This window comes from Streptomyces sp. NPDC003023, assembly GCF_042888225.1.
GTDB lineage: Bacteria > Actinomycetota > Actinomycetes > Streptomycetales > Streptomycetaceae > Streptomyces.
This window is the reverse complement of the sequence record NZ_JBIAPL010000001.1, coordinates 1,858,295-1,939,582: the sequence shown is the minus strand read 5'-3', so window position 1 is coordinate 1,939,582 and position 81,288 is coordinate 1,858,295. Positions and strand designations below refer to the sequence as shown.

The following is an 81,288-nucleotide window of genomic DNA, read 5'->3' as shown; positions in this document are numbered from 1 at the left end:
CCGCCAACAACTCGAACTCCCCCACATCACTCACCCCACCCCCCGACACCAGCACATAACCCCCCGGAGACGTCACCAACACCTCCTTCGCCGACCCACCCGACCCACCGGACGGTCCGCCACCACCGGACGGCCCACCACCACCGGCCGGTCTACCGTCACCGGCCGCCGGGGCACCGGACGACCCGTCACCGGCCGCCAGCGCCACCGAGATCAGATCCCGCAACTGCAGCACATACGTCTGCAACGTCGTCCGCGCACTGCGCGGCGGACACTGCCCCCACAACTCCTCCGTCAACGACGCCACCGGAACCACCCGATCCGCATGCAACGCCAGCAACGCCAGCACCTGCCGCGGCTTGGGCGCCGTCGGCGTCACCGACACCCCGTTCACCCGCACCCCAAGCGCCCCCAGCACCTCGATGTCCACGCCGTCTCCCCTGTGTCGAATGGCGCCTGTCTGCAACGGGCCGCGGCCGCACGGTTCGTGGTCTTCCCCCCGGGCCTGCGGTGTCCGTCCGGTACCCCGGGGGCCGGCCCCCGGGTGCCACCGGACACCCCGAGTAAAAAACAGGGCAGACGGTTTGTCAATACGAGACCGTTCGTGCTGTTTCTTGTGGGGTGGTGGCGGTCGCGGGGGGTGCGGTCCGGTGGACCGGCCGGGTCATACCGGGACACAGGGGCCGGTGGGACCCGGCCGGGGGCGGGGGCGGGTGGTCGGTTATGCGGGGGTGGTGTCGCGGGGGGCGGCGACGGCGCGGTGGGGGCCGCGGGCCAGGCGGGGCAGCATCAGTTCCCAGAAGCCGGTGATCTTGTGCGCGGACAGCCATTCGCGGTCCACGGAGCCCAGGACCTCGAAGCCGACGGTGGCGGCGACGACGGCGGGGGCCGCGCCGCGGGAGGAGACGCCCTCGGCGAGGCGGCCCTCGCGTTCGGCGCGGTGCAGCATCTCCTCGACCCAGCCCCGCCACACGCCGCGCAGGCACGGGCCGCCGGCCCGGGAGGTGTCCGCGCTCAGGTCGAACCCGGCCCGCACCACCACGTCGTCGGCCAGCGCGCCCATCAGCGCGTGGGTGGCGTCCACCAGCACCTGCAGGGCCCCGCCCGGCGCCGGGCGCGGCGCGGTGATCGCGGCCAGCACCTCGGCCGCCTCCTGCTCCACCGCCCGGGCCAGCGCGTCCTTGTTCCCGAAATGGAAATGCAGCGCCCCGTTGCTGACCCCGGCCCGGGCACTGATCACGGCCAGCGAGGCGGGCGCGAACCCCTCCCGCGCGAACACCTCGGCCGCGGCACCGACCAGCGCCCGCCGCGTGCGGGCCGCACGCTCCTGCTTGACCATCGACCGCTTCTCCTCCACTGCCGCAGCGGACCGCGCACACGGCCCGCCCCTTCCCGCCCCGCGACGGCGGGCCCGGGACACCGGCCGTCCGCCGCCCCCGCCACCGCCATCACCCACGAGGCGACACCCAAGATTAACAAACCGCTTACGCGGTTTGTAAGTGGGTGGAGGGATTCCGCTGAACCGGACCCGCCCCCGACCAGCCCCGACACCCCACCCGCCCCACCCGGCCCGCCCGCCGCCCCCGCCACCGGACAGAACGGGACGGGACAGGGCCCGCCCGCCGCGCCCCTCCGCGAGGGCACACCGCCCCGCGCGGGGGCGCCGCGCCGCACGGCGGGCAGGAGCAGGAACCGGCCCCGGCCCGGGGAAGCGGCCGGGGCGAGCCGGCACGCCACCGGCAGCAGCCCGCGGCGCACGGCACCCCCGCACACCACACCCTTCCCGCCGGACCACCCCGGCGGGAACCGTGCCGGAACAGGCCCCCCGGGCGCACGGTGAAACCCCCGCCGCCGCCCCCGGACGGACAGCCAAGGATCGGACCGACGGACAGACGGTGCGGACGGGCGGGCGGGCGGGCGGGCGGGGGCGGTCCTGCCCACGGGCACGGAAACGACCGGCACCAAGGAAGTCCGACCACACCGGACAGGACCGGCCATGACAGACCGTCACCCACCAGGGCCGCGCCGGCCCGGCGCGGGACACCGGCGCGACCCGGCCCCGACACCGGCGGGCCGGTGACCGGCAAGGCGGGAGCCCTGAGCCGGCGACGGACGACGGGACGGGAAGCCGGCGGCAGGCAGCAGGGCGCAGGCCGCGCCGCGCCGCGCCGTGCCGGGAGCATCAGGGTGCTCACGGGCCGGCCGCGGCGGGCGCACGGCCCGGCGGGCGGCCGGTGCCGGTGCCGAAGGCGCACGGCCGGGTGGCCGCGGCGGGCCGGAGGCCGGCGCCGAAGGCGCACGGCGGCCCCGCGGCTCCGGGCGGTGCCGGACGGGGGGCGAAGACCCGGGCAGTACCGGCCGCGGGCGCCCCAGTGCCGGATGCGGGGCGGAGACCCGGGCAGTGCCGGCCGCGGGCGCCGCGGTGCCGGACGCGGGGCGGGTGCGGGGCACCGCGCCCTCGGATGCGGGCCGCGGGGCGGTGCGGTGCCGGATGCGGGCGGGGCGGGTGGGGGTCAGTGGGGGGTGGGCTGGGGCGTGTTCTCGCGGTGGCGCAGGGCTTCTTCGTAGGCGTGCACGCCGCGTTGTGCGGAGAAGTCGAGGCGTACCAGGACTCCGGGCACGGCGATCGCCGTCATCAGGAACCGGTACAGGTCGGCGACCCGTTCGCTCATGTCGTCCCGGCCGGTCATGATGTTCGACAGCACCTGCACCCCGGTGAAGGCGCCCACGAACGTCTTCGCCGCGCCCTTCAGGTCCACGTGGGGCAGGATCTCCCCGCCGGCCTGGGCCCGTGCGAACAGTTCCTCGGTCTGCTCCGTCCACGCCTGCATCGGCACCCGCCGGTCCAGTCCGTCACGGGCCGCGCCCTGCTCCACCGTCAGCCGCACACTGCCCCGCACGATCGCGTCCCCGGTGTCCCGCCGCAGCAGATGCGCCAGCAGCAGCGCCCGGTCGACCGCCGTCTGCAGCATCAGCTCACCGGCCGGCAGGTCCGGCAGCACGTGCACCTGCTCCGCCAGCACCCCCTGCGCCAGCTCCTGCTTCGAGGCGAAGTGGAAGTACAGCGCCCCCTTCGTCAGCCCCGACCGCTTGAGGATCTCGGAAATGGTCGCCGCCTCGTAGCCGACCTCGTCGAACACCTCGGCCGCCGCCACCAGGATCGCCCGCCGCGTCCTCACGGCCCGCTCCTGCCGCGCCATCACCACCACCTCCGACTGTCACCGCGCCGCACACCCACTCGGCCCCGGAACCACCCACCAAAAGAAACCGGCGGGTTCGTATCTTAGCAGCCCAGCGCACCGCGGACAGTGCCACCGGCACATCACACCCCCGTCACCGCACACCGGCCCGCAACCACCCAGTAACCAAACCACGATGCCGGTTTCGAATGAGGGGCCCAAAGGTCCCTTTCAAGCGGAATGATCAGGTCCGACCAGGGGCGGAACCCGGCAGAAGTCACCCGGCGGACGCCAGGGCTGTGAGGCACGTCACGCCGAAACCCGTCCAACGCCTTGAAAATAAAACCGGTGGGTACGTATCTTTGGGCCCTGCGCTTCCCAGACCACCGGATCGAAACATCCCGCGGGAGAGGCCATGACCCTGCTGACCCAGCCCACCACCCCTGCCACCACCCCCACACCGGCAACCCCACCCACCACCGAGAACACCACCCCACCCACCACCACCCCCGCGGGAACCCCCACCCCACGAAGAAGCACACCCGTCACCGCCCCCGCCCCCACCACCCTCTTCCCCCGCCCCGGCACCACCGGACCCGCCCCCCGCCCCACCCCCCGCCCCCACCCCGGACCCGGACCCGCCACCACCGCCACCACCCCCCACACCCCCGAACCCGACCCCGGCACCGAAGAACACACCGTCATCCACGAACTGCGCCACCTCCTGTTCGACGGCGACGAACAAGACACCCTCCACACCCCCTGGCGCAACCTCATCACCCACCCCGACTTCCTCACCCCCGACCACCACCTCACCCCCGCCCAACGCACCACCCGCTCATACCAACGCCTCCACCACCTCAACGCCACCACCGCCGGCGACCCCCTCACCCTCGCCCAGGACCCCCGCCGCCTCGCCGCCCTCCACGAATGGACCGGCATCGCCGACAGCGCCCTCGCCACCCTCGCCGGCATCCACTACAACCTCTTCCTCGGCACCCTCCTCGACCACGACCCCCACCAACGCGACCTCACCCCCTACACCACCCTCCAACAAACCGGCACCTTCCTCATCACCGAACGCGCCCACGGCAACGACGCCGCCCACCTCGAAACCACCGCCCACCACCACCCCGACACCGGCGAATTCACCCTCCACACCCCCCACCCCGGCGCCGCCAAATTCATGCCCAACACCACCACCCTCGGCGGCCCCAAAACCGCCCTCGTCGCCGCCCGCCTCATCACCCACGACGGCACCGACCGCGGCATCCACCTCTTCCTCACCCCCCTCCACAACCACAACGGCCCCCACCCCGGCATCCACATCACCCCCCTCCCACCCCGCCACCTCCCCCACCCCGTCGACCACGCCCTCACCACCTTCACCCACGTCCGCCTCCCCCCCACCGCCCTCCTCCAAGCCCCCCACACCCACCTCACCCCCAACGGCACCCACCACACCACCCACGGCAACCCCCAAAAACGCTTCCTCACCACCATCGACCGCGTCACCCTCGGCAAACTCTGCATGAGCGCCGCCGCCACCGGCACCGCCCGCGCCGCCCTCACCATCGCCGTCCACTACGCCAACCACCGCCACACCACCCACCACAACACCCCCACCCCCCTCACCACCCACCGCGCCCACCACGCCCCCCTCATCGACCACCTCGCCACCACCTACGCCCTCACCCTCCTCCACCGCCACACCCTCAACCACCACACCCACCACCACCACAACGGACCCACCCCACCCACCCCACCCCCCCACCCCCACTACCCCACCGACCCACCCCCCACCAAACAACAAACCCACCACCTCACCGCCCTCACCAAAGCCTTCACCACCCACCACGCCCGCACCATCACCACCACCTGCCGCGAACGCTGCGGCGCCTGGGCCCTCCACCCCCACAACCCCCTCGCCCACTACACCCAACAACTCGAAGGCACCATCACCGCCGAAGGCGACAACCTCCTCATCACCCTCAAAGCCGCCACCCACCTCCTCCTCAACCCCCCACCCCCACCCCCCACCACCACCACACCCCCCAACCCCCTCACCAACCTCACCCACCTCAAAAACCTCCTCCACCACGCCCAACACATCTGGCACAACCGCACCAAACAAGCCCTCCACACCCCCACCCACCCCCACACCCCCCACACCCGCTGGAACAACGCCACCAACCCCGCCCTCACCATGACCCACCTCCACACCACCCTCCACACCACCAACGCCCTCCTCAACACCCTCAACCACACCACCCACCCCACCACCCACACCCACCTCAAAAACCTCACCAACCTCTACCTCCTCAACCAACTCACCCCCCACACCCCCGAACTCCTCACCCACCACCACCTCACCCCCCACCACCACAACCAAATCCACACCACCATCAACCACCTCCACAACACCCTCCACCCCCACCTCACCACCCTCACCCACGCCCTCAACCACCCCCACCAACACACCCCCACCCCACCACCCAACGCCGGCGGCGAAGACGTAGCCTGGAACACATGACCGAGCGCAAGCCGCCAGGAGTCAGCTTCGAGTCCTGGGTGGACAAACAGATCCGCGAGGCCGCGGAACGAGGCGAGTTCAGGGATCTGCCCGGTTTCGGCCGGCCGCTGCCACCGTCCGGGGACACCCACGACGAGATGTGGTGGATCAAGGGGAAGATGCACCGCGAAGGACTCGGCTTCCTCCCGCCTGCGCTCGCCCTGCGCAGGGAAGCGGAAGAGGCCCTGGAAAAGGCAGCCCGAGCACCTTCGGAATCCACCGTGCGGCGCATCATCGAGGACATCAACGAGAAGATCGCCGCAGCGATCAGGCGCCCACCGCCCGGGCCACTGCTCGGCCTGAAACCGTACGACACCGACGCGATCGTCGAGGACTGGCGGCAGAACCGCACCCAAGGATGACGATCACCGACAGCACCACGACCCGGCTCGACGCCCACTGAACGCAACCAGCGGCGCCGTGTACCGACGTCCGGCACTCACGTTCACGCCGCTTCGTGGTGGAGGCCGTCCAGCACAGCGAGTTCACCTTCGGACAGACGCAAGGCGCCGGCGACCACATTCAGGCCGAGGTGGCCGGGGTTGCCCGTACCGGGGACAACCAGGACGCGGGGGGCCTCTGTGCAGCGTCCACACCGGCCCGACCTGCGCCGCGCTCACCCCGTGGGCGCGAGCTCGTGGGCCGCTCCGTCCTCTACGCCCGCGCCGACGCCGCCGAGACCCCCCTCGAAGCCGCCTCCGCCTGAGCCCCGAGGCCAGGCCTCCGAGGGGCGTCGCCGCCTCACATCACATCGGGTCCTGTCCCAGCCAGGACGCGACCGCCCGTGCGATGGGCAGGCCGGTCTCCAGTTCCACGAAGCCGAACTGTCCACCCTGATTGCACTCGAGGAACCACCACGTACCGGACGAGTCCTCCGCGAAGTCGAAGGCCCCATAAGCGAGTTCGGCATGCTTCTTGTAGGTCTCGACCGCCCGGGCGACCTGCACGGGCACCTCCACGGGCTGCCACTCGTGGCCGGTGTCGCCGTAGCGGCCGTCGACCTGCCCCGGCTCCGCGGCCTTACGTGCCGCGAAGTGCTGGTCGCCCACGCTGGTCAGCCGGATGTCGGCGCGCTTGGCGATGTAGCGCTGCAGCATCGTGGGAGCGGCCGCGACTCCGGAGAAGTCCGCGTCCGGAGGTACGAGCGTGGTCGGCAGTGCCATCGGCGGGTTGCCCGGTGACTTGCCGGACACCGACTTGACGACCACGTGCCGGTACTGCTCCGCGAACTGACGGGCCATCGTCGGATGTGTGGTCAGGAGAGTGGCCGGAACCGGAAAGCCGCTCTGATGTGCGATGCGCAGCTGCCACGGCTTGCGCCTGGCCTTGGCGGCGGCGCTCGGGTGGTTCATCCACCGCGCCGCCGTGCTGTCCAGCATTCCGTACAGCGCGTGGGCGCTCTCGACGGTCAGCCAGTCGGACGGTTCAGGGGCGTGCGCCGCCGGCTCACTGGGCCTGCGGACCCACACCGACCGCAGTCCCTGCATGCTCGCCACGCGGCCACCGCTCGACAGGTAGCCGCGGAACTCACCCCGTACGTACTCCGCGGAAAGCGCCCCGCCGCCCGGCAGGTCGCCCGGGTCGAACCGCACCAGCGGCACGCCCTGTTCGTGGAGCTCCGCCACCACCATGTCCGCGGTGACGTCGGCCTCGCACGTCAACACCAGCACTGTCACGTCGCACAGCCGGTCAGTCGTCGAAGTGGGTCGCGGAGCCGGCCTTGGACGTCGTCGTCCCGGCCACGGCGAGCAGTCCCCGGTCCATGACGGCGGGCCGCCCGTCGGCGAGCACGTTCAACTGCAGGGCGGAGTCGTACGAATAGGGGGCGACAGCTGTGGCCGGCTCGGCAGGCTGTGCATAGTTCCACGCGAACGGTTTCATGTCTTTTCCTCCCCTGCCCGTGCGCACCTGCCCGGGCTCCTCATGTGACAGTACGTGGTCAAGTGGTAATGGTTTCATTACGTAAAGTCACCATGCGACTGCTGTTCCTCACGGCACCCCCCACGGAAGGCTGCGCGGTCCGCCGCTTCGCGGCGTTCCCCTGCCTTCCGGCGCCGTCAAGACAGACGCACCATCAGCCCCACAGGTTTCACACCGGCATCTCAACGTGACCCACGCGACATTCCAGACCGCCACATTCGGAACATCACGGCGAACGGGTGGGCCGTTCGGTGTTCTCGCTTCAAGTCGAGCCGTCGGGGCAAGGGTTGGTCGAAGAATCCCGTTTCCATGGATCGCCAAGGATTGGTGCACTGATGAGCGAATACGAACGCACCCGCACGATGCCCGCACTGCCGGAGCACATCTTCGACCAGGCGGCGCAGGTGGACCGGCTCGACAGCTGGCTTCCGGACGCCCTGCACGTCAGGGCGGAGGAGCTGCCCGCCGTCACGGTGCACGAGGACCGTACGGACGAGGACACCCCCGCACTGATGAAGCCCGAGAAGGAGCAGATGCGGGTCGAATGGGGGACGCGGAACGGCGGGAGCTACGCCGGTTGGCTTCAGGTGGCCGGCATCGAGTCGGGTGCCAGCGCGGTCACCGTGCACCTGTCGTTCTTCGACGAAACGCACGACCCCGGGGAGCAGGCCGTGAACGACGCCCTCGACCTCAGCCTCCGCCGGCTCGAGGAGCAGGTGAGGCTCAGGGTCGAGGGCTCCACCGGCTGAGACCGCTGCCGGCCCGCCCCGGCCCGGGACCTGCCGCCCGGTCCCGGACACGGGCTCGCCGCCGGGTCAGGAGAGGCAGCGCTCGAGTGCCTCGCGCGCCGCGCCGTACGCCGTGTGGCGGTCTTCGGCGACAAGGCCGATACGGGTACGCCGGTCGAGGACGTCCGACTCGTCGAGGGCTCCCTCGTGCCGTACCGCCCAGAGCAGTTCCGCCCCGGTGACCGGATGGCCGGGCACGACGGGCACCGCGAGGGTCGGGTCGGCCACGCCCAGGGCGTGGACGGCCGGGGCCTCCGCCCCGTAGCGGCGGACCAGCCGCCGAGGTGCGTCGAGCCTGGCGAGTACGCCCCCGGGGGCCGCCCCCACCAGCGGCAGGGCGGCCGTACGACTGGGTCCTGCCGCCGGCCCGCCCGCCGCGAGGGCGGCGTCCACGGCGTCCTCCGCCATGCGCCGGTAGGTGGTGAGCTTGCCTCCCACGACGGTGACGACACCGTCCGCCGAGGTGAGGACGGCGTGCCGGCGTGAGATGTCGGCCGTGCGGCCCGGTGCGGCCGCGCTGCCGGAACCGGCCGCCGCGCCGGTGTCCAGGAGCGGTCGCAGTCCCGCGAAGGCGCCGACCACGTCCTCGCGGCGCAGGGTCACGTCGAGGGCTGAGCCGAGGACGTCGAGGAGGAAGCCGATGTCCGTCTCCGGCACCTCCGGCACATCGGGGACGGGCCCCTCGACGGGTTCGTCGGTGAGACCCACGTACACCCGGCCGTCGCCCTGCGGCAGGACGAGGACGAAGCGGTTGGCCTCGCCCGGGATCGGGATGTGCATGCCGGCGCTGAGGCTGCCCAGGTCCTCGGAACGCAGTACCAGATGGGTGCCGCGGGAGGGGCGCAGCCGGATGTCGTCGACGAGACCGCCGGCCCAGACCCCTGCGGCGTTGATGACGGTGCGGGCCCTGATCTCCAGTTCCTCGCCGGTGAGTTCGTCGCGGACACGGGCGCCGGTGCCGGTCAGGTAGAGCGCGCGGGCCCGGGTGAGGATGCGGGCGCCGTGAGCGGCGGCGGTCCTGGCGAGGGCCGTCACGAGGCGGGCGTCGTCGGTGAGTTGGCCGTCCCAGGAGAGCAGGCCGCCACGCAGTCCGGTCGGGCGCAGCACGGGGGCCATGTGCCGGGCTTCCACGGCGGAGAGCGTGCGGGGCGCGGGCAGGGTGGCGCGTGAGGTGCGGGCGGAGGCGCGCAGCAGGTCGCCGGCGTGCAGGCCCGCCCATGCGAGCGCGGCCTGGCCGCGGCTGACCAGAGGGGTGAGGGGCAGGACGAAGGGCTGGGCGCGTACCAGATGCGGGGCGGTGCGTTCCATGAGGATGCCGCGCTCGACGGCGCTCTCGTGCGCGACGTCGAGGTGGCCGGTGGCGAGGTAGCGCAGGCCGCCGTGGATGAGTTTGGAACTCCACCGGGATGTGCCGAAGGCGAGGTCGTGGGCGTCGATCGCGGCGACGGTGAGTCCACGGGAGGCCGCGTCGAGCGCGGCTCCTGCCCCCGTGGCGCCGAGGCCGACGACGAGCACGTCGACCCGGGCTCCTTCCGCCAGTTCTGCGAGTTCGCGGCTGCGCCGCGCCGCGTTCAGCGAGGAGGCGGCAGGGGAGGCGGAGGAGGCTGCGAAGGAGGAGGCGGCGGTGGGAGCGGCGGCCGGGGTCGCGGGCCTGTCGGTGCGGCTCATGGTGCGAGGGTCCTCTCCAGAATGGTCCGCAGTTCATCGAGGAAGGCGGCGTCGGCGAGTTCGGGGTCCGTCTCTTCCGTCATCGTGCGCAGGGACAGGGCGAACGACTGGACGACGAGCAGCAGCGAGCGGGCCTGGCGGTCGGGGTGGAGCCGGCGGACGGATCCGTCGGTGTGGCCTTCCTGCAGGGCGCCGGCGATGAGCTCCAGCAATGCGTCCTGGCTGGCGCCCCGGCGGTCGAGGATGTACGGCAGCAACAGCTCCGGGTCCACGTCGATGATCTTGTGGAAGAGCGGGTGGGCGCGGATGGCGGCCACACCGGTGACGAGCCCGTCGACGAGCCTGGTCCGTGCCGGGGCACCGGGTTCGGGCATGGCGCCGACCGCGAGGCCGATCCACTCCCGGGTCATCAGGTCGCCGACCAGGGTGCGAACGTCCGGCCAGCGGCGGTACAGCGTCATGCGGGAGACCCCGGCGCGCCGGGCGACGTCGGTGAGCGTGGTGCGGCGTACGCCGACGGCCAGGACGCAGTCGCGCGCGGCGTCGAGGACGGTATCTGCGTCCGAGTGGTTGTGACGAATGGGCGTCATCTGTCACAGTGTAATGCAGTGAGGGGCCGCGCGGCAGGCTGACTGCCGAGTCCGCGCAGTCGACTGCCCCACGAAACGAGCTCCCCGCAGGACCGACGCCCGCGCAACCGAGGCCCCGACAGGCCGAGGCGGGCGAAACCCGGCGCCCCGCGAAACCGACGGTGAGGAATCAGCCCAAGTGGACATGTTGTGGAGCGGCTGGGGCGACCCGGCCAAGGCAGCACCCCTGCCGGAGACGGTGACCGGCCTGCTGCGCGAACTGCTCGGGGTGACACCGCGCGACGGCGGCCCCGCCTCGCTCGAGGAGATCGACGTCCCGCCGTCGGTGCTCACCGCCGCCGCACAGGCGGCGGTCACCGAGTGCGTGGGCGACGCGGCCCATGTACGCACCGACGCCGAGAGCCGCGTCCGGCACACCCGCGGCAAGTCCACGCCCGACCTGCTGCGCATCCGCGCCGGCGACGTGGACGACATCCCGGCGGCCGTGGTGCTGCCGGCGCGCCACGAAGAAGTGGCGGCCCTGCTGCGCGTCTGCGCCGAGCACGGCGTGGCCGCCGTCCCGTTCGGTGGCGGCACGTCCGTCGTCGGCGGCCTCGCCCCCGAGGGCAAGCGCTGTTTCGTCGCACTGGACCTGCGCCGGATGGACGCCCTGCTCGCCCTCGACGACGTCTCCCGGACGGCGACCCTGCAGCCGGGGCTGCGTGCGCCCGAGTGCGAGCGGCTGCTGAACGAGCAGGGCTGGACGCTGGGCCACTTCCCCCAGTCGTTCGAGTGGGCCTCCGTCGGCGGTTTCGCGGCGGCACGCTCCAGCGGGCAGGCGTCGGCCGGTTACGGCCGCTTCGACGAGATGGTGCTCGGCCTGACCGTCGCCACCCCGGAGGGCGACCTGGAACTCGGGCGGGCGCCACGCTCGGCGGCGGGTCCCGATCTGCGGCAACTGATCCTCGGCTCCGAAGGCGCTCTCGGCGTGATCACCTCGGTGACCGTGCGCATCCGGCCGCTGCCGACGACCCGAGTCTACGAGGGCTGGCGCTTCGCGTCGTTCGAGGCCGGTGCCACGGCTCTGCGCAGACTCGCCCAGGACGGCCCACGGCCGACCGTGCTGCGCCTGTCGGACGAGACGGAGACGTTCGTCGGTCTGGCACAGCCGGACCGTATCGGGGATTCGCAGGCCCAGCAGGCCGCAGGCTGCATGGCGATCGCCGGCTACGAGGGCACCGCGGAGGACACCGCCGACCGGCGGGCACGGGCCCGCGAGGTGCTGCTGGCCTGCGGGGGCGAGTTCCTGGGCGACGAGCCCGGGGACCGCTGGGCACACGGGCGCTACAACGCGCCGTACCTGCGTGATGCGCTGCTCGACGCCGGAGCGTTCGCCGAGACGCTGGAGACGGCGGCCTTCTGGTCCGATCTGCCGGTGCTCCACCGAGCGGTGCGGGAGGCGCTGACCGCGACACTGACCGAGGGCGGGACGCCGCCCCTGGTGATGTGCCACATCTCGCACGTCTACGAGAACGGCGCGTCCCTGTACTTCACCGTGGTGAGCGCCCAGGGAGACGACCCCGTCGCCCACTGGGCACCGGCGAAGCGGGCCGCGAACGACGCGATCCTGGCGGCAGGTGGCACCATCAGCCACCACCACGGGGTGGGCACCGACCACCGCGACTGGTACGCGAGGGAGATCGGCCCGGTCGGGGTCCGTATCCTGCAGGCTCTCAAGGCCGAACTCGACCCTGCCGGGGTGCTCAACCCCGGCGTGCTCGTCCCCGTCCGCTGACCCGCCCCTGCCGTACGAAAGGCGCATTCATGCGACAGTTCACCGCCGTCGTCAATCCCGCCGCGGGCGGGTCGAGCGGCACGGCGGCCCTGCTTCCGCTGGCCCGCCGCCTGCGGGAGGCCGGGGCCCGGCTCGACACTCAGTACAGCCGCAGCCTGGACCACGCCCAGCAGGTGGCGCGGCAGGCGGCCGGGCAGGGGCAGGTGGTGCTCGCAGTCGGCGGGGACGGGATGGCCGGCTGCGTCGGCGGGGCGCTCAGCGGCACCGACGCCGTGCTCGGTCTCGTTCCCGCCGGGCGCGGCAACGACTTCGCCCGGGCACTGGGCCTGCCGTCGGACCCGGACGCCCTGGCCCAGCTGCTGCTCAACGGTTCACCGCGACCGGTGGACACGATCCGGGTCGATTCCTCGGTCCACGCCGGTACGTCGGTGTTGGGCAGTGTGTACGCGGGCGTCGACGCGGTGGCCAACCGCCATGCCAACACCTCCCGGCTGCTGCGGGGCGCCGCCTCCTACTACGCGGGCGGCCTGCGGGCCGTGGTGCGCTGGCGGCCCGCCGCGTACCGCATCACGATCGACGGGACCGAGCACGAGCGGCGCGGCTACACGGTCGTGGCCGCCAATTCGGGGTTCTACGGCTTCGGCCGCAACATCGCCCCCGGCGCCCGGCTGGACGACGGGCTGCTGGACGTCGTCGTCATCCGGCACGCTCCGAAGCGGCTGTTCTTCGCGATGATGAACGAACTCAAGACGGGGGCTCACCTCGCTCGTCCGGAAGTCGAGGTCTTCAGGGGCCGGGAGGTCCGGATCGAGACGGACCGTGACGTTCCGTACGGTGCGGACGGCGAGGTGGACGCGGCTCTGCCCGTGACGGTGCGTGTCCAGCCCGGCGCGCTGCAGGTGATCGGCTGACCGGGCCGACAGCGTTCGAAAGCATTATGGACGGGCGCCCCAACTGACCGGTGACCTCGGGGGGTTCGGCGCGCCCGCATCCCGTGCATGCTTCAACTTCCGGACGGCAGTTGAAGCATGCACGGGATGTACGAATATGCGCCGTTTGCGAGGCACTCCGGCTTGGGTTCAACTGGAAGAGCAACTGCTCACACCTCCCATTAGGAGATGGTGGCATGTCTTTCACCAAGCCTGAGGTCCAGGACGCCAAGGTCCTGCGGACCGACGTCGAAGCAGCCCTCAACCCGGCAGAAGCGGAAGGCTTCTACCGCGACACTCGCGAATGCGCGGTGCTGGCGCTGTCCGGCGGCAGCCACAGCCTCCTCCTCTCGCCTCCCACGCCGCGACCGAAGAAGCGCTGACGGGGAATCGGAATGGAGCATCCTGACACGTCCCTTCTGACGGGCGCCGTGCAGGAACTCGCTTCGCAGGTGGTCTCCGCTCTCAGCAGCGGGGACCACACCGAAGCGGTCTGCCGCGCGACCGGGGCCACGGGGGACGAGGGCCTCGGTCTCGCGGCGGTCCGCGTCCTCGGAGCGGATGTGCTGCTGCCCTGTGTCATGTCCGGCCGGACTCCCGCCGCCGAGGATCTGGCGGTCCTCGAGAAGGCCGTGGTGACCTTCCCTCCGGGCCCGGACGCCGCACCGACCTCGGTCTGGAGCCACTGGGCGATGGCGAACGCCCTGCTGGAGCTGGGCACTTCGGCGGTGGTGCCCCCCGCCCAGGGACGCGAACCCGACGTCCTGTGGCTCGAGCGGGCCCCTTGGCAACTTCTCACACACCAACTCGCCGTACTCGGCGCGCTGTGCGTCCCCGGCAGCCGCTGCGGGGTGGCGACGGCCGCGCGGAGCAGACCCGTCGACGTGGCTCGCGGCTTCGTGCGTGCGGTGCGCCGCCGTGACTGGCTCCAGGCCGCGGGCGCCGGGCGCTGGCTGGCGGTTCTCGACGGGGTCCCGGCGAGCCTGGGCCTCGACACCGGGCTGGAGTTCGTCGCGCACATGGGTGGCGGGGACCCGCGGGTCCTCCTGCACGTTCGCGCGGCACAGCTGTTGCGGGCCGGAGCACGGGTGTGACGGCCCGGGCGGAGATGTCGGCCCGGGCCGAGACGACGGCCCGCACCGGGGCGGCGGCCCACACGCAGTCGACAGCCGGCACAGGAGCGACGGCGGTCGTCGTCGGCCCGGTCGCGGAAGCGGCCCTGGGCTGGGTGTGGGACAACCGGGCCTCGTTCCGGCTCGGTTGTGACGCGCTCGAGCCGGGCGGCAGCGTGAACGGGTCGTGGAAGCCGCTCGGCGAGCTCGCCCAGGTGTGCGTCTGCGTCGTCAGGCACACCCCGCGCGGCAGTCCGCTGCACCGGGTCGCCGCCGAACTGCTGGACTTCGCCTGGCGGCAGACCCACGAAGGGGCGCTCTTCCTCGACCTCCAGCGGCTCGAGCCCTGGGCGACGTATCCGTTGGAGGTCTACGCCGCGTTCGCCTCCGGAGGGCTGCGGCACGCCGGGTTCGAGGAGTTCGCCGCCGCCGTCGCCCGCACGCGTGGCCGGCGGCTGACGGAGCAGGAACCGAACCGCCGGATGAGCGTCGTCAACTCCGAACTGCGCACCGGACTTGTCCCCCACACCTCGATGTCCTCCGCGCTGGAGCGCACCTGGCTCGGCGGGCTTCCCGAACCGTGGTCGTTCGAACGGGCCTCCGGCTACACGCTGACGCATGTCGTCTTCCACCTCACCGACTGGGGACACGACGTGAACGGCGTGCCCCCTCGGATCGCCGACTATCTCGACGCCTGGCTGCCGCCGTGGCTGGACACCTGTCTCGAGGACGAGCAGTGGGACCTGAGTTGTGAGCTGCTCGCGGTCGCGGCCAGCCTGCCGCGCCCCCCTGGGCCGGGGACGTCCGACGACGCCTGGACGGTGCTGGCGGCCGCCCAGGACGCGGCGGGCGCGCTGCCGGAAGTGGGTCCACGGGCCGTGGGCGGGGACGTGCCACGGGTCTTCGCCAACTGCTACCACTCCACGCTGATGGCGGCGTTCGCCGCCGCCCTGACTCTGGGCCGCCGCCACGACGGCCCCCCGCAAGGAGCGTCGGCATGACGAGCACCCGCCTCATCCACACGGTCGGCGAGGGAGCCATCGAGTGGCTGTACGCGCACCGGGAGGGCTTCCGGCTCGAACCGGACGTGGACCCGGAAGTGGGCTTTCTCGAACGTTTCAAGCCGATCGGTGAACTGGCGCTGATCTGCAAGGTGTTGTTCCGCGAGGGCGTGTCGGGATCCCGGCAGTCCGAGCTCGCCCGCAGGCTCATCGACCACGCCTGGCGGCAGGCCCTGGACGGCGGCCGGATGCTGGCCCACGGCCAGCGCATCGAGCCGAGCTCCCCCATCCCCTTCGAGGTCTACCTGCCGTTCAGCGAACTGGGCTACTCGCACCCCGAGATGGACCGGGTGGCACGGCTCCACCACGGTCTGAACAGCTGGGCCGCCCGTGAGGTGCTGCCCGTACGGCGGCTCGGCCTCTCGACGTTCGAGCGCCGGTTCGGACTGCCGCCCACCATGGCGGAGGACGAGGCCCTTCGCCGTACGTGGCTCGCCCACGAGCCCGAGCCGTGGACGGTCGACACCCACATCGGCTACGACATCACGCACACCGTCTTCCACCTCACCGACTGGGGCGAGAACCCGCAGGGGCTGCCGCAGGACATCGCCCGCTATCTCGACACCTGGCTGCCGGTCTGGCTGGACGACTGGCTCGACCTCAAGAGATGGGACCTGCTGGGCGAGCTTCTCGTCGTCGACGCCTGTCTGCCCTCCCCCACGCTCGACGAGCGCGCCTGGGAGGGATTCGCCGCGGCGCAGCAGGCCGACGGGGCGATGCCCGCCCTGTCCGGGATGCCGCAGGGCGACCCGGAGGAAGTGTTCGACATCGTCTACCACCCGACGCTGGTCGCCGCCTTCGCCTCGGTTCTCGCCACCTCCCGCGCCCTCACCCTGATGGCCGGCGCTCCCGCGTGACGCCGCAGCGCACCGCCACCGGGACGACGACGGCACTGCCCGCGCCGGTGGGGGAATCGGCGGAGGCGCGGCTGGAGGAGGCCGTGCGGGCCGTCGACGCCCCGGATGTCGTGTTCGCGTTCTCCAGGAACGGCCGCCGAACCGTCCGCTGCGGTGGCACTCGGCCGTCCCCACCGGTCCCCCGCGAGCTGCTGCGCTACGAGATCGGCTCGGCGTCGAAGACGTTCACCGGCTTGCTCCTCGCGCATCTCGTGGCGAACGGCCGGGTCTCCGGCGGCGATCCGGCAGCCGCGCATCTCACCACCGGGCGCCGGAGCGCCGGCCCGGCCGGCATCACACTCATGCATCTGATCACCCACACCTCTGGGCTGCCGCCACTGCCGCCCGGTTTCCGCCGCCAGGCGCTGCCGCGCTGGTCCACCAATCCGTACGCCGGGTATCCGTCCGAGCGGGTCGTACAAGCCTTCCTGGACAGCGATCCGAGGCACCGGCCCGGTTCCAGGTGGCGCTACTCGAACTTCGGTGTCGCCACGCTCGGGCACGCCCTGGCGGCCGCGACGGCCACACCGTGGGAGGAACTGCTGGCCGGTGAGTTGCTGCACCCCCTCGGCCTGACCGGGACCGCCCTCTCCCCCGGCGGCCCGGACCACGACGCCGTCGGTCACCGCGCGGACGGGACGACGCCCACGCCACCGCTTCTCATCGGTGGTTTCCAGGCGGCGGGCGCGGTACGGGCCGTGCCGCACGACCTGCTCACGTTCCTCGAGGCGCATCTGCGTCCCGAGGGCCGGCCTCCGGCGGACGCGCTCCGTACGGTGCGCCGGCCTGTGCTGCGCCGCGGTCTCGGGCACCGGCATGAACACACGCTCACCTGGTTCCGGCACCCGACCCCGCACGGGGAGATGTACTTCCACTCCGGGGCCACCAGCGGCCAGCAGGCCTTCCTCGGCTTCCGCCCGGCCACCGGCACCGCCCTGGCCGCCCTGTCCACGCGTCGCTACCACCGGAGGGACACCCTCGTCCCCACCGCGTACGGCCTGCTTGCCGACACAGGCTGAAGCCCGCCTGTACCGGCCCCGTACGTCACCGTCCCCTCCGCGCGGCCCTCCTCCACGACATCGGCCGAAGCGGCGCCGACCGAAGCGGTCCCGGCCGCAGCGGTCCCGGCCGCAGCGGCGCTGGATTCGCCCGCCGGGCGAACAGGATTCGGAAGCCCCAGGCCGGTTACAAGGGTGAGGTCCGGCCCGCGAGGGACCGGCACGAAAGCGCGACGGAGGGAGCGGAACCGGCCGTGGCATGGCAGCGGTGGGTGGCCTGGGAGTGTTCGGCGGTGGGGACGTCTGTGCGCCGGGCCCTGACGGAGGCCGGGCCGGAGCGGGATCTGGCGGTCCAGTCCCTGAAGGCGGCCGGCGCCGCGGTGCTGGCGTGGGCGGTGGTGGGCTGGTGGTGGCAGGCGCCGATGGCGCTGATGGCGCCCTGGACCGCCGTGGTACTGGTGCAGAGCACCGTCTACCGGTCACTGCGTGCGGGGGTGCAGCAGCTGGTCCTCATCGGGATCGGCACCCTGCTCGCGGCGGGCGCCGCTTCGCTCACGGGGAATTCCATGGCGGCGATGGCTCTGGCTCTGCCGCCCGCCGTTCTGCTGGGGAACTACTCGCGCTTCGGGGATCAGGGCATCTACGCCCCGACGACGGCGATCTTCGTGCTGGCCTACAGTTCCTTCTCGACGACGGCGATCGCGCACCGCCTCTTCGAGGCGCTCGTGGGCGCCGTGATCGGCATCGCGGTCAACGCGCTGGTGCTGCCTCCGGTCCACCTCCGGGACGTACGCGACAACCTGGACAGACTCGGCCGTGACAGTGCCGAGCTGCTGCGGACCATGGCCGACGACGTGGAGAGCGGTTACGACCGCACCAGCGCCGAACGCTGGTACGAAAGCGCCCGCCGGCTGAGCGGGGCCGCCCAGGGCCTGGCCGGCGCACGTCGCTGGACCCGGGAGAGCTACCGCTTCAATCCGGGGCACCGCCTGCGGCGCTGTGCGACTCCTCCCCCGGACAACTGGGACTCCTACTGGAGCGGTATCGCCGGGCGTCTGGAATCGCTCACGGGCACGCTGGTGGACACCGCCGGGGACTGGCGCAGGCTGGCCGCTCCACCGGACGTGGCGCTCGGCCTGATGACGGAGGTACTGCGGGCCGCGGCGGACGTGTGCGTGGCGGACCGCGGCGCGCTCTCCGCCCCGCTGCCGGACGGAGACGCCCGGGGCGAGGCGATGCGACGGGCGTGGGCGGCGCACGGGCGCCTCAAGGACCGGCTGCCGGACCACGACCACGAGACGGCGACCGCCGTGGGCGGCCTGGCCGCGCACACCCAGCAGCTGCTGTACGCGCTGGAGGCCGGGCCCGATCCGGGGCGCACCTGAGAGCGGCCGCACCGGCTCAGAGCCTCAGCCAGGATGTCGTCTTCCAAGCGGCGAACCCCCGGCATGGAGCTGACCCTGATGGTGCCCGGCACCCCCGCCACGGACCCCGAGTCCGCAAAGGCCGGGCATTGACCCGGAGTGGAACATCTGATCGGATTGTGGTGTTTTCACCCCAGAAGGGGCCACGGCAGGACATGCTCTGGCCTGACACCCCCGGCTACGGATTCCGGAATCCATGATCCTTCCCCGAGTTGTTCCCGCTGCCCTCGCCGGTGCGGTCGCCGTCGTTCTCGTCGGCTGCGCAGGCGCCGCCGCGGAGGGAGCCGACCCCCGCTCCGCCGCGACCTCGGTCACCGCCGAGCCGTCGTCGATCCCGTCTCCTTCGCCACCCTCGTCGCTCTCGTCGCCGACCGCCTCCGACGGCCCGGCCGCGGCCCCCGCTGCCGCACAGTCCGCCGCCCCCGAGGCCGACCCGCGGACCGAGACCGCGCTGCTGTCCGTACCGGCCATCGGCCTCGAGGATCTGCGGGTCGTCCCCTACGAGGGCACGACCGACGACTGGCCGGGCACCCGTATCCAGAACCGCGGCGTGGCCGCGAGTCCGTACGGCGAGCAGGGCGGCGTCGGACCGGGCGAAGTGGGCAACTACCTGGTCACCGCCCACCGTCTCTCCGCCGGTGGTCCCCTGCGCGATCTGCCGTCCCTCGAACGAGGGGACCCGGTCCTCGTCACCGCGGGTGGTTCGGTGTACGAGTACGTGATCACGGAGACCCGGCAGACCTCCTTCCGATCGGAACGCTCGCTCGCGGAGCAGCGTGCGGCGGTCCCGGGGCACCCCGGTGAGCGGCCGACCAAGGCCATGATCACGATCTCCACCTGCGCGACGCCCGAGGACGACGCGGCCGGAAACTTCTGGCGCGACGACAAGGGCAACCCGGAACACCGCATCGACAAGATCGGTGTGCTGCGCAAGGTGTCCGACCGGTAGGCCGACGCGCCTTCGCCGCGAGCGGCGGGTCACGGCCCGAGCCACCCCGTCCCGACGGCACGGACGGGTGCCGCCGGTGAGTCCCGCGTCGAGCGCGGTCGGGCAGGGCGCGCAGCTGCCCGACGCTTTCCCGTGAAGGTGGTTACATCCCGCCCGCGACGCGCAGAATCGCGCCGGTCGTGTACGAGGCGTCGTCGGAGAGCAGCCAGGCGACGGCACCGGCGATCTCCTGCGGCTGTCCGGCCCGGCCCATCGGCACTGCCGCCGCGACCTTCGAGGGCCGCTGGGGGTCCTCGTGGAACTCGGTCCAGACGGTGCCGGGCGCAACGCAGTTGACGCGGATGCCGTCGGCGGCGACCTCCTTGGACAGGCCGGTGGTCATGGCGTCGACGGCCGCCTTGGTGGCCGCGTAGTGGACGTACTGGCCAGGACTGCCGAGAGTGGCCGCCGCGGAGGAGATGTTGACGATCGCGCCGCCGCCCGAGCGGGTCATGTCGCGGACCGCGCGGCGGGCGCAGAGCAGGTAGCCCCACACGTTGACGTCCAGGGCGCGGCGCATGCCGTCGGCGTCGGCGTCGGCGAGACGGCCGTTGGGGCCGCTGATTCCGGCGTTGTTCACCAGGCCGGTGACGGTGCCCAGTTCGGCGGCGCCGTCGAAGAGCCGGTCCACGGACGCCTCGTCCGCGGTGTCGACGCGGACGGCCAGGGAGCGGCGGCCGGCCGCGCGCACAGCCTTGACCACGTCGTGGGCGGCGTTTTCGTCGGAGCGGTAGCCGACCACGACATCGTGGCCTTGTGCCGCGAGGCGCGCGCAGACCGCGGCGCCGATGCCGCGACTGCCGCCGGTGACGATGGTGAGGTGCTGGCGCAAGACGGACTCCGGTGGGGCGGGGTGCGCAGGCTGCGCACGGCTGCACTCGAACTCTAGATGATCAGTCCGGCGGGCCGGTGATCGTACGCAGGGGGAAGGGGCAGGCTTGCCCGGTGCGGTCGTTGTGCCACGGCGCGGCGGCGGACACTCCCCCATCGGCGGGTCGCCGGCCGTCGAATAGAGTGCCGTCGCGCGGGTGTGGAGACCGTCTTCACGGAATCGTTCTGGACACCCTCGTTCGCCCGGTCACCGCCGCACCAGAAAGGATCGTGGCATGTCCAGCGACCGTCTCATGCGCATTCACAGCGCCGAGTTCCAGGCCATGGCCGAGAGGGTTCTGCGGGTCACCGAGCTCACCTCCCGTTTGAACGTCCTGCCTTTCGAGGACGAAGCGGGCAAGGCGGAGCTGTTCGAACAGATCCTCGGCAGGCCACTGCCTCCGAGGGTCACGATCTATCCGCCCTTCTACACGGACCACGGCCTCCGTCTCGACCTCGCGGAGCGGGTGTTCATCAACCAGAACTGCACGTTTCTGGACTACGCCGGCATCCGGCTCGGCGAGCGCGTGATGGTCGGTCCGAAGGTCACGTTCATCACCAGTGGCCACCCGGTCGATCCCGGGGAGCGACGGCTGTACCTCACCGGCGCGCCCATCGACGTCGCGGAGAACGTGTGGATCGGTGCCGGTGCCACGATCCTGCCCGGCGTCAGCATCGGCCGTGATGCCGTGATCGCCGCCGGCGCGGTCGTGGCCGATGACGTCCCGCCGGCAAGCCTGGTGACCGGTGGCAAGGCGACCGTGAATCGGCGGTGGTGACGGCACCTCAGGGGTCAGGTTCGGCGGCGGGCGGCGGGTTTCAGGGCGTCAGCCGGAGCAGGAACAGGGCGGTGTCGTCCGTCCGGTCGCCCGAGGGGCGGGCACGCTGCATGAGTTCGTCGGCCAGGGCTTCGAGGTGGCGGGAGCCGTCGGACAGGGAGCGGGCGAGAGCGTCGATCGCGGCCCCGATGTCGGTGCCCGGCCGTTCGACCAGGCCGTCGGTGAAGAGAGCCAGGACGGCCCCGGGCGGCAGAGCCACCTCGACGGACCGGTAGTCGGAATCGGGTTCGATGCCGAGCAGCAGGCCCGGCGGGACGGCCACGGGCCGTGCGCTGCCGTCGGGGTGGCGCAGCAGCGGCGGGAGGTGCCCTGCCGTGGCCAGGCGGGCCCGTCCGCGGGCGAGGTCGATCTGCGCGTAGAGGCAGCTGGCGAACAGCCCCGGATCCAGGTCGACGATCAGGCGGTTGGCGCCCGCGAGGACGTCGCTCGGCGAGGCTCCGGCGAGGGCGTGCGCCCGGACCGCCGCGCGGACCTGGCCCATGAGGGCGGCCGCGGTGACACTGTGCCCCTGCACGTCGCCGATGACGGCGGCGGCGGTGGAGTCGTCGAGGCGGATCAGGTCGTAGAAGTCTCCCCCGATGTCCATTCCGCGGGTCGCGGGAAGGTAGCGGGCCGTGGCCTGAAGGCCTGTCATCACGGGGAGTGTCTGCGGGAGCAGGCTGGACTGCAGGCTGCGGGCGAGACCGCTCTTGGTGTCGTACAGGTGGGCCCGGTCGAGGGCCTGCGCGACGAGGCCGCCGAACGCGGTCAACAGGGCGCGTTCGTCGTGGGTGAAGGCCCGCGGGCTGTCGTAGGCGAGCACGCAGCAGCCGAGCCTTCGGCCGGCGGCCACCAGCGGCAGGAACGCCCACGCCTGGTTGCCGTCGTCGCCCACCGCGTGCGGAAACGCCTCGTCCAGCGCGCGGCGGGAGTCGAAGAAGGCCGGCTCTCCCGTGATCACCACGCGCCCGGTCGGATTCTCGGGTGTCACGGGTACGCCGCCGAGTTGTTCCGCTTCGTGGAGGCTGTAGCCGTGCCGGCCTCGCAGGCGCAGCTTTCCGGCGTGGGTGGCGAGCAGGGCGACGGCGTGGGCTCCGAAGCTGGGGGCGATCTGGTCGACCACGAGTTTGATCACGTCGGGGACGCTCAGCGCCTCAGTGAGCGCGGCGGCGAGATGGGCCAGCCGGTAGAGGACCTCGGCCCGGGGCGCGGCCGTGCCGGTCTCCTCGAGTACCGGGGGGTCCGCCGCCGCGACGGCCGCCGTCCCGCCGCCGCGACCGCTCAGCCGGGAGGGGGCGATCCGGACGCTGATGCCCCGCGCGTCGGGATACAGCTCGAGGCGCAGCCACAGACCGTCAGGACGCCGGACGGTGAACGCCGTGGGACGGCGGCTCATGACGGCGGAGCGGTAGCGGTCCTCGAAGACGGGGTCGTCCAGCCACGGCAGCAGTTCCCAGGGCCGTTCACCCGTCAGGGAGGCGATGTCGCCGCCCACCAGGCTCGCGCCCTCGGCGGTGATGAACGTGACCCTGCCGTCGAGGTCCAGCCCGCAGCCGCCCTCCGGCAGGCGTTCCGCGTAGTCCACCGCCGCCAGCGCCTGGGAGCGGGTGACCGTTCGTCCGCGGGGCACCGGCATCAGGCGCGGCTCCGGGGCCGGGAGGACGGGGCGGCCGCTCTCGGCGGCGGCGCGCAGCTCGGCCGCGAGATCGGCGCACGCTCTCTCGATCACCCGCCGCACGTCGGGATCGATCTCCGACGCGCCCGATCCGGCCCACAGCAGTACGACGCCGCCCCGGGCACCGCCCGTGTCGCCCACAGGGGCGGCTGCGAGGGCGAACGAGTACGGCAGGGCCAGGCCGAGGCGTGGGTAGCGGCGTGCCAGTTCGCCTTCGGGCCCCACCCAGACCAGGCGGTCCTCGCGCACCGCCTGGGCGAGCGGGCCGGCGGCGGAGACGCCGACTCTGGTCCAGGGCATGAGAAGGCTGGACGGGACTCCGGCGAACAGCACGGCGGAGAGCACCTGGCTGTCCGGGTCGAGTACGTAGATCCCGCCGCCGTAGGCGCCGGTGTCGCGCAGCATCCGGGACAGCAGCCGCTGTGCGGCCTCCTCGTCCGCGGATTCCGCCTCTTGCGTGCCTTCCGCACTGTCCGGGCTTCCCCCGTTGTTCCGGCTTTCCGCGTCTTCCACGCTGTTCTGGCTGCTGTCCACGCCTTCTTCGTCTTCTGCTGTGCCTTCCGCGTATTCCTCGTCGGGTGGAGCCATGGCCTGTTCCTCCGCGACCCGGGCGGGCAGTACGGGTTTCATCCTTCAGCGGACATTACGCCCAGAACTGCCGTCTTCACTGCCTTGCGGTGCCGAGACGCGGCTTTCGGCGAGCCGGATCAGTCGCCGGCCGTCACGCGCATGGTCTTGACGTCGGGGTCCACTCCGTCCGGGACGACCATGCCTGCCTCGACACCGCTGCGCAGATACCGCAGCGCCGCGTCGTTCAGCCGCTCGCCGGGCAGCGCCGCGGGGATGCCCGGCGGGTAGGGAGTGAGCATCTCGGCGCTGACACGACCGCACGCCTGCTCCCACGGAACCTGCTCGACCCTGCCGAAGTAGGCGTCGCGGGGCAGCATGACCTGCTCCAGGCGAAGCTCCGCGGGGTCGGGCACCTCCACGTCGGGCGCCGGTCGCAGCTGCGGAGCGTGCGCCGGTACGTCGCGCAGGGCGGCGAGCAGGCGGTCCGTGGACGTTTCGTCGTCGGCGTGCGTCAGTTGGGCGCTGATCCGCCGGTGGTCGGAGAGGTGGAGGTTCACGCGGTGGTGCTCACGCAGCCAGTCGGCGATGCGGTAGCCGGTCGTCCCGAGCTCCGAGATGTCGACGATGACCTGCAGCGGGTCCATGTCGGCGGCGCGACCGGGCCCGCAGAAGTCCTCCCGGCCGTGCACGTGCATGCCGTCGATGTCCGCGATGCGGGCCCTGACGTTCCCGGCCAGTGCCAGTGCCGCGTCGTACAGCTCCCTGCCGCGCTCGACCATCTGACGACGCCAGCCGTCGAGTGCGGCATAGATCAGGGTGGACGGGCTCGTCGTGCCGAGCAGGTCCTCGCGGCTCTTGAGGACCGTCGGATCGATCAGGTCGCCCTGCAGATGGAAGACGGACCCCTGTTCGAGACCGGAGCCCATCTTGTGGACCGAGGTGACACACACGTCCGCCCCGGCGTCCATGGCCCACGTCGGCAGTCCGGGGTGGAACGGCAGATGGGCGCCCCACGCCTCGTCGACGATGAGCGGCACGCCGTGCTCGTGGCAGGTGGTCGCGATGCCGGACAGGTCGGAGCAGGTCCCGTAGGGGGTCGGCGTCGTCACCAGGACGCCCCGCGCGTCGGGGTGTTCGGCCAGCGCCTCACGGAAGGCGTCCGCGGACGGGGGGTGCGCCAATCGCCGGCCGGCGTCCCACCGCGGGTCCACCCAGACGGGCCGGATGCCCGCGAGGACCAGCCCGGAGACCAAGGACTTGTGCGCGTCCCTCCCGACGACCAGTTTCTCGTGGGGTCCGGCGACGGCGAGCATGGCGGCCTTGACGGACAGCGAGCTGCCGCAGGTGGAGAAGAACGTGTGCTCGGCTCCCACGGCGTCCGCCATCAGCTCCTGGGCCTGCTCGAGGACCTGGTGGGAGGAGGTCCGGTCGTCCAGGCCGCTGATCGCGAGGACGTCGGAGCGGAAGACGTCGTCACCCATCACGGCGCGGACCCGTGGGTCCGCGCCCCTGTGCTGCTTGTGTCCGGGTGGCGTGAAGGGGATCTGGCCCTCCGAGTGGTACGCGGCGAGCGCGTCCAGTACGGGCGTCCGTGAGTGGTCCATGAGCGAGTGGTCCATGAGCCTCCGGTTCCCACTGCCGGGGGGCGAAAACGGACGCCGCCGCGGAAACGCGTTGCCGGGGTCGTACGGTGACGGGTAGTAGTGATCCATGACCACTCTCGGCGCAGTGTTCCGTCCGCAGTTGCCTCCCGAGCGATTGAAGGAGGTGGTCCGCGCGGCGGACGCCGCCGGTCTGGAGGAGCTCTGGCTCTGGGAGGACTGCTTCCTCGAGAGCGGCATCGCGACGGCGGCCGCCGCCCTGGCGTGGTCGGAGCGTCTTCGTGTCGGTGTGGGCCTGCTGCCGGTGCCGCTCAGGAACGTCGCGCTGACGTCCATGGAGGCCGCCACACTGCACCGGCTGTTCCCGGGGCGCGTGGCCCTCGGTGTCGGGCACGGCGTCCAGGACTGGATGGGGCAGGTCGGCGCCCGGGTCGAGTCACCGCTGACGCTGCTGCGCGAGCATCTCGCCGCCCTGCGCGCCCTGTTGCGCGGCGACCGGGTCACGGTGAACGGCCGTTACGTGAAGCTCGACGGCGTCGCCCTCGACTGGCCGCCGATGACGGCGCCTTCGGTGCTGGCCGGGGCGACGGGTCCGCGCTCCCTGCGGCTGACCGGCGAGGCGGCCGACGGAACGATCCTGGACGCCGCCGTCGCACCCGACGGGGTGCGCAGGGCACGGCTGCTCATCGACGAGGGCCGGGAGGCGGCCGGACGTCCGGGCCGTCACGAGGTCGTCGTCTACCTGCACACCGCGACCGGCGCCGGGGCCGCCGCCCGGCTGAGGGACGAACTGGAGCGCTCCGGTGGGCGCACGGACGGGGAACTGGGCGTCGCGGGTGACGCGCACGCGGTCGCGGAGGCCGTGCAGCGCCTGGTCGAGGCGGGGGCCGACACGGTGGTGCTCCAGCCTACGGCCGACGAGCCGGCCCCCGAGGACTTCGTGCGGTTCGTCGCGGAGGAGGTCCGTCCGCTCGTCCCGCACGTTCCCCGCCCCGGCGACCTGGGGTGACGGGTGGTCAGTGGTGGTGCCTGGCATGGGCGGGCATGCGGCTGACCCGCACCAGGTGGTCGAAGTCGACCGCCGCCCCCTGGAGCAGCAGATCCACCAGCGGCTGCGCGGTGTCCCGGCCGGCCGGGGCGCGCCCGAGGAGGGCGCGCTGGTAGACCACCGACGCAAGGAGGTCGACGAGCAGGTCCGGGTCGACGCCGGCCCTCAGGTCGCCGCGGTCGACGGCGCGGCGCACCGCGACCGTGGCCGCGTGTCTGCTGGGCCGCACCAGCGCGTCGGTCAGCCGCTGGTGCAGGTCGGGGTCGTGCGCGCAGTCCGCGACAAGCGGGGCGAGCACTCCTGGCGGGAGCCGGTCGAGCAGCGCTTCCGTGAGCAGCTTGACGCTCTCGGTCAGGTCGCAGCGTGTGCAGCCGTTGTCCGGCACGGGCGGTGTGGCCAGGACGGAGGCGAGAGCGTCGATCACCAGGCCCTGCCGGGTCGGCCAGCGGCGCCGGATGGACGCCTTCGTCGTGCCGGCCCTGGCAGCGACCGTCTCGAGTGCGAACCGCGCGTACCCGTGTTCACGCAGCACGTCCAGGGTGGCGGCGACGACCGCGGCGTCGATCGCCGGGTCGCGCGGGCGGCCGGCCGCGGCGGGCGTCACCGTGCGGCGTCCTGCGGGTACCAGCGGAGCTCGACGGTGTTGCCGTCGGGGTCCTGCACATAGATCGACTGCGCGTCGCCCCGGGCGCCGTAGCGGCCGACCGGCCCCTCCAGGACGGTGAACACGCCGGAGTCGATGACCTCCTGCCAGTCCAGCGGATCGACGACGAGGCAGATGTGGTCGACGTTGGACTCGCCACGGGGCCGGCTGACGAGGTCGATGATGGTGGTCCCGGTGATGCGCACGGAGGGGAACGGCACCTTCCCCGCCCGCCATTCCTCGACGCGGACGGGCTCGAGTCCGAGCGGCCCGCAGTAGAACTCCAGGGCGCGCTCGACGTCCTGGACATTGAGCACCAGGTGATCGAAGTCCTTCACTCGCATGGTTCTCCCCCTCTATTTGAATACGATCCGGTTCGTATCTTAATCAGGCGACCCAGTGACGGCAAGGACTTTGCGGCGGACATCGGATCACCGGCGGAGTCACTCGACGATTCGTAGCGTTATAAGTCGTTTAGTCGCTTTTCGGATGGTTACACGGGAGTTCGAGGGACACCGCAGAAGGAGGAAGAAACAGTGATCACCAAAGCTCAGATCCGGAACGTGCTGGACCACCCGGTCTACGACGCCGACGGCAACAAGGTCGGCAACGCCAAGCATGTCTTCCTCGACGACGCCACGGGGGAACCCGACTGGGTGAGCGTTCAGACCGGGCTGTTCGGCAGCAACGAGTCGTTCATACCCATCCGGGACGCCCACATGGTCGAGGACCACCTCGAGGTGCCCTACCCCAAGGACAAGATCAAGGACGCCCCGAACGTCGACGTCGACGCAGGCGGTCACCTCTCCGCGCAGGAGGAACAGCGCCTGTACCAGCACTACAACATCGACTGGGACAGCGCCTGGAAGCGCGCCAACCAGCCTTCCCAGGGCGGCTGGGCGCACTCGGGCACCGCGGGCGCGGCAGGCGCGGCGGGTGCCGCGGGAGCGGCCGGCACGGCGGGCCGGAGCCGGGCGAAGTCCGGTCAGGGCATGACCGGTGAGACCCCCGCCCACGGACGTGCGGCCGCAGCGGGCGAGCCCCGCGGGCGCGACATCGCCGGCGACCGCCGCGACATGGCCGGCCGGGACCGCAGGGACGACACCGATGTGGCGATGACACGGTCCGAGGAGACCATGCACATCGGCACCGAGCGCCATGAGATAGGCCGCGCGCGCCTGCGCAAGTACGTGGTGACGGAGGAACAGCAGCAGACCGTTCCCCTGCATCACAACGAGGTGCGCCTGGTGCGCGAGCCGATCACCGACGCCAACAGGGACGCCGCGATGGCCGGTCCGGAGATCTCCGAGGCCGAGCGCGAAGTCACCCTGTACGAGGAGCGGCCGGTGGTGGAGACCCGTGTCGAGCCGGTCGAACGCGTCCGGCTGACCACCGAGGACCGCGTGGAGGAGGAGACCGTCAGGGGTCGGGTCCGCAAGGAGCGGATCGAGGCCGACATGCCGGACGAGTCCACCGAGCGGGCCTCGCGCAAGAAGCACGGCCGCAACGACCCGGGCGGCACCATCTGACACGGGGTCGACGCGCCGACGCCGCGGGGTGAGGGGCGCGAAGGGCGGACGTCGTCCGGCCGGTTCCCAGGAGCCGGCCGGACGACGTCCGTACCGGTGTGCCGAGCTCAGGAGCTCAGCGGGGCAACGCGGACGGCGCCGTTCCGCTCGGGACGTCGTGGAGCTGCTCCAGGCGCCGCTGGAGCAACTGGAGCGCGCCGCGCTGGCGGCCGGGCACCCGTCGCCGCAGGAGTACGAGGGCGGGCGCAAGTTGCCGCGCCCTCGCGGTGTCCCTGATCTGCTCCCACTGGTGGTGGGCACGGTCCACCGCCGCCTCCACGTCCGGATCGTCGGCCGTCTGCTGCCGGCCCAGCCGGGCATCGGCAGCGGCCATCCACAACTCGCAACTGCGGCCCGGGTCGTGGGCGAGGCGGGCCAGATCCGCCCGTACCTCCAGCCAGTGCAGGACCTGCACCGAGCCGGGCCCATGGGTGCGCAGGGCCTCGTTCTCGCGGGCGGCGGCGGCCGCCGATGCTTCGGCATGGCGTCCGGCCTGCGCGGCGGCGACGAATATCGCGGGATGCGGATCCGTCTCCGTCGCGGCGGCTCGGGGCCCTGGTACGGGCTCGGGGCCGGGCAGGTGCCCGGGCCCCGGTACGGGCTCGAGACCTGTTACGGGCTCGGGTCCTGGTGGGCGCTCGGGCGCGTGTGTGTGCTCGGGCCGGTGCGTGTGCTCGGGCCGGTGCGTGTGCTCGATGCCGTTCACCGGCCGCGGTCCCGGCCCGGGAAGCCGGTCGGCGACGGCTGCGGACATGGACGCGGGGGCTGCGGGCCCGCCCGGTACGGCGCCGAACAAGAGAGCCCCGTCCGGGCCGTCCTGGGCGGCAGCCTCGACGGCGGCCTGTTCGTGCAGTCCGGCGAGCGGCGGGCGCGCCCCGCTGCGCCAGATCGCCGCCACGGCCTTCAGGTAGGACGGGGCCGCCACCGTGCGACGGCCGGGAGCCGGAGCGATCCGCCCGTACACGAGGGTTCCGTGTCCGAGGCCGGTGCGTCCGGCGGTCACCTGCTGCCACGCCTCCGGGTCGGCGACGAGATCGAGGACCACCGTGGTGGTCCCCGGACGGCGTGCCTTGATCTCACCGGCCAGCCAGTGCCACGGCAGGGCCGAGTAGCGCAGGGTGGAGGGAGCCGAGCGCGCCAGGGCCAGGTGCAGCAACCGCTGCTTGCGGTCCACGTGCAACTGCCCCGCGAGATACAGGTGCAGCGGTCCGGGGGCAGCCGCCGCGGCGCGGATCCGGGTGAGGACGGTCTGCGGGTCGAGCGGGTCGGCAAGCTCGATCACCGTGGCCGCGGCGGCGCCGGCCGTCCCTGCGAGAACGTCCGCGGGGACGGCCGCGAGCGCGGGCAGCACGGACGCCGCGTCCATAAGTCGCCCCTTGCCGGCCGGGGCGGCTGCCAGGAGCAGCGCGGTCCCCGGTGCCGGATTCTCCCGGTTGTCCCCTGTGATCAGCACATCAGCACCGTACCCGGTCCCGGACGGTGGAGCCGGACGGCTGCCGGGCAGCGGCTAATTGTGGACGCGGTACTTGAGGTGGGTCACCCGGCCGGTGTCGACGACCCTGACGGCCTCCAGCCGCCGCTGCTCCGCCCCCAGGTTGTCGAACAGCCGCAGGCCCGCGCCCATCAGCACCGGCACCACATGGAGTTGCAGCTCGTCGATCAGACCGGCCCGCAGGTACTGCTGGACGGTGTCCGCACCGCCCGCGATGTCCACGTTGCGCCCGCCGGACGCCGCCCTGGCCTGTTCCAGCGCACTGTGGATGCCGTCGGTGACGAACGTGAACGTGGTGCCGCCCTCCTTGACCAGGGGCCGTCGGGGGCGGTTGGTGAGCACGAACACCGGGGTACGGAAGGGCGGGTTGTCACCCCACGGTTCCTCACCGGTGTCGTACATCGTCCTTCCCATCACGACGGCGCCGGTCGAGTCGAACCACTCGCGCATGATCGCGGAGTCCTCGTTGTCCTCTCCACCGGACATGCCCTGGCGCTCGCGCCAGGAGGCGAGGTCGTGAATCCACCGGAACAGCGCCTCCGCGCCGTCGCCTCCCGGATTGTCGAGGGTGACGTCCGTGCCTGCGACGAAGCCGTCGAGGGACAGGGCCAGGTCGGCGGTGACGGTCGGCATCATGCGGGACTCCTCGGGTGCGGTGTACACGGTCTCACCCGTACGTCGATCGGGTTGGGCCCGATTCGACAGTCGTCCCGCGAAAGATCGCGCGGAAAAGGGAGCGGGCGGGAAGGTTTCGCACAAAGGTTGTCCAGAAGGGGTGGTTCCGCAGACCACGAGCGACCCGGTGCGGCCCGGTACGACCCCGTGCGGCCCGGCGGCCCGGCGGCGCGCCGGACACGACCGAGCCCCGGCAGATCGACGTCATCTGCCGGGGAAGACCTTTCGGGTCAGAGGCGGTCGGTGGTGTGGGAGCCCGCTCCGGTGCCGCCACTGCGCGGAACCGTGCGGTCGGGCGTCTTGTTCTTACGGGGGATCAGGCCCGCCAGGCCGAGCAGACCGGCCAGGCCCCAGAGGCCCCAGCCTCCGCCGCTGTCATCGTCCTTGTCGTCCTGAGCGACAGGAACCGTGGCGACGGCGACCGTCGCCTGCTGCGTGTGCTCCTCCGCCATGACGGAGGGGGCGGCGGGGGCGAGGAGAAGTGCCGCGGTGATGCCCAGGGTTGCTGCGACGTGACGCATGGTGCTGTCCCTTCGGTGGAGCTGACTGGACCTGAGCGAGGGTTCACGCCTCTGTACGCCCCCGGGATGGCGTGTCCCTTGTGGTCATCGGCGACACCTGCGTTCTGCGTCGTGTTCGTTCGCAGGCATCTCCACCAGCCAAGTACCCCTTATAAAAGACTTAACCGAACTTATCGGGATGAATTTTGATCTTTTCCGTTCAAGGGACAACCATCTGAGCCGCAGTGCGTCCGCGGTGGAGCGGGAACGACACGAACGCCGGCGGACCCGCCCGGGCTGTGGCCCGGCTCACGGCCGGCCGCGCGACGCGCGCGACCGGCCGCGGTTGCCGCCACCCGGCCCGAGCGCTCCGGACGCCGGACATCGTCAGGCGTCGCACCCAGGGGCCGGGGCGTATCAGGCGGTGTGCAGACGCAGGCCGTAGCGGCCCAGGATCTCGTTGACCGGCTGGTGCCAGGTCTGGCCACCGCTGCTGCAGTTGCCCCAGCCGCCGGAGGTCACCCCCTGCGCCTGGTCGCCACTGATGAACGAGCCGCCCGAGTCACCGGGTTCGGCGCAGACACTCGTCTTGGTCATCTGATGGACCGCGCCCTGGCTGTAGTTGACCGTCTCGTTCTTGGCCAGGACGTTTCCGCAGTGCCAGTGCGTCGTGGAGCCCGAGCGGCAGACGGACGCGCCGATCGGCGCCTCGGCGGAACCACGTACGAGCTGGTCCGGGACGGTTCCCCAGCCGAGGACCACCGGCACGGTCCACCAGCCGCTGCCGACACTGACCCAGGCGTAGTCGTCGCCGGGGAACGATGACCCCTGGAAGGTGCCGATGTGAGTGCCGTCCCAGCCGCGGACAGCGGCACCGGCGCGGCCGCAGTGACCCGCCGTGACGAACCCTCCGTGCACCGAGAAGCCGATGGAACAACGGACGTTGCCGGTGTAGTACGGGTCGCCGCCGACGGTTCCGGCGGCGAACGGCCGCGGAGCCTGCGAGGTCTCCCGGACGGTGATCGGGCCGGCCTCACGCGCCCGGTCCAGGAAGGCGCGGACATCGTTGTCAGCACGCTCGGAGGCGACGACGTTCACCACGACCCGGTTCGCCTTCGGGTCCACGTGCCAGCTGCTCACAGCGGCCGGCGCCTTCAGCGAGTCGATCTCCTTCTTGACCGCGTCGAGTCGGCGTGCGCTGTGCGACACGAGCTTCACGTCGGCGCCCGTCGCCCGTACGGCGGCGGTCTTGTCGGCGTCGGTGAGGGCCACGGTCAGCTTGCCTGTGCCGGCGTCGAACCAGGCGCCGCCGAAGGCAGGTCCCGCGGCGCGCTGCGCCCGGCCCTCGACGACGGTCGCGGTCCGTTCCGCCACCAGACGGGACTTGGCCTCCGCCGCGTCGAGGCCGAGGTCGCGCTGCATCGCCGCGAGCAGTCCGGTGGAGAGCTGCTGCTCCGGCTCGGCGGCGGAGCCGGGGGCGGAGGCGGATGCGGGGCCGGCCACGGCCCATGAGCCCAGGAGGAGGAGTGCGGACAGGCCCGTACGTATCACTGTCATGCGTCTCAAGGCTGTTGACCTTTCGGTTGTTCCAGGCTTGGTGGGGGATGGAACAGGCCGCATCTGAGAGCGCTCTCAGATTGGCCCGGCCGGAGCGTAACGGATGCGCTGGGTCAGGTCCATGCCAATCACGCGGGTCGGTGGAGTTGTCCTGATCCCTTCGGGAACCGGGGGTGAGGGAAATGTGTCTGAGTTGGGGACAGCACGTGGGCAGGGGGACGGGATGAACGCGTGGTCGGTGCCCGGGTACACGGAGTCCCGGGAACTCGGCACCGGAGGGTGCGGACGTGTGGTGCTCGCCGTCCATGACGCCACCGGCGTGCCGGTGGCGGTGAAGTACCTCAACGAGCGGTTGCGCGCGGACTCCGGTTTCGTACGGGAGTTCCGTGCCGAGGCCCAGCTTCTCGGCGGCCTCGACTCCCCGTACGTGGTGCGGCTGTACGAGTACGTCGAAGCTCCGCAGGGCGCTGCCATCGTCATGGAACTCGTCGACGGCGTCGCGCTGCGCGCGCTGCTGCTGCGGGAGGGCGCGACCGGCCCGGAGGCGGCCCTCGTGGTACTCAAGGGCTCACTGCTGGGTCTGGCCGCCGCGCACGGGGCCGGGGTCGTGCACCGCGACTACAAACCGGAGAACGTCCTGGTCGCGGCGGACGGCTCGTCCAAACTCGTCGACTTCGGCATCGCCGTGGACCGGGGCAGCACACCCGGAGTGGCGGGAACCCCCGCCTACATGGCACCCGAGCAGTGGAACGGCGAGCCCGCCTCGCCCGCGGCCGACGTGTACGCCGCCACCGCGACGTTCTACGAGTGTCTGACGGGCCGTAAACCGTTCCACGGCGAGAACTTCGCGGAACTGGCACTCCAGCACATCGGCGCGCCGGTCCCCGAGTACGACACGCCCGAGCCTGTGCGCCCGCTGATCCGGCGCGGACTCGCCAAGGAACCCGCGGACCGTCCGGAGAACGCGGCGGCCTTCGTGGCCGAACTGGAGGAGATCGCCGGCGCCGCCTACGGCCCCGACTGGGAGCGGCGCGGGCAGCGCCGGCTGGCGGCGCTCGCCGCGCTGCTGCCGCTGCTGCTCCCGTCGGGCGGCCAGGCCGCCCAGGCCACCGACGTCGCCACGACCACGATCGGCGGGGGCGGGGGCGGGGGCTCGGGCGGAGGCGCCGGGGCCGGCCTCGGCCAGGGTGTCGGTATCGGCGTCGGCATCGGAGGTTGGGTGCCGCCGGCACTGCGCAAGGCTCTCGCGGGGGTCGCCGCGGCAGTCGTGGCCGTGATCGTCGTCGTCACCGCACAGGCGGCGGCCGAGGACGCCGCGCCGGAGACAACCGCACAGGCCGTCGCCACGACCGGCGCGTCGCCGTCGTCCGGCGCGCCCTCCCCGGACGCGTCCGTGCCGACCGGGCCGTCGCCGTCGGACGGTTCACCGGCCGCCGCCTCACCCTCGCCTTCCGACGGCGCCACCGCCGGGGCGCCGCCGGGAACGACCCCCGAGCCGTCCGCCTCCCCCTCGGCCACGACGAGCGCTCCGACCACACCGACGGCGTCCGCCCCGCCATCCACCGAACCGAGCACAAAACCCACGCCCACAGTCGCTCCGGTGCGGGTGAAGTCCGTGTCCGTCACCGACTTCCGGCAGACCGGTTCGTCGACGGCCGCCGCGTCCGTCGACGTGGCGACCGACGGGACGGGCCCGGTCACGATCGTCGTCTCGTGGTTCACCGGCGACACCAAGGGAGCGCCGGGAGCGGTCGAGAACACCCGGTCCTTCGAACGGAGCGGTGCGACGCGGTACACGCTGGACCTGGCCCACACCTTCCAGGGCACCGGCTGTTACTGGGGTGTTCGGGCAAGCACCGATCCGGCCTCCGAGAACGGCGGGTCCACCCAGGAACTCCTGACGAGGCGGTGCCGGATCCAGTGAACGAGCCGCGCACACCCGGCGGGGGCACCTCCCCGGCCGAGAGCGACCAGTACAGCGCGACGGCACTGGGGAGCCACTGGTTCGAACGGCCGGCTCCCCACCCCGTTCCGGACCGTGTCGAGGGTGACGTACTGCGCTTCGGCCCCGGCGTCACGGCGTTCGTGCACCGGCGGCACAACGGCGGCGCCACCGCCGCGGGTGTCTGGCACGGGACGCTCGCCGGGCAGCCGTCCGCCCCGTCCCAGCAGCGCCGACACCGCCGTGGCCTGCGGCGGTACGCCCTGGCCACCGTCGTACTGGTGGCGGTACTCGCCTTCCTCGCCTGGCAGCGTTACGGGCCTCAGGCGGCCGTGCTGGGGGTTTCCGTGTCGGCGTCGCCCGCCGCCGGGCCGGGGTGCGACGGGACCGCCGACGTCGTGGGTGTGGTGAGGACCGACGGGCGGCCGGGCACCCTGACGTACCGATGGACCGCAGCGACGGCACCAGCTCGGGCGTCCTGCGCGAGGACGTGCCGAGCTCCGGATCATCTCCCCCTCCCCGCGGACGGCGAGCACGTCCTTCACATACCGCTGTCCGTGACCGTGCACCGCACCGGCCGGTGCACCACGCCGGCCGGTGCAACACGCCTGCCGGTGCACCACGCCGTGGCGGCCGGGTCACCCGCCTGGCGATCTTGCATGGCCGAACATGGAACGGAGCATCCGGGGATTCCCTCCTCGATGCCGGACCAGCGGCGTGCTAAAGGGCAGTGGCGATATGGCTGTCGGCGCATCAAGCCTCACCTCGGCACCGGGACCGGAAAGGACCGACGAGCCGGACGGGCCGCACAGGCCGAACAGGCCGGACGGTCCGGATGCGAACGACCGCCCCGCGCCCGACCGGAGGGACGACCGGCGCTCTCTCCTCACGTCGTGGGCCGCGCTCCTGCCGTTCCTGGCGGCCGCGCTGCCGCTGGGGCTGCTGGCGTCGGCAGCCTGGCTCGGCCGTCATGTGCGGCCCAGCGCCGACGAGTGGTGCTTTCTGCCCGTGGTCCGTGAGGACGGCATCTCGGGTCTGATCGGCAAGTTCTGGTTCACCGACAACGGATGGCTCGGCAACGGCCTTCTCGTCGGCCTGTACGCGCAGTTCCCGATCGCGGGCCACCAGTGGTACGGCGCCGTCAGCGGTCTGGTGACGGTTGTTGTGATCCGGACGCTCGTCGCGCGGGTGCTGCGCCGGACCGGACAACAGGTGCGCAGTCCCGCGAGCATCGCGGGCTCCTTGCCGAAGTTGCGGCTGAATGGCGTGTGGCGGACGTGGGGGTCCGCCGCCGCCAGGTCCTTGAGGCGTGCTCCAGTGCCGTCTCGGCTGCCGTCGTCGACGTAGCAGATCTCGAATGGGGCTGCGGTCGGTTCGAGGGCGGCGACCAACTCACGGTGGAAGGCGTCGATCACGTCGATCTCGTCGAAGCACGGCACGACGACCGAGATGTGGACCGATGTCATCTCACTCCGTGCTCTGCGGTGCGGGCGGACGGGTCCTCCGGCGGCCCTTGCGTGGAAGGAGGGTGAGCGGCGGGCCACGGCGGTTGCCACCATGGTGGCCCGAAACCGCCTCGCCGGCCGGGGTGGGGCCGTTCGCGGCGCGTCCCGGGCGGGGCTGTGCGGCGGCGTGTCCCGCCGGGCCGTGACCGGTGCGTCGCGCCCGGGCCGTGCCGCGGTGTGGTCGCTTCGTGGCGCAGCCTCAGGCACGGCCCCGGCGCCGGAGGACCACCGACCCGCAGACGGAAAGCATCCTGCGGAGTGAGGCCCTTGATCCGGGTCCGCACCGCCACACCCGAAGGACCGGCGGCCACGAACGGCGCCGCCAACTCCCGCAGACCGCCATGGGAGCGGCGGCGTCCGGTCATCGGCTGCGGACCTCCTCGGGGCTCGACGGCTGCCGTGGAGTACGGGCGCGGCGGTACGGGCGTTCACCCGGCCGGACGGCCGGAGTTCACAGCCTGATCCGGGCCGCGATCGGGAGATGGTCGCTGCCGGTCGGGGGCAGCGACCACACACGGGTCACCGTTGACGACCGCGTCATGATCTGGTCGATCCTGGCGACGGGGAAGGACGCCGGCCAGCTGAAGGCGAAGCCCGGGCCCGCCACGTCCACATGGGCGAGCACCGGATCGAGGCCACGGTCGTCGACCGTGCCGTTGAGGTCGCCCAGCAGGATCAGCCGGGTGGGTGTCTCCGCGGCGAGGGCGGCGCCGAGCAGCCGGGCGCTCTCGTCGCGCCATGCCGAGCTGAAACCGCCCGTTCCGACGCGCACCGAGGGCAGGTGCGCGACATGGACGGCGATCGCGGTCCGCGGCGTGCGTACGGTGGCGCGCATTCCGCGGTTCCAGCCGGGTCCGATGCCTCGCGGCTTGATGTCGACGGGGCGTACGTCCTCCAGCGGATACCTCGACCACAGGCCCACGGTCCCGACCACCGCGTGGTGCGGGAGTTCCGGAGCCAGTGCCTTCTCGTACACCGGCAGCGCGGCAGGCGTCACCTCCTCCAGTGCGACGAGGTCCGGTCGGGCGCGTGTCAGCGCCGCGGCCGTGCCGGCCGGGTCGGCGTTCACGTCGCTCACGTTGTGCTGCACGGCCAGCAGACCGGCCGGTTCGCCCGAGCCCGGCAGCAGCAGCGGACCGAACAGGGCGGCCCACGCCGCGGCCGGCAGGAGGAGAGCGACCAGCGCGACGACGGAACGGCGCACCAGAGCGACGATGAGCAGCAGGGGTACCGCGAGCCCGAGCCACGGCAGAAACGTCTCCAGGAGACTCCCGATCCTGCCGACGGTGTTGGGGACGGCGGAGTGCAGAACGAGCAGGCAGGCGACCGTCAGGGCCAGGGCGGCGAGAAGGTGTCCGCGGCCGAAGCGGGGGCGCCGCGGGCGACCCGTATCACGAACGCCCCTGCCGGGGAGCCGGATCCGGCGTGATGGCGCGGTCGTGCCGTCCCCGGCCGTGCCCGGCTCGTCGGCGTCGGCATCGGCGTCGGCGTCGGCGTCGGCGTCGGCGTCACTCATGGTCCCCGTCCGTTCTCTGTCAGGGCGACGGCCTCGCCGGCCCGCGCACCACCCGTTGTCAGTGGTGGCGGATAACGTCCCCCGCACCGACGACGAAAGAGGATCGTATGGAGTTCCGCATCGATCGCGGGGCATTGACGGACGCGGTCGCCTGGGCGGCTCGTGTGCTGCCGGCGCGGTCCCCCGTGCCGGTACTGGGAGGCCTGCTGCTGAAGGCGCGGGGCGATGGTCTCCTGAGCGTCTCGGGGCTCGACTACGAGGCGTCGGCCCGCATCGAGGTCGAGGCGGACGTCGAACTGCCCGGGGAGGTGCTGGTCATGGGGCGCAGGCTCCTTGACATCTGCCGGGTCCTGCCGGGCGGGCCGGTGCGCTGCGCGGTCGACGGCTCGCGCCTCTCGGTGAGCAGCGACGGCGCCCGGTTCGGCCTGTCGGTCCTGCCGCGTGACGACTACCCGGCGCTGCCCCCGCTGCCGGAGTTGCGAGGAGTGGTCGACGCGCGGGTGTTCGCAGACGCGGTGGGGCGTGTGGCGGTGGCCGCGGGGCGTGACGACTCGCTGCCCGTGCTGACGGGGATCCGTCTGGCCTTCGACGGCGGGACGATGACACTGGCCGCCACGGACCGGTACCGGTACGCCGTGCACACCCTGGAGTGGAAGCCCGTGGCGCCACGGGACTCCGCCGATGTCGTCGTGTCGGCGCGGCGGCTCACGGATATCGCGCGCTCGCTGGACCGGTCCGGCACGGTTCGCATTGCTCTGGACGGCGGCACGGTCGGGTTCGAAGGCGCGGGTATGGAGATCACCACGCGACTGCTCGAAGGGCGGCTGCCGCGGCACGACAAGTTGTTCGCCCTGGCGGGTGGCGCCGTGGCGGTCACCGGCCGGGCACCGCTGCTCGAGGCCGTGAAGCGGGTGGCGGTGGTGGCCGAGGGCGACAGTCCGCTGCAGCTGGCCTTCTCCGCGGACTCGGTCTGCCTCCAGGCCGGTTACGAGGACGATGTCGCCTCCCAGCGGCTGCCCGCCGTTCTGCAGGGAGCTTCGGAGACGACGGTGGCGTTCAATCCGGCGTACCTGGTGGACGCTTTGACGTCGTTCGACGCGCAGGATGTGCGGTTCCAGCTGCTGGGCCCCGGTCAGCGGGCTCTGCTCAGCGGCTCCGGCGGAGCCGGCGCGTCCGATGGCGGGGAGTCCGCGGAAGACGTGCACCGGCATCTGCTGATGTCGGTGAAACCACTGGTCTGAGCGAGCGGCCGGGGTCGGGGCGGTCCGAGGGCCGGGAGGAGGCGGCGGGCCGACGGCCGGGAGGGGGCGGCGCGGCGAATGCTCGAGCGGGCCAGGGCGGTGCAGGACAAGGCCTGTTCAAGCACGGGTAAAGAACACATCTATGCGAACACGATGACCGGAACCGGATCTACGTTCGCTTCGTGAAACAGACCCCACGAACGAACACGCCCGTCGGCGGGAGCCGTCGCGCACTGCTCCGCGCCGCTGTGGCGGGCGGCGCCATGGCCTCCGGCGCCCTCGCGCTGACCGGCTCGCCGGCCTCGGCCTCCCCCCGCCCGGCAGCGGCCCGCCCCCGGCCCGGCAGCCCCGCACAGGCCCTGCGCGAACTGGCCGCGGGCAACCGCCGCTGGCGGACCTTCCGGCAGCAGCATCCGCACGAGACCGCGGCCGTACGCGAGGAGTTGGTGACCGGTCAGCAGCCCTTCGCCGTGGTCCTCGGCTGCATCGACTCGCGAGTGCCGCCGGAGCTGGTCTTCGACCAGGGTCTCGGTGACCTGATGACCGTGCGGTCCGCGGGCGAGGTGCTCGACGAGGCCGTCCTCGGCAGTGTGGCGTACGGCGTGCTCGAGCTCGACATACCGTTGATCATGGTGCTCGGCCACCAGTCCTGCGGCGCGGTGACCGCGGCCGTGGAGGCGGAGGAGACCGGTGAGGAACTGCCGGCCCACATCCAGTACATCGCCGACCGGATACGCCCGGCCATCGACCATTCGCAGGAGGGCGCGGCCCGGATCGACTCCACGATCACCCGCAACGTCAGGATGGTCACGAGGCAGTTGACGCGGGAGCGGGACCTCGCGTCGAGGATCGCCGACGGCCGGCTGGCAGTGGTCGGCGCCCGTTACGAGCTGACCTCCCAACTGGTGCACGCCGTCGCGTGACACCGGCCGCACGCGGGCTCCGGCTCCGTCAGACGTCCCGGGGCCTGCGTGCGACCACCAGGCGGACACGCGGGCTGCCGTCGTCGAGGTGCCCGAGCCCGGTCAACGGCCGCAACTCGACGGTGAAGCCGGCCCGGTCGAGGTCGGTGAGCACCCCGGAGAGCGGGAACGTGCGGTAGTACATGACGAACGGTGGACGCCACACGGCGTTGCGCACCCGCATCGCGACATCGAACCCGAGCAGCGTCCAGTACAGCTTCGAGTCCGGCCCGGGCGGTGCCGCCACGGGAAACGCGAAGCAGCCTCCGGGCCGCAGGGCGGCATACGCCTGGGCGAAGAGCCGCGGGCGCTCACGCGGCAGGAAATGGCCGAACGCGCCGAAGCTCACCGCCAGGTCGAAGACCGGGGCGAAGGGCAGGGCCCGGGCGTCCGCCCGCACCCATGAAACGGCCGGCTCCGGCCGGTGGGAGGCCGCCGCGGCGGCCGCGCCCCTCCTGGCGGTGGCCACGCGCAGCATCCCGGCGCTGAAGTCGACACCCACGGTCCGCTGCCGGCACACCTGTCTCAGGACATCCATGCCGGCACCCGTGCCGCAGCAGATGTCCAGCCCGGACTCGAACGGACCGAGCGGCCGCAGGGCGTCGGAAACGGACTCCAGCAGCCGGTCCGACGTGCGGAACGGCGTCCGGTCGAACTTGGGCGCGAGCAGGTCGTAGCCGCGCTCGATGGAGGAGAGCGCCTGCACGGTGAGCTCGCGGAACGTAGGCCCCTCGGCGGTGAACATCGCGGATCAGAGTAGCGCCTGACACGGCGGCGAAGGCATCCGTGCGCTCCAGGACACGGGAGGGGCCCGTCGATTGGCCGGAGATCGCTCTAGTCGCCCCCTTCACTGGTTCCTACCATTCGACCAACTCCCGGGATGAGCAGGCCGGGAACCGCGGCATCGTGATCTGTCATGTCCATGACTCTTCAACCAGTCGGGACACACACCGCCGCACCACAGCTCGCTCCAGCGCACCTGGTCCGTGACGGCCTCCACCACGCGAGTGGACGGCCGCACCCCCCATCGGACGGCCGGCACGACGTGCCGAAGCCGCCCGGCACCAACAGCAATGGATTGGAGTACCCATGACCGGTGGACTACTGGTGAGCGGCGCAATCGCCGCGCTGTTCGCCTCCGCCGTCCCCGCCCAGCACAGCACCTCCGGCATCACCAACCCGCCGCCGGACAAGATCGTGATCGAGGTCGCGACGGTCAACGGCTCCGGATGCCCCGCGGGGACGGCCGCCGTCGCCGTCTCCGAGGACAACACGGCCTTCACCGTCACGTACAGCGACTACCTCGCCCAGGCCGGCGGCGGCGCCCCGGCCACCGAGTACCGCAAGAACTGCCAGCTCAACCTGATCGTGCATGTGCCTCAGGGCTTCACATACGCCGTGGCGAGCGCCGACTACAGAGGCTTCGCCTCGCTCCAGCCCGGGGCGAGCGGCACGGAGAAGGCCTCGTACTACTTCCAGGGCTCTTCGAGCACCGCGTACCGGTCCCACACGTTCCAGGGACCGTACGACGACAACTGGCAGGCCACGGACCAGACGGACTGGGCGCAGCTGGTCTGGGCGCCCTGCGGCGTCCAGCGGAACTTCAACATCAACACCGAACTGCGCGTCAACGCGGGCACGTCGGACCCGGCGAAGACCAGCTTCATGACCATGGACTCCACCGACGGTGACATCAACACCATCTACCACCTGGCCTGGAAGGAGTGCCCGGGACGCTGACCCGATCCACGCGGCCCCGGCCGGGACTCCCCCACCCGGCCGGGGCACCGGAATTCCGGCCCGGTCACAGCTCCTTGACGGGTCCGTCGGCGGCCGGGTCGCCCGGCTGCTCGGCGGCGGCCGGGTCGAGGATGCGCATCAGGAAGTTCCGGGTGCGCTCGTGCTGCGGGTCACCCACCACCCGTTGTGCCGGACCCTCCTCCACGATCACACCGGCGTCCATGAAGACCACCCGGTCGGCGACCTCCCTGGCGAAGCTCATCTCGTGGGTGACGACCATCATCGTCATGCCCTCCGCGGCGAGCTGCCGCATGACGGCGAGGACATCGCCCACCAGTTCCGGGTCGAGCGCAGAGGTCGGCTCGTCGAAGAGCATCACCTCGGGGCCCATGCTCAGAGCGCGGGCGATGGCGACCCGCTGCTGCTGACCGCCGGAGAGCTGTGACGGATACGCGTCGGCCTTGTCGGAGAGGCCCACCCGCTCCAGGTTCCGCCGCGCCACCTCCGCGGCCTCCGCCTTGCCCCGGCCCAGCACCCGCCGCTGCGGCAGGGTGAGGTTCTCGGTGACGGTGACATGGGGGAAGAGGTTGAACTGCTGGAAGACCATGCCGATCCGGCGGCGCACCGCGTCGATGTCGACATCGAGGTCCGTGACCTCCGTGCCGCCGACGAACACCTGGCCGCCGGTCGGCTCCTCCAGCAGGTTCACACACCGCAGCAGCGTCGACTTGCCGGAGCCGGACGGGCCGATGACGCACACCACCTCGCCCCGGCCGACGTCGAGGTCGATGCCGCGCAGGACCTGGTTGTCGCCGAACGACTTGTGCAGACCCCGGATCTCGATCTCCGGACGATCGGTGCTGTCCATGCTCCCGCTGCTCCCGCCGATTGCGTTTCCCGACAACTGTGCCCCGCCCCGCATCCCCCGGTCACCTGGCCTTGTCGGCGCGGGCCTCCAGGCGGCGCACCACGAAGCTGAGGGGCACGGTCACCAGGAGGTAGCAGAGTCCGGCGACGAGGATCGGGGTGGAGTTGGCGGTCTGACTCGCCAGGTCCCTGCCGAACTTCGTCAGTTCCCGCTCCTGAAGGGTGACACCGAGGAACAGCACCAGCGAGGAGTCCTTGAAAAGCAGGACCAGTTCGTTGGTGAGCGGCGGAATGACGATACGGAACGCCTGCGGAATGATCACGGACACCATCGCCCTGGCGTGCGAGAAGCCCAGCGAACGCGCCGCCTCCATCTGCCCCTTGGGCACCGCCTGGATGCCGGCCCTGATCGTCTCCGCCATGTAGGCGGCGGCGACCAGGCCGAGACCGAGGGCGACCTTGCCGTACGTACCGCCGGGGATCTCCGTGCCGGGGAACGCCAACGGCACGGCGACACCGACGAAGATGAAGATCAGCAGTGCGGGCAGACCGCGGAAGATCTCGATGTAGACGCTCGCCACCCACCGGTAGGGGGCGACCGAGGACAGCCGCATCAGCGCGATGACCAGGCCCAGCACCAGTCCGAACACGAACCCGGACACCGTGTATATCACCGTGTTCCGCAAGGCCATGGTGATGATCTCGGGGAACAGCTCGGAGACCAGGTCCTTCTGCGCGAACTGGTTCTGCAGCCGGTCCCAGTCGGCGAGCAGGCCGACCGCGACCAGGGCCGCGACGAAGATCGCGTACTGGATGCCCTGCGAGACCCGCCGCCGCTGGCGGCGGGTGAGACGCGAGGTCACGACTGGGTCTTGGGCAGCGGACCGATCCACTGCTGATAGAGCTTGTCGTACGTGCCGTCGGCGCGGGCGGCCCCGATCGCCTTGTCGATCGCGGCGAGGAGCTTGTCGTTGCCCTTCTTCACCGAGAAGCCGTACTGCTCGCCGGTCTCGATGTTCTGGCCCAGGACGAACTGGTCGGCGTTGGCCTTGTCCTTGAGCCAGCCCTGGACGACGGGGTAGTCGATGACGACCGCGTCGACCTGGCCGGTGCGCAGCCCGTTCAGGACGGCGTCCGAGCTCTCGAAGGCGACGGGGTCGAAGCCCTGCTCCGTGGCGTAGCTCTCGCCGGTGGTCTCGGCCTGCGCGCCCAGCTTCCTGTTCTTGGACTTGATGTCGTCGAGCGACTTCACACCGCTCTTCCTGGTGGCCAGCAGCGCCTGGGTGGCGTCGAAGTAGGGGACCGAGAAGTCCACGTTCTTCTTGCGCTCGTCGGTGATGGTCATACCGGCGGCGGCCAGGTCGCACTCACCGGAGTTGAGGAACGCGCCGGTCTTGAAGTTCTCGAACGGTGTGTCGAGGATCTTCTGCTCGACCTCGAGGTTCTTCGCCACCAGATCGATCAGGGCGACGTCGAAGCCGACGACCTTGCCGTCCTGCTCGAACTGGAACGGCGGGTAGGGCAGATGGGTGCAGGTGGTCAGCTTGCCCTTCTCCACCACGGGAACGCCGCCCGCCGCGGTTCCCGGCCCGTCGTCGGAAGAGGAACATCCGACCGCGAGGAACATCCCGGCAGCACCGGCGGTGACGCGGACGCGGAAACTGCTGCGGTGGCTGCGGTGGCCGCTGGCCGTCCCGAACACGGTGACCTCCATGGGTGGGGAGACGGGAGGCCGCAGTCCGCGACCGCCCGCCGAGATCGTAAGCCACGGGGCGGGTCGCGCGACGGAGCGGACCACTCGGTTTTCCGTCACTCGGCAGGGGCGGACAGCGGGCGGACAACGGGCGGAGTGGCGACTGCCCGCTCAGAAGGGCCTAGGGTGGGCCGCAACAGACCTACGGGCTCGGCCCGGCGACCGGGAGGGAGGGCGGGATGCGCAGACGGGTACGGCTCGTCCTCGCGACCGTCCTGCCGTCGGCTTTGTTCGGCGTCTGGTCGGTCTTCCTCGTCCTGACCGGTACGGGCTCCGGGCCGCAGAGCACGGCCCTGCCGGTGGCGGCGGCGCCCGCGACCGCGCCGCTCCACCTCGCGGCGGCCCAGCGGATCATGGACAAGGGGCCGCAGTCGCGGCCGGACGCAACGGTCCGGCAGGCCACGGCCGTCGAGAACTCCGTACGTCTCCCCGGTGCGCCGCCGGCGCTGCCCGCCGCGCCCGCCGTCCCGTACGCCGAGCCCGCTCACGGCGGTGCGGCGGCCGGTCCGCGTCAGGAGCGGGCCCCGCCCTCCGGACCGTACGACCCGCGGCACACTCGCGGACCTCCCTCCACCCGGCACAGCTGACGTTTCCAGGCGTCCGCCGGCCGGCACCGCGGCATGCCCGCGACCGGCCCCGACGCCCTTCCCATCGCGTCCTCAATCGCAGGCGCCTGGCGCGCCTGCGTGCTGCCCGTGGAGCACCCATGTCATCTCGCGCAACGTTCTGGCGGGCGCTGGTCGCGCTCGCGATCGTCGCCGTGTCCCTTTATGTCGCCCTGACCACACCGGCCCGTCTCGGCCTCGATCTACGGGGCGGCACCCGCATCGTCCTCGAGACCGAGGACTCCCCCACGGTGAAGGCCGACGCGGCCGCCACCGACCGGGCGATGGAGGTGCTGCGCCGGCGAATCGACGGCCTCGGAGTCACCGAGCCCTCCCTCGCGCGCTCCGGCGAGCAGCGCATCATCGTCGAACTGCCCGGTCTGCAGGACCCGCGCGCGGCCGCCGAGGTCATCGGCCGTACCGCACAGCTGACCTTCCATCCGGTCACCGGATCCGCCTCGGGCCCGGCGAGCGGTCCGGAGAAGGACGGTTCCCGTGTCCTTCCCGACCCCGACGCACCCGGGCAGTTCCTGCGACTCGGCCCGACGGCGCTCACCGGCGACGGCGTCGAGGACGCCGAGGCAGTGCTGGACACCCAGTCGGGCGCCGGCTGGACCGTCGATCTCTCCTTCCGCGACGGTGCCGCCGCTCAGTGGGCGCGCATCACGGGCGACGCCGCCTGCGCTCCGCCGGCCGATCCCACCCGCAGGGTCGCGATCGTCCTCGACGAGCAGGTGGTCTCGGCGCCGGGCATGCAGAGCAGCGTGCCGTGCGGTGCCGGGATCACGGGCGGTTCCGCGCAGATCACCGGCGGCTTCTCTCCCGAGGAGGCCCGCGAGCTCGCCACCCTGGTGAAGGGCGGCGCGCTTCCGGTGCCCGTGACGACCATCGAGCAGAGCACCGTCGGCCCGACGCTCGGCGCGGAGGCCATCCGGGCCAGCGCCACGGCCGCGGTCATCGGCCTCATCTGCACGGGCGTCTTCATCATCGCCGTCTACCGCCTCCTCGGTCTGCTGGCCACGCTGGCGCTCACGCTGTACGGGCTGATCTCGTACGCCGCCGTCGTGGCGCTCGGCGCGACGCTCACTCTGCCGGGGCTCGCCGGATTCGTGCTGGCCATCGGCATGGCCGTGGACGCCAATGTGCTCGTCTTCGAGCGGGCGAGGGAGGAGTACACCCGCCCGTCCGGCCGGAGCGGCGCGCGGCCACAAGATCTGAGGCGACCGCTGCGCACCGCGTTCTCCAAGGCGTGGAGCGCGGTGGCCGACTCGAACATCACCACGCTGCTGGCCGCCGGACTCCTGTTCGTGTTCGCAACCGGCCCGGTGAAGGGCTTCGGGGTGACGCTCGCCATCGGTGTGCTGGCGTCGATGCTCTCCGCCATGGTGATCACCCGCCTGTTCGCCGATCTGGCCGTGCGGGTGCCCTTCGTGCGGAAGCGGCCGTATCTGAGCGGCATGGCCGGCATCGGCCGGCTGAGGGCACGGCTCGACCGGCGCACTCCGCGGCTGATGCGGAACAGGCGGCGTTGGCTCGGCATCTGCTCCGGTCTGCTCCTCCTGGCGTTCGCCGGGATCGGGCTGCGCGGGCTGGAGTTCGGGGTGGAGTTCACCGGCGGCCGGGTCGTGCAGTACACGGCGGAGAAATCCGTCGACGCGGACACGGCCCGTGAGGCCGTCGTCTCCGCCGGTTTCCCCGACGCCGTCGTGCAGTCCACCGACGACGACGGGATCTCCGTACGCACCAAGGACAGCGGCGACGAGGAGCAGGAGCGGATCCGCGAGGCGCTCGGCACTGTCGCGGGGGACGTGGCCGTCGAGCGCGACGATCTCATCGGGCCGAGCCTCGGCAGTGAGCTGCGCCTGTACGCCCTGATCGCGCTCGGTGTCGCCGTGGCGGCGCAGCTCCTGTACCTCAGCGTCCGGTTCCGGTGGACGTTCGCGGCCGCCGCCGTCGTCGCGATGGCGCAGGACGTACTGCTGGTGGTGGGTCTGTTCGCCTGGCTGGGCAAACCGGTGGACAGCGTCTTCCTCGCCGCGCTGCTGACCGTCGTCGGATACTCGGTCAACGACACGGTCGTCGTGCTGGACCGGCTGCGCGAGCTGCGGCGGGCCGGCGGGTCGATCCCGTTGGCGGACCTCGCCGACCGGGCCGTGGCGCAGACCCTGCCGCGTACGGTCAACACGGGCATGGGAGCGCTGTTCGTACTGATCGCGCTGGCCGTTCTCGGTGGTGACTCGCTGGCGGACTTCTCCGTCGCCCTGCTCGCGGGTGTCGTGGTGGGCATCGCGTCGACGGTCTTCACCGCGATGCCGGTGGCCGTGCTGCTCCACGACCGGTACGGGGACAAGCGCGGTGGCGGGCGCGGGCGGCCTGCGAAGGAGCACGGCCGGGCGTCGCGGGACCGGTCGGGCGCCGTGGTCTGAGGCCCTGGACGACGTGGCGGCCGCCGCCGTCGCGGCAGCGGTGCTGTCGTGACGGCGGCGGCCGGTTGCGTACGGTCAGTGGGCGGTGTCGCCCTGGCCGGTCAGCGCGGTGACGGCCGCCGTGGCGAAGCCGTGGTCCTGCTCGGGGGCGCCGCCGCCGACACCGATGGCGCCGACGAGGCGGCCGTCGCGGAGGACGGGTACGCCGCCGGCGATGAAGAGCAGCGGCCGGTCGAGGGCGGTCGGCAGGGTGTGGAAGAGGCCTCCGGGCTGCACGGCGTCGACGAGATCGGCGGTGGGGGCGGCCAGTTGGAGGGCGGTGTACGCCTTGCGGGTGCTGGTCTCGCCGGCGATCAGGACGGCCCGGTCGTCGCGGCGGAAGGCCAGGAGGTGGCCGCCCGCGTCGAGGACGCTGACGGCGACTGCCACGCCGGCCGCCTGTGCCGCGGCGCGGGCGGAGTCGAGCAGGGTCTCCGCGTCCTCGACGGTGAGCGGGGCGACGGCCGTGGTGGTGGTGCTCATGAGGTTCCTTCTCCGTGGTGCGGGTGCGGATGCGGTGGCACGCTGCGGCGCGGTAGCGCTTCGGTGTCGCGGGTGGGGGGTCAGTGACGGGCGGCGGTGACGGGCGCCGGCGGCTGCGCGGCAGCGGCGGTCGTCGTACCCGGGGCGCCGGCGACGACGCGGCTGCCGGATCGCGCCTCGCGGCGTTCGAGGGCGGCGGAGAGCACGGCGAGGACGAGGGCCGTCGCCGCGAGGAGGGCGCCGACCCAGTTGGGGGCGGTCAGTCCCATGCCCGCGGCGATCACCATGCCGCCGAGCCAGGCCGCCAGCGCGTTGCCGAGGTTGAAGGCGCCGATGTTGACGGCGGACGCCAGCGTCGGGGCGCCGTGGGCCTGGTCGAGGACGCGCTTCTGCAGCGGCGGCACGGTCGCGAACCCGAGTGCGCCGATCAGCACGATCGAGACCGCCGCGAGGACCTTGTGGTGCGCGGTGACCGAGAACAGGCCCAGTACCAGGGCGAGCCCCGCCAGAGTGGTGTAGAGCAGGGGCATCAGGTGCTTGTCGGCGTACTTGCCGCCGAGCAGGTTCCCGCCGACCATGCCCGCTCCGAAGAGGACCAGCAGCCAGGTGACGGAGGTGTCGGCGAAGCCTGCGACCTCGGTCATCATCGGGGCGATGTAGGTGATCGCGGCGAACACACCGCCGAAGCCGAGGACGGTCATCGCCATCGCCAGCAGGACCTGGGCGTTCTTGAAGGCGGCCACCTCGTCGCGCAGCCGGACGCCCTGCGGCCTGGGGAGGTCGGGGACGAGCCGGGCGATGCCCGCGAGACCGATCACCCCGAGTGCGGCGACGATCACGAAGGTGGTGCGCCAGCCGACGGACTGGCCGATCAGCGTGCCGCCGGGCACGCCGACGACGTTGGCGACGGTCAGACCCGTGAACATCATCGCGATGGCGCCGGCCTTCTTGTCGGGGGCGACCAGGTCGGCGGCCACGACGGAACCGATGCCGAAGAACGCGCCGTGGGCCAGTGACGCCACGATCCGGCCGGTGAGCATCATGCCGAAGGTGGGTGCCATCGCCGACACGACGTTGCCGATGACGAACAGGCCCATCAGCAGCATCAGCATCCGCTTGCGGGACACTTTGGTGCCCAGCGCGGTCATCAGCGGGGCGCCGATCACCACGCCCAGTGCGTAACCGGTCACCAGCAGACCGGAGGTGGGGATCGAGACCCCGAAGTCGGCCGCGACCTCGGGCAGCAACCCCATGATCACGAACTCGGTGGTGCCGATGCCGAAGGCGCCGACCGCCAACGCCAGAAGCGCGAGAGGCATGGGAGACCTTTCGAAGTGAATTGCGAGTGCTCCTTACGAGCGCCAACAATAGTTGCAGACGCCTTTGATTGCAAGCGCGCTGTTTTGCGGACGGCAACAATTCCTCGACCGGAGCCCGCAGGGAAGGTACGTACCAGACCCTTGACAGCCTGTTGGTTCACTTCTTAAATCACGGATTGAACTAAGTGCTCTGTCATATCCCTGACAGAGCCCCCTTCCCTCCCCACGCATCGGAAGGGAGAGTCATGGACTCCCCCCGCTTCCCACGCCGCCTGCTCGCGACGGTCGTGTCCGTCCTGACCCTCGCCACGCTCGGCGCCGGCGCGGCCGGCGGCTCCCACGCCCCGCGGACGACCCCCGCCATCCAGTCGGCGGCCGGGGCCGCGGCCGTGACGTTCTCCGACGACTTCGACGGAGCTGCAGGCTCCGCCGTGGACGGCGGCAAGTGGCAGATCGAGACCGGCGACAACGTCAACAACCACGAGCGGCAGTACTACACCGCCGGCAACCGCAATGCCGCCCTCGACGGCCAGGGCCACCTGGTCATCACGGCCCGCCGCGAGAACCCCGGCAACTACCAGTGCTGGTACGGGCGTTGTGAGTACACATCGGCGCGATTGAACACCGCGGGCAAGTTCACCACGACCTACGGCCATGTCGAGGCCAGGGTCAAGGTCCCTCGCGGGCAGGGCATGTGGCCCGCGTTCTGGATGCTCGGCAACGACATCGGGCAGGTCGGCTGGCCGTCCTCGGGCGAGATCGACATCATGGAGAACGTCGGCTTCGAGCCGTCAACCGTCCACGGCACTCTCCACGGTCCCGGTTACTCGGGCTCCGGCGGCATCGGCGCCGGGTACACGCTGCCCGGCGGCCAGGCCTTCGCCGACGCCTTCCACACCTTCGCCGTCGACTGGTCGCCGAACAAGGTGACCTGGTCCGTGGACGGCAACGTCTACCAGACCCGTACGCCTGCCGACCTCGGCGGCCGCCAGTGGGTCTTCGACAAGCCGTTCTTCCTGATCCTCAACCTCGCCGTCGGCGGCTACTGGCCCGGTGACCCCGACGGCAGCACGGTCTTCCCGCAGCAGATGGTCGTCGACCACGTCCGGGTCACCACCTCCGACAGCCCGACGACGGGCGGGCAGATCACCGGGATCGGCGGCAAGTGCGTGGACGTGGCGGGCGCGAACACCGCCAACGGCACCCCCGTACAGCTCTACGACTGCAACGGCACGGCCGCCCAGCGGTGGAGCGTCGGCACTGACGGCACCATCCGGGCCCTCGGCAAGTGCCTCGACGTCGCGTCCGGCGGCACCGCCGACGGCACCCTCGTCCAACTGTGGGACTGCAACGGGTCCGCGGCACAGCGCTGGGACGCCAACGCGGCCCGCGACATCGTCAACCCGCAGGCGAACAAGTGCCTCGACGCCGCGGGCGGCAGCTCCGCCAACGGCACCCGCCTCCAGATCTGGACCTGCACCGGCGGCGCCAACCAGAAGTGGAGCGTGACGAGATGACCGTCGGGGCGAGGAGAGCGGCAAGGGTGACCGCAACCACCGGAACGGGCCGCGCCTCGGCTCAGACCAGCCGCAGGTCGATGTAGGGAATGCTGTCGCCCGGCAGCAGGTACCTCTCGATCTCGACGAATCCCTGGTGCAGGGCGAAGCGGAGCCCCTCCTCGTTGGAGGCGAGAACGACCGTCTCGATCGTCCCGGCCCCGAGCCTGCGTGCCTCAGCCAGCCCTCGCGCCCAGAGCTCGCCGCCGAATCCCCGACAGCGGTGCTCCGGGAGCACCCGGGCGATCACCGTGGCCGCCGACGACTCGCCCGTCGGCGGGCGCAGGGTCGAACAGCCGACGAGGACGTCGCCGAGATAGGCAACGTCCAGGCGATGGCGCCCGGCACGCTCGCGCGCGTGATCGAGGGACATGGCGGCGGGCGGGACAATCACGTTGTGGACATGCCGCCAGTCCTGGAGCGCGGCATCGCCGTTCACCGGCAGGATGCGAAGGTCTGTCACGACGGCAGGAAACCCGACGTGTCGTGGCTGCGTCAATCACATTCTTCGGCGGACCGTCAGGCCACGCGGGCGGGTGGGGCTCCCTCGATGTCGAAGGCCACCTGGTCGGCATAGCACCACCACCAGCCCTCGCCCGGCTCGTAGGACCGGATCACAGGGTGGCCGGTGGCGGCGTGATGGGCGGACGCGTGCCGGTTCCGCGAGGAGTCGCAGCACCCCACATGCCCGCAGATCTGGCACTGGCGCAGATGGACCCAGGCATCGCCCGTCGCGAGGCACTCCGGACAGCCGTCGGGACCGTCGGGGCGGACGGGCCGGATCTGGTCCAGGTGCCGGCAGACCGGCTCGGTCGTCCCACTGGTCGTCATGTCCGGCTCCTCGCGATGCGGCACGTCAGGAGGGAGGTCGGGGTCGGGTGCCGCCGGGCGGGAAGGCGTCCCGGCGGCGCGCCCGCGTCGGCGGGCCGCTCAGCACCGGGAAGATCCGGCAAGGTCCGGCCGCCCGGAGCGCGGGCTGCCCCACGTTTTTCCAGGCTCTCACCGGCGTCACGGCTGTCAAATCACGCGGACGTGTCGTGTGCCGTGGTGGAGACGGCGGTGATCGCGCTCTCGGCCGCGGCGAACACACCCAGCGGGAACCGCGTGGTCCCTCCGCTCGCCCGGAGCACGAGCCGGGCGGCGGCGCTGGGAGTGACGACGGCCAGCGGGACACCCAGACCGCTGCACATGCGATGGACTCGCAGTACGGCGCTGAGGGCGGCGGAGCTCACCACCGGAGCGGCGAGGACGAGAACCACGGGCAGCGGCAGATGGGACCGGACGAGGCGTGCGATGTTCTGCGCCACGAAGGCCCGGTTGCTGATGTCGATGTCGATGTCGACACCGGTCGTGACGACCAGGACGCCCCGGTCAACCGCATGAGTCAGCATCGCGATTCTCCGATCACGCGCCTTTTGGCATGTTTGGCCGTATTGAGACTTCCCGGGCGGTGACCTCGTGAAGCCTCACGGCGCCTCCGGTCCGCCGACTGCCGACTGCCGACTGCCGACTGCCGACTGCCGAAGTACCGCCTCACGCAGGGCTGGTGTGCAAGCTCGTCGGTCCGGTTGTCGCGCCGCTCGCGCGGCGCGGCGGCCCTCGCGTTCACGGGTGCCGCTGGGGGCCGGTCGCGTCGAGGGCTCTCCTCGCCGCCGCCGGACGGCCGTCGTCTGGCCGCGGTCGATGATCCGGAAGAACGCCCCCCACGGCCCGGCGGCCGGACGCGGCGCGGTAGCGTCGGGCGCCCATGATGATCGGAGTCGTACGGATGGCCCGTATATTCACCGTCTCGGACAGCGTCGTGATCGACGCCGCGCCCTCGACGATCTACGCGCAGGTCAGCAACCCTGCGCTGATGGGGCGCTGGAGCCCTGAGAACCGCGGCGCGACCGTGCGGGACGGCGGCGAACGGGCCTACGTGGGCATGGTCTTCGACGGCCGCAACACCCGCGGACCGTTCAGCTGGACCACCATGTGCAGGGTCACGGCCGCCGACCCCGGGGAGCGGTTCGCGTTCCGTGTGCGTGCCATCGGCCGGCGGCGGCCGGTCCTGCGAGGCCGCATCGCCACCTGGGAGTACCGTTTCGAGCCGGCCGACGGCGGCGGGACCCGGGTGACGGAGACCTGGATCGACGACCGTCGAGGATGGCCCGACTTCGTCGCCAACGCCTTCGACAAGGCGGCGACGCGGGGGCACACCTTCGCCGAGTTCCAGCGGCGCAACATCCGTAAGACGCTGGACAACCTCAAGCAGGCGATCGAGGCGGAGACCGCGTAGCGGCCCTGCCGGGCCGCGGTGCCGGGTGGGCGCGGACGCGATGCGGGCCGGCAGGGCCGGCAGCCGGGCCGGGGCCTGAGGCACCGGGCCGGGGAGGACAGGGGACGGTGGGTGCCGCCGCGACCGGGGCAGGCAGCAGGCGCCAGGCGGGGCGGGGCAACGGCGGGGCGGGGGCGGGCAGCGCCAGGACGGGCCGCAGGACCGGCAACGGGAGCAGGCGGGCGGGGCGGAGCAGGCCGACCCGGACCGCACCAGGCGGGACGGGGCGGACCGGGACAGACGGGGCGGGGCGGGGCCGGTCGGCGTCAGTCGGTGGACAGGCCCTGCGCCGTGTGGGCCAGGGCGTCGAGGACCGGGCGGATCAGCGGGTGGTCCTCCGCACCGAGCCGGACCGCGGCGAAGACCCGGCGCGTCGCGGCCGGGCCCGCGACAGGCCGTACGACGGTGTCGCGCAGTTCCATGCCGCGCAGGGCCGAGCGCGGCACGAGGGCGACGCCGGCTCCCGCCCCGGCAAGGGCGACGACGGCGCGGAAGTCGTCGGAGGAGTGCACGAGACGCGGCTCGAATCCGGCCAGTTCGCATGCCAGCAGCACCATGTCGTGGCACGGGTTGCCGGGATAGGGGCCGATCCAGTCGCTGTCGGCGAACTCCGCCAGCTCCACCCGGTCCCGCGCGGCGGACGGATGGTCGGAACGCAGGACGGCGTCGAACGGCTCGGCGTACAGCGGCACCCGGGCCAGCCTGCGGTCGCCCGCACCGGGTGCGCCCCGGTACTCCACCGCGACCGCGAGGTCCGCCTCGCCGTCGAGCACCAGCGGGAGACTCTCGTCCCCCTCCGCGTCCCGCACCCGTACGCGAATTCCGGGGCGGGTCCGGGACAGCCGGTCTATGGCCGGCGCCACGACCTCGGCGATGCCGGTGGCGAACGCGGCGACGCTCACCTCGCCGGCCGCGCCGCCCGCGTACGCGGCGAGCTCCGCCTCCGCCCGTTCCAGCTGTGCGAGCACGGCATGGGTGTGCGTCAGCAGGATCTCGCCCGCCGCCGTCAGTCGGACGCCCTTGCCGCTGCGGATCAGCAGGGCGTGGCCGGTCTCCTGTTCCAGCGCGTTGAGCTGCTGGGAGACGGCCGAAGGGGTCAGGTAGAGCGCGGAAGCCGCGGCGGTCACCGTACGGTGGTCCGCCACGGCCCGCAGGATGCGCAGCCGTCGGGGGTCGATCACCCCGCCATTGTCGCGCGTGCGTCGACGAAGGCCGCCACCGCCCGGCGCACATCCTCCGTGGAGTGCGCGGCGGACAACTGGACCCGGATCCGGGCCTGCCCCATCGGGACGACGGGGTACGAGAAGCCGATCACGTACACGCCGCGCTCGAGCAGCAGTTCCGCCATGCGCCCCGCTTCCGCGGCGTCGCCGATCATGACGGGCGCGATCGCGTGGTCCCCGGGCAGGATCTCGAAGCCCGCCGCCGCCATCTCGGTGCGGAAGAGCTTGGTGTTGGCGCCGAGCTTCTCGCGCAGGTCCCCGGCGGACTCCAGCAGGTCGAGGACCTTGAGGGAGGCCGCGGCGATCACCGGGGCGAGGGAGTTGGAGAACAGGTACGGGCGGGAGCGCTGGCGCAGCAGTTCCACGATCTCCGCGCGGGCGGCCACGTAACCGCCGGAGGCGCCGCCGAGTGCCTTGCCGAGGGTGCCGGTGATGATGTCGACGCGGTCCATCACGCCGTGCAGTTCGGGCGTGCCGCGGCCGCCGGGGCCGACGAAGCCGACGGCGTGCGAGTCGTCGACCATGACCATGGCGTCGTAGCGGTCGGCGAGGTCGCAGATCTCGGCCAGCGGGGCGACGTAGCCGTCCATGGAGAAGACGCCGTCGGTGACGATCAGCCGGCGGCGGGCGTCCTGCGTGTCCTTGAGCTGCTGCTCGAGGTCGGCGAGGTCGCGGTTGGCGTAGCGGTGGCGGCGCGCCTTGGACAGACGGATGCCGTCGATGATGGAGGCGTGGTTGAGGGCGTCGGAGATGACGGCGTCCTCGGGGCCGAGAAGGGTCTCGAACACTCCGCCGTTGGCGTCGAAGCAGGAGGAGTAGAGGATCGTGTCCTCCTGGCCGAGGAAGGCGGCGAGACGCTCCTCGAGCTCCTTGTGGATCTCCTGGGTGCCGCAGATGAAGCGGACGGACGCCATGCCGTAGCCCCAGCGGTCGAGGGCGTCCTTGGCCGCGGCGACGACCTCGGGGTGGTCGGCGAGGCCGAGGTAGTTGTTGGCGCAGAAGTTGAGCACGTCGCCGGGGGCGCCGCCGGTGGTGACGGCCACGGAGGCGCTCTGGGGGGTGCCGATGACCCGCTCGGGCTTGTAGAGACCGGCGGCGCGGATCTCGTCGATGGTGGCACGCAGGTCATCGCGGACGGACGCGTACATCAGAGGGTTCTCCTAGTGTGGCGGGGCGCGGGGCTCAGACGGTCCAGTCGAGGATGATCTTGCCGCTGCGGGCGGTGGCGGCCTCGTCGAAGGCGGCGTCGAAGTCCTGGTAGCCGTAGCTGCCGGTGATCACGGGGCTGAGGTCGAGGCCGCCCTCGAGCAGGACCGTCATCGCGTACCAGGTCTCGAACATCTCACGGCCGTAGATGCCCTTGATGGTGATCATCGATGTGACGATCTTCGACCAGTCGACGGCGAACTCCTGCGACGGCAGGCCGAGCATCGCGATGCGGCCGCCGTGCGTCATGTTGTCGACCATGTCGCGTACGGCCTCCGGGCGGCCGGACATCTCCAGGCCGATGTCGAAGCCCTCCTTGAGGCCGAGCTGCTGCTGCGCCGCGGCGATGTCGGTCTCGGCGACGTTGACCGCGAGCGTCGCGCCGACCTTGCGGGCGAGTTCGAGGCGGGACTCGCTCACATCGGTGATGACCACGTTGCGCGCGCCGGCGTGCCGGGCGACGGCGGCGGCCATTATCCCGATGGGGCCGGCACCGGTGATCAGCACGTCCTCGCCGACGAGCGGGAAGGAGAGGGCGGTGTGGACGGCGTTGCCGAACGGGTCGAAGATGGCCGCGACGTCGAGATCCACCTTGGCGCGGTGCACCCATACGTTGGACGCGGGGAGTGCCACGTACTCGGCGAACGCTCCGTCCCGGCCGACGCCGAGACCGATGGTGCTGCGGCACAGGTGGCGCCGGCCGGCGAGGCAGTTGCGGCACTTGCCGCACACCAGGTGACCCTCGCCGCTGACGATGTCGCCCACCGCGATGTCCTGCACGTCCGCGCCGATCGCGGCGACCTCGCCCACGAACTCGTGGCCGAGGACGCGCGGGGTGGTGACGGCCTGCTGGGCCCAGCCGTCCCACGACCTGATGTGAAGGTCCGTGCCGCAGATGCCGGTCCGAAGCACCTTGATCAGCACGTCGCCGGAGCCGGTCTCCGGCTCCGGGACGTCCATGAGCCACAGGCCGGGCTCGGCATGCTGCTTGACAAGTGCCTTCATCGGTGCGGCTCCAGGCGTGGTGTGCGGAGGGACGGTCCGGGTGACCGGATACCGAAAATACGGCCCCGCTCAGTGGACGGGCTCCAATTTGCCCAGCTCGGAGCGTCACGTCCATCGAGGATTTCTTAAACGGGGTCACAGCGCAGCTTCATGCCGCCCTGTCCTTCCGCGCCACAGCCGGGCGACCAGGCCCCGCACGGCGCCCGGTGACCGGCCCGGCGGAGGGGCCACCCGTGTCGGCGAGCCGTGCTCCGTCGAGCCGTGTGCCGTCGAGCCGTGTGCCGTGGAACGCCGCGCGGTGGAACCGTGTGTGGCGCAGCGGTGCGCCTTCTGCACCGGTGAGGTGGTCAGCGCCCGATGCCTCGGGACGTGTCGTGCGGCCGTCCCTGGGGCGGGACGCGGCGCGGGAGCGTGTTCGCGCGCCTGCCGGAGCGCGTCGGCGAGCGCCACGCGGTGCCATGCGATCTCGTCGGGGTGGTCGGCCGTCAGCAGCCGCTCCACGATCTCCCGTCCGGCCTGCGACCTCGGCAGGACGGGTACGAGATCCGGACGGAGGACCCGCAGATACGACCGCTCGTAGGGGTCGGGGACCACCTCGGTGATCGTCACCGGGTCGAGCACCGCCGTGACGGCCGCCGCTCGCCGCCACGGATCGGACGTCTCCTCCAGCAGCCGGCCGAGCCGCCGTCCCCGCCAGTTGCGCGGCCGCCGGTCCTCTCCTGCCGCCAGTAGTGCGCGGACCTCCGGCGGTGCCGTCCCCCTCAACAGGGGCGCGTGGTCGCGGGCGAGATCACGGATCTCCTCCGCGAGATAGAGCCACACCACGGAGTGGTAGCGGTTCACGTAGAACCTGGCCGGTGTGAGCCGGCCGGCGCGGGCCAGTCTGAGAAAGCGCCCCTGGCTGATCGACGCGAGTGCCGCCCCGTCCGCGGTGCCGACGGTCCGCAGCCGCTCCCGGAGCGTGTCCGGGAAGCCCCGTTCGCCCCGGAGCCGGTCGATCTCCTGCCGGTCGACGCGTGGCGGCCCGCCGCTGTCGTCCGTTGCCGTGCGCACATGGCCCAGCTGCACCGCGAGATCGAAATCGCCTCGCCGTAGGCCCAGTTCCTGCGCTGCCCGGCCGTACCCGATGCCGCACGCGACCGGATTCCGTACTGCCATTGTCGGTCTCCCCCGTGAGTTGTGAACACTCTCGGTGACGACCGTAGACCTGAGCGGGGACATCCCGCCGCGGCCTGTGGACAACTCTCGATTCGACCGTGGACGGCCGGGGTCAGGAGGGGCCGGCGCCCGGCTGACGTGCCTCGACCCCGAGGTGCTCACCGACCCGGTTGACCATGAGCGTCATCTCGTAGGCGACCTGGCCGACATCGGCCTCCGCGGCGCTGAGGACGCACAGGCAACTGCCGTCGCCCGCTGCGGTCACGAAGAGCAGCGCTTCGTCGAACTCGACCATCGTCTGGCGTGCCCGGCCCGCACGGAAGTGGCGGCCGGATCCTCGCGCTAGGGAGTGCAGACCGGACGAGACGGCGGCGAGGTGTTCGGCGTCCTCGCGTGCGAGTCCGCTGCTGGCCCCGGTCACCAGGCCGTCGTTGGACAGCACGAGTGCGTGCCTGATGTATTCGACCCGTTCCGTCAGGTCGTCCAGCAGCCAGTCGAGTCCCTTGTCCAGCGCCATGGTCGGTCGTCCTCCCCGCTCGTACGTTCCCCGTGGTCTCGCGTTCACGCGCAAGCCTTTCGCACGGCGCGGCGCAGGGCAAGGTGCACCGGCGGCCCCTGTCGCCGCCCGGGGACGACAGGGTCGGAGATCCGGACGGTATGGACGCGTGTCGCGGTCCAACGTCTGCGGGCTGCGGTCCGCGGGTCCGCAGGTCTGCGGTCCGCGGAAGGGGGCTCCTCGGCCGCGTTGCCACGGTCCGGGAGTCCGCCGGTCGCCTCTTCTCCCGTGCGTGTGGGCGCATGCCGGAAATCCGCTGGCCGGCTGGGAGCGGGCCGAACATGATCAGGGCATGCATGTCTTCCTGGAGACCGACCGCCTGACCCTGCGTGCCTTCACCCCCGCCGACGCCGGCGAGGTGCACGCTGTCGTCGAGGACGCGGAGGTCATGCGCTACATCAACGGCGGCCGCCCGTCCTCGCGCGAGGAGGTGGCGGGCGAAATGATGCCCCGGTTCCTGCACCGCTACCCGTGCCTGGGCGGGCCGGGTTTCTGGGCGGCGGAGGACCGCGGGTCCGGCGGGTTCCTCGGCTGGTTCGTCTTCCGCCCCGAGGCCGACGACAGCTGCCGGGAGGTGGAGCTGGGATACCGGCTGAGCCGGGCGGCATGGGGTCGCGGACTGGCCACCGAGGGGTCTCGCGCGCTGATCCACAAGGGATTCTCCGAACTCGGTGTGGCGCGGGTGACCGCCAACACGATGACGGTCAACGCCCGTTCGCGTCGGGTGATGGAGAAGACAGGGCTGAGGTTCGTCCGGACCTTCTTCGAGACGTGGCCGGAGGTGATCGAGGGGTCCGAACTGGGGGACGTGGAGTACGCACTCGAGAGGCAGGAGTGGGAGAGGCGGACGGCGGGCCGGTCGCCCGGCGCGTCCGGCGGACGGCCGTGACGCCGCGGCCTCCATGGCCGATCATGGTGCGCATGGCCGATGACCGCACAGCCCACGACCACACCCGGGTCCAGGAGTTCTTCGGCGCCCAGGCCGCGCACTGGGACAGCCGCTTCCCCGACGACGGCCCCGCCTACGCCGCCGCCGTCGGCGAGATGGGACTCCGCACCGGGGACTCGGTGCTCGACGCGGGGTGCGGCACCGGTCGCGCCCTCGGACCTCTGCGGTCCGCGGTGGGCCCGTCGGGCGTCGTCCTCGGCGTCGACCTGACGCCCGAGATGCTCGACGCGGCCCGGCTGGCCGGACGCGACCGCAGCGGCAGGCTGCTGCTCGCCGATGTGGGCAGGCTGCCCCTGCGCACGCGTTCGCTCGACGCGGTCTTCGGCGCGGGGCTGATCTCGCATCTGCCGGAGCCCTCCGAGAACCTGCGGGAACTGGCGCGGGTCGTCCGACCGGGCGGCGTCCTCGCGCTGTTCCATCCCGTCGGCCGGGCGGCGCTCGCCGCGCGGCAGGGCCGCCGGATCACCGAGGACGACCTGCGGGCCGAGCCCAACCTCCGCCCGTTGCTGGCACGTTCGGGCTGGCAGCTGACGTCCTACATCGACGAGGACGAGCGTTTCCTGGCCCTGGCTGCGCGCCGGCAGGACGGTGCGGAACATTGATCGGCAGGTGACGGGCGGTCCGGACGAGACCGCGTCCCGGATCCTCCGAGCGACGCCCACCGCGGCGTCCGCGCGGCTGCGGGCGATCACCGGGTCGCCAGACGGCCGGTACGCGTAGGCGCTCTCGTCGCCGTTCGAACGCGGTGCGAGAGTGGAAGACTTCAAGTGTCGGCGGCGTCGCCGCCCCGTGAAAGGTGATATCTGTGCTCGCTCGGTTCCGCAGCCTCCTCGCCTCTCGCCCCACTCGTACGAAGATCCGTGAACAGCCCAGGCAGCACAACATGTTCGAAGCGGCGGCGACGTACGTGACGGCGAGTGTCGAGGACGACGACGAGCGCATGGACGAGGCCGCGGGCTGGGTCGCCCCCGACGCGCTCGTGTTCGGGCTCAACGAGCTCGCCTGCCGCGCGGTGGTGGCCCTCGCGCGTGAGCGCGGCGAGCCGGTGGAGTCGGTGGCGCGCGGGCTCCTCGGTCTCCCTGGAGCGGAGCGGGCCGGATCGGGCTGACGGCCTCCGCCCACCACGCAGTGGATGATGTGAGCATGACGCACATGCGAAGGATCCTGCCGCTGTTCCTGCTGCCTCTGGTGCTGACGGCCTGCGGGACCAAATCCGCGGGCGGCGGGGTGGACCGCACAGAGCTGGAGGCGAGGGCCCGGGCACTGGGCACCGAACCGGACATGGTGTACGTGACGGACGTGCCCGGCTACACCCTCGCGCGCCAGTCGGTCGGGGTGATCGGCGACCACGGCTTCGGAGGCTTCTACACACGGCCCGGCGGCGGAATGATCGAGCTGCGGGTCGACGAGGCCGGCGGCGACCCCGTCGACTGCGCGGAGCAGGGCGGCGACGGGGCGGCCGGTCGCCGAACGGTGTGCGAGAAGGACGGCCGAAGCTGGTACCGGGCGACGGACACCGCCCACGAGTACGTGCGTGAGGACGGGGGACGCGTCATCCGTCTGTCCGCCGACCTGGACGGCGTCAGCCGCGAAACCCTGCGCAGTGCCGCGGACAACGCCCATCAGGCCGACGAGGAGGAACTGGCCGAGGTCCTGCCCGCCGCCTCAGGGGAAGACGGCGAGAGCGGTACGGAACGCGGCGATCTGCCCCCGGCGGGCGACGGCGCGCCGCAGGACCCGGCGGGCGCCACGGCGGGGACCGGCGGCTGAGCGGCCCGACGTCGCGGCGTCGCCGGCCTGCTCGTACAGAGCGCACCCCCGCACGCCCGCGCGGCCCGGGGACTCGCGCGGCCGCAGACCCTCGACGTGCGGGTTACTCACTGGTTAAGGTGCGCCGACGATGGTGGGACGAGGAGGTTGCCGTGGTCGGGGCGGAAGAAGCCGTTGACGACGACTCGCTGTACGTACTGACCGCTGTGCTGCTCACACCGGCGCAGTTTCCGAGCGTGCTCGGCGACGACTACCCGGCCGCCTGCGAGGCGCTCCGCCTCGAGCCGTACGCCGAGGGCTACGGCCTGGTGCTCGGGCAGGATTCCGACGGCGCGCGCTGGACGGTCGTGGTCGACGACGTGTCGCTCGTCGCGGTCGCCATCGCCTCGTGGGACTGCGGCATGGAGTACGACCTGTCCCCCGACGAGCACAGCGTGGTCGCGGCGCTGCCCGGCTGGCCGCTGGCCGTCGCCGTCGCCGCCCCCGGGGTGCCCGCGCCGCACGATCCCGCCTCCGAAGACGGGGACCCGGCCCCGCTCGCCCCACCCGACTCGGACGTCTGGGGCCCGGCACAGCGCAGGCTCGGCGCGGACGAGGTGGCACTGCGGTGGTCGCAGTGGCGGGAACAGATCGACGACGCGGAGGCGGGGATCGCCCCCGACGCGCCGGAAGAGGAGGGCGAGCAGCCGCGTGCGGCTGTCCGCCGGATCCTGGACGAGGCCAGGGCGTACCTGGAGTCGGCCCCGCCACCGGGCCGGGTGCGTTCGTCCTTCGCACCGGGCGGAGCGAGGACGCTCCGCGCGGACGGACCCGGCTGGTCGCTGGTGGCGAGGACCGACGACATCGCCTTCCTGCTGCTGGACGAGGAACCGGGCGAGGTGGTGCCGGTGGGGCGCGGCGCCGAGCTGCCGGGGCTGCTTGCGGGCCTGGAGAAAATCGCCGTCCATCCGTCCTGAGTGCTTTGGGGCGTGCGGCCGGGAATCCGGCCGCGGCCTGTCGGAGGAAGCACCAGGTCAAGGCGCCGGGAGCGGAGGCAGGCGGTACGGAGCCGGGCAGGCGGTGCGGAGCCCGCACAAGGCCGGCCCGGCCCGTGAAGGGCCGAGCCTGGTGGGTCAGGGGCGATGGGTCTGGGGCGGACGGGTCCGGGACGCGTGGGTCAGGAGCGGGCCGCACGCTCGGCGGCGGCCCCGGCCCCGGCCCCGGTCAGTGCGGCGTGGGGGCCGCGGTCAGCGCCCGATCTCCTTGCGGGAGACGCGCCGCAGCCTTTGACGCTGGCTCGGGTCCAGCATCAGGTACGCCACCGCCGGAACGCCGAGCACCACCAGCAGCGACAGCCAGAAGCCGAGCAACGGCATCAGGAGCAGGCCGACGGCCACTCCCCCGATCACGATCTTTGTGCGTGTCGACATTTTCGACGCCTCCTCCGCGGCTGTGGCCGCTCCTGCTGTGAGAACGTGCGCACTCGCCCCGAGGTTCCACTATGCGGCTTCGCGCAAGGGCTCGCCGACCTCGTGGAGGTGTGTCAGGGCCTGGCGGTACGACTCGACGAGCCCGGTCTCCGTGAACGGGATGCCGAGCGATCGGCAGTGGGCGCGTACCAGCGGCTGGGCGAGCCGCAGGTGCGGCCTGGGCATGCTCGGGAACAGGTGGTGCTCGATCTGGTAGTTGAGTCCGCCGAGGAACCAGTCCGTGACGCGGCCGCCGCGGATGTTGCGGGAGGTGAGCACCTGCCGGCGCAGATGGCCCCAGTCCTTGCCGGTCTGCTCGTCCGGCATCTCCATCCCCTTGTGGTTCGGCGCGAACGCCATCCCGAGGTGGAGACCGAGCACCATCTGGTGCACGAGGGCGAACACCAGCGCCTGCGCGAGAGGCATGGTGGTCAGCAGCAGCGTGCCGTATGCGGCGACATGGGCGAGCAGCAGTGCGCCCTCGAGGACACGCTCACGTCGTGACTGGCGGGTGCCGGCGCGGGAGAACACGGCTTGGAAGCCGTAGACCTTGAGGGCGATGCCCTCGAGGGTGGTCAGCGGGAAGAACAGCCAGGCCTGGTGGCGGGTGAGCCAGCCGCGCAGCCCGGTGCGACCTGCGACGTGCTTCTCGCTGAAGACCAGGACGTCCGCCGCGACGTCGGGGTCCTTGTCGATGTGGTTGGGGTTGGCGTGGTGCCGGTTGTGCTTGTCGTTCCACCACTCCTGGCTCATCCCGAGCAGCAGGTTGGCGTGGACGAACTGGATGATCCGGTTCGTACGGCGGTCCGCGGCGATCTGCGCGTGCCCGGCGTCGTGGCCGAAGAACGCGGCGCGGGTGGAGAACAGCGCGAGCAGCGGTGCGAAGAGGAGCACCCACCACGAGCCGCCGGCCAGTGCCACGCCGGCGACGACGGCGCCGAGCGCCAGGAGATTCACGGTGATCCCGCGCGCGTACCAGCCGGCGCGGCGCTCCAGCAGCCCCTGCTCCTTGACCGTACGCAGCAGCGGCGCGAACTCGCTGCCCGTACCGGACCGGACGCCCCTTCGGGCGGTGGCGGCGCCGGTGGACGGCGGGGCGAGAATGGCGGTGCCCTGGGGCATGGTGGGTCTCCGGTCTGTGGACGGCGGCGGGTGCGCCGGATGCGCGCGAAAGAGGTTGGCTGCGCCGGATCCGCGAACTGTCCGACTGCTCCGGCCTGTAGAACGTATGGACCGGGGGCCCTTCGGGGCGATGGCGCCACCACCCGGACCCGGCGGGGGCAAACCCGCTGCCAGGGGTGGCACTGACTACACCCTCGACCGTACGGCAGGCGGGACCGGACCGCGGTGTGAGCCACGTCATGCGGCGGCGGCCACCGATCGTCCGCCCGGTGAGGTACCCTCGGCGCTTCGGTCCCTCAGTAGTCAAGTTTGAGGAATGCGTCATCGCTGTTCATGTGCCTCCTTCGGCAACACCCACGCAGGTCATCGGCTCCGCCCCCGTCCCCGTACTCGCCGACTGCTCGACCGTCACGCTCATCTCTCCTGCCTGGTCAGCATGTTGAGTCGTTGAGGTCCGGCACCCGGGCCGCACACGGCGGCGGGAACATCACACAACTCGCCGTGTCGCACAACCGGATCACGGCGGCCGCCGGTGTCCGCGTCCGGAATGCAGGCCGACCCCGCCCCGGCCCGTGACGCGACCACGAAATTTTCCCGCGAATTCACTGCCTTCCCGTGCACGGAAAAATCGCACCGGCATTCAACGGGAACGACGGAATGCATGACACGAAGTGCGGTCAGCCGTAAGGACATAGACGCAGCAAGTAAGTCAAGACTTACCTTTACGGAACTTTGGCCGTATGGTTCGGCTCGAATCGAAGGAGTCCCTTGTTGTCAGACATAAATGATTCTGCCGTGCGTGCGGTTGAATCGGAGCAAGGTTACGTTTCCTCGTTGTATGAGCTGCTCACCGAGCGGCTTTCCGAGGCACGAGCGAACCGGGCGAGTGTGCTGAAGGCCCCGGCTGACGGCGCCGGCGAGGCGTACGAGAGAGAGATCGCCGCCGACCGGCTGACCAAGGAGATCGGTCGGCTGGAAGGCGCCGAGAAGGGGCTCGTCTTCGGGCGCATCGACTGGACGGACGGCACGGCCCTGCGCATCGGGCGGATCGGACTGCACACGCAGGAGGACGAACTGCCGCTGCTCGTGGACTGGCGCGCGAACGCGGCGCGGCCCTTCTACGAGGCGACACCGGTCCACCCGATGAATCTGCGGCGGCGCCGGCACCTGCGGCTCGAGGAGCGCACGGTCGTCTCGGTGAGCGACGAACTGCTCGACGGTACCGCCCCGACCGACGAAGACGTCGTGGGAGACGGCCCGTTGACCGAGGCTCTGTCGGCACGGCGTACGGGCAGGATGCACGCGGCTGTCGCGACGCTGCAGGCCGAGCAGGACGAGATCGTCCGCTCCGCCCACCGCGGGGTGACCGTGGTGCAGGGCGGGCCCGGCACCGGCAAGACGGTGGTCGCCCTGCACCGGGCGGCCTACGTCCTGTACGCGTTCCCGCGCGCCGCGGAGGAAGGCGTCCTCGTGGTGGGCCCCAACGCCCGTTTCCTCGACTACATCTCCCAGGTCCTTCCCTCGCTCGGGGAGAACGACGTCGATCTGGCGACCTGTCAGGAACTGGCCGGAGTGTCCACGGACGCGGTGGACCCGTTCGACACGGCGCGCCTCAAGGGCGGCCTGGACCTCGCCGACGCCCTGGCCGGTCTGCTGACGGACCACCAGGCCCCCGCCGGTGACTTCACCGTCCGGGTCGGGCAGGAACTGGTCCACCTGTCCGAGAAGGAGGTCGCCACTGCACGCGCCGCCGCCCTGGCGGCCGCATCCGGCCACAACCCCGCGCGCCAGGCGTTCAAGGAACTCCTGGTCGACACCGTCACCGAGGCGATGCAACGGGACATGGGCGACCTCCTGGAGCAGATCGACGCCGAGGCCGAGCAGATGACGGGCCTGAACCTCGACCGGTTCACGGGGGTCGCCCAGGGCCGTGCCGAGGGCGCCGCCGATCCGGGCCCGGTCCACGAGCTGGACCTGGACGCCATCGGGGCCGATCTCCTCGGCGACACCGGTGTCGACCGGGCGGTCGAGGCGCTGTGGCCGAGGCTGGCACCCGGCGACCTCGTGAAGGCACTGCTGACGGATGCCGACGCCCTGGCAGAGCGCCTGCCGACCCTGACCCCGCAGGAGCGGTCCCTTCTCCTGCGTACCCCGGAAGCCCCGTGGACCGATGCGGACGTGCCGTTGCTGGACGAGGCAGCGGCCCTGGTCGACGGCCCGCCCGAGCGGACGTACGGGCACGTCGTCGTCGACGAGGCGCAGGAACTGACCGCCATGCAGTGGCGGATGATCGTCCGCCGCTGCCCGGCGAGGGCGATGACGCTGGTGGGTGACTTCGCCCAGTCGGGCCCGGCCACGACGGCACGCGACTGGAAGGAAGCACTGGGCCCGCATGTCGGGACGCGGTTCAGACTGCACGAGCTGACGGTCAGTTACCGCACCACCCAGGAGATTCTGGAGAGCGTCCGGGACCTGCTCGCGCGGATCGCTCCGGACCAGCGGCCCACACGGTCACTGCGCAACGGTGAGAGCCCTCGCACCCTGACCACGCACGGGGGCGGGTCGGTCACCGCCGTCATGGAGGAACTGCGCGCCCAGAGCACCGCGCAGCCGGGTGAACTCCTGGGAGTGATCTGCGCGGACACCCGGGTGAGCCAGTTGACGGCACACGGCATCGCCGACCACGCACGCATCGTGCCCGCGTCCGAAGCACGTGGCCTCGAGTTCGACGGGGTCGTCGTCCTGAACCCCGAGGAGATCATCACGGCCCGCCCCGGCGGAGAGAGGGACTTGTACGTGGCCCTGACCCGGGCCACCAAACGCCTGTGCACCATCACCACCCGGCCCGTATGACGGCGCGGCGCCCGCGTGGTCCCTGCGGGCGCCCACGTGCCACGACGCGCCGTCGACGTGCGCACCCGTGCAGCCCTGGCCTCCTCGCCCAGAAGCCGTGAATGGACCCCGGCGCGAGCTTTCCATGGCTCGTCGAGGACGCCGTTCCTCGGAGCTGCTGTCATTTGCCTGCAGCGCTTTTCGGAATCCCGCTGCGAGGGCAGATCGGAGGAATACCCGGGCTGTTCTGCCGGCGGCAGAACAGCGGCCGTACCGGGCTCGACGATCACTACAGTCCAGTCGCATGACACTGATTACCACGCGTACGGTCGAGTATCCCGCCGACGGTTTGACGATGCTCGGGCACCTCGCGCTCCCGGCCGGTGTCGACCGCCGGCCCGCGGTGCTGCTCGGGCCGGAGGGCGTGGGGCTCAGCGACGTCGAGCGCCGCCGGGCCGATGCTCTCGCCGAACTGGGGTATGTGGCGCTGGCCTTCGACCTTCACGGCGGGCGCTATCTGGGTGACCCCGAGGAGATGCTGGCCCGTTGCATGCCGCTGCTCGCTGATCCCGACCGGATGCGAGCCATCGGCCACGCGGCGCTCGACGTGCTGCGCGCCGAACCGCGGGCCGACCCCGACCGGACAGCCGCCGTCGGCTACGGCACCGGGGGCGCCGTCGGGCTTGAACTCGGTCGCGACGGCGCCAGCCTGCGCGCGATCGCGACAGTCAACGCACTGACCACGGGTCGACCGGGCGAAGCGGCGCGCATTCGCTGCCCCGTGTGGGCCGGGGTCGGGTCGGAGGACCCCATCATGCCGCCCGCGCAACGGGACGCGTTCACCGCTGAGATGCAGGCGGCGGGCGTCGACTGGCGCCTCACGGTCTACGGCGGCGCCTTGCACGCCTTCCACCACCCGCCGGTCGATCACCCCGTGGTCCCCGGGGTCGCCCACCACCCTCGGCACGCGCAGCGAGCCTGGCGCGACGTCGTCGACCTGCTCGCCGAGTGCCTGCCCGTGACAGAGACCCTGGAGGTATGACCCGGCCAGGAGGCATATGGGGCACGACGGGCAGTGGTGGCCGTTTCGCGGGGAGCGGGGCGGGTGGGCACCGGCGGGCGCGGCGTCGGCCGCCGATCCGGCCGAGGCGCCGGCCCTCGCTCCGGGCGGCACGGCCTGACACATCACAGGGAGCCCCAACTGCCTGCGTATCAAAAGACGTTGGAGGCTCACGCGTTCTTCCGCCGGTCACCGGGCCGCCAGTACCGTAGTGCCTCGAGGTCCTCACCGGGCCCTGTCCCGCCGCGTCCCCGCCCCCACCAGGAGAACGCCTTATGGACCGCAGAAGTCTGCTCCGGGGCGCCGCCACGGCGGCCGCCGCCCACGCACTGCTGCCCGCGACCCGCGCGCACGCCGGCAGCCGCTCAGCCGACTACCCACCCGCCGAGTGGGTACCGGCCGCCTCCGGCAACTACACCGTCTCCAGCCGCCCGTCGGCGTACCCGGTGCGCTATGTCGTCGTGCACGTCACACAGGAGACCTACGCCGACACCCTGGGCATCTTCCGCGACCCGGCCAGAAAGGTCTCGGCCCACTACGTGGTGCGCTCCGCCGACGGCCATGTCGCACAGTGCGTGCGGGAGCGCGACATCGCCTGGCACGCGGGCAACTGGAACTACAACACCTGGAGCATCGGCATAGAGCACGAGGGGTGGGTGGACCGCCCGGCCTACTTCACCCATGCCATGTACGAACGTTCGGCGGCGCTCACCGCCTCGGTCTGCGACCGGTACGGCATACCCAAGGACCGGGCGCACATCATCGCCCACTGCGAGGTGCCGGGCGCCACCCACACCGACCCCGGCCCGCACTGGGACTGGGTGCGCTACATCCGTCTCGTCAACCTCTCCTGACCCGTGGGCCGCAGACCCGCGAAGGGGTCAGCGGCCGGCCATGGGAGCCATCCGGGCGAACGCCTGCTGCCGCGCCGCCTCCAGCAGCGCGAGCAGCACCGCCTTGCTGGAGTTGCGGTCGCGGACGTCGCACAGGATGACGGGTGTGGAGGGGTCGAGCGCCAGCGCCGACCGGACCTCCTGGCTGGTGGACTCCCGTCTGCCGTCGAAGCAGTTGACGCCCACGGCGAAGGGGATCCGGCGTTCCTCGAAGAAGTCCACGGACGCGAAGGAGGCGTCCAGCCGCCGTGTGTCGGCCAGGACCACCGCTCCCAGCGCCCCGAGGGCGAGGTCGTCCCACATGAACCAGAAGCGGTCCTGGCCGGGCGTGCCGAACAGATAGAGCACCAGTTGGGGGGAGATGGTGATCCGGCCGAAGTCCATGGCGACGGTCGTCGAGTGCTTGCCCTCCACGCCCGCCAGATCGTCTATCCCGTAACTGACCTCGGTTATGCGTTCCTCGGTCTCCAGCGGAGGCACCTCGCTCACCGAGCCGACCATGGTGGTCTTGCCCACGCCGAAGCCGCCCGCGATGAGGATCTTCAGAGCCGTCGGCATGACCGGCTCAGAGCTGGCGGATAGCATCCATCACCCTTTCGATGAGTTCCACGCTCGGTTTCTCCGACTCGTCCGGCGGGGACTGGACCAGGATCAACGACGAGTTCAGCAGGTCCCCGCACAGGACCTTGACCACGCTCACCGGCAGATCCAGGTGGGCGGCGATCTCGGCCACCGCCACCGCGCGCTCCCGGCAGAGATCGAGGATCTCCGCCGACTCCGGCTCGAGCGGCTCACTCCCGATGTCGTCGAGGGACCGGGTGACGACCAGCGTGATCAGCGCGAACGCGTGCTGACCGTGACGGGTGCGGCCGCCGGTGATGGCGTACGGCCGGACATGGCGTCCGGCCCCGTCGTCGTCGGACCACCGCGCCTCAGGCATCCTGAATGTGACCGTGGAACGAAGCCTGCACACGCGGAGCGGCGCTGAGGTACTTGCCCACCTGCTTGACGAGCGTGCCCATCTCGAATGCCATCATCCCGACGTCCACCTGCTCCGATGCGATCGCGGCCAGCCGCGCTCCCCTGCCCGCCGCGGTCACGAACAGGAACGCCTTGTCCATCTGGATGACCGTCTGCTGCACCTCTCCGCCGTGGAAGTGGCGCGCGGCACCACGGGCGAGGCTGTGCATCCCGGATCCGACCGCCGACAGGTGCTCGGCGTCGTCCCGGCCAAGGCCCTTGGATTTGCCGATGAGAAGGCCGTCCCCGGACAGGACGATGGCGCAGCGGATCTCCGGGATCTGCTCGACGAGGTTGTCCAGCAGCCAGTCCAGCTGAGGAGTGGCTCTTACCTGCTCAGTCATTACTGATCTTTCCCTCACAGTTAGTTGGCGCCGCGGTCAGGCGATTCGGCCTGACCGTCGGCACCAGCCGACTCGTCGGTGTCGGAGATCCGGGCCCGGTTCATTCCCTGCTGGATGGCCATCATGGCGCGGGCGGACTGGCCGGGGGAGATGCCGCCGCTCTCACCGTCACCGGCCTCGCCCTGCGCCTCCGCCGCTTCCCTGCGCAGCTGCTGCGCGAGGTTCGCGCCGCGGGTGCGCTGGGGCAGCACACGAGGCGTCACCAGTGGCGCGGGGGCGGCCTGGACGTCTCCGTACGCCGGGGGCCCGGGCTCGGGTTCCGAATACTCCTGGTGTGGTGTCCACTCCGGCACCGGAGCCGGAGCGGGCACCGGTGCGGCCGGGGGGCCGGGGGGAGGCGTGTGAGCTGATACGGCCGGCAACAGACCTGCACCTCCGTACTCGGGGTATCCCTGAGGGTCGTGGTGGCGGTCCTGCGCGGCGGTGGCCGCGCCGACACCCGCCGTGACAGGCGCGGACACGGCCGCGTGGACCGGGGGCGCGACGGGAGAGGCGGAAACGGCGGGAGCGGCCGGCGCGTCCGGAGCGGCGGGAGACCCCGACTCCGCGGCGGCCGACTTGAGGTGCTCCATCAGCGGGGAGTCCTGCTCGTCGAGCAGGGCCGTCGGTACGAGAACGATGGCGAGGGTGCCGCCGTAGACGGACTCGCGCAGTTCCACCTTGATCTTGTGCCGCTCCGCGAGCCGGGCGACGACGAAGTGGCCGAGCCGCGGGTCCTCGCCCAGTGCCATCATGTCGAGCTTGGGCGGGTTCACCAGCAGCCGGTTGGCCCGGGCGCGGTGCTCCTCCGGCATTCCGAGACCGTGGTCCTCCACGTGAAGGGCCAGCCCCCTGGCGACCTTCGTCGCGCTGACGAACACCTGGGTGTCGGGCGGGGAGAAGTTGGTGCCGTTCTCGATGAGTTCCGCGAGCAGGTGGGTGACGTCGGCGACGGCCCGGCCCGCGAGGGATATCCGGCGGCCCGGCGGGACGTTCTTCACCTTGACGCGGGTGTAGTGCTCGGTCTCCGCCACGGCGCTGCGCATCACGTCGGTGATGGAGACCGGTGCGGTCATCCGCCGGGTCGGCGGGGACCCGCCGAGGATCACGAGGTTCTCGGAGTGGCGCCGCACGCGGGTGGCGAGGTGGTCGACCCGGAAGATGTCCTTGAGCAGGTCCGAGTCCTCGTGCTTGCGCTCGAGGTCGTCCAGCAGCGAGATGAGGCGGTGGATCAGGGTCTGGGTGCGCCGGATGAGCTTGGCGAACACCTTCTCCGTGCCCTCGCGCCCGAGGGATTGCCGGACCGCGGTCTCCGCGGCGACACGCGCCAGTTGTTCGATCGCCGCGTCGAGTCGCCCGAGTTCGTCGGCGGTCTGCTGACCGGATGCGGGGGACACGATCGGGTCGGCGGGTTCGCCCCGCTCGAGGCTGGCGAGCGCCTGCGGCAGCCGGGTGCCGGCCAGGTCCTCGGTCTTGTGCTGCAGTTGCTCGATGCGTCCCAGCACCGAGCGCCGGACGCGCAGGGCGAGGACACCGATGATCGCCAGGGCGGCAGCGGTCCCCGCGCTGCCCAGGACGGCACCGAGCAGCAGGTCGTCGGCGCGGTCGGAGCCGATGTCCGCCAGGTCCTCGAGGAAGGCGGAGTTCAACTCCTGCAGGTCCTTGACGACGCTGCCGGCGTCGTCCGGCCATGCGGTGGCCTTGCCGGGCAGTTCGCCGTCGGGGTCGGCGGCGAGGGCGTCCTCGATCGACGCCAGGGCGGCCCATCGCGGGCTGTCCGTGATCCGCTCGTAGCCGGCCTCGCCGCCCGCGGGGAGGTCGGGGGCGTTGAGGCCGTCCGCCGCCTCGCGCCGGACGGCCGTGTACTGGCCGAACCGGGTACGGTCCTCCGCGTCCATCCGGCCGGACGGCAGGGCCCCGGACATCATCGCGTCCTCACGCGAGAGCATCTCCGTGACCTGCGCGAGGGAGACCGCGGCGGCGACACTGTTCGCGACGGCCCCCTCGTCCGTCCGGGTCGCGGCGGTGAGCAGCCCGGCGGCGTGGGTGACGGTGTCCGTGAAGTACCGGAAGGCATCGGGGGCGGAGAGGCTGCGCGCGTCGATCGCCTTGCGGCGCTCGGCCAGCTTGCCGAGTGCCTCGTCGAGTGTCGCGGCGCTGCTCTTGAGCGCGGCGGTGTCCAGACCGGAGGGCGAGACCCGGCGGTAGTCCGCGACGGCGTCGTCGGTCCTGGTCCGGGCGCTGTCCAGGACGGCGCGGGAGGCAGGGGTGCGTTCGGCCTGCCAGACGGCCGTGAGGCGGCGCTCGTCCTGCAGAGCAGCCAGCACGTCGTGGGCGGGCTGCCCGACGGACACGACCCGGTCCACGTCGGCGGCGAGCCTGCTCTGCTCGTCGACGAGCCCGGTCGCCGTGTAACCCCACAGTCCGGTGAGGCACAGGGCCGGGACCACAAGGGGCACGGCGAACGACATGCGGAGAGATCTGCGAGGAGCGGACCTGTGAGATGTCCGCTGGTCGCGGGTGCCTGGCATCTGATTCCTCATACGCAGCGAAACACACCACTCATGGCAGTAAGGGACGATTCAATGTCCAAGTAGCCCTTCACCACCACATTCTGATGGGCCGTCATCAAGGGTGGTCGAGGCGGTTGAACCGTACCAGGATCAAGCCGCACCTTCACCCGCGCCCTCTGGCCGGATCGATCTTGTGGTCCGGCCTGGGCCGGCTCGGCCCCATTTCGCCCGAGTGCGCAGGTCACAGCAGAGCCAGCAGCTTGGGTGTGTAGAGGGCGCCGACGGTTCCGATGCCGGCGACCATGTCGAAGTAGATGGATGTCAGCTCCGGGTCCTTGCTCACCGCGCGCAGCAGGGACAGCCGCTGTTCGTGGGGCGCCAGTTGTGCCGCCGACAGGGTCGCCTCGTAGCCCGGTGCGAGGAAGGCGTCGCGCTCGTCCGCGTATTTCCGCAGCGCCTGGTCGAGTCCGTCCGGGGGGCCGTCGAGGAGCCCGCCGACGTGCCGCACCAGCGCCTCCGCCTGGAGGAACGCGTCGCTGATGCCGCGGGCGGTGATGGAGTCCTTGTGGTGCCCGGCGTCGCCCACCAGCGCCCAGCCGGGGCCGGTCGCCCGACGGAAGAAGTTCTGCTGGTCGCCGGTGCCGCGCAGCCGCTCGACTCGCCGCCCGCCCTCGAGCCGCTCGTGCAGGGCAGGGGCGGTCGCCCGGATCTGCCGCAGGTAGGCGGCGTGCGGGTCGGTGCGCACCTCGTCGAACCGGTCCTGCGGGAAGTAGGCCAGCACGAGCGTGGCGCTGTTGTTGGTCGGTACGGTGGCGACCCAGCTGCCCGGACTCTCGTAGAGCTCCAGGGTGGCCGGCACGTCCTGCCAGTAGCCGTAGTAGGCGCACGTCAGCCGGCGGTCCTGGGTGGTGAACTCCGCCGAGGCCAGCCGGGCGACCGTGGAGCGCATTCCGTCGGCGCCGATCACGAGCGGGGCCCGTTCGGTGAACGGGCTTCCGCCGTGCCGGCCCTCGACGCCCACGACACGTCCGGTGTCGTCCCGAAGGAGCCGGGTCACCGACGTCTTCTCACGGAACTCGACCCCCGCGGCGACGGCCGCGTCCGCGAGGACGGCGTCCAGGATGTGGCGGCGGGGGGCGTATCCGGACCGCTGCCCCTCCACTCCCCTGCCGTAGCCCTCCAGCCGGATGTCGGCCACCTCGTAGACCGCGCGGTCGAGGGGAGGGCATCCGGTGGCCTTCACGGCGTCCAGCAGCCCCCAGCGGGCGAGGGCGGCAACGCCCGGCTGGTGGATGAGGTGGGTGGAGAGGGTGTCGGAGGGGAAGCCCGCCCGGTCGAGCATCAGCACCCGGTGCCCCGCGCGTGCGAGGAGCATGGCCGTGGGAGATCCGGCGCAGCGCGCGCCGACCACGATGGCGTCGAACATGTACCTGCGTACCTCACAGACGTGGGAGGGCCGGGAGCGGGGACGGCACGCCGCCTGTGGTGTGCGGAGCGTCCCGTGGCGTGGGTCAGCGGCTGCGCGCCAGTCGCGCGAACAGGGCGTTGCGGTCGATCTTTCCGTTCGCGTTGAGCGGCAGCTGCTCGAGGGTGACGATCCGTCGGGGCAGCATGTAGGGCGGCAGGCGTTCGCCCAGCGCGGCGTACAGCTGCTCGTCGGTGCATCCGGTGCCGCTGACCGCGGCCTCGAGCTCCGGTTCGCCGTCGGACGCCGGTACGGCCAGCACGACCGCGTCGCGCACGCCCTGCTGTTCCCTGAGCATGGCCTCGATCTCGCCCAGTTCGATCCGGTGGCCCCGGATCTTGACCTGGTGGTCGGTGCGTCCGAGGTGGACGAGGTGCCCGTCGTGCATGGCCGCCCGGTCGCCGGTGCGGTACCAGTGCTTGTCCGTGAGCGGGAGGTCCGCGCCCTGGCGGGCGGCAACCGGGCCGGTGTCGTCGAAGGGCAGGAAGCGGCCGGAGTTGTTCGAGGGGTCCAGGTAGCCGGGGAACCGCTGGGGACCGCGGACGTACAGCTCACCGTTGTCGGCGGGCCTGCCCTCGTCGTCCAGCAGGAGGATGTCCAGCGTGGGGTGGCCGGTGCCGATCGGGACGGTGCCGTTGGCCGTGCGGGGCCAGTCCGCCCGGCGTCGGGGCAGCCGGTACGCGGTGCAGGAGATGGTGAGTTCGGTCGGACCGTACAGGACCTCGAGTGCGCTGTCCGGGGCGGCCGCCTGCCATTCCGCGGCGGCCGCCAGGGTCAGCGGCTCACCGCCGAACACACTCCAGCGCAGGGTGGGCATGCTGCCCGGTTTCAATGTGCCGAGGCGGGAGGCGAAGGTGATCAGCGACGGCACGGAGAACCAGTGCGTGAGCCGGAGCGCGTTGACCGTCCTGACCGGTGACAGGAGCTGGCCGCGCCTGGGGACGACGAGTGTGCCGCCGGCCGCCCAGGCGACGAACAGGTCGTGCACGGAGCCGTCGAAGGTGAGCTCGAAGGTCTGGGACAGCCGGCTGCCGGGCCCGATGTCGTAGCGGGACGCCATATGGGCGAGGTAGGCGCAGAGATTGCCCTGCGTGACGGGAACTCCCTTGGGAGTGCCCGTGGAACCGGACGTGAAGATGATGTAGGCGACCTCGTCCGGTCCGGTCCTCGGGTCCGGCAGTTCCGGCGGCGGGCCGGATGCCAGGGCGTTCAGCTCGTCCGCTCCCAGCACGAGCAGCGGCGCGCCCGCTTCGGCGCCGGCTGCGGAGGCGTCCCCGAGCACCAGCTCCAGGTCCGCGGTCGCTGCGATGCCGGCCGTACGGGCGGGCGGATGCTCCGGGTTGAGGGGGACGACGGCCGCGCCGGTCCGCAGCACGGCGAGGTAGCCGGCGTACGCGGTCACGGAGCGGCTCGCGAGGAGTCCGACCCTGCGCGGCGCCTTGCCGCCGTTGAAGGCGATCAGCCGGGCGGCGATCCGCTCGGCCAGGTCGCGCAGTTCGCGGTAGGACAGCCGCTCGTCGTCGAGTTCGAGAGCGGTGGAGTCGCCGGCCGCGTCGGCGGTGCGGTCGAACCATCCGTACACGGTCTGTGGGCTGCTCATGCGGTCCGCGCCTCCATCGCGTGGATCCACTCGCGCAGCGCGCCGACGGTGCGCAGGCCACCCAGTTCCTCGGGGTCCACCTCGCGGCCGGTCTGCTGGGACAGTTCCACGATGATCCGCAGTTTCGCCAGCGAGTCGATGCCCACGTCGACGAGTGTGGAGTTCTCGTCGTACGACGTGCGCGCGTGCTCGCGCAGCACCCAGTCGGCCAGGTCGCCCGTGCGTTGCTCGCGTTCGCCGTCGGGCCAGTACCGCTTGGTCTGCCAGGGGTAGCCGGGCAGCGGCACGAAGTGGGCGGGCTCACCGGAGATCGCCTCCCAGTCCACCGTGCCGCCCTCGAGGTAGCCGTCCGCCGCCTCGGTCAGCTTCCTGGGCCTCCGCTTGCGCCGTGGGGCGTCCCCGGACGCGTCGAGCGCCGCAGCCATCTCCTCGTGCGAGGACGCGACGACGGCCAGGCGGTGTTCGTGATGCGCGCGGCGGGTGGCCGCGCTGTAGCAGATGTCCCGGAGCGCGAAGGCGTTGCCGGGCCCGTCGGGACCGAGGTAGGCGGCATAGGCGCGGCCGAGGGCGGCCAGTGCCTCGGGAGAACGGGCGGAGAGGGTGAGCAGATACGGCTTGGCGGCCGTCCTCCCGGTGGCGGCGACCGGACGGGGGTCGGCCTGCCGGAGCACGACGTGCGCGTTCAGGGACGAGGAGCCCTGGCCCGAGACACCGGCTCGTCGCGGCCGGCCGTGGTCGGGCAGGTCGTGGAGCTTCTCCGGTACGAGCACCGGCAGTTCGCCCCAGGCGACCTTGGAGGTCGCCGTACCGAGGTGCAGGCTCTGCGGGACCTGGCCGTGTTCCAGGCACAGTACGGTCTTGATGAGGCCGGCGACGCCGCCCGCGGCCTCGGCGTGACCGATGTTGGTCTTGACCGAGCCGACGAGCAGGGGCCGGTCCGAGGGCCGGTCCGCGCCGAGGACTTCGCCGAGGGCGGTGATCTCCAGCGCGTCCAGTACGGGCGATCCGGCCCCGTGGGCCTCGACGTAGTCCACGTCGGCCGGTGCCACCCCGGCGTCCTCGTACGCCCAGCGGAGCACCTCGACCTGGCCGGTCAGCGAAGGGTTCAGCGGGGAGTCGCTGGTTCGTCCGTCGTTGCCGATCGCGCTGCCTTCGATGACGGCCCGGATCCGGTCGCCGTCGGCCAGGGCGTCGGTGAGGCGTTTGAGGACGACGACGCCCACCGCGTCGCCCGGTGTGTGGCCGTCGGCCCCGGCGTCGGCGAACTTGCTCCGGCCGTCGGCGGCCAGCCCTCCGGCCTGTGTCATCATGACGCCCTCGTCGGGGCGGAGGGTGAGGTTCACTCCGGCGGCGAGCGCCAGCGGGGTCTCCCCAGCGCGCAGGCTCTGCACCGCGTTGTGCACGGCCACCAGCGAGGAGGAGCAGGCCGTGTCGATCAGGACGCTGGGCCCGCGGAGGTCGAGGAAGTAGGACAGCCGGGCGGGGAGCAGTGAGCGGAAGTTGTTGAACTGGGCGGCGGTCACCGACTGCAGGCCCTCGCGGAACCGGATCTCCAGGTAGTCCGCCCGCGCGTTGCCGACGAAGACTCCGGTGCGGGTGCCCGCCAGTTCGTCGGGCCGGCTGCCCGCGTCCTCCAGCGCTTCCCAGGCCGTCATCAGCAGCAGCCGCTGCTGGGGGTCGAGTTCGACAGCCTCTGTGGGCGACATGCCGAAGAACTCCGCGTCGAAGTCCGCCATGCCCTCGACGTAGCCGGCGCGGCGGCTGCCGATCATGCCCGGCCCGGGCTGTTCGGAGTGCAGGATGTTCACGTCGTAGCGATCAGGTGGTGTCTCGCTGGTGGCGTCCACACCGTTTCGCAGCAGGTCCCACAGCTCGTCCGGTCCATCGGCACCGGGCAGCCGGCAGGCCATGCCGATCACCGCGATCGAGCGTGCGTCGACGCCGTCCGTCCTGTTCATCAGACCACTCCTTCAAGATGCTTCGCTTCGTGATGCCGATGCACGAACGCGCTGTTCACATGGCTCGGTGGTTGTCCGTGGGGTCGCGCGGCGACGGCGGCCGTCGCCGTTCCGCGGCAGGGCGTACCCGGGCCCGGTGGACGGGAGCGGACCACCGGCCGGAACGCACTGCGGGACCGTGCCGCCGGGTGGGGCGCCGGCACGGTCGTCCGGCCTGTCTCTCGCTCTCACGGACAGGCGCAGGCACTGCTCACGGGCGGCGGGGACGGCGCCGGGCCCGCTGCTCGGGGGGATGCCGCTAACGACATCACGGCGTGACGAGCGGGGCACTGTGCGACGGTGGCGTCACCGGCAGGGGCGTGCTGCCCGTGCCCGTGGCAGTGTCCCTGTGGTTCGAACCGCACTTGCCCCACTGCACTGTTCCCCTCCCCGCGCTCCCGCAGCGCGGCCCGCCGCATGAATACCCACCGCATGATTGTCATATGTAAAACCGCCTCGACCGATTCCGGTTGATGGATTGGCGGGAAGTGATCGCTCAAGGCTGAAGTCTTGCCCGGTTCCGACCAGAATGCACAGTTCAGTTCACAGGGAGAGCATCGCGGCTGGTGGCGTCGTCCCGCCTCGGGGACCGCACGTCTTCTCAAGTGATCCGGAAAAGAACACACTTGGTTCGTGCACGGGCACCGGGATCTGATTTCATCTGGCGCATGGACCCCCTGACACCCGATCAGACCCGGCACGCGAGCGAGCAGCGCAGGCTCCGCTTGCAGGTTCTCGGTCTCAACACCGTTGAGGCCGAAGCTACGTTCGACCGTGTTGCGCGGCTCGCGGCGACCTTCACCCAGTCGCCCCTCGCCATGGTCAACTTCATCAACGACGAGCGGCAGATGTTCCGCGGCATGTACGTGCCGCCCACCTCCCCCGACGACGCCACCGACACCAACAGCCGCGGCATCGTCTTCGACCTCAGCGACATAGCCCGCGAGGCACCCAGCGACTACGGCTTCTGCCCCCACGTGGTCGCGCAGGGTTCCCAACTGGCCCTGGACGACGTCTTCGACTACCCGCGGTTCCGGGGCAACGCTCTCGTCAACGACATGGGCGTGCGCTCCTACCTCGGCACCCCGCTGCGGGACAACACCGGCATGATCCTCGGCACGGTGTGCGTGGCCGACGTGGTGGCCCGCAACTGGGACCGGAAGATCAAGGAGGGCATGCAGGAACTCACGGAGACCCTGCTGTCCGAGTTCAAGCTGCGCGACAGCCTGCTCGCCCAGCAGCACGAGCTGTTCGCCGTCTTCGACGGCGCACCCTTCCCCATCATGCTCACCGAGGGGCCGCACCACCTGCTCCGCTACGCCAACGGCAAGCAGGGCGCGGCCTTCGGCATGGTGCCGCAGTTCAGCCCCGGGCGTCAGGTCCTGTCCGGCCTCGACTCCGTCGGTGTCTTCAACACGATGGACGAGGCATTCCACACGGGTCGGACCACCACGCTCCCCCACGCGGCGATCACCACCTACGACTCGTCCACGCCGCAGGCGTTCAGCTTCCTGTGCACGCCGGTGCGCACGTCACCCACCGCGCCGGTCAGCGGAGTGCTGACGGTGGCCATGAACAGCCACGAGTCGTATCCCGCCGCCGAGCAGCGGGTGTTCGCGGCGAACGTCCAGGAGCGGTTCGAGCAGCTCGGCACCAACGGCTTCGGCAGCGCGATCCCCGGCCGCTAGATCCCCGGCCGTTAGAACCGTGACCGGCAAGGTTTGCCCGTGAAGGAGCGTCGCGCGGTGCGTGCGGCGCGGCAGGGCAGAGCTTGCCGGGAAGGGCTCTGGCACGGACGGGACGGGGGGCGTGCCGTGCCCGGACCGGTACGCCCGCCGGCGTACCGGTCCCCGACCCCTCAGCGCTCGCGGCCGGGCACTTCGGCGACGAGGACGGGGATCTCCCGGTCGGTGTTCTTCTGATAGTCCTCGTAGTCGGGATACGACTCGACCGCGCGTCCCCACCAGGGCGCCTTCTCCTCGCCCGTCACCTCACGCGCCGTCATGTCCCTGCGCACCGGGCCGTCCTGCGGCTCCATCCGCGCGTCGGCCTTGAGGTTGCGGTAAGGGCTGTCCCGTAATCCACGGTGGATCAGCGCGCGGCGTCAGATGCGGTGCATCGCAAGGCGGAGGGTCGTCCTCATACTGGATTGGGCGAGCCGCCCAGTGCGGCCACCAGGGCGTAGCCGCCCGCACCGTGGAGCGGCGTCGTCTGCGTCCCTTCGTCGTGTGCTGGTCCGTCGGTGCGACAGCGGCACGGCTGTGCTGCTTCCCGCGCCGCCGACCCGGCAATCACGGTCTGAGGCTGCTGACGACATTGGCGGTGGCCGCGATGCCCTCCTGGATGGTCGGCGCCATGCTGGTGCCCGCCAGGAAGAAGCCCAGCAGGGCGCAGACGATCGCGTGGCTCATCTTCAGCCCCCCGCTGCGCAGGAAGATCACTGCCAGCACCAGCAGAAGCAGCACCACCGAGATCGAAATGGCCATCGCCAACCTCCTTGACCGCACCGGAACAGCGGCGTTCGGCGGCCAGTCTGGCGCAGCGGGCGTCCCGCACGGCCGACTGGCGTGTCCGCCGTACGGGTGCATCTGACGGAGGCCGGGTTCTAACGGTCGTTGTGGCGCAGGAAGCGCTCCAGTCCTGCCAGGTCGTCGGTGTTGACGTGGTCGGCGCCCGCGGCGAGCAGTTCGTGCCAGACCGCGTCCCGCGCCGGGCCTGGCAGGTCGGGTGTGGCCCAGAAGCGGACGCGCTGGGAGCGGCGGTGGGCCGTGGCCACGAGGGTGTGCAGCTTCTCGCGTTCCGCGGCGGGGAACTCACCCGTGCCGAGCCAGCTGAAGCTGTGAGTCCAGTTGCCGGAGATCAGCGGGATGAAGGAGGCCGGAGCGGGGTCGTGGGCGGCGAGGTCGTCGAGGCGGCCGTCGTAGAAGGCGTACCGCACCCGCTGGGCCTCCATCGGGGCGCGGGCCGCGCGGTCACCGGATATGACAGGTGTGACGGCTCCGAGGCGGACCCGGCCGTGGGCGCAGCTGCTGAGCATCCGCCGGTAGTGGCGCAGCTGGCGGTCGAGTTCGAGGTAGGCGGCGACGCCGTCCGTCTTGATGTCGATGAGCAGTTGGACGGGGCGGCGGTGGCCCGGGTACACGGTGCCGTGATGGGCGCGTGTCCTGGCGAGCAGCGGGTCGAGGTAGAGGGAGCGCAGGGTTCTTGCGGGGTCGAGTTCGGCCGGTTCGTGGGCGACCAGCAGCTCGCCGTCGACGAGGAAGATGTCCGCCTCGACGCTGGTGAAGCCGTGCGACAGGGCGTCGTGCAGGGGACGTTCGTGCAGATAGTCGTTGTGGGCGTGCGCGCGGCGCAGTGGCGCGGGAGTGGCCCCGTTCGTGCTGTGCCGCGCGGTGGCGGCTCGGGCGGGGATCGCGGCGGCGCCGGTGAGTGCGGCGGCTGCGAGGGTGGTGACGACGGTGCGACGGGTGGCCGGCACGATGACCTCCGGGCTCTGCGGGACGGGAGGGACACCGGTGAGTATCCGCCGGGCGTGGCCCGACGGACAGGGGGGCACGAAGAGTTCGGCCATCCGTCATGTGCCGTGCCGGCCCGCGGGCGCTCAGCCCGCGGTGATCCGGCCCCAGCTGACGGTCCGGTCGCACCAGCGGTCGAGCAGGACCCGGTCGTGCCCCACCGCGAGCAGTCCGGCGCCGTGTTCGCGCCGGTACGCCTCGACCACGCCCACCAGTGCGGCGGTCGTCGACGCGTCCAGCATGGCCGTCATCTCGTCGCAGACCAGCCAGCGCGGCCGCAGCACCAACGCTCTAGCCAGGCAGGCGCGTTGCAGCTGTCCGTCGCTGACCTCGTGCGGCCGCCTGCCGAGCAGTTCGCCGGTGAGGCCCACGGCCCGCGCCGGTTC

General features: G+C 71.7%; 76 protein-coding genes and 1 pseudogene (1 of these 77 running past the window's edge). 32 read left to right on the top strand and 45 right to left on the bottom strand.

The window, feature by feature from the left end; all coding sequences use genetic code 11:
* The 3 genes from ACFYV1_RS08185 to ACFYV1_RS08175 all read right to left on the bottom strand — a co-directional run.
* On the bottom strand, positions 1-430 hold a 430-nt coding region (locus ACFYV1_RS08185), incomplete at its 3' end, for a winged helix-turn-helix domain-containing protein (protein WP_389394524.1).
* Positions 431-721: 291 nt separating this feature from the next.
* The gene (locus ACFYV1_RS08180; protein WP_389394523.1) at positions 722-1,339 is read right to left on the bottom strand and encodes a ScbR family autoregulator-binding transcription factor; all 618 of its coding nucleotides are present in this window, start codon (positions 1,337-1,339) and stop codon (positions 722-724) included.
* Positions 1,340-2,513: 1,174 nt separating this feature from the next.
* On the bottom strand, positions 2,514-3,200 hold the full coding sequence (locus tag ACFYV1_RS08175; protein ID WP_389394522.1) for a ScbR family autoregulator-binding transcription factor: 687 nt from the start codon (positions 3,198-3,200) through the stop codon (positions 2,514-2,516).
* 394 nt (positions 3,201-3,594) lie between these two features.
* On the opposite strand from ACFYV1_RS08175, the gene ACFYV1_RS08170 reads away from it, so the two are divergent.
* The gene (locus ACFYV1_RS08170) at positions 3,595-5,712 is read left to right on the top strand and encodes an acyl-CoA dehydrogenase (protein ID WP_389394521.1); all 2,118 of its coding nucleotides are present in this window, start codon (positions 3,595-3,597) and stop codon (positions 5,710-5,712) included.
* A complete protein-coding gene (locus tag ACFYV1_RS08165) occupies positions 5,709-6,113 on the top strand; it encodes a DUF1992 domain-containing protein (RefSeq protein WP_389394520.1) in 405 nt (134 codons plus the stop codon). The genes ACFYV1_RS08170 and ACFYV1_RS08165 overlap by 4 nt, the downstream gene beginning before the upstream one ends.
* 384 nt (positions 6,114-6,497) lie before the next feature.
* On the opposite strand, the gene tgmB is transcribed toward ACFYV1_RS08165, so the two are convergent.
* Both tgmB and tgmA read right to left on the bottom strand, forming a co-directional pair.
* Complete coding sequence (tgmB, locus tag ACFYV1_RS08160) at positions 6,498-7,427, bottom strand: ATP-grasp ribosomal peptide maturase (RefSeq protein WP_389394519.1); 930 nt, start codon at positions 7,425-7,427, stop codon at positions 6,498-6,500.
* Between the two features lie 13 nt (positions 7,428-7,440).
* Positions 7,441-7,632, bottom strand: coding sequence for a putative ATP-grasp-modified RiPP (gene tgmA, locus ACFYV1_RS08155; RefSeq protein WP_389394518.1), 192 nt, complete (start codon positions 7,630-7,632; stop codon positions 7,441-7,443).
* 374 nt (positions 7,633-8,006) lie between these two features.
* Between tgmA and ACFYV1_RS08150 the strand changes: the two genes are divergently transcribed.
* Entirely contained in the window at positions 8,007-8,420 is a 414-nt protein-coding gene (locus ACFYV1_RS08150; protein ID WP_389394517.1) for an SRPBCC family protein, read from the top strand.
* A gap of 66 nt (positions 8,421-8,486) precedes the next feature.
* On the opposite strand, the gene ACFYV1_RS08145 is transcribed toward ACFYV1_RS08150, so the two are convergent.
* On the bottom strand, positions 8,487-10,127 hold the full coding sequence (locus tag ACFYV1_RS08145; protein WP_389394516.1) for a glycerol-3-phosphate dehydrogenase/oxidase: 1,641 nt from the start codon (positions 10,125-10,127) through the stop codon (positions 8,487-8,489).
* Entirely contained in the window at positions 10,124-10,717 is a 594-nt protein-coding gene (locus ACFYV1_RS08140; protein WP_389394515.1) for a TetR/AcrR family transcriptional regulator, read from the bottom strand. Before ACFYV1_RS08140 ends, ACFYV1_RS08145 begins: the two co-directional genes overlap by 4 nt.
* A 178-nt stretch (positions 10,718-10,895) precedes the next feature.
* On the opposite strand from ACFYV1_RS08140, the gene ACFYV1_RS08135 reads away from it, so the two are divergent.
* The 9 genes from ACFYV1_RS08135 (at position 10,896) to ACFYV1_RS08095 (ending at position 19,860) form a co-directional block, all read left to right on the top strand.
* Positions 10,896-12,491, top strand: coding sequence for an FAD-binding oxidoreductase (locus tag ACFYV1_RS08135; RefSeq protein ID WP_389394514.1), 1,596 nt, complete (start codon positions 10,896-10,898; stop codon positions 12,489-12,491).
* A gap of 29 nt (positions 12,492-12,520) precedes the next feature.
* Complete coding sequence (locus ACFYV1_RS08130) at positions 12,521-13,402, top strand: diacylglycerol/lipid kinase family protein (RefSeq protein WP_389394513.1); 882 nt, start codon at positions 12,521-12,523, stop codon at positions 13,400-13,402.
* Between the two features lie 215 nt (positions 13,403-13,617).
* Positions 13,618-13,803 carry a hypothetical protein gene (locus ACFYV1_RS08125; RefSeq protein WP_360046039.1) on the top strand — a complete coding sequence of 62 codons (186 nt, stop codon included), beginning with the start codon at positions 13,618-13,620 and terminating at the stop codon, positions 13,801-13,803.
* 12 nt (positions 13,804-13,815) lie between these two features.
* The gene (locus ACFYV1_RS08120) at positions 13,816-14,514 is read left to right on the top strand and encodes a hypothetical protein (protein WP_389394512.1); all 699 of its coding nucleotides are present in this window, start codon (positions 13,816-13,818) and stop codon (positions 14,512-14,514) included.
* Positions 14,511-15,533 carry a DUF6895 family protein gene (locus tag ACFYV1_RS08115; RefSeq protein WP_389394511.1) on the top strand — a complete coding sequence of 341 codons (1,023 nt, stop codon included), beginning with the start codon at positions 14,511-14,513 and terminating at the stop codon, positions 15,531-15,533. The genes ACFYV1_RS08120 and ACFYV1_RS08115 overlap by 4 nt, the downstream gene beginning before the upstream one ends.
* Positions 15,530-16,450 (top strand): DUF6895 family protein, encoded by a 921-nt coding sequence (locus ACFYV1_RS08110; protein ID WP_389394510.1) that lies wholly within the window; start codon positions 15,530-15,532, stop codon positions 16,448-16,450. Before ACFYV1_RS08115 ends, ACFYV1_RS08110 begins: the two co-directional genes overlap by 4 nt.
* Positions 16,447-17,508, top strand: coding sequence for a serine hydrolase domain-containing protein (locus ACFYV1_RS08105; protein WP_389394509.1), 1,062 nt, complete (start codon positions 16,447-16,449; stop codon positions 17,506-17,508). The genes ACFYV1_RS08110 and ACFYV1_RS08105 overlap by 4 nt, the downstream gene beginning before the upstream one ends.
* 272 nt (positions 17,509-17,780) lie before the next feature.
* The gene (locus ACFYV1_RS08100) at positions 17,781-18,872 is read left to right on the top strand and encodes an aromatic acid exporter family protein (RefSeq protein WP_389394508.1); all 1,092 of its coding nucleotides are present in this window, start codon (positions 17,781-17,783) and stop codon (positions 18,870-18,872) included.
* A gap of 235 nt (positions 18,873-19,107) precedes the next feature.
* Complete coding sequence (locus ACFYV1_RS08095) at positions 19,108-19,860, top strand: class E sortase (RefSeq protein ID WP_389394507.1); 753 nt, start codon at positions 19,108-19,110, stop codon at positions 19,858-19,860.
* A 142-nt stretch (positions 19,861-20,002) separates the two neighbouring features.
* Here the strand turns inward: ACFYV1_RS08095 and ACFYV1_RS08090 are convergent, their stop codons facing one another.
* Positions 20,003-20,731, bottom strand: coding sequence for an SDR family NAD(P)-dependent oxidoreductase (locus ACFYV1_RS08090; protein ID WP_389394506.1), 729 nt, complete (start codon positions 20,729-20,731; stop codon positions 20,003-20,005).
* 274 nt (positions 20,732-21,005) lie between these two features.
* Here ACFYV1_RS08090 and ACFYV1_RS08085 point away from each other — a divergent pair, with 274 nt between their 5' ends.
* Positions 21,006-21,548: a DapH/DapD/GlmU-related protein gene (locus ACFYV1_RS08085; protein ID WP_389394505.1), complete on the top strand. Its 543-nt coding sequence runs from the start codon at positions 21,006-21,008 to the stop codon at positions 21,546-21,548.
* Between the two features lie 40 nt (positions 21,549-21,588).
* On the opposite strand, the gene ACFYV1_RS08080 is transcribed toward ACFYV1_RS08085, so the two are convergent.
* Together ACFYV1_RS08080 and ACFYV1_RS08075 are read right to left on the bottom strand one after the other, a co-directional pair.
* On the bottom strand, positions 21,589-23,892 hold the full coding sequence (locus ACFYV1_RS08080) for a SpoIIE family protein phosphatase (RefSeq protein WP_389394504.1): 2,304 nt from the start codon (positions 23,890-23,892) through the stop codon (positions 21,589-21,591).
* A 77-nt stretch (positions 23,893-23,969) separates the two neighbouring features.
* Positions 23,970-25,436, bottom strand: coding sequence for an aminotransferase class I/II-fold pyridoxal phosphate-dependent enzyme (locus ACFYV1_RS08075; RefSeq protein WP_389394614.1), 1,467 nt, complete (start codon positions 25,434-25,436; stop codon positions 23,970-23,972).
* 106 nt (positions 25,437-25,542) lie between these two features.
* On the opposite strand from ACFYV1_RS08075, the gene ACFYV1_RS08070 reads away from it, so the two are divergent.
* On the top strand, positions 25,543-26,442 hold the full coding sequence (locus tag ACFYV1_RS08070) for an LLM class flavin-dependent oxidoreductase (protein ID WP_389394503.1): 900 nt from the start codon (positions 25,543-25,545) through the stop codon (positions 26,440-26,442).
* 7 nt (positions 26,443-26,449) lie between these two features.
* On the opposite strand, the gene ACFYV1_RS08065 is transcribed toward ACFYV1_RS08070, so the two are convergent.
* Together ACFYV1_RS08065 and ACFYV1_RS08060 are read right to left on the bottom strand one after the other, a co-directional pair.
* Complete coding sequence (locus ACFYV1_RS08065) at positions 26,450-27,085, bottom strand: TetR/AcrR family transcriptional regulator (protein ID WP_389394502.1); 636 nt, start codon at positions 27,083-27,085, stop codon at positions 26,450-26,452.
* Positions 27,082-27,468, bottom strand: a complete 387-nt coding sequence (locus ACFYV1_RS08060; RefSeq protein WP_389394501.1) for a VOC family protein — start codon at positions 27,466-27,468, stop codon at positions 27,082-27,084. The genes ACFYV1_RS08065 and ACFYV1_RS08060 overlap by 4 nt, the downstream gene beginning before the upstream one ends.
* Before the next feature lie 192 nt (positions 27,469-27,660).
* On the opposite strand from ACFYV1_RS08060, the gene ACFYV1_RS08055 reads away from it, so the two are divergent.
* Positions 27,661-28,653 (top strand): PRC and DUF2382 domain-containing protein, encoded by a 993-nt coding sequence (locus ACFYV1_RS08055; RefSeq protein WP_389394500.1) that lies wholly within the window; start codon positions 27,661-27,663, stop codon positions 28,651-28,653.
* A gap of 115 nt (positions 28,654-28,768) precedes the next feature.
* Here ACFYV1_RS08055 and ACFYV1_RS08050 read toward each other — a convergent pair whose 3' ends face one another.
* From ACFYV1_RS08050 to ACFYV1_RS08035, 4 genes are all read right to left on the bottom strand, one after another.
* On the bottom strand, positions 28,769-30,145 hold the full coding sequence (locus ACFYV1_RS08050) for a hypothetical protein (protein ID WP_389394499.1): 1,377 nt from the start codon (positions 30,143-30,145) through the stop codon (positions 28,769-28,771).
* Between the two features lie 54 nt (positions 30,146-30,199).
* A complete protein-coding gene (locus ACFYV1_RS08045) occupies positions 30,200-30,817 on the bottom strand; it encodes a dihydrofolate reductase family protein (RefSeq protein WP_389394613.1) in 618 nt (205 codons plus the stop codon).
* 272 nt (positions 30,818-31,089) lie between these two features.
* Complete coding sequence (locus tag ACFYV1_RS08040; protein ID WP_389394498.1) at positions 31,090-31,380, bottom strand: WGxxGxxG family protein; 291 nt, start codon at positions 31,378-31,380, stop codon at positions 31,090-31,092.
* A gap of 396 nt (positions 31,381-31,776) precedes the next feature.
* Entirely contained in the window at positions 31,777-32,916 is a 1,140-nt protein-coding gene (locus tag ACFYV1_RS08035; protein WP_389394497.1) for a S1 family peptidase, read from the bottom strand.
* 223 nt (positions 32,917-33,139) lie between these two features.
* Here ACFYV1_RS08035 and ACFYV1_RS08030 point away from each other — a divergent pair, with 223 nt between their 5' ends.
* Positions 33,140-34,840, top strand: a complete 1,701-nt coding sequence (locus tag ACFYV1_RS08030; protein ID WP_389394496.1) for a serine/threonine-protein kinase — start codon at positions 33,140-33,142, stop codon at positions 34,838-34,840.
* Between the two features lie 986 nt (positions 34,841-35,826).
* Here ACFYV1_RS08030 and ACFYV1_RS08025 read toward each other — a convergent pair.
* Both ACFYV1_RS08025 and ACFYV1_RS08020 read right to left on the bottom strand, forming a co-directional pair.
* Positions 35,827-36,324, bottom strand: a complete 498-nt coding sequence (locus tag ACFYV1_RS08025) for a glycosyltransferase (protein ID WP_389394495.1) — start codon at positions 36,322-36,324, stop codon at positions 35,827-35,829.
* 490 nt (positions 36,325-36,814) lie between these two features.
* Positions 36,815-37,879, bottom strand: coding sequence for an endonuclease/exonuclease/phosphatase family protein (locus tag ACFYV1_RS08020; protein ID WP_389394494.1), 1,065 nt, complete (start codon positions 37,877-37,879; stop codon positions 36,815-36,817).
* Between the two features lie 107 nt (positions 37,880-37,986).
* On the opposite strand from ACFYV1_RS08020, the gene dnaN reads away from it, so the two are divergent.
* Together dnaN and ACFYV1_RS08010 are read left to right on the top strand one after the other, a co-directional pair.
* Positions 37,987-39,120 (top strand): DNA polymerase III subunit beta, encoded by a 1,134-nt coding sequence (dnaN, locus tag ACFYV1_RS08015; protein WP_389394493.1) that lies wholly within the window; start codon positions 37,987-37,989, stop codon positions 39,118-39,120.
* 182 nt (positions 39,121-39,302) lie between these two features.
* Complete coding sequence (locus tag ACFYV1_RS08010) at positions 39,303-40,043, top strand: carbonic anhydrase (protein ID WP_389394492.1); 741 nt, start codon at positions 39,303-39,305, stop codon at positions 40,041-40,043.
* 28 nt (positions 40,044-40,071) lie between these two features.
* On the opposite strand, the gene ACFYV1_RS08005 is transcribed toward ACFYV1_RS08010, so the two are convergent.
* On the bottom strand, positions 40,072-40,827 hold the full coding sequence (locus ACFYV1_RS08005) for a class I SAM-dependent methyltransferase (protein WP_389394491.1): 756 nt from the start codon (positions 40,825-40,827) through the stop codon (positions 40,072-40,074).
* A gap of 344 nt (positions 40,828-41,171) precedes the next feature.
* Between ACFYV1_RS08005 and ACFYV1_RS08000 the strand changes: the two genes are divergently transcribed.
* Positions 41,172-41,822 (top strand): DUF4360 domain-containing protein, encoded by a 651-nt coding sequence (locus ACFYV1_RS08000; RefSeq protein ID WP_389394490.1) that lies wholly within the window; start codon positions 41,172-41,174, stop codon positions 41,820-41,822.
* 64 nt (positions 41,823-41,886) lie between these two features.
* On the opposite strand, the gene ACFYV1_RS07995 is transcribed toward ACFYV1_RS08000, so the two are convergent.
* The 3 genes from ACFYV1_RS07995 to ACFYV1_RS07985 form a co-directional block, all read right to left on the bottom strand.
* A complete protein-coding gene (locus ACFYV1_RS07995) occupies positions 41,887-42,690 on the bottom strand; it encodes an amino acid ABC transporter ATP-binding protein (protein WP_389394489.1) in 804 nt (267 codons plus the stop codon).
* A gap of 61 nt (positions 42,691-42,751) precedes the next feature.
* Entirely contained in the window at positions 42,752-43,582 is an 831-nt protein-coding gene (locus tag ACFYV1_RS07990; RefSeq protein WP_389394488.1) for an amino acid ABC transporter permease, read from the bottom strand.
* Complete coding sequence (locus tag ACFYV1_RS07985) at positions 43,549-44,316, bottom strand: transporter substrate-binding domain-containing protein (protein ID WP_389394612.1); 768 nt, start codon at positions 44,314-44,316, stop codon at positions 43,549-43,551. The genes ACFYV1_RS07990 and ACFYV1_RS07985 overlap by 34 nt, the downstream gene beginning before the upstream one ends.
* 305 nt (positions 44,317-44,621) lie before the next feature.
* Here ACFYV1_RS07985 and ACFYV1_RS07980 point away from each other — a divergent pair, with 305 nt between their 5' ends.
* Together ACFYV1_RS07980 and secD are read left to right on the top strand one after the other, a co-directional pair.
* Entirely contained in the window at positions 44,622-45,029 is a 408-nt protein-coding gene (locus ACFYV1_RS07980) for a hypothetical protein (RefSeq protein ID WP_389394487.1), read from the top strand.
* Between the two features lie 119 nt (positions 45,030-45,148).
* Positions 45,149-47,473, top strand: coding sequence for a protein translocase subunit SecD (secD, locus tag ACFYV1_RS07975; RefSeq protein WP_389394486.1), 2,325 nt, complete (start codon positions 45,149-45,151; stop codon positions 47,471-47,473).
* A 75-nt stretch (positions 47,474-47,548) separates the two neighbouring features.
* Here the strand turns inward: secD and ACFYV1_RS07970 are convergent, their stop codons facing one another.
* Both ACFYV1_RS07970 and ACFYV1_RS07965 read right to left on the bottom strand, forming a co-directional pair.
* Positions 47,549-47,995 carry a heme-binding protein gene (locus ACFYV1_RS07970; RefSeq protein WP_389394485.1) on the bottom strand — a complete coding sequence of 149 codons (447 nt, stop codon included), beginning with the start codon at positions 47,993-47,995 and terminating at the stop codon, positions 47,549-47,551.
* A gap of 80 nt (positions 47,996-48,075) precedes the next feature.
* Positions 48,076-49,314: an MFS transporter gene (locus ACFYV1_RS07965; protein ID WP_389394484.1), complete on the bottom strand. Its 1,239-nt coding sequence runs from the start codon at positions 49,312-49,314 to the stop codon at positions 48,076-48,078.
* A 245-nt stretch (positions 49,315-49,559) separates the two neighbouring features.
* Here ACFYV1_RS07965 and ACFYV1_RS07960 point away from each other — a divergent pair, with 245 nt between their 5' ends.
* The gene (locus ACFYV1_RS07960; protein WP_389394483.1) at positions 49,560-50,831 is read left to right on the top strand and encodes a lectin; all 1,272 of its coding nucleotides are present in this window, start codon (positions 49,560-49,562) and stop codon (positions 50,829-50,831) included.
* Between the two features lie 61 nt (positions 50,832-50,892).
* Here ACFYV1_RS07960 and ACFYV1_RS07955 read toward each other — a convergent pair whose 3' ends face one another.
* The 3 genes from ACFYV1_RS07955 to ACFYV1_RS07945 all read right to left on the bottom strand — a co-directional run bounded on the left by ACFYV1_RS07955 (position 50,893) and on the right by ACFYV1_RS07945 (position 52,261).
* Positions 50,893-51,333, bottom strand: a complete 441-nt coding sequence (locus ACFYV1_RS07955) for a GNAT family N-acetyltransferase (RefSeq protein WP_389394482.1) — start codon at positions 51,331-51,333, stop codon at positions 50,893-50,895.
* 56 nt (positions 51,334-51,389) lie between these two features.
* On the bottom strand, positions 51,390-51,701 hold the full coding sequence (locus ACFYV1_RS07950) for a UBP-type zinc finger domain-containing protein (RefSeq protein ID WP_389394481.1): 312 nt from the start codon (positions 51,699-51,701) through the stop codon (positions 51,390-51,392).
* Between the two features lie 191 nt (positions 51,702-51,892).
* Complete coding sequence (locus ACFYV1_RS07945) at positions 51,893-52,261, bottom strand: hypothetical protein (protein WP_389394480.1); 369 nt, start codon at positions 52,259-52,261, stop codon at positions 51,893-51,895.
* Positions 52,262-52,638: 377 nt separating this feature from the next.
* Between ACFYV1_RS07945 and ACFYV1_RS07940 the strand changes: the two genes are divergently transcribed.
* Positions 52,639-53,148 (top strand): SRPBCC family protein, encoded by a 510-nt coding sequence (locus ACFYV1_RS07940; protein ID WP_389394611.1) that lies wholly within the window; start codon positions 52,639-52,641, stop codon positions 53,146-53,148.
* Positions 53,149-53,453: 305 nt separating this feature from the next.
* Here ACFYV1_RS07940 and ACFYV1_RS07935 read toward each other — a convergent pair whose 3' ends face one another.
* The 5 genes from ACFYV1_RS07935 to ACFYV1_RS07915 form a co-directional block, all read right to left on the bottom strand.
* Positions 53,454-54,368, bottom strand: a complete 915-nt coding sequence (locus tag ACFYV1_RS07935) for a LysR family transcriptional regulator (RefSeq protein WP_389394479.1) — start codon at positions 54,366-54,368, stop codon at positions 53,454-53,456.
* Positions 54,365-55,558: a glycine C-acetyltransferase gene (locus ACFYV1_RS07930; protein ID WP_389394478.1), complete on the bottom strand. Its 1,194-nt coding sequence runs from the start codon at positions 55,556-55,558 to the stop codon at positions 54,365-54,367. The genes ACFYV1_RS07935 and ACFYV1_RS07930 overlap by 4 nt, the downstream gene beginning before the upstream one ends.
* A 34-nt stretch (positions 55,559-55,592) precedes the next feature.
* Complete coding sequence (tdh, locus tag ACFYV1_RS07925) at positions 55,593-56,621, bottom strand: L-threonine 3-dehydrogenase (protein ID WP_389394477.1); 1,029 nt, start codon at positions 56,619-56,621, stop codon at positions 55,593-55,595.
* 135 nt (positions 56,622-56,756) lie between these two features.
* Entirely contained in the window at positions 56,757-57,779 is a 1,023-nt protein-coding gene (locus tag ACFYV1_RS07920; protein WP_389394476.1) for a DUF6397 family protein, read from the bottom strand.
* A gap of 112 nt (positions 57,780-57,891) precedes the next feature.
* The gene (locus ACFYV1_RS07915; protein WP_389394475.1) at positions 57,892-58,296 is read right to left on the bottom strand and encodes a roadblock/LC7 domain-containing protein; all 405 of its coding nucleotides are present in this window, start codon (positions 58,294-58,296) and stop codon (positions 57,892-57,894) included.
* 331 nt (positions 58,297-58,627) lie between these two features.
* Between ACFYV1_RS07915 and ACFYV1_RS07910 the strand changes: the two genes are divergently transcribed.
* The 5 genes from ACFYV1_RS07910 to ACFYV1_RS07890 all read left to right on the top strand — a co-directional run bounded on the left by ACFYV1_RS07910 (position 58,628) and on the right by ACFYV1_RS07890 (position 62,010).
* Positions 58,628-59,224 (top strand): GNAT family N-acetyltransferase, encoded by a 597-nt coding sequence (locus ACFYV1_RS07910; protein ID WP_389394474.1) that lies wholly within the window; start codon positions 58,628-58,630, stop codon positions 59,222-59,224.
* A 32-nt stretch (positions 59,225-59,256) separates the two neighbouring features.
* A complete protein-coding gene (locus tag ACFYV1_RS07905; protein ID WP_389394473.1) occupies positions 59,257-59,886 on the top strand; it encodes a class I SAM-dependent methyltransferase in 630 nt (209 codons plus the stop codon).
* Between the two features lie 194 nt (positions 59,887-60,080).
* Positions 60,081-60,392 carry a hypothetical protein gene (locus ACFYV1_RS07900; RefSeq protein WP_389394472.1) on the top strand — a complete coding sequence of 104 codons (312 nt, stop codon included), beginning with the start codon at positions 60,081-60,083 and terminating at the stop codon, positions 60,390-60,392.
* Between the two features lie 35 nt (positions 60,393-60,427).
* A complete protein-coding gene (locus ACFYV1_RS07895; protein WP_389394471.1) occupies positions 60,428-61,054 on the top strand; it encodes a hypothetical protein in 627 nt (208 codons plus the stop codon).
* Positions 61,055-61,206: 152 nt separating this feature from the next.
* Positions 61,207-62,010, top strand: a complete 804-nt coding sequence (locus ACFYV1_RS07890; RefSeq protein ID WP_389394470.1) for a hypothetical protein — start codon at positions 61,207-61,209, stop codon at positions 62,008-62,010.
* Positions 62,011-62,280: 270 nt separating this feature from the next.
* On the opposite strand, the gene ACFYV1_RS07885 is transcribed toward ACFYV1_RS07890, so the two are convergent.
* On the bottom strand, positions 62,281-62,463 hold the full coding sequence (locus ACFYV1_RS07885) for a hypothetical protein (protein WP_389394469.1): 183 nt from the start codon (positions 62,461-62,463) through the stop codon (positions 62,281-62,283).
* A 69-nt stretch (positions 62,464-62,532) separates the two neighbouring features.
* Positions 62,533-63,624, bottom strand: a complete 1,092-nt coding sequence (locus tag ACFYV1_RS07880) for a fatty acid desaturase family protein (RefSeq protein WP_389394468.1) — start codon at positions 63,622-63,624, stop codon at positions 62,533-62,535.
* A gap of 771 nt (positions 63,625-64,395) precedes the next feature.
* Here ACFYV1_RS07880 and ACFYV1_RS07875 point away from each other — a divergent pair.
* From ACFYV1_RS07875 to ACFYV1_RS07865, 3 genes are all read left to right on the top strand, one after another.
* Entirely contained in the window at positions 64,396-66,477 is a 2,082-nt protein-coding gene (locus ACFYV1_RS07875) for a HelD family protein (RefSeq protein WP_389394467.1), read from the top strand.
* Between the two features lie 283 nt (positions 66,478-66,760).
* Positions 66,761-67,498, top strand: a complete 738-nt coding sequence (locus tag ACFYV1_RS07870; protein ID WP_389394466.1) for a dienelactone hydrolase family protein — start codon at positions 66,761-66,763, stop codon at positions 67,496-67,498.
* A 293-nt stretch (positions 67,499-67,791) separates the two neighbouring features.
* Positions 67,792-68,370: an N-acetylmuramoyl-L-alanine amidase gene (locus ACFYV1_RS07865; RefSeq protein ID WP_389394465.1), complete on the top strand. Its 579-nt coding sequence runs from the start codon at positions 67,792-67,794 to the stop codon at positions 68,368-68,370.
* Positions 68,371-68,397: 27 nt separating this feature from the next.
* Here the strand turns inward: ACFYV1_RS07865 and ACFYV1_RS07860 are convergent, their stop codons facing one another.
* The 7 genes from ACFYV1_RS07860 to ACFYV1_RS07830 all read right to left on the bottom strand — a co-directional run bounded on the left by ACFYV1_RS07860 (position 68,398) and on the right by ACFYV1_RS07830 (position 77,348).
* Entirely contained in the window at positions 68,398-68,994 is a 597-nt protein-coding gene (locus ACFYV1_RS07860) for an ATP/GTP-binding protein (protein ID WP_389394464.1), read from the bottom strand.
* Complete coding sequence (locus tag ACFYV1_RS07855) at positions 68,975-69,349, bottom strand: DUF742 domain-containing protein (RefSeq protein WP_389394463.1); 375 nt, start codon at positions 69,347-69,349, stop codon at positions 68,975-68,977. Before ACFYV1_RS07855 ends, ACFYV1_RS07860 begins: the two co-directional genes overlap by 20 nt.
* Entirely contained in the window at positions 69,342-69,773 is a 432-nt protein-coding gene (locus ACFYV1_RS07850; RefSeq protein WP_389394462.1) for a roadblock/LC7 domain-containing protein, read from the bottom strand. The genes ACFYV1_RS07855 and ACFYV1_RS07850 overlap by 8 nt, the downstream gene beginning before the upstream one ends.
* 20 nt (positions 69,774-69,793) lie before the next feature.
* Complete coding sequence (locus tag ACFYV1_RS07845) at positions 69,794-72,283, bottom strand: nitrate- and nitrite sensing domain-containing protein (protein ID WP_389394461.1); 2,490 nt, start codon at positions 72,281-72,283, stop codon at positions 69,794-69,796.
* A gap of 283 nt (positions 72,284-72,566) precedes the next feature.
* On the bottom strand, positions 72,567-73,751 hold the full coding sequence (locus ACFYV1_RS07840) for an FAD-dependent oxidoreductase (protein ID WP_389394460.1): 1,185 nt from the start codon (positions 73,749-73,751) through the stop codon (positions 72,567-72,569).
* 85 nt (positions 73,752-73,836) lie between these two features.
* Positions 73,837-75,390 (bottom strand): amino acid adenylation domain-containing protein, encoded by a 1,554-nt coding sequence (locus tag ACFYV1_RS07835; protein WP_389394459.1) that lies wholly within the window; start codon positions 75,388-75,390, stop codon positions 73,837-73,839.
* Complete coding sequence (locus tag ACFYV1_RS07830) at positions 75,387-77,348, bottom strand: beta-ketoacyl synthase N-terminal-like domain-containing protein (protein ID WP_389394458.1); 1,962 nt, start codon at positions 77,346-77,348, stop codon at positions 75,387-75,389. The genes ACFYV1_RS07835 and ACFYV1_RS07830 overlap by 4 nt, the downstream gene beginning before the upstream one ends.
* Before the next feature lie 707 nt (positions 77,349-78,055).
* On the opposite strand from ACFYV1_RS07830, the gene ACFYV1_RS07825 reads away from it, so the two are divergent.
* A complete protein-coding gene (locus tag ACFYV1_RS07825) occupies positions 78,056-79,075 on the top strand; it encodes a GAF domain-containing protein (RefSeq protein WP_389394457.1) in 1,020 nt (339 codons plus the stop codon).
* A 170-nt stretch (positions 79,076-79,245) separates the two neighbouring features.
* On the opposite strand, the pseudogene ACFYV1_RS07820 reads toward ACFYV1_RS07825, so the two are convergent.
* From ACFYV1_RS07820 to ACFYV1_RS07805, 4 genes and pseudogenes are all read right to left on the bottom strand, one after another.
* Positions 79,246-79,452, bottom strand: a pseudogene (locus ACFYV1_RS07820) (nitroreductase/quinone reductase family protein); the annotation flags it as partial.
* 226 nt (positions 79,453-79,678) lie between these two features.
* The gene (locus ACFYV1_RS07815) at positions 79,679-79,873 is read right to left on the bottom strand and encodes a hypothetical protein (protein ID WP_389394456.1); all 195 of its coding nucleotides are present in this window, start codon (positions 79,871-79,873) and stop codon (positions 79,679-79,681) included.
* A gap of 119 nt (positions 79,874-79,992) precedes the next feature.
* The gene (locus tag ACFYV1_RS07810) at positions 79,993-80,868 is read right to left on the bottom strand and encodes a phosphatidylinositol-specific phospholipase C/glycerophosphodiester phosphodiesterase family protein (RefSeq protein WP_389394610.1); all 876 of its coding nucleotides are present in this window, start codon (positions 80,866-80,868) and stop codon (positions 79,993-79,995) included.
* Between the two features lie 120 nt (positions 80,869-80,988).
* Positions 80,989-81,288, bottom strand: the 3' portion of a protein-coding gene (locus ACFYV1_RS07805; protein WP_389394455.1) for an ABC transporter ATP-binding protein. 363 nt of this gene lie beyond the right edge of the window; only the last 300 of its 663 coding nucleotides appear in the window; its start codon lies off the right edge, out of view; it ends in the stop codon at positions 80,989-80,991.

Coding starts and splice junctions, on each gene's coding strand:
- ACFYV1_RS07830 (WP_389394458.1), bottom strand. CDS start 77,348: ATGAACAGGACGGACGGCGTCGACGCACGCTCGATCGCGGTGATCGGC.
- ACFYV1_RS08060 (WP_389394501.1), bottom strand. CDS start 27,468: ATGCGAGTGAAGGACTTCGATCACCTGGTGCTCAATGTCCAGGACGTC.
- ACFYV1_RS07825 (WP_389394457.1), top strand. CDS start 78,056: ATGGACCCCCTGACACCCGATCAGACCCGGCACGCGAGCGAGCAGCGC.
- tdh (WP_389394477.1), bottom strand. CDS start 56,621: ATGAAGGCACTTGTCAAGCAGCATGCCGAGCCCGGCCTGTGGCTCATG.
- ACFYV1_RS08020 (WP_389394494.1), bottom strand. CDS start 37,879: ATGAGTGACGCCGACGCCGACGCCGACGCCGACGCCGATGCCGACGCC.
- ACFYV1_RS08030 (WP_389394496.1), top strand. CDS start 33,140: ATGAACGCGTGGTCGGTGCCCGGGTACACGGAGTCCCGGGAACTCGGC.
- ACFYV1_RS07905 (WP_389394473.1), top strand. CDS start 59,257: ATGGCCGATGACCGCACAGCCCACGACCACACCCGGGTCCAGGAGTTC.
- ACFYV1_RS08150 (WP_389394517.1), top strand. CDS start 8,007: ATGAGCGAATACGAACGCACCCGCACGATGCCCGCACTGCCGGAGCAC.
- ACFYV1_RS08035 (WP_389394497.1), bottom strand. CDS start 32,916: ATGACAGTGATACGTACGGGCCTGTCCGCACTCCTCCTCCTGGGCTCA.
- tgmA (WP_389394518.1), bottom strand. CDS start 7,632: ATGAAACCGTTCGCGTGGAACTATGCACAGCCTGCCGAGCCGGCCACA.
- ACFYV1_RS08045 (WP_389394613.1), bottom strand. CDS start 30,817: ATGCCGACCGTCACCGCCGACCTGGCCCTGTCCCTCGACGGCTTCGTC.
- ACFYV1_RS08070 (WP_389394503.1), top strand. CDS start 25,543: ATGACCACTCTCGGCGCAGTGTTCCGTCCGCAGTTGCCTCCCGAGCGA.
- ACFYV1_RS08165 (WP_389394520.1), top strand. CDS start 5,709: ATGACCGAGCGCAAGCCGCCAGGAGTCAGCTTCGAGTCCTGGGTGGAC.
- ACFYV1_RS07850 (WP_389394462.1), bottom strand. CDS start 69,773: ATGACTGAGCAGGTAAGAGCCACTCCTCAGCTGGACTGGCTGCTGGAC.
- ACFYV1_RS08085 (WP_389394505.1), top strand. CDS start 21,006: ATGTCCAGCGACCGTCTCATGCGCATTCACAGCGCCGAGTTCCAGGCC.
- ACFYV1_RS07930 (WP_389394478.1), bottom strand. CDS start 55,558: ATGTACGCGTCCGTCCGCGATGACCTGCGTGCCACCATCGACGAGATC.
- ACFYV1_RS08005 (WP_389394491.1), bottom strand. CDS start 40,827: ATGTTCACCGCCGAGGGGCCTACGTTCCGCGAGCTCACCGTGCAGGCG.
- ACFYV1_RS07840 (WP_389394460.1), bottom strand. CDS start 73,751: ATGTTCGACGCCATCGTGGTCGGCGCGCGCTGCGCCGGATCTCCCACG.
- ACFYV1_RS08025 (WP_389394495.1), bottom strand. CDS start 36,324: ATGACATCGGTCCACATCTCGGTCGTCGTGCCGTGCTTCGACGAGATC.
- ACFYV1_RS07870 (WP_389394466.1), top strand. CDS start 66,761: ATGACACTGATTACCACGCGTACGGTCGAGTATCCCGCCGACGGTTTG.
- ACFYV1_RS08140 (WP_389394515.1), bottom strand. CDS start 10,717: ATGACGCCCATTCGTCACAACCACTCGGACGCAGATACCGTCCTCGAC.
- dnaN (WP_389394493.1), top strand. CDS start 37,987: ATGGAGTTCCGCATCGATCGCGGGGCATTGACGGACGCGGTCGCCTGG.
- ACFYV1_RS08075 (WP_389394614.1), bottom strand. CDS start 25,436: ATGGACCACTCACGGACGCCCGTACTGGACGCGCTCGCCGCGTACCAC.
- ACFYV1_RS07940 (WP_389394611.1), top strand. CDS start 52,639: ATGGCCCGTATATTCACCGTCTCGGACAGCGTCGTGATCGACGCCGCG.
- ACFYV1_RS07915 (WP_389394475.1), bottom strand. CDS start 58,296: ATGGCGCTGGACAAGGGACTCGACTGGCTGCTGGACGACCTGACGGAA.
- ACFYV1_RS08170 (WP_389394521.1), top strand. CDS start 3,595: ATGACCCTGCTGACCCAGCCCACCACCCCTGCCACCACCCCCACACCG.
- ACFYV1_RS07865 (WP_389394465.1), top strand. CDS start 67,792: ATGGACCGCAGAAGTCTGCTCCGGGGCGCCGCCACGGCGGCCGCCGCC.
- ACFYV1_RS07855 (WP_389394463.1), bottom strand. CDS start 69,349: ATGCCTGAGGCGCGGTGGTCCGACGACGACGGGGCCGGACGCCATGTC.
- ACFYV1_RS08120 (WP_389394512.1), top strand. CDS start 13,816: ATGGAGCATCCTGACACGTCCCTTCTGACGGGCGCCGTGCAGGAACTC.
- ACFYV1_RS07945 (WP_389394480.1), bottom strand. CDS start 52,261: ATGCTGACTCATGCGGTTGACCGGGGCGTCCTGGTCGTCACGACCGGT.
- ACFYV1_RS07965 (WP_389394484.1), bottom strand. CDS start 49,314: ATGCCTCTCGCGCTTCTGGCGTTGGCGGTCGGCGCCTTCGGCATCGGC.
- ACFYV1_RS07960 (WP_389394483.1), top strand. CDS start 49,560: ATGGACTCCCCCCGCTTCCCACGCCGCCTGCTCGCGACGGTCGTGTCC.
- ACFYV1_RS08130 (WP_389394513.1), top strand. CDS start 12,521: ATGCGACAGTTCACCGCCGTCGTCAATCCCGCCGCGGGCGGGTCGAGC.
- ACFYV1_RS07970 (WP_389394485.1), bottom strand. CDS start 47,995: ATGAGCACCACCACCACGGCCGTCGCCCCGCTCACCGTCGAGGACGCG.
- ACFYV1_RS08080 (WP_389394504.1), bottom strand. CDS start 23,892: ATGAAACCCGTACTGCCCGCCCGGGTCGCGGAGGAACAGGCCATGGCT.
- ACFYV1_RS07885 (WP_389394469.1), bottom strand. CDS start 62,463: ATGTCGACACGCACAAAGATCGTGATCGGGGGAGTGGCCGTCGGCCTG.
- ACFYV1_RS07950 (WP_389394481.1), bottom strand. CDS start 51,701: ATGACGACCAGTGGGACGACCGAGCCGGTCTGCCGGCACCTGGACCAG.
- ACFYV1_RS07910 (WP_389394474.1), top strand. CDS start 58,628: ATGCATGTCTTCCTGGAGACCGACCGCCTGACCCTGCGTGCCTTCACC.
- ACFYV1_RS07815 (WP_389394456.1), bottom strand. CDS start 79,873: ATGGCCATTTCGATCTCGGTGGTGCTGCTTCTGCTGGTGCTGGCAGTG.
- ACFYV1_RS08040 (WP_389394498.1), bottom strand. CDS start 31,380: ATGCGTCACGTCGCAGCAACCCTGGGCATCACCGCGGCACTTCTCCTC.
- ACFYV1_RS08175 (WP_389394522.1), bottom strand. CDS start 3,200: ATGGCGCGGCAGGAGCGGGCCGTGAGGACGCGGCGGGCGATCCTGGTG.
- ACFYV1_RS07985 (WP_389394612.1), bottom strand. CDS start 44,316: ATGTTCCTCGCGGTCGGATGTTCCTCTTCCGACGACGGGCCGGGAACC.
- ACFYV1_RS07860 (WP_389394464.1), bottom strand. CDS start 68,994: ATGCTATCCGCCAGCTCTGAGCCGGTCATGCCGACGGCTCTGAAGATC.
- ACFYV1_RS08095 (WP_389394507.1), top strand. CDS start 19,108: ATGATCCTTCCCCGAGTTGTTCCCGCTGCCCTCGCCGGTGCGGTCGCC.
- ACFYV1_RS07845 (WP_389394461.1), bottom strand. CDS start 72,283: ATGTCGTTCGCCGTGCCCCTTGTGGTCCCGGCCCTGTGCCTCACCGGA.
- ACFYV1_RS07980 (WP_389394487.1), top strand. CDS start 44,622: ATGCGCAGACGGGTACGGCTCGTCCTCGCGACCGTCCTGCCGTCGGCT.
- ACFYV1_RS07895 (WP_389394471.1), top strand. CDS start 60,428: ATGACGCACATGCGAAGGATCCTGCCGCTGTTCCTGCTGCCTCTGGTG.
- ACFYV1_RS07995 (WP_389394489.1), bottom strand. CDS start 42,690: ATGGACAGCACCGATCGTCCGGAGATCGAGATCCGGGGTCTGCACAAG.
- ACFYV1_RS08180 (WP_389394523.1), bottom strand. CDS start 1,339: ATGGTCAAGCAGGAGCGTGCGGCCCGCACGCGGCGGGCGCTGGTCGGT.
- ACFYV1_RS07835 (WP_389394459.1), bottom strand. CDS start 75,390: ATGAGCAGCCCACAGACCGTGTACGGATGGTTCGACCGCACCGCCGAC.
- ACFYV1_RS08000 (WP_389394490.1), top strand. CDS start 41,172: ATGACCGGTGGACTACTGGTGAGCGGCGCAATCGCCGCGCTGTTCGCC.
- ACFYV1_RS08145 (WP_389394516.1), bottom strand. CDS start 10,127: ATGAGCCGCACCGACAGGCCCGCGACCCCGGCCGCCGCTCCCACCGCC.
- ACFYV1_RS08125 (WP_360046039.1), top strand. CDS start 13,618: ATGTCTTTCACCAAGCCTGAGGTCCAGGACGCCAAGGTCCTGCGGACC.
- secD (WP_389394486.1), top strand. CDS start 45,149: ATGTCATCTCGCGCAACGTTCTGGCGGGCGCTGGTCGCGCTCGCGATC.
- ACFYV1_RS08110 (WP_389394510.1), top strand. CDS start 15,530: ATGACGAGCACCCGCCTCATCCACACGGTCGGCGAGGGAGCCATCGAG.
- ACFYV1_RS07880 (WP_389394468.1), bottom strand. CDS start 63,624: ATGCCCCAGGGCACCGCCATTCTCGCCCCGCCGTCCACCGGCGCCGCC.
- ACFYV1_RS07920 (WP_389394476.1), bottom strand. CDS start 57,779: ATGGCAGTACGGAATCCGGTCGCGTGCGGCATCGGGTACGGCCGGGCA.